98 protein-coding genes, 1 pseudogene and 1 riboswitch (1 of these 100 running past the window's edge) are annotated in these 115104 nt (G+C 72.9%); of the genes and pseudogenes, 52 read left to right on the top strand and 47 right to left on the bottom strand.

Going from position 1 to position 115104, the window contains the following annotated elements; genetic code table 11:
* Both AB0G84_RS15635 and AB0G84_RS15630 read left to right on the top strand, forming a co-directional pair.
* Window positions 1-946, top strand: partial view of an SWIM zinc finger family protein gene (locus AB0G84_RS15635; RefSeq protein WP_361320313.1) — the 3' portion only. The gene continues 494 nt to the left of window position 1, outside the view; 946 of the gene's 1440 nt are visible here — the last part of the coding sequence; its start codon lies off the left edge, out of view; the stop codon is at window positions 944-946.
* Window positions 943-2880 (top strand): helicase-associated domain-containing protein, encoded by a 1938-nt coding sequence (locus AB0G84_RS15630; RefSeq protein WP_361320311.1) that lies wholly within the window; start codon window positions 943-945, stop codon window positions 2878-2880. The genes AB0G84_RS15635 and AB0G84_RS15630 overlap by 4 nt, the downstream gene beginning before the upstream one ends.
* 33 nt (window positions 2881-2913) lie before the next feature.
* Here the strand turns inward: AB0G84_RS15630 and AB0G84_RS15625 are convergent, their stop codons facing one another.
* Window positions 2914-3990, bottom strand: a complete 1077-nt coding sequence (locus AB0G84_RS15625; RefSeq protein ID WP_361320309.1) for an RNA ligase (ATP) — start codon at window positions 3988-3990, stop codon at window positions 2914-2916.
* A gap of 221 nt (window positions 3991-4211) precedes the next feature.
* Complete coding sequence (locus AB0G84_RS15620) at window positions 4212-5747, bottom strand: FAD-dependent monooxygenase (RefSeq protein WP_361320307.1); 1536 nt, start codon at window positions 5745-5747, stop codon at window positions 4212-4214.
* Window positions 5748-6493: 746 nt separating this feature from the next.
* Between AB0G84_RS15620 and AB0G84_RS15615 the strand changes: the two genes are divergently transcribed.
* From AB0G84_RS15615 to AB0G84_RS15600, 4 genes are all read left to right on the top strand, one after another.
* On the top strand, window positions 6494-7438 hold the full coding sequence (locus tag AB0G84_RS15615; protein WP_361320305.1) for a zinc-binding dehydrogenase: 945 nt from the start codon (window positions 6494-6496) through the stop codon (window positions 7436-7438).
* Window positions 7439-7534: 96 nt separating this feature from the next.
* Window positions 7535-8476, top strand: a complete 942-nt coding sequence (locus AB0G84_RS15610) for an IclR family transcriptional regulator C-terminal domain-containing protein (RefSeq protein WP_361320303.1) — start codon at window positions 7535-7537, stop codon at window positions 8474-8476.
* A 43-nt stretch (window positions 8477-8519) separates the two neighbouring features.
* Complete coding sequence (locus AB0G84_RS15605; RefSeq protein WP_361320301.1) at window positions 8520-8978, top strand: hypothetical protein; 459 nt, start codon at window positions 8520-8522, stop codon at window positions 8976-8978.
* A 41-nt stretch (window positions 8979-9019) separates the two neighbouring features.
* Window positions 9020-9658 carry a uridine kinase gene (locus tag AB0G84_RS15600; protein WP_361320299.1) on the top strand — a complete coding sequence of 213 codons (639 nt, stop codon included), beginning with the start codon at window positions 9020-9022 and terminating at the stop codon, window positions 9656-9658.
* Between the two features lie 19 nt (window positions 9659-9677).
* Here the strand turns inward: AB0G84_RS15600 and AB0G84_RS15595 are convergent, their stop codons facing one another.
* Entirely contained in the window at window positions 9678-11108 is a 1431-nt protein-coding gene (locus AB0G84_RS15595) for a WGR domain-containing protein (protein ID WP_361320297.1), read from the bottom strand.
* 138 nt (window positions 11109-11246) lie between these two features.
* Between AB0G84_RS15595 and AB0G84_RS15590 the strand changes: the two genes are divergently transcribed.
* Complete coding sequence (locus tag AB0G84_RS15590) at window positions 11247-11708, top strand: type II toxin-antitoxin system PemK/MazF family toxin (protein WP_361320295.1); 462 nt, start codon at window positions 11247-11249, stop codon at window positions 11706-11708.
* A gap of 18 nt (window positions 11709-11726) precedes the next feature.
* Here the strand turns inward: AB0G84_RS15590 and AB0G84_RS15585 are convergent, their stop codons facing one another.
* The 3 genes from AB0G84_RS15585 to AB0G84_RS15575 form a co-directional block, all read right to left on the bottom strand.
* Complete coding sequence (locus AB0G84_RS15585) at window positions 11727-12269, bottom strand: DUF1697 domain-containing protein (protein ID WP_361320293.1); 543 nt, start codon at window positions 12267-12269, stop codon at window positions 11727-11729.
* Between the two features lie 114 nt (window positions 12270-12383).
* On the bottom strand, window positions 12384-12887 hold the full coding sequence (locus tag AB0G84_RS15580; protein ID WP_361320553.1) for a methylated-DNA--[protein]-cysteine S-methyltransferase: 504 nt from the start codon (window positions 12885-12887) through the stop codon (window positions 12384-12386).
* Window positions 12888-13072: 185 nt separating this feature from the next.
* The gene (locus tag AB0G84_RS15575; protein WP_361320291.1) at window positions 13073-13966 is read right to left on the bottom strand and encodes a glycerophosphodiester phosphodiesterase family protein; all 894 of its coding nucleotides are present in this window, start codon (window positions 13964-13966) and stop codon (window positions 13073-13075) included.
* Between the two features lie 703 nt (window positions 13967-14669).
* On the opposite strand from AB0G84_RS15575, the gene uvrB reads away from it, so the two are divergent.
* From uvrB to AB0G84_RS15555, 4 genes are all read left to right on the top strand, one after another.
* On the top strand, window positions 14670-16811 hold the full coding sequence (gene uvrB, locus AB0G84_RS15570; protein ID WP_361320289.1) for an excinuclease ABC subunit UvrB: 2142 nt from the start codon (window positions 14670-14672) through the stop codon (window positions 16809-16811).
* 149 nt (window positions 16812-16960) lie between these two features.
* A complete protein-coding gene (locus AB0G84_RS15565) occupies window positions 16961-17539 on the top strand; it encodes a TerD family protein (RefSeq protein ID WP_361320287.1) in 579 nt (192 codons plus the stop codon).
* 99 nt (window positions 17540-17638) lie between these two features.
* On the top strand, window positions 17639-19720 hold the full coding sequence (locus AB0G84_RS15560) for a TerD family protein (RefSeq protein WP_361320285.1): 2082 nt from the start codon (window positions 17639-17641) through the stop codon (window positions 19718-19720).
* Between the two features lie 253 nt (window positions 19721-19973).
* On the top strand, window positions 19974-20969 hold the full coding sequence (locus tag AB0G84_RS15555; RefSeq protein ID WP_361320283.1) for a TerC family protein: 996 nt from the start codon (window positions 19974-19976) through the stop codon (window positions 20967-20969).
* A 104-nt stretch (window positions 20970-21073) separates the two neighbouring features.
* On the opposite strand, the gene AB0G84_RS15550 is transcribed toward AB0G84_RS15555, so the two are convergent.
* The 4 genes from AB0G84_RS15550 to AB0G84_RS15535 all read right to left on the bottom strand — a co-directional run bounded on the left by AB0G84_RS15550 (window position 21074) and on the right by AB0G84_RS15535 (window position 25303).
* Window positions 21074-22126 (bottom strand): S66 peptidase family protein, encoded by a 1053-nt coding sequence (locus AB0G84_RS15550; protein ID WP_361320281.1) that lies wholly within the window; start codon window positions 22124-22126, stop codon window positions 21074-21076.
* Between the two features lie 46 nt (window positions 22127-22172).
* Window positions 22173-22829, bottom strand: coding sequence for an MBL fold metallo-hydrolase (locus tag AB0G84_RS15545; protein WP_361320279.1), 657 nt, complete (start codon window positions 22827-22829; stop codon window positions 22173-22175).
* Window positions 22830-22838: 9 nt separating this feature from the next.
* Entirely contained in the window at window positions 22839-23582 is a 744-nt protein-coding gene (locus tag AB0G84_RS15540) for a maleylpyruvate isomerase family mycothiol-dependent enzyme (protein ID WP_361320277.1), read from the bottom strand.
* A 161-nt stretch (window positions 23583-23743) separates the two neighbouring features.
* Window positions 23744-25303, bottom strand: a complete 1560-nt coding sequence (locus tag AB0G84_RS15535; protein WP_361320276.1) for an FAD-dependent monooxygenase — start codon at window positions 25301-25303, stop codon at window positions 23744-23746.
* Window positions 25304-25375: 72 nt separating this feature from the next.
* Here AB0G84_RS15535 and AB0G84_RS15530 point away from each other — a divergent pair, with 72 nt between their 5' ends.
* Together AB0G84_RS15530 and uvrA are read left to right on the top strand one after the other, a co-directional pair.
* On the top strand, window positions 25376-26095 hold the full coding sequence (locus AB0G84_RS15530; protein WP_361320274.1) for a TetR family transcriptional regulator: 720 nt from the start codon (window positions 25376-25378) through the stop codon (window positions 26093-26095).
* A 283-nt stretch (window positions 26096-26378) separates the two neighbouring features.
* Window positions 26379-29399, top strand: a complete 3021-nt coding sequence (uvrA, locus tag AB0G84_RS15525) for an excinuclease ABC subunit UvrA (RefSeq protein WP_361320272.1) — start codon at window positions 26379-26381, stop codon at window positions 29397-29399.
* Between the two features lie 292 nt (window positions 29400-29691).
* Here the strand turns inward: uvrA and AB0G84_RS15520 are convergent, their stop codons facing one another.
* Window positions 29692-30693: a carbohydrate kinase gene (locus tag AB0G84_RS15520; RefSeq protein WP_361320270.1), complete on the bottom strand. Its 1002-nt coding sequence runs from the start codon at window positions 30691-30693 to the stop codon at window positions 29692-29694.
* Window positions 30690-31736, bottom strand: a complete 1047-nt coding sequence (locus tag AB0G84_RS15515; RefSeq protein WP_361320268.1) for a LacI family DNA-binding transcriptional regulator — start codon at window positions 31734-31736, stop codon at window positions 30690-30692. Before AB0G84_RS15515 ends, AB0G84_RS15520 begins: the two co-directional genes overlap by 4 nt.
* Window positions 31737-32064: 328 nt before the next feature.
* On the opposite strand from AB0G84_RS15515, the gene AB0G84_RS15510 reads away from it, so the two are divergent.
* Window positions 32065-32478: a Rieske (2Fe-2S) protein gene (locus tag AB0G84_RS15510; protein ID WP_361320266.1), complete on the top strand. Its 414-nt coding sequence runs from the start codon at window positions 32065-32067 to the stop codon at window positions 32476-32478.
* A gap of 81 nt (window positions 32479-32559) precedes the next feature.
* Here the strand turns inward: AB0G84_RS15510 and AB0G84_RS15505 are convergent, their stop codons facing one another.
* Window positions 32560-33498, bottom strand: a complete 939-nt coding sequence (locus AB0G84_RS15505) for a hypothetical protein (RefSeq protein ID WP_361320264.1) — start codon at window positions 33496-33498, stop codon at window positions 32560-32562.
* Window positions 33499-33902: 404 nt separating this feature from the next.
* Here AB0G84_RS15505 and uvrC point away from each other — a divergent pair, with 404 nt between their 5' ends.
* The 10 genes from uvrC to pgi all read left to right on the top strand — a co-directional run bounded on the left by uvrC (window position 33903) and on the right by pgi (window position 45312).
* A complete protein-coding gene (gene uvrC / locus AB0G84_RS15500) occupies window positions 33903-35975 on the top strand; it encodes an excinuclease ABC subunit UvrC (protein WP_361320262.1) in 2073 nt (690 codons plus the stop codon).
* A complete protein-coding gene (gene rapZ / locus AB0G84_RS15495) occupies window positions 35972-36925 on the top strand; it encodes an RNase adapter RapZ (RefSeq protein WP_361320261.1) in 954 nt (317 codons plus the stop codon). Before uvrC ends, rapZ begins: the two co-directional genes overlap by 4 nt.
* Window positions 36922-37983, top strand: a complete 1062-nt coding sequence (gene yvcK, locus AB0G84_RS15490; protein WP_361320259.1) for a uridine diphosphate-N-acetylglucosamine-binding protein YvcK — start codon at window positions 36922-36924, stop codon at window positions 37981-37983. Before rapZ ends, yvcK begins: the two co-directional genes overlap by 4 nt.
* Window positions 37974-38963 (top strand): DNA-binding protein WhiA, encoded by a 990-nt coding sequence (whiA, locus tag AB0G84_RS15485; protein WP_018091880.1) that lies wholly within the window; start codon window positions 37974-37976, stop codon window positions 38961-38963. The genes yvcK and whiA overlap by 10 nt, the downstream gene beginning before the upstream one ends.
* A gap of 429 nt (window positions 38964-39392) precedes the next feature.
* Window positions 39393-40397 carry a type I glyceraldehyde-3-phosphate dehydrogenase gene (gap, locus tag AB0G84_RS15480; protein WP_361320257.1) on the top strand — a complete coding sequence of 335 codons (1005 nt, stop codon included), beginning with the start codon at window positions 39393-39395 and terminating at the stop codon, window positions 40395-40397.
* Between the two features lie 113 nt (window positions 40398-40510).
* Window positions 40511-41713: a phosphoglycerate kinase gene (locus tag AB0G84_RS15475; RefSeq protein ID WP_361320255.1), complete on the top strand. Its 1203-nt coding sequence runs from the start codon at window positions 40511-40513 to the stop codon at window positions 41711-41713.
* 6 nt (window positions 41714-41719) lie between these two features.
* A complete protein-coding gene (gene tpiA / locus AB0G84_RS15470; protein WP_361320253.1) occupies window positions 41720-42496 on the top strand; it encodes a triose-phosphate isomerase in 777 nt (258 codons plus the stop codon).
* Between the two features lie 155 nt (window positions 42497-42651).
* Entirely contained in the window at window positions 42652-42888 is a 237-nt protein-coding gene (gene secG / locus AB0G84_RS15465; RefSeq protein ID WP_361320251.1) for a preprotein translocase subunit SecG, read from the top strand.
* Between the two features lie 154 nt (window positions 42889-43042).
* Window positions 43043-43378 carry an RNA polymerase-binding protein RbpA gene (locus tag AB0G84_RS15460; protein WP_128508571.1) on the top strand — a complete coding sequence of 112 codons (336 nt, stop codon included), beginning with the start codon at window positions 43043-43045 and terminating at the stop codon, window positions 43376-43378.
* Window positions 43379-43659: 281 nt separating this feature from the next.
* On the top strand, window positions 43660-45312 hold the full coding sequence (gene pgi, locus AB0G84_RS15455) for a glucose-6-phosphate isomerase (protein WP_361320551.1): 1653 nt from the start codon (window positions 43660-43662) through the stop codon (window positions 45310-45312).
* A gap of 151 nt (window positions 45313-45463) precedes the next feature.
* Here the strand turns inward: pgi and pgl are convergent, their stop codons facing one another.
* From pgl to tkt, 5 genes are read right to left on the bottom strand one after another with little or no spacing between them, the layout of a single operon-like run.
* Window positions 45464-46246, bottom strand: coding sequence for a 6-phosphogluconolactonase (pgl, locus tag AB0G84_RS15450; protein ID WP_361320249.1), 783 nt, complete (start codon window positions 46244-46246; stop codon window positions 45464-45466).
* Window positions 46243-47307 (bottom strand): glucose-6-phosphate dehydrogenase assembly protein OpcA, encoded by a 1065-nt coding sequence (opcA, locus tag AB0G84_RS15445; RefSeq protein ID WP_361320247.1) that lies wholly within the window; start codon window positions 47305-47307, stop codon window positions 46243-46245. The genes pgl and opcA overlap by 4 nt, the downstream gene beginning before the upstream one ends.
* Window positions 47304-48836, bottom strand: coding sequence for a glucose-6-phosphate dehydrogenase (gene zwf, locus AB0G84_RS15440; protein WP_361320245.1), 1533 nt, complete (start codon window positions 48834-48836; stop codon window positions 47304-47306). The genes opcA and zwf overlap by 4 nt, the downstream gene beginning before the upstream one ends.
* 4 nt (window positions 48837-48840) lie before the next feature.
* Entirely contained in the window at window positions 48841-49959 is a 1119-nt protein-coding gene (tal, locus tag AB0G84_RS15435) for a transaldolase (protein WP_361320243.1), read from the bottom strand.
* Between the two features lie 34 nt (window positions 49960-49993).
* Window positions 49994-52096, bottom strand: coding sequence for a transketolase (gene tkt, locus AB0G84_RS15430; RefSeq protein ID WP_361320241.1), 2103 nt, complete (start codon window positions 52094-52096; stop codon window positions 49994-49996).
* A 451-nt stretch (window positions 52097-52547) separates the two neighbouring features.
* On the opposite strand from tkt, the gene AB0G84_RS15425 reads away from it, so the two are divergent.
* The 3 genes from AB0G84_RS15425 to AB0G84_RS15415 all read left to right on the top strand — a co-directional run bounded on the left by AB0G84_RS15425 (window position 52548) and on the right by AB0G84_RS15415 (window position 55075).
* Complete coding sequence (locus tag AB0G84_RS15425) at window positions 52548-53504, top strand: heme o synthase (RefSeq protein WP_361320549.1); 957 nt, start codon at window positions 52548-52550, stop codon at window positions 53502-53504.
* A 15-nt stretch (window positions 53505-53519) separates the two neighbouring features.
* A complete protein-coding gene (locus AB0G84_RS15420; RefSeq protein ID WP_361320239.1) occupies window positions 53520-53900 on the top strand; it encodes a hypothetical protein in 381 nt (126 codons plus the stop codon).
* 128 nt (window positions 53901-54028) lie between these two features.
* Window positions 54029-55075 carry an amidohydrolase gene (locus tag AB0G84_RS15415; protein WP_361320237.1) on the top strand — a complete coding sequence of 349 codons (1047 nt, stop codon included), beginning with the start codon at window positions 54029-54031 and terminating at the stop codon, window positions 55073-55075.
* Here the strand turns inward: AB0G84_RS15415 and AB0G84_RS15410 are convergent.
* The 3 genes from AB0G84_RS15410 to AB0G84_RS15400 form a co-directional block, all read right to left on the bottom strand.
* Window positions 55048-56052, bottom strand: a complete 1005-nt coding sequence (locus AB0G84_RS15410; RefSeq protein WP_361320235.1) for a COX15/CtaA family protein — start codon at window positions 56050-56052, stop codon at window positions 55048-55050. The genes AB0G84_RS15415 and AB0G84_RS15410 overlap by 28 nt on opposite strands.
* Window positions 56053-56156: 104 nt before the next feature.
* Complete coding sequence (locus tag AB0G84_RS15405) at window positions 56157-56945, bottom strand: ABC transporter permease (RefSeq protein WP_361320233.1); 789 nt, start codon at window positions 56943-56945, stop codon at window positions 56157-56159.
* The gene (locus AB0G84_RS15400) at window positions 56942-57904 is read right to left on the bottom strand and encodes an ABC transporter ATP-binding protein (protein ID WP_361320231.1); all 963 of its coding nucleotides are present in this window, start codon (window positions 57902-57904) and stop codon (window positions 56942-56944) included. The genes AB0G84_RS15405 and AB0G84_RS15400 overlap by 4 nt, the downstream gene beginning before the upstream one ends.
* Window positions 57905-58186: 282 nt before the next feature.
* Here AB0G84_RS15400 and AB0G84_RS15395 point away from each other — a divergent pair, with 282 nt between their 5' ends.
* The 10 genes from AB0G84_RS15395 (at window position 58187) to AB0G84_RS15350 (ending at window position 67315) form a co-directional block, all read left to right on the top strand.
* Window positions 58187-59041 (top strand): ArsR family transcriptional regulator, encoded by an 855-nt coding sequence (locus AB0G84_RS15395; RefSeq protein ID WP_361320229.1) that lies wholly within the window; start codon window positions 58187-58189, stop codon window positions 59039-59041.
* Complete coding sequence (sufB, locus tag AB0G84_RS15390; protein WP_361320227.1) at window positions 59038-60459, top strand: Fe-S cluster assembly protein SufB; 1422 nt, start codon at window positions 59038-59040, stop codon at window positions 60457-60459. Before AB0G84_RS15395 ends, sufB begins: the two co-directional genes overlap by 4 nt.
* A gap of 58 nt (window positions 60460-60517) precedes the next feature.
* Entirely contained in the window at window positions 60518-61741 is a 1224-nt protein-coding gene (sufD, locus tag AB0G84_RS15385; protein WP_361320225.1) for a Fe-S cluster assembly protein SufD, read from the top strand.
* Window positions 61738-62055 carry a non-heme iron oxygenase ferredoxin subunit gene (locus tag AB0G84_RS15380; protein WP_361320223.1) on the top strand — a complete coding sequence of 106 codons (318 nt, stop codon included), beginning with the start codon at window positions 61738-61740 and terminating at the stop codon, window positions 62053-62055. The genes sufD and AB0G84_RS15380 overlap by 4 nt, the downstream gene beginning before the upstream one ends.
* A gap of 7 nt (window positions 62056-62062) precedes the next feature.
* Complete coding sequence (sufC, locus tag AB0G84_RS15375; RefSeq protein ID WP_361320221.1) at window positions 62063-62827, top strand: Fe-S cluster assembly ATPase SufC; 765 nt, start codon at window positions 62063-62065, stop codon at window positions 62825-62827.
* Entirely contained in the window at window positions 62824-64080 is a 1257-nt protein-coding gene (locus AB0G84_RS15370; RefSeq protein WP_361320219.1) for a cysteine desulfurase, read from the top strand. Before sufC ends, AB0G84_RS15370 begins: the two co-directional genes overlap by 4 nt.
* Before the next feature lie 37 nt (window positions 64081-64117).
* On the top strand, window positions 64118-64576 hold the full coding sequence (sufU, locus tag AB0G84_RS15365) for a Fe-S cluster assembly sulfur transfer protein SufU (RefSeq protein ID WP_361320217.1): 459 nt from the start codon (window positions 64118-64120) through the stop codon (window positions 64574-64576).
* Complete coding sequence (locus tag AB0G84_RS15360; protein ID WP_086718002.1) at window positions 64573-64908, top strand: metal-sulfur cluster assembly factor; 336 nt, start codon at window positions 64573-64575, stop codon at window positions 64906-64908. The genes sufU and AB0G84_RS15360 overlap by 4 nt, the downstream gene beginning before the upstream one ends.
* Window positions 64909-65257: 349 nt before the next feature.
* Window positions 65258-66265 carry a 2,3,4,5-tetrahydropyridine-2,6-dicarboxylate N-succinyltransferase gene (dapD, locus tag AB0G84_RS15355; RefSeq protein WP_361320215.1) on the top strand — a complete coding sequence of 336 codons (1008 nt, stop codon included), beginning with the start codon at window positions 65258-65260 and terminating at the stop codon, window positions 66263-66265.
* A 108-nt stretch (window positions 66266-66373) separates the two neighbouring features.
* Window positions 66374-67315 (top strand): EI24 domain-containing protein, encoded by a 942-nt coding sequence (locus tag AB0G84_RS15350; RefSeq protein WP_361320213.1) that lies wholly within the window; start codon window positions 66374-66376, stop codon window positions 67313-67315.
* Here AB0G84_RS15350 and dapA read toward each other — a convergent pair.
* The 3 genes from dapA to AB0G84_RS15335 all read right to left on the bottom strand — a co-directional run bounded on the left by dapA (window position 67209) and on the right by AB0G84_RS15335 (window position 70471).
* Window positions 67209-68192, bottom strand: a complete 984-nt coding sequence (gene dapA, locus AB0G84_RS15345; RefSeq protein WP_361320211.1) for a 4-hydroxy-tetrahydrodipicolinate synthase — start codon at window positions 68190-68192, stop codon at window positions 67209-67211. The genes AB0G84_RS15350 and dapA overlap by 107 nt on opposite strands.
* A 153-nt stretch (window positions 68193-68345) precedes the next feature.
* Entirely contained in the window at window positions 68346-68495 is a 150-nt protein-coding gene (locus tag AB0G84_RS15340; protein WP_164993262.1) for a hypothetical protein, read from the bottom strand.
* A gap of 137 nt (window positions 68496-68632) precedes the next feature.
* Window positions 68633-70471 carry an endonuclease/exonuclease/phosphatase family protein gene (locus tag AB0G84_RS15335; protein WP_361320209.1) on the bottom strand — a complete coding sequence of 613 codons (1839 nt, stop codon included), beginning with the start codon at window positions 70469-70471 and terminating at the stop codon, window positions 68633-68635.
* A 257-nt stretch (window positions 70472-70728) separates the two neighbouring features.
* Here AB0G84_RS15335 and AB0G84_RS15330 point away from each other — a divergent pair, with 257 nt between their 5' ends.
* Together AB0G84_RS15330 and AB0G84_RS15325 are read left to right on the top strand one after the other, a co-directional pair.
* Complete coding sequence (locus tag AB0G84_RS15330) at window positions 70729-72240, top strand: hypothetical protein (protein ID WP_361320207.1); 1512 nt, start codon at window positions 70729-70731, stop codon at window positions 72238-72240.
* A 157-nt stretch (window positions 72241-72397) separates the two neighbouring features.
* The gene (locus tag AB0G84_RS15325) at window positions 72398-73849 is read left to right on the top strand and encodes an alkaline phosphatase PhoX (RefSeq protein ID WP_361320205.1); all 1452 of its coding nucleotides are present in this window, start codon (window positions 72398-72400) and stop codon (window positions 73847-73849) included.
* Window positions 73850-73942: 93 nt separating this feature from the next.
* Here the strand turns inward: AB0G84_RS15325 and AB0G84_RS15320 are convergent, their stop codons facing one another.
* From AB0G84_RS15320 to AB0G84_RS15290, 7 genes are all read right to left on the bottom strand, one after another.
* Window positions 73943-74833: a methyltransferase domain-containing protein gene (locus AB0G84_RS15320; RefSeq protein ID WP_361320203.1), complete on the bottom strand. Its 891-nt coding sequence runs from the start codon at window positions 74831-74833 to the stop codon at window positions 73943-73945.
* 227 nt (window positions 74834-75060) lie between these two features.
* Complete coding sequence (locus AB0G84_RS15315; RefSeq protein WP_361320547.1) at window positions 75061-76308, bottom strand: TerD family protein; 1248 nt, start codon at window positions 76306-76308, stop codon at window positions 75061-75063.
* Between the two features lie 79 nt (window positions 76309-76387).
* A complete protein-coding gene (locus tag AB0G84_RS15310; RefSeq protein ID WP_361320201.1) occupies window positions 76388-76657 on the bottom strand; it encodes a GlsB/YeaQ/YmgE family stress response membrane protein in 270 nt (89 codons plus the stop codon).
* A 117-nt stretch (window positions 76658-76774) separates the two neighbouring features.
* Window positions 76775-77584, bottom strand: a complete 810-nt coding sequence (locus AB0G84_RS15305; protein ID WP_361320199.1) for an NAD(P)-dependent oxidoreductase — start codon at window positions 77582-77584, stop codon at window positions 76775-76777.
* 655 nt (window positions 77585-78239) lie between these two features.
* A complete protein-coding gene (locus AB0G84_RS15300) occupies window positions 78240-78923 on the bottom strand; it encodes a response regulator transcription factor (RefSeq protein ID WP_361320545.1) in 684 nt (227 codons plus the stop codon).
* Between the two features lie 28 nt (window positions 78924-78951).
* A complete protein-coding gene (locus AB0G84_RS15295; protein ID WP_361320197.1) occupies window positions 78952-80532 on the bottom strand; it encodes a histidine kinase in 1581 nt (526 codons plus the stop codon).
* A 262-nt stretch (window positions 80533-80794) separates the two neighbouring features.
* Window positions 80795-81565 (bottom strand): IclR family transcriptional regulator, encoded by a 771-nt coding sequence (locus AB0G84_RS15290; RefSeq protein WP_361320195.1) that lies wholly within the window; start codon window positions 81563-81565, stop codon window positions 80795-80797.
* A 235-nt stretch (window positions 81566-81800) separates the two neighbouring features.
* Here AB0G84_RS15290 and AB0G84_RS15285 point away from each other — a divergent pair, with 235 nt between their 5' ends.
* The gene (locus tag AB0G84_RS15285) at window positions 81801-83351 is read left to right on the top strand and encodes an aldehyde dehydrogenase (NADP(+)) (RefSeq protein ID WP_361320193.1); all 1551 of its coding nucleotides are present in this window, start codon (window positions 81801-81803) and stop codon (window positions 83349-83351) included.
* Window positions 83352-83356: 5 nt separating this feature from the next.
* Window positions 83357-83953, top strand: a complete 597-nt coding sequence (locus tag AB0G84_RS15280; protein WP_361320191.1) for a GNAT family N-acetyltransferase — start codon at window positions 83357-83359, stop codon at window positions 83951-83953.
* Here AB0G84_RS15280 and AB0G84_RS15275 read toward each other — a convergent pair.
* On the bottom strand, window positions 83886-84584 hold the full coding sequence (locus tag AB0G84_RS15275; RefSeq protein WP_361320189.1) for a class I SAM-dependent methyltransferase: 699 nt from the start codon (window positions 84582-84584) through the stop codon (window positions 83886-83888). The genes AB0G84_RS15280 and AB0G84_RS15275 overlap by 68 nt on opposite strands.
* A gap of 80 nt (window positions 84585-84664) precedes the next feature.
* Between AB0G84_RS15275 and AB0G84_RS15270 the strand changes: the two genes are divergently transcribed.
* The 3 genes from AB0G84_RS15270 to AB0G84_RS15260 all read left to right on the top strand — a co-directional run bounded on the left by AB0G84_RS15270 (window position 84665) and on the right by AB0G84_RS15260 (window position 87695).
* Window positions 84665-85369 carry a DsbA family oxidoreductase gene (locus AB0G84_RS15270; protein WP_361320187.1) on the top strand — a complete coding sequence of 235 codons (705 nt, stop codon included), beginning with the start codon at window positions 84665-84667 and terminating at the stop codon, window positions 85367-85369.
* Window positions 85370-85413: 44 nt separating this feature from the next.
* Window positions 85414-86502 carry an aminotransferase class V-fold PLP-dependent enzyme gene (locus AB0G84_RS15265; RefSeq protein ID WP_361320185.1) on the top strand — a complete coding sequence of 363 codons (1089 nt, stop codon included), beginning with the start codon at window positions 85414-85416 and terminating at the stop codon, window positions 86500-86502.
* Window positions 86503-86627: 125 nt separating this feature from the next.
* Window positions 86628-87695 (top strand): alkene reductase, encoded by a 1068-nt coding sequence (locus AB0G84_RS15260; RefSeq protein WP_361320183.1) that lies wholly within the window; start codon window positions 86628-86630, stop codon window positions 87693-87695.
* A 144-nt stretch (window positions 87696-87839) separates the two neighbouring features.
* Here the strand turns inward: AB0G84_RS15260 and thpD are convergent, their stop codons facing one another.
* The 4 genes from thpD to ectA all read right to left on the bottom strand — a co-directional run bounded on the left by thpD (window position 87840) and on the right by ectA (window position 91273).
* Window positions 87840-88739 carry an ectoine hydroxylase gene (thpD, locus tag AB0G84_RS15255; RefSeq protein ID WP_361320181.1) on the bottom strand — a complete coding sequence of 300 codons (900 nt, stop codon included), beginning with the start codon at window positions 88737-88739 and terminating at the stop codon, window positions 87840-87842.
* Window positions 88740-88855: 116 nt separating this feature from the next.
* Entirely contained in the window at window positions 88856-89272 is a 417-nt protein-coding gene (locus AB0G84_RS15250; protein WP_361320179.1) for an ectoine synthase, read from the bottom strand.
* A 46-nt stretch (window positions 89273-89318) separates the two neighbouring features.
* On the bottom strand, window positions 89319-90587 hold the full coding sequence (gene ectB / locus AB0G84_RS15245; RefSeq protein WP_361320177.1) for a diaminobutyrate--2-oxoglutarate transaminase: 1269 nt from the start codon (window positions 90585-90587) through the stop codon (window positions 89319-89321).
* Between the two features lie 125 nt (window positions 90588-90712).
* Window positions 90713-91273 carry a diaminobutyrate acetyltransferase gene (gene ectA, locus AB0G84_RS15240; protein ID WP_361320175.1) on the bottom strand — a complete coding sequence of 187 codons (561 nt, stop codon included), beginning with the start codon at window positions 91271-91273 and terminating at the stop codon, window positions 90713-90715.
* Between the two features lie 485 nt (window positions 91274-91758).
* Here ectA and AB0G84_RS15235 point away from each other — a divergent pair, with 485 nt between their 5' ends.
* Window positions 91759-92862, top strand: a complete 1104-nt coding sequence (locus tag AB0G84_RS15235) for an amidohydrolase family protein (RefSeq protein WP_361320173.1) — start codon at window positions 91759-91761, stop codon at window positions 92860-92862.
* A gap of 328 nt (window positions 92863-93190) precedes the next feature.
* Window positions 93191-94174 (top strand): SCO1860 family LAETG-anchored protein, encoded by a 984-nt coding sequence (locus AB0G84_RS15230; protein WP_361320543.1) that lies wholly within the window; start codon window positions 93191-93193, stop codon window positions 94172-94174.
* A 198-nt stretch (window positions 94175-94372) separates the two neighbouring features.
* Here the strand turns inward: AB0G84_RS15230 and cobC are convergent, their stop codons facing one another.
* The 8 genes and pseudogenes from cobC to AB0G84_RS15190 form a co-directional block, all read right to left on the bottom strand.
* A complete protein-coding gene (gene cobC / locus AB0G84_RS15225) occupies window positions 94373-95473 on the bottom strand; it encodes an Rv2231c family pyridoxal phosphate-dependent protein CobC (protein ID WP_361320171.1) in 1101 nt (366 codons plus the stop codon).
* 2 nt (window positions 95474-95475) lie between these two features.
* Window positions 95476-96360, bottom strand: coding sequence for a sirohydrochlorin chelatase (locus tag AB0G84_RS15220; protein WP_361320169.1), 885 nt, complete (start codon window positions 96358-96360; stop codon window positions 95476-95478).
* A gap of 188 nt (window positions 96361-96548) precedes the next feature.
* Window positions 96549-96956: pseudogene (locus tag AB0G84_RS15215) on the bottom strand (cobalamin biosynthesis protein); the annotation flags it as partial.
* A 58-nt stretch (window positions 96957-97014) separates the two neighbouring features.
* Window positions 97015-98406, bottom strand: a complete 1392-nt coding sequence (locus tag AB0G84_RS15210) for a cobyrinate a,c-diamide synthase (RefSeq protein ID WP_361320168.1) — start codon at window positions 98404-98406, stop codon at window positions 97015-97017.
* A gap of 16 nt (window positions 98407-98422) precedes the next feature.
* On the bottom strand, window positions 98423-99022 hold the full coding sequence (cobO, locus tag AB0G84_RS15205; RefSeq protein WP_361320166.1) for a cob(I)yrinic acid a,c-diamide adenosyltransferase: 600 nt from the start codon (window positions 99020-99022) through the stop codon (window positions 98423-98425).
* The gene (locus AB0G84_RS15200; RefSeq protein WP_361320164.1) at window positions 99022-101169 is read right to left on the bottom strand and encodes a putative cobaltochelatase; all 2148 of its coding nucleotides are present in this window, start codon (window positions 101167-101169) and stop codon (window positions 99022-99024) included. The genes cobO and AB0G84_RS15200 overlap by 1 nt, the downstream gene beginning before the upstream one ends.
* Before the next feature lie 55 nt (window positions 101170-101224).
* Complete coding sequence (locus AB0G84_RS15195) at window positions 101225-102763, bottom strand: cobyric acid synthase (RefSeq protein WP_361320162.1); 1539 nt, start codon at window positions 102761-102763, stop codon at window positions 101225-101227.
* Entirely contained in the window at window positions 102760-103785 is a 1026-nt protein-coding gene (locus AB0G84_RS15190) for a cobalamin biosynthesis protein (protein ID WP_361320160.1), read from the bottom strand. Before AB0G84_RS15190 ends, AB0G84_RS15195 begins: the two co-directional genes overlap by 4 nt.
* A gap of 126 nt (window positions 103786-103911) precedes the next feature.
* A riboswitch (cobalamin riboswitch) is annotated at window positions 103912-104044 on the bottom strand.
* A gap of 203 nt (window positions 104045-104247) precedes the next feature.
* On the opposite strand from AB0G84_RS15190, the gene AB0G84_RS15185 reads away from it, so the two are divergent.
* From AB0G84_RS15185 to AB0G84_RS15175, 3 genes are read left to right on the top strand one after another with little or no spacing between them, the layout of a single operon-like run.
* Window positions 104248-104685, top strand: a complete 438-nt coding sequence (locus AB0G84_RS15185) for a hypothetical protein (RefSeq protein WP_361320158.1) — start codon at window positions 104248-104250, stop codon at window positions 104683-104685.
* A gap of 5 nt (window positions 104686-104690) precedes the next feature.
* Complete coding sequence (locus AB0G84_RS15180) at window positions 104691-107342, top strand: caspase family protein (RefSeq protein WP_361320156.1); 2652 nt, start codon at window positions 104691-104693, stop codon at window positions 107340-107342.
* On the top strand, window positions 107339-108754 hold the full coding sequence (locus tag AB0G84_RS15175; RefSeq protein WP_361320154.1) for an extracellular solute-binding protein: 1416 nt from the start codon (window positions 107339-107341) through the stop codon (window positions 108752-108754). The genes AB0G84_RS15180 and AB0G84_RS15175 overlap by 4 nt, the downstream gene beginning before the upstream one ends.
* A gap of 73 nt (window positions 108755-108827) precedes the next feature.
* Here the strand turns inward: AB0G84_RS15175 and AB0G84_RS15170 are convergent, their stop codons facing one another.
* Window positions 108828-109064, bottom strand: a complete 237-nt coding sequence (locus AB0G84_RS15170; RefSeq protein WP_361320152.1) for a hypothetical protein — start codon at window positions 109062-109064, stop codon at window positions 108828-108830.
* A gap of 25 nt (window positions 109065-109089) precedes the next feature.
* The gene (locus tag AB0G84_RS15165; RefSeq protein WP_361320149.1) at window positions 109090-110364 is read right to left on the bottom strand and encodes an inorganic phosphate transporter; all 1275 of its coding nucleotides are present in this window, start codon (window positions 110362-110364) and stop codon (window positions 109090-109092) included.
* A 477-nt stretch (window positions 110365-110841) separates the two neighbouring features.
* Here AB0G84_RS15165 and AB0G84_RS15160 point away from each other — a divergent pair, with 477 nt between their 5' ends.
* The 3 genes from AB0G84_RS15160 to AB0G84_RS15150 all read left to right on the top strand — a co-directional run bounded on the left by AB0G84_RS15160 (window position 110842) and on the right by AB0G84_RS15150 (window position 114356).
* Window positions 110842-111498: a class II aldolase/adducin family protein gene (locus tag AB0G84_RS15160; protein WP_361320146.1), complete on the top strand. Its 657-nt coding sequence runs from the start codon at window positions 110842-110844 to the stop codon at window positions 111496-111498.
* Between the two features lie 103 nt (window positions 111499-111601).
* A complete protein-coding gene (locus AB0G84_RS15155) occupies window positions 111602-112729 on the top strand; it encodes a hypothetical protein (protein WP_361320143.1) in 1128 nt (375 codons plus the stop codon).
* Between the two features lie 157 nt (window positions 112730-112886).
* Window positions 112887-114356, top strand: a complete 1470-nt coding sequence (locus AB0G84_RS15150; RefSeq protein WP_361320140.1) for a hypothetical protein — start codon at window positions 112887-112889, stop codon at window positions 114354-114356.
* A gap of 45 nt (window positions 114357-114401) precedes the next feature.
* Here the strand turns inward: AB0G84_RS15150 and AB0G84_RS15145 are convergent, their stop codons facing one another.
* Window positions 114402-114818 carry a VOC family protein gene (locus AB0G84_RS15145; RefSeq protein ID WP_361320137.1) on the bottom strand — a complete coding sequence of 139 codons (417 nt, stop codon included), beginning with the start codon at window positions 114816-114818 and terminating at the stop codon, window positions 114402-114404.
* Window positions 114819-115104 lie beyond the last annotated feature (286 nt).

Genomic DNA, 115104 nt, shown 5'->3' with positions numbered 1-115104 from the left:
CGCCGCGCTCTGCTTCCAGACCGGCCGGCTGCTGGACGCCGATCCGTTCGTGCTGCTGCTGATGCGCGGCCGCGGCGAACGCGAGCTCCTCGACGAACTCACCCGCCGCAACACCGCCCTGACCACCCGCGAGGCCCGCACCCACGCCCCCGGCACTGCACGCCAGGCCCCCGCCGCCCAGGACGGCGACGCGCCCGTACGACCCGCCGGCCCACCCGCCACCGTGGCGGCACCCGGCGCGGCGCCCCAAGAGCCCACCGGGGCGGCACCCTCCGGAGTGCTCGCCCGCGCGGCCCTCGTCGACCGCCGCCGGCCGCCCCTCCCCCCGCCCCTGCCGCCACCGGCGCAGCCCGGCCGCCCGCCCGCACTGCCCGACGGCGAAGGGCTCCCGTTCGACCCCGCGGCCCTGGAGCTGCTGGCCGCCGACGCCGCGGCCCGCGCCCACGCCTGCGTGGTGTCCGCCGCAGCTGCCCCGCATGGTAGCGCCGCGCCGGCCCCGCCCGGCCCGTTCCCCGCCCTGCCCCCATGGGAGGACGCCGTCCGGCTGGCCGCCACCGCCCACCCGACCGCCGGCCTGACCGCCACCACCCGCGCCCTCTACCGCGACCTCGCGGCGGCGGCCGGCCGGACATCCACCGACGTGGCCCGCTCGGTGGCCGCCTGGCGGCAGGGCGGACCCGAGGGGCTCGCCCTCCTCGCCGCCACCTGGAACCCGCCGGCCGGCGACTTCGACCGGGCGCGCAGCGCCCTGCGGACCGCCGACCTCCCCGCCCTGCGCCCCCGCCACAACCACCTCACCGACCCCGACCACGGCGTCCAGCTCCGCTTCGGCCGCGACAACCGCTGGTACCCCTACGAGGCCGAGCCCGGCACCGACGACTGGTGGCCCGCCGGACCCGCCGACCCCGACCCGGTGGCTGCGCTCACCACGGTGCTCGCGAGATGACTAACCTCAAGTCCGTGGAAGGCCTCGACACACTCACCCGCTCCCTCGCCCGGCGCACCCCCGAGCAGCTCGCCGCGCTGCTCACCCGGCACGCCGAGCCGCTCGCCCGCCGCCCCGCCGCCACCGAACTCCGCGGCCTGGCCCACGCCTTGTGGTCCTACGAGACGCTCCACCACCTGGTGCTGCACCTCGACCACCCGCGGCTGCAGGTGCTCGCCACCACCGCCCGCATCAGCCAGGAGCGGGCCGCGCAGGACACCCCCGGGCCGGCCGCCCCCGCCCCGGGCGCCGACTACCAGTCCCTGATGGCGCACCGCCTGTCCTTCGCCCAACTGGCCAGCATCCCCGTCCCGCCCGAGGACGTCTTCACCGCCCTCGGCGCCGCCGGACCCGCGCGCACCGCCGCCGAGGCCGCCCTGCGCGCCCTCTACGACGACGGGCTCGCCGCCCCCACCGAGGACGGCACCGTCGTCGTCCCGCCCCGCACCCCCCAGCTCCTGGCCGCCCACGACCTCGGCCCCTTCCTCCCCGACGCCCCCGGCCCCCTCCCGGACGACACCGCGGACCCCGGGATGCCCGCCGCCGCGGTCCCCGTGACCTCACCGCACGACGAGTCCCGGGCCGCCGCGGCCTCCCTCGACGCCACCGTGGACCGCCTGCTGGCCGCACTGGCGGCGCAGCCCGCTGCGCTGCGCAAGTCGGGCGGGCTGGCGGTACGGGAGATCAAACGGCTGGCCAAGGCGGCCGGCGCCACCGAGCCGCACACCCGGCTCCTTCTCGACCTCGCCCTGGCCGCCGACCTGATCGCACTGACCCGCACCCCGGCCGGCATCACCGCCCTGCCCACCGGCGCCTACGACGACTGGCTGGGCCACCCGCCCGGCGGGCGCCTCGCCCCCCTCCTGGCGGCCTGGTCCACCCTGTGGGCCGTCCCCACCCACACCCCGTTCGGGGAGACCCCGACCGCGCTGGTCCGCTGCCACGACCGGCACGCCCCCGCCCTCCGGCACGCCCTCCTCGCCGCACTGGCCCACGTCCCCGTCGGCGCCGGCGTACCCCTGCCGCCCCCGCCGAGCGCGGACACCCCCGAGCCCGCAGAGGGCACCCGGGTACTGCACGACCTGCTGCGCACCGCGGACTGGTACCGCCCGCTCGCCGTCACCCAGCAGCCGATGGCCGAGGAGCGCGCCACCCACACCCTGAACGAAGCCGTCTACCTGGGCCTGGTCGCCCACGGCACCCTCACCCCCCTCGGCCAGGCGCTGCTCACCGGACCGGACTCCCTCGCTGGGGCGCTCGCCGACCTCCTCCCGCCCCCGCTCGAACAGGCCCACTTCCAGGCCGACCTGACCGCCGTCGTGCCCGGCCGGCCCGCCACGGCGCTCGCCGCACTGCTCGCCTCCGCCGCCGACCTGGAGTCCGAAGGACACGCCGTGACCTGGCGGTTCACCCCCGCCTCGGTGCGCCGCGCGCTGGACGCCGGGCACACCGCCGACGGCCTCCTCGACGACCTCACCCACGCCTCGACGACCCGCACCCTGCCGCAGCCTCTGCGCTACCTCGTCCAGGACGCCGCCCGCTCCCACGGCCGGATGCGGGTGCTGCCCGCCGCCTGCTGCATCCGTTCCGACGACGAAGCCCTCATCGAGGAACTGGCCGCCCACCGCGGCCTGCAGGACCTCACCCTGCGCGTGATCGCCCCGACCGTCCTGGTCAGCGGCCGGCCACCGGCCGCCACCCTGGACGCCCTGCGCGCCGCGGGCTACTCCCCCGCCCTGGAGTCCGACACCGGCACCACCACCGTCGAACGCCTCCCCGCGCACCGCACCAAGGCCCCCGCCCCCACCCGCGATCCGCAGGCCCCGCTCGCCCGCGCCCGCCGCCTCCTGGGACTCTCCTCGGAACCCCAGGAGGACGGCACCGGCAGCGGCTGACCGGCCGCGCGGCGGGCGCCCCGCGGCGCGGGGTCACTCGTACTCCGTGCCGCCCTTCCGCGTCAGATACCCGCCGCTGACCACCTTGGCGACGGCCCGCCCGCCCAGGACCGGGCTGTAGCGGTCCGTGAGCGGGCGGACCACCACGCCCTCCCTCAGGTGCACCCCGCGCCCCGACAGCGTCTCGCGGCCCTCGGCCAGCTCCATGACCCGCCGGGCGTCGAACGGGCCGCGGTACAGCGTCGGCACCAGCGGGAGCCGGCCGTCCAGCACCGCCGTCAGCTCCTCCGGATCCAGCCACCGCGGCTGGCCGTCGACCTCCACCGCGATGTCGAACACCGCATACGCGGGTCGTCCGCGGCGGCTGTCCGCGCCGTACCCGAGGTCCTGGACCCCCTCGCCGTACACCTCGCCGAACACACCGACCCGCGACGCCCCCAGCTCCGCGGCGATCTCCGCCGCGACCCGGGCGACGCCGTGGCCGTGCACCGCCCGCCAGTACAGGTTCGCCGGGTCCTCGACCAGCGCGAGACCCTGCGCACCGAGCCCCTTGGACGTCACCCGGACCCGCCCCTCAGACGCGTGGAACGTCAGACAGCAGGCGGTGCCGTGCACCTTCTCCGTCACCGCCACCGGCTCGCCGTCCGCGAATGCCCCCGGATACCGCTTCAGATTCTCGATGTCGATCCACGGCAGCAGCTCGGGCGCCGGAGCGACCTCGCCGCTCATCGAAATCGGCACCGGAGGAACCCACTTCACGATGCCCAGCTCCGTCGCGAAGTCGGTGCCGGCCGCCCGTGCCCCCGCCAGGTCCACCCCGGACAGCGCCCCCGGACGGCAGACGATGCCCTGTGACAGCTCGCCCCGCAGCCGGATCGCCTTCACACGGTTGGCCGCGGAGCCGGCCAGCTTCCCGGTCAGTCCCAGCTCGGCCACCAACTCCGCGGGCAGCACGGCCTGTTCTGGTATGTACACCGCGAGGTCGCCGGTCCGGTAGGTGCCCTTGGCGACCACCGCGCGGTACAGACCCACCTGGGCCAGCTCCAGCGCATCGGCGTTCGGATGCTCATGCACCGTCAGTTCCTCGACCGTGACGCGCAGCGTCGACATACCGTTCCCCGTTCCCGTTCCGCGGCGCCCCGCTCGGGCGCTCGCCGCTCTCCGTGCCGTGCCCGGGCGCGCATCCGCGGCGTCGCCCCGCCACCACTCTGATCGACCCGCCCCGAACCAGCGAACGAATTTCGTGCGCGCGGCGGCGTCAGCGGTGTGGGGCGCCGCGGGACGCCGGACGCGGCGGTGTCAGGGGCGCGGGACGTACTGCGGTGAGGGCCTCAGTCGTCGTCCGGCTTCCGCCGGTTCGCCCCGCCGATGCGCCGCAGGGACGTCGGCCCGAAGCCGCGCGGGCGGGGCGGCCGCCGGGAGCTGTCGGGCGGCGCCGAGAGGGCGGGCGACGCACCGGCCGCCGCTGGGGACCGGGGCGCGGGGGCCGGCGGCACCGGCAGCGACGACACCTCCCGGTCCGGACCGTCGGGCTCCGGACGGATGCGGTCCATCCGCCCGCGCAGCAGCCCGAGCGCGGCCGGGCGGTGCAGGAAGGGTGCCGTCCCGGGGGAGGAGGCGACGACATCGGCGTAGGCGCCGCAGACCGTCGTACGGCCGGCGGGGGAGCCCGTGGACCCGCCGGTCGCCAGCGCCCAGGGTTCCTGGACGAGGCTGCCCAGGGCGCGCTGCACCCGGCGGGCGAGCGCCGGGTCGTCCATGCCGTGCCGACGCACCGCCTCGCGCAGCGCCGCGGCGCCGTGTGCCGCGATGGACAGCCCCTGGCCGAAGTCGGGGCTGAGCGAGACCACGGCGCCGCCGAGCGCCAGGAACCCCGTGGGCCAGCACGGGAGTTGGGCGAACCGTCGCCGCAGGTTGACCGCGTCCCGGGACAGCCGCACCTCACTGAGCGGCTCGGCGCCGGCGATCAGGTCGGCGATCGTGGCGTCGCCCGTGCGGCGGGCGAACGCGACGAAACGGCCCGCGTGTTCGGTCGGCCGGTCGTCACCGGCACCGGTGAGCGTGACCAGCCAGCGGCCGCCCTCGATCGGGACCAGCGTCGCCGTCCGGCCCGGGACCGGGCGAACGGCGGCGCCGCCCGACCCGGGAAGCGGGGCGGTGTCGGCCGAACGGGAGGTTAGCACCGGTGTGTTGCGGGCCTCGCCGGGGGTGCGGAAGATGCGGGTCGCCGAGACGATGCCGGAGTCCGCGAGGTCCTCGCACGCTGAGGGCAGGCCCAGTGCCCGCAGCCGGGACTGGGTGGTGGTGTGCCGCCCGGTGGCATCGACGACCAGGTCGGCATCCAGCCGGTAGGCGTGGCCGGACGTGGTGTCCCGCACCCGCACCCCGGTGATGTGCTCCGCCGTCCCGGTCAGTTCTTCCGCTTCGGTCCCGTCCAGGACGCTCACCCCGGGCAGGGCCGCCACCTGGCGACGCGTCACCCGGTCGAGCAGATCGCGCGAGCAGGCGACCAGATACGGCGAACGGCGCCGCCCGGCCCGGCCCAGCGGGGAGCGCACCGAGAGCCCGTCCGGCACCGGGACCCGACGGGCCCCCTCCGCCAGCCAGCCCTCGATGCTGCCGGGCACCAGCGCCTCGATCCGTCGGGCGCCCTCGGCCGCCAGCAGATGGGCGTGCCGGGCCTGCGGAAGGTCGGAGGGCAGGGCGGGCGTGCGGGGCAGCCGCTCCCGTTCGACGACGATGACATCGGCGTACCCGGAGAGCGCGGCCGCGGCGAGCATCCCGGTGAAGCCGCCGCCGAGCACCACGGCGAGATACGGGTGGGTGAACTGCAGCCCGCTGCTGCTGGTACTGCTCGACCGGGTCATGGGCAGCCCCTCTCTTGGTGGCGGAGCACGGTCTCCCGGCGGGAGCGGGACACATCCAGAAAGGGTGGTGCCGCATACGGCCGGGAATGCCGGCGCGCGGCGGCGATGACGGCCTCGGTGGCGGCCGTGAACGATGCCGTGAACGACGCGGTGAGCGAGGCCGCCTGGGACGGCAGGGACGCGGATGCGGTCCGCAGGATGCGCAGAGGTACCGGTAGAAGCGGTAGTGCTCGTTGTGGGTCCCGGCAGGCCGGCGCGTACGCCGGCCTGCCGCCCCCCGATCTCCCCATCATGATTCCCCCTCAGGCCGTGTCCGCGTCGCCCCGTGCGGGGCCGCCTCCACCTCCGTCACCCGCCCGTATCACCGGGTGCGGTGGGCGGGCAGCACTGCCTCGCGGAGCGTGCTTCGCCCCTGGGGACGCGGCCGTCACATGGGGTCAACGGCGGACACTTTTCGGATCGTAGGCCGCAGCGATCACATCCGGTAGCCATGTTTGAGCGAGGGATGCGTAGGAGCCACCTGGCGAATACCGCAGGGTAGATCCGCAGCAAAACGCCGTAATGGGTGGAAAACGCTGCGCCGTTTTCTCGCGTTGCGAGAAAACAGGCTGGAAATTCTCGTCACGTGAAGGGTGGTCCGGCCGGAATCCCCGGAGGGTTGGCGCGAAATGATCGGACCTGAACGGTCCGGGCCGCGCCGTGCCTACCCTGTGCGGGCACCGCACCGGAGAACTTGAAGGAGAGTCGTGCGCGCGATTGTGATGCGAGAATTCGGCGACCCGGACGTGCTGCGGCTCGAAGACGTGCCCGACCCGGCGCCCCGCAGCGGCCACGCGCTGGTCGACGTGACCCTGGCCGGCATCAACTACGCGGATGTGCACGTACGCGGGGACTCCTACCTGGCGCCCGTCGAACTGCCCTATGTACCCGGCAACGAGGTCGTGGGCACGGTGGACGGCGGCCGCCGGGTCGTCGGGCTGTGCCGCGGCGGCGGCTACGCGGAGCGGACGCTGCTGCACCGCCGCGTGACCTGGGACGTGCCCGACGCCATCAGCGACACCCAGGCCGTCGCCCTGGCCCTGCAGGGCAACAGCGCCTGGCATCTGCTGTTCACCTCGCTGCGGATCACCGAGGGCGAGACCGTCGTCGTGCCGGCCGCGGCGGGCGGGGTGGGCTCGTTGGCCGTGCAACTCGCCGCGCGCGCCGGGGCGAAGGTCATCGGCCTCGCGGGCACTCCCGAGAAGCGCCGGCTGGTCCAGGAGTTGGGCGCGCACGCCGTGGTCGACTCGACCGCCGAGGACCTGACGGAGCGCATCCTGGACGCGGCCGGCGGGCCCGTCCGGGCGGCCCTGGAGATGACCGGTGGGGCGACCTTCGCGCGGACCCTCGCCGCCCTCGCCCCGCACGGCCGCCTCGCCGTCTACGGATTCGCCGGCGGCGACCTGGCGAGCGTGCCCACCCGGGACCTGATGGAGCGGTCCCTGACCGTCTCCGGTTTCTGGCTGCCGCAGCTCTACGCCGACCGCAGCGCGCTGCCCACGTCCATGGCGGCGCTGTTCGACGCGGTCGCCGACGGCTCCCTCCAGCCGCTCACCGGAACCGTGTACGCACTGGGCGAGGCGGCCTCGGCGCACCGCGACCTGGCCGCCCGCACACCGACCGGGAAACTCGCCCTCGACGTCGCCCGATAATTCCGGTGGCGCCGGGTGCCGGAGGGGTACCACCACCGGTACGCACAACGCCGTGCGCCTCAGGGCGCGGAACACTGTCTGGGGAGAGAGCACACGATGGGCAACAGCACCACGGCACCGGGAGCGGGCGCCTCTGCCGCCCCGCCCGCCTCCGCTTCGGTCACCGCCGCCACCGCACCGGATGCTCAGGGCCGCCCCCGGAGCACGCACCGGCGGGCCAGGAAGGACGCCGCCGAGGCCGGTCCCCGCGCGTCGGGATCCAGCCATGCCGAGCGGGTCTTCCTGGTCCAGACCGCCTTCGCCGAACTCGGTGGATCCGCCCACGGCCCCGGTGAGATCGCCGAGTTCACCGGCCTGGACGACTCCGTCGTCTACCGCATCCTGCAGTCCGGCATCTACCAGCGGATCTTCGAGCGGGTGGACCGCGGCCTCTACCGGCTGCGGACCTCCGCCGCCCAACTGGCCTTCACCGCGCTCGACCACCGCCTCGACGGCGCCCAGAGCGTGCTCCGTGAGCTGCGGGCGGCCACCGACGGTGGGCTGGCGTTCCTCTACATGGTGGCGCCGTTCTCCGGCGCACAGCGGCAGTGCGTCGACATGGCCGTCGGCGACTCCGACCTCGCCGAGCTCGGCATGACCCCACGCGATGTGCTGTCCGTGACGCGGTCCCTGCGCACCGGGGCCTCCGGACGGACGATCCTGGCCTACCTGCCGGAGGTGCTCCAGCAGCGGGTGCTGGCCGAGCCCGTGCCGGACCAGGCGGGGCCGGGCGTCTACCGGGACAACGACGCACTGCTGGCGTCCCTCGCGGAGGTGCGCGACCTCGGCCACGCACTGGGGTACGAGGAGTGCATGGCCGGCTGGAACTCCTGCGCGGCGCCGATCATGTGGGACGGTTCCATCATGGGCGCGGTGCTGCTGCTCAAGCTCAAGTCCGTGATGCCGGTGGCCCCCGGCAGCGTCATCGAGGCGACGAAGGAGGCGGCGGCGGTCCTCAGCCGCCACGGGGCCGCCCGTCCGGACGCGGGCCAGGCCTGAACCGCGGTACCGGGCAAGCACGCACGACACACCAGGGGGTTTGATGGACACGGAACTGGCGGCGCTCGCCGCGGCGGGCGCGACCACGCTGGTCCAGCAGATGGCGACGGACGGCTGGGGTTCGGTCCGCCGCCGCATGGCGGGCTTCCTCGCCCGGCGGCGGGGCAGCACGGACGAGGCGGCGGTCGAGGGCGAACTGGAGGACTCCCGCGCCGACCTCGTGGCGGCCCAGGAGGCGGGTAACCGGGCCGATGCGGAGGTGGTGGAGGCGTCCTGGCGGATGCGGCTGCAGCGGCTGCTGCGCGAGGACCCCGCAGCGGCGGCCGAACTGCGCCGACTGCTGGATGAGGTGGCGCCCGCCGAGCGGCCCACCACGATCCGCGAGGTGCACAACACCCTCAATGGCGGGGCGCACAACAGCGCCGTCATCCAGGCCGGGGCCATCAACGGCGGTGTCCACCACTGGCGCACCCCGCCCCCGGACCGGCCGCAGGCCGGCTGACCGGCCCCACCCGGTGACCTGCGGCCGGGCACAATGGCGGGGTGCAGCTGGAAGCGATCACCTGGGAACGGCTCACCGACGCCCTCGCCGAACACCTCACCGCGCTGACCGCGCGGGACGGGAGCCCCTGGCTGAGAGTGGCGATCGACGGGGCTCCCGCCGCCGCGCCCGGTGACCTGGCCGGCCAGCTCACCGAGGCGCTGCGGCTCCGGGGGCGGGCGGTGCACCGGGCCGGCGCCTTCGGCTTCCTGCGGCCCGCCTCCCTGCGGCTCGAACACGGCCACGAGGACCCCGACGCCTACCACGACGCGTGGTTCGACCGGCAGGCGCTGTGGCGGGAGGTGTTCCGGCCGCTGGATCCGGGCGGCACCGGGCGGGTGCTCCCGGACCTGTGGGATCCAGTGGCGGACCGCGCGACCCGCAGCGCCTATGTGACGCTGCCGCCCGGCGGCGTCCTGCTGCTGCACGGCCCGCTGCTGCTCGGCCATTGGTTCCCCTTCGATCTCTCCGTCCATCTGATGCTGTCGCCGGCCGCGCTGGCCCGGCGCACCCCACAGGGCGCGCGCTGGACCCTCCCGGCCTTCGCGCGCTACGAGGCCGAGACCCGGCCGGAGGAGGCGGCGGACGTCGTCGTACGGGCCGACGATCCTCGACGGCCGGCCTGGAGCGGGATCCGCTGAACGCCCCGCGGCCCCGGCCTCAGACCAACTGCCGGATCTCACCCCGGACGCGGTAGAAGCCGCCCGAGGCCGCCGACAGCTCATCGACGACGTACCGCGCACCGGCCTGGCGTATGTGCCGCGGGAACTGGACGTTCCAGGACGGCTCATAGCCGTCGGAGACCACATGGACCCGCAGTCGGCCGCCGTCCTGCACACACTCCACCACGATCCCCGAGGCCGCCGTGGACGCCACCGTCCGCACCGTGGCCGACGGGGTGTAGGTGGGCAGCGCGGCGGCCGACTTCACGTCCCGGGCCACCGGCACCGTGCCCTGTTGGGCGGCCGCGATCGCCGCGTCACTGGCGTCGACGCACACCAGGGACCCGTCGGTGGTGACCATGTACAGCTTCTCGTCCAGGTACTGCATCGACAGCGCCGCGCCGCCGCCGGTGTCCAGCTTCCACAGGCGGGTGCCGTCGGCGGCGAAGCAGTACACGGAGGAGGCCCGGTCACCGGCGAAGACATAGCGGCCGCCGGGCGAGGTGGCGCAGGAGTAGACGACCGTTTCGCACGCGTAGGTGGCCTCCAGCGCCCCGTCGGCCTTCGCCAGCCGCTGGACCACCTTCCGGTCGGTGCCGGCGTACACCGACGCGTCCTCCTGCCAGCCGAACAGCACCGCGCCCTGGGTCGGGGTGTGCCACAACTCCCGGCTGCCGTCCGCCGCGTAGGCGGTCACACCGCGCTGGTGACCGTGGTAGACGGCGTGCTCGTCCCGCCGCACCATCCAGGCGCCCTGGCCCTGGCTGCGCCGCGACCACTGGTACTCGTCCTCGTGGTCGATGACGGTCAGTCCGCCGCTGCGGTCGGCGACGTTGAGGATGCCCTCCCGGATGTCCAGCCAGAAGATGTCGACGTCGGGCGCGATGTCATAGGCGGCGAACGGAAGCTTGGAGGAGAGGTCGTAGACCTTGCCATCGTCGCAGCCGGCGTAGATCCAGAAGTCGTCCGCCACCAGGCACTTGACGCCGTGGGGCAGCTGATAGCGCGCCAGCACCTCGCCGTCGTGGCCGAGGGTGTAGACATCGCCGTCCTGATTGCCCACCCAGCAGCGGTCCTGGTCGACGTGGATGCCGAACGCCGCGGCCTCGGTGCGGAACCGCCACAACACCGGCGCGACCGCCTGGGCCGTCGAGGGGGCGGACGAGACCTGACGGCGGGTCACCGACCGGGCGGCGCGCTGCCCCTGGACGGCGGGGGCATAGCCCTTGCGGACCTTCTCACCGATCTTCCTGGCGGCCGCGGCCTGCGCCTTCTCGTGCGTAGGGAACGTGGAGGTCTGCTGCTGGCCGGCCGCGCCGATGCGTCCGTAGCGCACCGAGACGACCGTGTCCTGCACCGTCACCTCATAGAACTTGTGGGCCCCGCCGCCCTCCTGCGACAGCTCCAGATACGTGGTGTTCCCCGACATGGCTCTCCCCTCCCGGAGCGGCCCCGACGACCGTCCCCCGCTGTGAAAAACCGTACGGCCGACCACTGACAACGGCCCGCGCAGCGTTAGCGGAGGGCCGCTGAAAGCCCTGCTCACGGCGGTGGTTAGCGTGTGGGCGTGACGACTTCATTCAACGCATCCGACGAGGCGGCCGAGCTGCCCGGCAGGCATGGACCCAGCGCGACCGTGGAGGCCCACCCGCGCTCCGTCGGCACCGTCCAGACGTCCTACGCTCCCGATCCCGACGGCGACCCGGACCCCGGCGAGATCGTCTGGACCTGGGTGCCCTACGAGGAGAACGACGGGCGCGGCAAGGACCGGCCGGTGCTGGTCGTCGCCCGGGAGACGGGCGGAACGCTGCTGGCCGTGCAGCTCTCCAGCAAGCGCCACCAGAACGACCGGGAGTGGGTGCCCCTCGGTACCGGGCCGTGGGACCGCGCGGGGCGTGACTCCTGGGTGGCCGTGGACCGGGTGCTGCGGGTGCACCCGGCCGGGATGCGGCGGGAGGCCTGCGCCCTGGACCGGGGACGCTTCAACCTCGTCGTCAACCGGCTGCGCGAGCGCTACGGCTGGCGCTGACGGCCCCGGACACCGGGCTCAGGCCTCCGCCAGGGCCAGGAGCTTGGTGACGGTGTTCCAGTTGCGGGCCGTGGCCGTCACCCCGAGCCGGGCGCGGCCCACGGCCTCGGCGAGCTTGGACCGGCCGATCCCGCCCGGGCACCACAGGTACAGTTCGCGCCCGACCAGCCGGCACCGGTCGGGCGCGAACGCGGCCGCGTCCAGCGCGTCCAGCGGCGAAGTGTCGGCCGGCGCCGCCGACAGGAACGTCACATGCAGGGTCTTGGGCTCCGGCACGGCCTGCGGGAACGGGTTCGCGGCGACCGCGGCGGCCAGCTCGGCACCGGTCCGGACGATGACCGGCACGGTCAGCCCGAGCTCGGCGGCGATCCGCTCATGGAGCACCCGGGCCGTCTCCTCCGGGGGCGTGCCGGGGTCAGCGAAGACGATGTTGCCGGTCTGCAGCAGGACCGAGACGTCCCGGAAGCCCAGGGACTCGGCCAGCTCCAGCTGCCGGGCCTTGGGGAAGCGGTTGTGGCCCCCGACGTTGATGCCGCGGAGCAGAGCGATCTGACGGGACATGGCACTGCCTTCGGGTGAGGGACGGCCTCGGTGAGGAACGGTCTCCGTGAGGGACGGTCTCGATGAGGGACGGTCGCGGTGCGGACGGACGAAGGGGGGACCGGGGCGCCCGGTTCAGAACAGCGGAGCGGGCAGCACCCCTTCGAGGGCCAACAGCAGGCGCTTGGTCTCCAGACCGCCGCCGAAGCCGCCGATCCCACCGTCGCTGGCCACCACCCGGTGGCAGGGGACGACGACCGGCAGCGGATTGGAACCCATCGCCGCCCCCACCGCGCGGGCCGCGCCTCCCTCCCCGACCCGGTCGGCGAGGTACTGGTACCCGACGACGCTGCCGTAGGGCACGTCCTCCGCCAGGGCGTGCAGGACCCGGGCGGGGAAGCCGGACGACAGCGACCAGTCCAGGGGGACCGTGAAGGACCGCAGCTCCCCGGAGAAGTAGGCGGTCAGCTCGGTCGCGGCCGTCTCCAGAGGCGCTGTCCCGGTGCCCGGCGGCCCGCCGAAGAACTGCTCCAGACGGGCCAGCGCCCGCCGGGTCGTCCGCGCGTCGGCGTGGAAGAGGACCTGGACCAGACCCTCCGCGGTCGCGGCGAGGAGCAGCGGACCGATCGGCGTGTCCAGATGCCTCCAGGCCCAGTCGCGCCGGCCCGCTGGCCCGCCCGCCGCCTCGGGAACCCGCCCGGGATCCCGCTCGTGAACCTGCTCGGAATGCGTCACCTGATCAGGGTAGGACGCACCACTGACAGTGCGGTGGGGAGCGCCGCCCGGCCGGTGTCGGACGACGCTCCCGAACGGCTCCGGGCGGCTCAGTCTCCGTTGTTCCGCCTGCCCTCCAGGGCATCGCGGATCACGTCCGGCTTGTTGGTGATGATGCCGTCGACGCCCAGGCCGGCGACCTTGACCGCGGTGGCCGGGTCGTCGACGGTCCAGGCGTACAGGTCCAGCCGCCGGTGGTGCGGCCCCTTCAGCCCGTGGACGGCGGCGACGTACTCCCGGGTGACTGCCGTGTGGACGGGGTTGATCTGGTCGCAGTACTTCGCGAACTTCGGGAGGTCGGCGACGGACGGGTTGCCGAGGAAGCCCGTCTTGAGGTCCGGCCGGAGCGTGTGCACCGTCTTGATGGTGTCGGCGTTGAAGCTCTGGATGATCAGGCGGTGCTTGAGGTGGTCCCGGTCCAGCCAGCCCGCCTCCCGCAGCTCCCGGAGGGCCTGCCGCTCGATGCCCGGGTAGAGCTCCGGTGACTTCAGCTCCATCAGCAGGCTCTGGTCGTTGTGCTCGACCTCGTCCATGTAGTCCTCGAGGGTCGGCACCCGCTCACCTGCGAACTTCGGTCCGAACCAGCTGCCCGCGTCCAGCTTCTCGATCTCCCTGAGGGTGAAGTCCGCGACGTTCCAGGGGGAGCGGCCCGGGAAGACCTGCTCGACGTTGGTGGTCCGGGCGAGCGAGCTGTCGTGCAGGATGACCAGCTCACCGTCCTTGGTGCGCTGGACGTCGTTCTCCACCCAGTCGAAGCCGAGCCGGGCGGCCGCGTCGATGGCGGCGAGGGTGTTCTCGGGCGCGTACGACGAGGCCCCGCGGTGGGCGACCGTCTCCGGAGTGCGTCCGGACGGGGCGGCCTGTGCGGGGGGTGCGGAGAGGACGAGCGCGGACAGTCCCATGAGCGCACCGGCGACAGCGGCGGCGACGGGGCGAATACGCATACGGACTCCTCGTGACGTCGTGGGCGTGAGCGGAGGTGAGGTGCGGTGGAGGGAGCTGCGGTGAAGTGCGGCGAAGCGAACGAGGTGAAGCGACGTGGGGTGCGGTGAGTGACGTGAACCGGGTCGGACGGGCAGAGGTTCGCAGCCGGGCCGGAGCGGGAGGCGGTCGTGCGGTGGCCGGGCGCTGAACGAGAGATGGCCGGTCTTCCAGTGCGGAGCGTCGCGCAATTGCAGGATGCCCGGATCAGCCGTGCAACAGACGTACGCCCTGACGCCGTCCAACTTGCCGGAGCCACGGCATCCGCGCATCTTGACCGATGATGCGTCACCCGTCGTGCTTCTGAACGGTTTTGATTACCGGACAGGTGTGGTGCGCCGTGCGGGCCGCTCGGTACGCAGGGATGCCGCGCCGTCGGCGCCCGGCGGTGTCCCCCGTTCCGGTCCGGTGCCCGGCCCGCCGGCGGGAGGTGTGGAGGGCCTTGCCGCGCGGCCCGCCCGCAGGGGCCGAGGCCCCGCCGGACCAGGCGGTCCTGCCACCGACAGCCACCGGTGCCCGGCCGCACCGCCCACCCCGCCCGCCGGCCCGGCCGCCGCCCGTCGCGCGCCCCCTCCGCGTGGACCCGCGTACCCGCCAGCGGGGCAAAACCGCAGGCCGGAGCGCTCTCCCCGTCGGTTGTCAGTGGGTGGTCGTACGGTGGACCCCATGCGGCCCGTATCAAAGATCGAACGCACGGTGGCGCCCTTCGAGGTCGTCAGCCCCTACCAGCCCAACGGCGACCAGCCGGCGGCCATCACCGAGCTGGAGCGGCGCATCCGCGGGGGTGAAAAGGACGTCGTCCTGCTGGGTGCGACCGGTACCGGCAAGTCGGCGACCACCGCGTGGATGATCGAGAAGCTGCAGCGCCCCACGCTCGTGATGGCGCCCAACAAGACCCTCGCGGCCCAGCTCGCCAACGAGTTCCGCGAGCTGCTGCCGAACAACGCCGTCGAGTACTTCGTCTCCTACTACGACTACTACCAGCCCGAGGCGTACGTCCCGCAGTCCGATACGTACATCGAGAAGGACTCCTCCATCAACGAGGAGGTCGAGAGGCTGCGGCACTCCGCGACGAACTCCCTGCTCACCCGGCGTGACGTCGTGGTGGTCGCCTCGGTGTCCTGCATCTACGGCCTGGGTACCCCACAGGAGTACGTCGACCGGATGGTCCCGCTGAAGGTCGGCGACGAGATCGACCGCGACCAGTTGCTGCGCCGCTTCGTCGACATCCAGTACACCCGCAACGACGTGGCCTTCACCCGGGGCACCTTCCGGGTCCGCGGCGACACCATCGAGATCTTCCCGGTCTACGAGGAGCTGGCCGTGCGGATCGAGATGTTCGGCGACGAGATCGAGGCGCTGTCCACCCTCCACCCGCTGACCGGCGAGGTGATCAGCGAGGACCAGCAGCTCTACATCTTCCCGGCCAGCCACTACATCGCCGGCCCGGAGCGGATGGAGCGGGCCATCGCCGGCATCGAGGCCGAGCTAGCGGACCGGCTGGCCACGCTGGAGAAGCAGAACAAGCAGCTGGAGGCCCAGCGGCTGCGGATGCGCACCACCTACGACATCGAGATGATGCGCCAGATCGGCTCCTGCTCGGGCATCGAGAACTACTCGATGCACATGGACGGCCGTGAGCCCGGGTCCGCGCCGCACACCCTGATCGACTACTTCCCGGATGACTTCCTCCTGGTCATCGACGAGTCGCATGTCACCGTCCCGCAGATCGGTGCCATGTACGAGGGCGACGCCTCCCGGAAGCGCACCCTGGTCGACCACGGCTTCCGGCTGCCGTCCGCCCTGGACAATCGGCCGCTGAAGTGGGAAGAGTTCCTGGAACGGATCGGCCAGACCGTCTACCTGTCGGCGACCCCCGGCCCGTACGAGCTCGCCCGGGGCGACGGCTTCGTGGAGCAGATCATCCGGCCGACCGGCCTGGTCGACCCCGAGGTGGTGGTCAAGCCCACCGACGGGCAGATCGACGACCTGGTGCACGAGATCCGGACCCGCACCGAGAAGGACGAGCGCGTCCTGGTCACGACCCTCACCAAGAAGATGGCCGAGGACCTCACGGACTACTTCCTGGAGCTGGGCATCCAGGTCCGCTATCTGCACAGCGACGTCGACACCCTGCGGCGGGTGGAGCTGCTGCGCGAGCTGCGCTCGGGTGAGTACGACGTCCTGGTGGGCATCAACCTGCTCCGTGAGGGTCTCGACCTCCCCGAGGTCTCCCTGGTGGCCATCCTGGACGCCGACAAGGAGGGCTTCCTGCGCTCCGGTTCGGCGCTCATCCAGACCATCGGCCGGGCGGCGCGCAACGTCTCCGGACAGGTCCATATGTACGCCGACAAGATCACCCCGGCGATGGAGAAGGCCATCGAGGAGACCAACCGCCGTCGGGAGAAGCAGCTGGCGTACAACAAGGAGAACGGCATCGACCCGCAGCCGCTCCGCAAGAAGATCGGCGACATCGTCGCCACCATCGCCCGGGAGGAGATCGACACCCAGGAGCTGCTGGGCACCGGCTACCGCAAGGGCGGCGAGGGCAAGGAGGCCAAGGGCAAGGCTCCGGTCCCGTCGCTCGGCGCCCCGGGCGGCAAGGCCACGAAGGGCAAGGCCGGCAAGGCGGGCGAGGTGCTCACCGACCGGCCCGCCGCCGAACTGGCCGAACTCATCGAGGAGATGACGGAGCGGATGCGGGCCGCCGCCGCCGAGCTGCAGTTCGAGGTCGCCGCCAGGCTGCGCGACGAGGTGGGCGAACTGAAGAAGGAGCTGCGGCAGATGAGGGAGGCCGGCGTGAAGTGAGGGGGCCGGGGCGGACACTCCGCACTCCGCTCCCGGTGTTGCAGAACCGCCACAAACCCGGGCCGTGCGCGCCCTCGGCCCTCGGGCGTGCGTAGGGTCGAGGAGGCCGCCGGAACGCTGGGCGGGACAGCACAGAGAGGGGACGTCGCGTGTCAGTCAATTTGTCCAAGGGGCAGGGCATCAGCCTGCAGAAGTCCGACGGAGGGACGCTGACCGCGGTGCGGATGGGGCTCGGGTGGCGCTCGGCGCCGCGCCGAGGCCTGTTCGGCAGGCGGACCAACGAGATCGACCTCGACGCCTCGGCGGTGCTCTTCGCCGAGAAGAAGCCGATGGACGTGGTCTTCTTCCAGCACCTGGTCAGCGACGACGGCGCGGTCCGGCACACCGGCGACAACCTCGTCGGCGGCGCGGGCCAGGGCGGCGACGACGAGGCGATCCTGGTCGACCTGGCGCGGGTGCCGGTGCACATCGACCAGATCGTGTTCACCGTCAACTCCTTCACCGGCCAGACCTTCGCCGAGGTGCAGGACGCCTTCTGTCGGCTGGTCGACGAGACCACCGGCCAGGAGCTGGCCCGCTACACCCTCACGGGCGGCGGCGACTACACCGCCCAGGTCATGTCCAAGGTGCACCGGACGGGTAACGGCTGGACGATGACCGCCATCGGTGAGCCCACCGTCGGCCGTACGTTCCAGGACCTGGTGCCGGCGATCCTGCCGCACCTGTAACCACCGCACCTCCGAGGCGGCGCGCACCCGGGCCGCGCCGCCCTACCCCCGGGCGCATGCCCGGCCGGCCCGGGAGGCACCCAACCAGGGGGAAGCACCATGACGGCCGAGCTGGTCCGGGGCCAGAACCATCCGCTGGACCGGACACGGGTGGAGATCCGGATCGTGGCGGGCGGACCCGTCGTGGCCGGAGTGACGCTCGCCGACGCCCAGGGGCGGCTTCCGGGCGCCGAGGCGGTGGCGCACCCGGGGGCGCCCCGGCGGACCGGCGTGGAGGTCCCCCGCCAGGCCGCCGCCGAGCAGCGCATCGCGGTGGACCTCGATGCGCTGCCCGAGCCCGTCCACCGGGTGAGCGTGCTGCTGGCGCTGCCCACCGGCATCGGGACGCTGACCGCCTTCGGCGCGGCCGCCGCCCCGTCCGTCACGGTCACCGATCTCGACGGCACGGGTCTGGTCGGCTACACCCTCACCGGGCTGGGCGCGGAGACCGCCGTGGTCGCCGTAGAGCTGTACCGCAGGCAGGGCGCCTGGAAGGTACGCGCGGTGGGCCAGGGGTACGCCGACGGCCTCGCCGCGATGCTGCGCGACCAGGGGCTGCCCCGGGCGGCGGAGCTGGCCGCGGAGATCGAGGAGGCCGTCGGGGCGGGGCACGCCCGGGCGGTCCCCGCGCCCGCCCCGGTCACGCCCGCCCCGGCCGCCGCTGGCCGACCCGACGGGCCCGCCCGTGCCGAGGACCCCGCCGGCGGCCCGGCCGCCGACCGCTCCGCGCCTGCACACCCGGATGCCGCCCACGGCCCGGTGGCGTCCGGCCCAGGCCCAGGCCCCGGCACCGCGCCCGGAGTGGGGGCCCCGGCGGGCCCGTTGGCCAAGGGAGCCGCCCCGCCCGTTCCGACGGCCGGTGCCCCCATCGACTACCGGCACCCCGAGCGCCGGCCCACCCCGGGGCCGGCCGACCCGGCGCAGCCGCCGTCCGCGCCGCCTGCGGGCGCCCCCGATGGCCCACCGCTCCCGGTGGCCGGGGACGCCGCCGGATGGAGCATGGAGGAGCGGCTCTACAACCAGGTGTGGGGCATGTTCGAGGACCTGGCCCGCTCGGTCGCGGCGTACCGCAGCGCCTGCGACTTCGCCGAGGCCCGCCTGGAGCAGGAGCTCGACGAGGCCCTCGCCGACCCCCGCCACCGCATCGGCACGCCCGCCGACGTCGCCCGGGCCGGCGCCCGCGACAAGCACACCGCCCTGATCGCCCAGGCCCGTGCCGCGCTCGACCGGGACCTCGCCCAGCTCACGGCCGAGTCGGAGGTGGTCGAGCCCGCGCTGCCGACCGCCTTCGCCCGCTGGGACAACCCCGTGTGGCACGGCCGGGGCACCCCGCAGGAGCGCCCGATGGCGCTGCGGCTGGGCGATCTGCACCTCCCGGAGGTACGGGACTTGCGGATCCCGATGCTCGTCCGGCTCCCCCTGGAGCGCGGGCTGTGGATCGACAGCGGCCCCGGGGCAGTGGGCCGGGGCGCCCCCGATCCCGACCGCGCCGTCGGCCGCCGGGAGCTCGGCAGCGCGCTGACGGAGGGCCCGCCGGACGAGGCCGAGCTGCGCCGGCTCGCCCTGGAGACCGCCGTTGCGGTCGCCGCCCGGATGCTCGCCAGCCACCCCGCCGGTGACCTCGCGGTCCAGGTCATCGACCCGGCCGGGACGGCGGTGCCCGCGCTGGCGCCACTCCTGGAGTCCGGGGTGCTGCCCGCCGTCCCGGTGCCCGGCGCCAAGGGAGCGGCCACGGCCCTGGAGGCCCTGATCCGGCGGGTGGACCTGCTCCAGATGGCCGCCCGCAGCCGCGCGGTGGACGCGCTGCCGCCGGATCTGGACCCCGCCGACCAGTTGGTGATCGTCCATGACTTCCCGCACGGCTTCGACGACCGCGCCGTGGCCCGGGTGCGCTACCTCGCCGACGAGGGCCCCGCGGTCGGGGTGCATCTGCTGATGGTCGCCGACCGCGCCCGGTCCCGGGAGTACGGCCCGGTCCTGGACCCGCTGTGGCGGTCCCTGCTGCGGATCACCCCGGTACCGGACGCGCATCTGGCCGACCCTTGGGTCGGCCATGCCTGGACGTACGAGCCGTCGCTCGCCCCGCAGGGCAGCCAGGTGGTGCGCCAGGTCCTGGACCGGGTCGCCCGGGCCCGCGGCTGAGCGGCCCCTCCCTGCCGCCCTCTCGCAAACCCCCCTGACCAGCCACTTTGCCGATCTCTTTACTCTTCCTTGGTCTTCCTTTACCCTTCTTGGTGCGGAGGGGAGTATTCCTGCTACGACGTACCCGTCATCACGGATTGCGAGTGTGACGAGATCCCGGGGCGTCGGCCCCGGCCCCTTTGGGCGAACGGGGCGGAAGAGACCTCCGGCAGCGACGACGCTGTACGTGCCGTACGACTCTGCCGGAGGAGCAGTGGACGTTTCCCTGACCATGTGGGCGCTGACCATCCTGGGTCTGTGTGCCCTGATCGCCGCCGACTTCTTCATCGGCGGCCGCAAGCCGCATGAGGTCTCCCTCAAGGAGGCCGGAATCTGGACCACCGTCTGGATCGTGCTCGCCGCGCTCTTCGGCCTCGGCCTGCTGCTGTTCGGCGGCGCCGCACCGGCCGGTGAGTTCTTCGCGGGCTTCATCACCGAGAAGTCCCTGAGCGTCGACAACCTCTTCGTCTTCGTCCTGATCATGGCGAAGTTCGCGGTGCCGGCCGTCTACCAGCAGCGGGTGCTGATGGTGGGGGTGCTGATCGCGCTGGTGCTGCGGGCCGGGTTCATTGGCGCCGGTGCCGCGATCATCGCCAACTTCTCCTGGGTCTTCTACCTCTTCGGCGCGTTCCTGATCTGGACTGCCTGGAAGCTGATCAAGGAGGCGCGGGCCGAGGAGGAGGACGAGGAGTTCGAGGAGAACCGCTTCCTGAAGGCGGTCGAGAAGCGCTTCCCGTCGACCGACACCTACCACGGCACCAAGCTGTTCATCGTCGAGAACGGCCGGCGCCTGATGACGCCGATGCTGATCGTCATGCTGGCGATCGGCACCACCGACGTCCTCTTCGCCCTGGACTCCATCCCGGCGATCTTCGGCCTGACCCAGGACCCGTACATCGTCTTCACCGCCAACGCCTTTGCGCTGATGGGTCTGCGGCAGCTGTACTTCCTGATCGGCGGCCTGCTCAAGAAGCTGGTCCACCTCTCCTACGGCCTGTCGGTCATCCTGGGCTTCATCGGCGTCAAGCTGGTCCTGCACGCCCTGCACGAGTCGGGCGTGCCCGTACCGGAGATCAGCATCCCGGTCTCCCTGGGCGTCATCTGCTCCGTTCTCCTCGTCACCACCGTCACCAGCCTGCGCGCCGCCAAGAAGCAGCAGGCCGCGGCGGCCGGGGACGGCGCGGAGTCCAAGGAGCGCATCGAGGCCTGAGGTCCGGGCTTCTCGCACCGCGCTGCGGGCGCCCGACCCCGCTCCCGGCACACGGGACGGGGCCGGGCGCCCGCCCGTGCCAGTGGCGGACCCGGCTCACCGCGTCAGTAGGTCACCGTGATCCGGCGCTCGACACCGTCCACCCGGACCGCTCCGCCGTAGGGGATCACCACCTGCGGGTCGGTGTGGCCCAGGTCGACGTCGAGGACCACCACCGCGTCCGGGGCGTACGTGGCCAGCGCGCGCAGCACCGCCTCGCGCTGCTCGCGCACATAGCGGGCCTTGTCCTCCGGGGTCCGGGGCCGCGTCAGCGACCAGGCCTTGGCACGAGCCATCAGCACCGCGGGAAACCTGCTCAGCAGGCCGCGCTCACCCATGCTCCGCAGCACGAAGTACACGTCATCGGCCCGCGGTTGGTCCTCGGAGGTCTCCAGGAACAGCACACAGCCGTCGTACGCCGCCGGATCGGCCTGGATCTCGCGGTCCGCCATCAGCATCCACGACAGCACCTCGATGTTGCCGCCCCAGCTCGGGCCCTCCACGACCCGCCGGGGACCGTGCCACCGCCAGCCGTCACCGGGCCACTGCACCGGCTCGGCCGCGAAGGTCTGCGGGTCGTGCCAGTCGCCGTTCTCGTCGCCGTAGCGCTCCGCGGGCCGCAGTTCGTAGGGCCCGGGGGTGAACAGCGCGGCGCGCAGCGACTCCGCGGTGTGCGGGTCCATCGCCCCGGGGCGGCCCAGTTCGCACATCACCGTGGCGCCGTGGAAGCCCACGATGCCGGTGTTCCACAGGTACGCCAGCAGCGGAGTGTTGTCGCTGTACCCGAAGAACGGCTTGGGGTGGGCACGGAACAGCTCGCGGTCCAGGTGGGGCAGCACGGTGAGCTGGTCGTCCCCGCCGATGCTCGCGAAGACGGCGGCGATGTCAGGATCGGCGAACGCCGCGTGCAGATCGGCGGCGCGGGCCTGTGGGGAGGCGCCCATCGTCCGGGTGGTGGGGTACTCGACCGGCACCAGCCCAAAGTCCTTCTCCAGCCGCTCGAGGCCGAGTTCGAAGGGGGCCGGAAACAGCCCCGGTAAGCCTGCGGAGGGCGAGAGCACCGCCACGCGGTCACCGGGGCGAACGGCGGGCGGACGGCGGAGTGCGGAGGTCGGCATGTTGCGAGCCTAGAGCGCCGGCCCGGGGGCCGGCAGCTCCTTTCCCCTACCAGCCGCGCCGGCGCCACTCCGCGAGGTGCGGGCGCTCCGCGCCCAGCGTGGTGTCGTTGCCGTGGCCCGGGTAGACCCAGGTCTCGTCCGGGAGTTCGCCGAAGAGCTTGGTCTCCACATCGCCCAGGAGACGGGTGAACTGCTCGGCGTCGCCCCAGGTGTTGCCCACGCCACCGGGGAACAGACAGTCCCCGGTGAACACATGTGGGGCGCCGTGCGGATCGTCGTAGACCAGGGCGATGCTGCCCGGGGTGTGGCCCACCAGATGGCGCGCGGTCAGTCGGACCCGGCCGACGGTCACCGTGTCCCCGTCGTCGAGCAGCACGTCCGTGGGGACCGGGATGCCCTCGGCGTCGTGCCGCCCCGCGTACGTCCGCGCGCCGGTCGCCTCCACCACTTCGCGCAGGGCGCCCCAGTGGTCGCCGTGCCGGTGTGTGGTGACGACGGACGCGATGCTGCTGTCGCCGATCAGTGCCAGGAGCGTGCGCGGCTCGGCGGCCGCGTCGATCAGCAGCTGCTCATCGGTCGCCCGGCACCGCAGCAGATAGGCGTTGTTGTCCATCCGGCCGACCGCGACCTTCGAGATCATCAGGTCGGTCAGCTCGTGCACGTCGGCGGCTCCGCCGACCTTCACTGCTCCGCTGTAGCCCATGGATCCACTCTAAAGCGGGGGTACGACAGGCAGCACGGAGCCGTGGCTGTCGAGCCCGGCGCCGTCACCGCGTCCGGTGAGCCAGCCCACCAGGTCCCGCGCGGAGCCGGTCACCACCACGGGTGCGTCCCCGGTGCCCGCGCCGGTCGTCGCGGCCCCGGTGCGCCAGCTGCGGCCGTCCTCGGTGCGGAGCTCCAGGGCGGGCAGTCCGGCGTGCCCGGCGAACTTCACCGTGGCGAGGAACGCCAGCTCGCTGTCGACGAATCCGGGAGACAGCTGATCGAGGGTGTGTCCGACGCCGAGGTCCACGTGGTGCAGCTCCACCTCGGCCAGCCGGCGCAGCGGCAGCCGGTCGGCCCGCTCGACGACGCCGTTGCGCATCTCGACCTCGAACGCCCGGCGCGCCCGCGGCAGCGCGTCCGCCGCCGCCGCGAACCGGGCGGCGCTCTCCCGGAGGTCCTCCAGGTGGGCGGCCAGCGGGCGGTCGGCGTCCCGCTCGATGTCGGCGTTGCGCGCCTCGGCGCTGGCGTACATCGAGGTGGGGACGTCCGTACGCGCCCAGGTGAGGAGGTTGACCAGCGCGTCCGCGTTGCGCGCCAGATGGGCCAGGACATGGCCGCGGGTCCAGCCGGGCAGCAGCGACGGTTCCCCCACCGCCGCGTCGTCGAGCTTGCTCACCGAGACCAGGAGCTGTTCGGTCGCCTCGTGGACGGCTGCCACATCGTGCGGGAAGTCAGGCGTGGTGACGGTCATGGTCCGACGCTAGCGCCAGGAAGGCGAGTTCGGGAGACGGCCTGGACGGGGCGGGGGGTACGCGGGCGGAGCGCCCGGCGCACACCGCCGCGCGGAGGGAGCGGGCGGCGCGCACGGCGGCACGGTGGCAGGCGCGGCGCCGCCCCGAAGGTTCCCGGAGGTCAGACCGCCGCTCCGGCCGGCACTCCGAACCACTGGCGCAGCGCGGCGGCCAGCTCGCCCCGCGCGCCCGGGTGGCCGGTGGTGCCGACGGCCCAGGCGGTGCAGCCGTCCGGCCGTACCAGGAGGCCGGCCAGGTCCGGCCGGGCCGGGCAGCCGGCGGTCAGCACCGTCAACCGATCGCCGTACCCGGTGGCGCGCCCGCGCACCTCGGCGTCGTCGGCGAGGTCGAGCAACAGCCCCTGGCCGCCCCGGAGATGGTCGGCGAGCCGGCTGCCGTCGGAGAGCTCCAGGTCGGGCGCGCTGCGGCCGGTCAGCGGATGGTCGCCGGGCAGGTCGTAGCGCTGCTGCACCCCGGAGATCTTCTTGACGAAGAAGGTGGTGGCGGCGGTGGTGCCGGCCAGCTCGGCGATGACGTCGCGCAGCGCCTGGGCGTGCGCCTCCGGCCGCATTAGCGCCACTTGGGCCCGGGTCCAGTCCAGGACCCAGGCTCCGATCGGGTGCCGTTCGGCGGTGTAGGTGTCCAGCAGGCCCTCCGGTGCCCAGCCGCGGACGGTGGCGGCCAGCTTCCAGCCCAGGTTCATCGCGTCCCCGATACCGAGGTTCAGTCCCTGGCCGCCGAACGGCGCGTGCACATGCGCCGCGTCACCGGCCAGCAGCACCCGGCCCGCCCGGTAGTCGGGCACCTGCCGGGCGTTGTCGGTGAACCGGGTCGCCGTGTGGACCTCGTGGACCCGTACGGCGTCGACGCCGGAGACCTTGCGCAGGGCCCGCTCCAACTCCTCGGCGGTCACCGGCGCTTCGCGGTCCGCGGGCGGGCCGTCGAACTCCACGGTGAGGATCCGGCCGGGCATCGGGCCGTGCGCGTAGGTCCCGGTGGCGGTCCAGTTCCAGCCCGCCCCCAGCTGCTCGGCGCCGGTCATCTCCACCATGGCCTGGTGGCCGGTGATCTCCGGTGCGGTACCGGGGAAGGGGAACCCGGCCAGCCGGCGGACCGTGCTGCGGCCGCCGTCGCACCCCACGAGCCAGCCGGTGCGCAGCGCCCCCTCGGAGGTGTGCACGACCACCCCGTCCGCACCGGCGTCGAAGCCGGTCAGGGGCACCCCACGGCGCAGGTCGACGCCCAGCTCGGCGCCGCGCGCGGCGAGCAGCCGCTCCAGGGCCTCTTGGGGCACCAGGCCGACCTCGCCGGCGGGGCCGGGACCGTCGAACTCCGGGTCGGCCTCGTCCAGCAGGTCGCCGCGCAGCATGATGCCGGCGAAGTGCCCGGCGAACTTCGGTGCCCTCGGCAACCCGGAGGCGCCCGCGGCCTGCCGCTGGCGCACGAAGGAGCCGAACTTCTCGAAGGCCTCGCGCTGCACCTCGGCCAGGCCGGGCAGCAGCCCGCGCCGGTAGAGGGCCTCCGCGGTGGGGGTGTTGATCGCCCCCGCCTTGATCTTGGTGTCCACCTCGGTCAACCGCTCCAGGACGATCACCGAGACCTCTGCCAGTGCCAGTTCGCAGGCGAGCATCAGCCCCACCGGGCCGCCCCCTGCCACCACTACGTCCGCGTCATGGGTCATAACGGTGGAGTGTAGTCACTAAAAGTTTATGGTGGCTAAAAATTGTCGGCCCGGGGGCCTAGGATGCGGGGCATGGTGGACGAGCGGCCGCACGGCGGCGGGCGGGCGGCCGGTGCCGCGGGGGGCGCCGGACGGCAGGAGGAGGCGGGCCCCGGTGTGGAGGACGCGGGGCTGACGCTGCGGGAACGCAAGAAGCTGGTCACCCGCCGGCGGATCTCCGGAGAGGCCACCGTGCTGTTCATCCGGCACGGCTTCGACAACGTCACCGTCGCCGAAGTGGCCCGCGCCGCCGAGGTCTCCACGATGACCGTCTTCAACTACTTCCCGCGCAAGGAGGACCTCTTCCTCGACCGGATCCCCGAGGCGCGGGAGCTGCTCACCCGCGCCATCCGGGAGCGCGGCGCGGACGAGCAGCCGCTGGCCGCGCTGCGCCGGCTCACCCTCGACCTGGTGGCCGAGCGGCACCCGCTGGGGGCGGTGGGGGAAGGGTTCGAGCACTTCTGGCGCACGGTGCTGGACTCGTCGGCGCTGCGGGCCCGGGGCCGTGAGGCGGTCGAGGAACTGGAGGGTGTGCTCGCCGGGCTGCTCGCCGAGGCGGCGGGCGGGGACGGCGGGCGACCGGACCACGGCTCCCGGCTGGCCGCGGCGCTGATCGTCGCGGGGATCCGCGCCGCCTACGCCGAGGCCCTGCGGCGGCAGCTGCGGGGCGACCCGGTGGAGGTGGTGGCCGCGGAGCAGGTCGAGGTATTGCGGCGGACCTTCGACGCGCTGGAGCGGGCGCTGCCGGCTTGACGGTGGGGGCGGTCCGTGCCGAGGGGTGTTTGCGCAGCGTACGGGCGTGCGGGGGAGCGGGGAAGGAAGCGGCGCCGCCACACGTTTGGGTGAAGAGGGCTAGCGAGCCCCGTAAATCGAATGCGCGTGCTATAGGCTCGTGAGTGGCATCCCCAAGACAGTGCCGCGACGGGCCCCATACCCTGGGGCGGGGCTCCGCTTCGCTTCGCCGCCTCTGCTCATCACCGTGCGGCGGACGCCGAGCCGCGGCTCCCTCCCCCCTTCACGAAAGGTGCCGACCGGCGTGGCCGACCGTCTCATCGTCCGTGGCGCTCGCGAGCACAACCTCAAGAACGTCTCGCTCGACCTCCCCCGCGACTCCCTCATCGTCTTCACGGGGCTCTCCGGGTCGGGCAAGTCCTCGCTCGCGTTCGACACGATCTTCGCCGAGGGGCAGCGGCGCTATGTCGAGTCGCTCTCCTCCTACGCCCGGCAGTTCCTCGGGCAGATGGACAAGCCCGATGTGGACTTCATCGAGGGCCTGTCCCCCGCGGTGTCGATCGACCAGAAGTCGACCTCGCGCAACCCCCGCTCGACGGTCGGCACGATCACCGAGGTCTACGACTACCTCCGCCTGCTCTTCGCGCGGATTGGCAAGCCGCACTGCCCCGAGTGCGGACGCCCGATCGCCCGGCAGTCGCCGCAGGCCATCGTCGACAAGGTCCTGGAGCTCCCCGAGGGCAGCCGCTTCCAGGTGCTCTCGCCCCTGGTCCGGGAGCGCAAGGGGGAGTTCGTCGACCTCTTCGCCGACCTCCAGACCAAGGGCTACAGCCGGGCGCGGGTCGACGGGGAGACCATCCACCTCTCCGAGCCGCCCCAGCTCAAGAAGCAGGAGAAGCACACCATCGAGGTGGTCGTCGACCGCCTCACGGTCAAGGACAGCGCCAAGCGCCGGCTGACCGACTCCGTCGAGACCGCCCTCGGGCTCTCCGGCGGCATGGTCATCCTCGACTTCGTCGACCTGGAGCCGGACGACCCGCAGCGCGAGCGGATGTACTCCGAGCACCTGTACTGCGCCTATGACGACCTGTCCTTCGAGGAGCTGGAGCCCCGCTCCTTCTCCTTCAACTCGCCCTTCGGCGCCTGCCCGGACTGCACCGGCATCGGCACGCGGATGGAGGTCGACCCCGAGCTGATCGTCCCGGACGAGGACCGCTCGCTCGACGAGGGCGCCCTCCACCCCTGGTCCGGCGGCCACACCAAGGAGTACTTCGGCCGCCTGGTCGGCGCGCTGGCCGATGCCCTCGGATTCCGTACGGACATCCCCTGGGCCGGGCTGCCCGCCCGCGCCAAGAAGGCCCTGCTGCACGGCCACAAGACCCAGATCGAGGTGCGCTACCGCAACCGGTACGGCCGTCAGCGCGCCTACACCACCCCCTTCGAGGGCGCGGTCCCGTTCGTCAAGCGCCGGCACTCCGAGGCGGAGAGCGACAGCAGCCGCGAGCGCTTCGAGGGCTATATGCGCGAGGTGCCCTGCCCGACCTGTGAGGGGACGCGGCTGAAGCCGATCGTGCTCGCCGTCACGGTCCAGGAGAGGTCGATCGCCGAGGTCGCGGCCATGTCGATCAGCGACTGCGCCGATTTCCTGCGCGGGATGAAGCTCAACCCCCGTGAGAAGAAGATCGCCGAGCGGGTCCTCAAGGAGGTCAACGAGCGGCTGAAGTTCCTGGTGGACGTCGGCCTGGACTACCTCTCGCTGAACCGCGCGGCCGGCACTCTCTCCGGTGGCGAGGCCCAGCGCATCCGCCTGGCCACCCAGATCGGCTCGGGCCTGGTGGGCGTGCTCTACGTCCTCGACGAGCCGTCGATCGGACTGCACCAGCGCGACAACCACCGGCTGATCGAAACCCTGGTACGGCTCCGCGACATGGGCAACACCCTGATCGTGGTGGAGCACGATGAGGACACCATCAAGGTGGCGGACTGGGTCGTCGACATCGGCCCGGGCGCGGGTGAGCACGGCGGCAAGGTCGTGCACAGCGGCCCGATGAAGCAGCTGCTGGCCAACAAGGAGTCCATCACCGGTCACTACCTCTCCGGGAAGAAGTCCATCCCGACGCCGGACGTGCGCCGGCCCGCCGATCCGTCCCGCCGCCTGACGGTGCACGGCGCGAAGGAGAACAACCTCCGCGACATCGACGTGCCCTTCCCGCTGGGGGTGTTCACGGCCGTCACCGGTGTCTCCGGCTCCGGCAAGTCGACGCTGGTCAACGACATCCTCTACACCCACCTCGCCCGTGAGTTGAACGGCGCCAAGTCGGTGCCCGGGCGGCACACCCGGGTCGCCGGCGACGACCTGGTGGACAAGGTCGTGCACGTCGACCAGTCGCCGATCGGCCGTACCCCGCGCTCCAACCCGGCCACCTACACCGGCGTCTTCGACCACGTCCGCAAGCTCTTCGCGGAGACGATGGAGGCCAAGGTCCGCGGCTATCTGCCGGGGCGCTTCTCCTTCAACGTCAAGGGCGGTCGCTGCGAGAACTGCTCCGGCGACGGCACGATCAAGATCGAGATGAACTTCCTCCCGGACGTGTACGTGCCGTGCGAGGTCTGCCACGGCGCGCGCTACAACCGCGAGACGCTGGAGGTCCACTACAAGGGCAAGTCCATCGCCGAGGTGCTGGACATGCCCATCGAGGAGGCACTGCGCTTCTTCGAGGCGGTGCCCACCATCGCCCGGCACCTCAAGACGCTGCACGAGGTCGGCCTCGGCTATGTCCGCCTGGGGCAGTCCGCGCCGACGCTCTCCGGTGGTGAGGCGCAGCGCGTCAAGCTCGCCAGCGAGCTGCAGAAGCGTTCGACGGGCAGCACGGTCTACGTCCTCGACGAGCCGACCACCGGTCTGCACTTCGACGACATCAGCAAGCTGATCAATGTGCTCTCGGGGCTGGTCGACAAGGGCAACACGGTGATCGTCATCGAGCACAACCTCGATGTGATCAAGACCGCGGACTGGGTCATCGACATGGGCCCCGAGGGCGGCAACGGCGGCGGACTGGTCGTCGCCGAGGGCACCCCGGAGCAGATCGCCTCGATCCCGGCCAGCCACACCGGCAAGTTCCTGCGGGAGATCCTCGGCGACCGCGTCAGCGATGCCGCGACGGTCGCGGGGGCCGACAACCCCGGACCGACGAGCCGGCCGGCCGCCAAGAAGGCCCCGGCGAAGAAGGCCGCGGCCACCAAGACCGCGGCCACCAAGACGGCGGCGGCGAAGAAGACCGCGGCCAAGAAGACGACGGCACGGGCCCGCAAGGCCGCTTCCTGAGCGACAGCGACGCGCTCACAGCGATGCGCCGATAGCGACAGCAACGCGCCTACAGCAACGCGCCGACAGCGACGCGCCGACGCTCCGGGCACGGCGAGACGGCCGCTCGACGGGCCGCCACCACCCCATCCGGGGACGGTGGCGGCCCGTCATCATGGCGCGGGCAGGGACCGCCGGGCGCCCCTCAGCCCCGCCGCCGTCCGCCAGGCACGGTCGTCACACGCCCGCCCCGGGACCACACACCCGGTGGGCCGGCCACAGTTCCCGGGGCGCCCCGTGGGACGTGTGCTGGTCAATGGGCCGCCAACTCCGTCGCGAAGGGCGGTTCCGCGCCCGCGCGTGAGCAGGTGAGCGCGGCAGCCCGGGCGGCGAAGCGGAGGATGTCCTCCCACTCCTTCTCCCCGAGGGCCGCGACGGCCGCGTACGACAGGGCGTCGTGGGCCTCCAGCCGGTGCAGCAGTGCCGCGTTGACGGTGTCGCCGGCGCCGATGGTGTCGACGACGGTGACCCGTTCCCCGGGTACCGTCAACTCCCGGCCGCCCGCCGTCAGCACGGTCAGCCCCGCGCCCCCACGGGTGATCACGATCGCCGCCGGCCCCGCGTCCAGCCACCCGCGAGCCGCGGCCAGCACCGCGTCCCCGTCCCCGTCCCTGTCGCCGTCCCCGTTCCCGTCTCCCTCCCCGCCGCCCGCTGCCGTCCCGGCCAGCCACCCCGCGTCCTCCTCCGACACCTTCAGCAGCGCGACATCGGGGAGCCAGGACCTGAAGCGCGCCCGGTAGGCCTCATGGTCGGGGATCAACCCCGGCCGGATGTTGGGGTCGAGCGCGGTGAAGACACCGCGCCGGGCCTCGCGGCGAAGCAGTGCCTCATAGGCGCTCGCCCCCGGCTCCAGGACGAGCGAGCAGGTGCCCAGGGAGAGCGCGCGCACCCCTTCGGGCAGCGCCGTCGGCAGCGCGAAGAGCCGGTCGGCGGTGCCGTCGGCGTAGAAGCCGTAGCCCGCCGAGCCGTCCGGGCCGATGGTCGCCACCGCCAACGTGGTGGGCTCACCGCCGCGCTGCACCAGCGAGGTGTCCACCCCGCCGTGGCGCAGCCCGTTCAACAGCGCCTCCCCGAAGCCGTCGGTCGAGACCCGGGAGCAGAACGCGGTGGGCGAGCCCAGCCGCCCCAGGGCGACCGCGGTGTTGTACGGCCCGCCGCCGCGGCGTGGCAGCAGGGCCGGCAACGCGCCGTCCAGGGTGGGCTCTTGTGGGCTGGGCACGAGGTCCATCAGGGCCTCGCCGGCAACGACGATCACGGTGTGCGCTTCCTTTCCTGGGTGGCCCGGGGAGCGGCCGGGGCGGTGTCGGCGCAGCCGCACGAGGTGCGGTGCACAAAGGTGCAGGGCAGACGGACGGTGCGCGGGGGCCGGTCCGGCTCCTGAAGCCGTTCCAGCAGCAGCCGGACCGCCGCGGCCCCGATCTCCCTGCTGGGCTGGGCGATCGCGGTCAGCCGGGGGGCGAACAGATCGGCCCAGGAGAAGTCGTCGAAGCAGGCCAGGGCGATGTCACCGGGCACTTCCCGGCCCAGCTCGCGCAGCGCCCGGAGGGTTCCGATGGTCATCGCGTTGTTGGCGGTGAGGAGCGCGGTGGGCGGCTCGGGGGCGGCCAGCAGCTGGTGGGTGGCGTCCTGGGCGCCCGCCGCTTCGGAGTTGCCGGTGGCGAGGAGCTCCGGGGCGAACGGCAGCCCGCGGGCGCGCAGCCCCTCGCGGTACCCCTGGACCCGCTCGGTCGTGGTGCTCAGCCCGGGCAGCCCGGCCACCAGGCCGATCCGGGTGTGCCCCGCCTCGGCCAGGTGCTCCACCAGCTGGCGCACTGGTCCGGTGTTCTCGGCGCACACCTGGTCGTACTCGTCACCGACCAGCCGGTCGAGGAAGACGGTGGGGACTCGGCGCCGGGCCAGGTAGCCGGTCATCTCGGCGGGCTCCGCCGAGGGCGCGACGATCATGCCGTCCACCCGACGCTCGTGCAGCAGTTGGACGATCGTGCGCTCATGCCGCGGATCGTCGTGCGGATCGGCGATCAGCAGGCCGTAGCCGGCCTCCAGCGCACCGGCCTCGACGCCCTGCAGGATCTCGGTGAAGTACGGGTTGCTGATGGCGGAGACCGCCAGGCCGATGGAGCGGGTGCGGGAGGTGACCAGGGAGCGGGCCAGCGTGTTGGGCACATAGCCGAGCTCCTCGATGGCGCCCAGTACCGCGGCGCGGGTACCCGGTCGCACCGGCCGGGTGTCGTTCAGCACGTGCGAGACCGTGGCGACGGACACCCCCGCCCGCCGTGCCACATCCGCCATCGTCGTCATCCGGCTCGTCCTCCCCGCGTGCGGGACCCCGCGGCGGCGCCCTCGGCCGCCCTGATCGCGGTACCCGGTACGCGTCGCACCTGTCGCACTCGTCGCATCTGTCGCACCTGTGGCTCCGGTCGTTTCGGTCGTCCCGCGAATCCACACCTTACGAGCATCGCCCCCTGCACGTAAACGCTTGCGCAATCGCTTACGTGCAGCAGGTGCGCCGGATGGGGACGGGCGAGCAGGGCCTGCCGCGCGGACCCCGGCCCGGCCGGAAGCGGAGCGGTCTGCCCCGGTATCGTCGAGGGCCGCAACCGTCTCCCTCTGCCCCCTGGAGCACACCATGAGCCAGTCCCCTGCCCGCCGGACCGTGCTGCGGGGGGCGGCGCTGGCCGGCGCCGCCGGCTTCGGACTGGCGGCCTGCTCGCCCGGCGACTCCGGAGCCAATGCCTCGGCGGCGCCCGACAAGCCGGTCGAGCTGGGGCCCGCCGCCGACGTCCCGGTGGGCGGCGCCAAGCTCTACCGCGAGGACCGGCTGGTCGTCTCGCAGCCCGCCAGGGGTGACTACAAGTGCTTCAGCGCCAAGTGCACGCACGCCGGCTGCATCCTGTCGGAGGTCGAGAAGAAGGAGGGCAGCTGCCCCTGCCACGGCAGCCGCTTCGACGTCACCACCGGCAAGGTCGTCCAGGGGCCGGCGTCCGAGCCGCTCCCGGAGGTCCCGGTCAAGGCCAAGGACGGCAAGCTGATCGCCGGCTGACCCGGCTGACCCGGCTGACCCGGCTGACCCGGCTGACCCGGCTGACCCGGTCGGCGCCCGGGGCGTCCCGGGCGCCCGGTGTCACGCCCAGTCCCAGCCGATCCCCAGAATCCCGGGCCGTACGCCCTGCTCCACGACGTGCACGGTGTGGTGCGGACCGGTGAGCGTCAGCTCCCGCTGCGCGGTGCGCGGGGCGCTCGCCGAGGTCTGGGCGACGCGGCGGCAGCGCAGCGGCAGCGCCGCTTCGTCGAACCGCACCTGCAGGACGTACTGGCCGCCGGCGAAGCCGAAGCCGCGCAGGTACTCGGCGCTGGGTCCGCCGCTGCCGTCCTCGAAGACATAGCCGAAGACATGGGTGTCGCCGGCCCGCAGCCGGGTGTCGAAGAGCAGCTCGGCGACCACCAGCCGGGCCCCGGCGTCCCTCCGTACCCGTCCCAGCCGGCAGTTCTCCCCGGTCCGCACCCGCACCCGGGACGGATCGCAGCCCGCCTCGCCCCGGTGGATGGCGACATAGCGGTCCACGCCGTCCCGGTGCGCGCGGACCACCTGGAGCGACTCCCGCTCGACTAGCTGGCGCCGGGGCCCGATGCGGACCCGCTCGTGGTGGCCGACGGTGTGCAGCCCGCCGTCCGTCGGGGCCGCCAGCTCGGCGAACAGCTGCTGGAGCGCGCCGGTGGGCGCCACCAGTGAGCGGTACGAGCGGGCGGCGGGCCGCCCGGCCTCCGGACCGTTACCGCCCTCGGGGACCAGCAGCCGGTGCAGCGAGCGCGCGGGCAGCTCCAGCACCTCCTCCAGCGCGCGCACCGCCCGCAGCGACTCCGGGCGCTGGGGCCGCCTGGCACCCTGCTGCCAGTAGCTGAGGCTGGTCACGCCGATGGTGATGCCGCGCTGGGCGAGCTTGTGCTGGACGCGGGTGAGGGCGAGTCCCCGGGCGGTGAGCGCAGAACGGAGCGCGAGATGGAACGGGCCGGTGCGCAGCAGCTGCGCGAGTTCGGCCGACTGGGGAGCGTTCTGTGCCATTGCCTCAATCCTCCGGCGCGCGGGTGAACGTTCACCACCGGATCGCACGCCGCGTGCTCTGCCTGCCTGTTCACTGCAGTACGCCGGGCACCGGCCGTTCACACCCGGGGCCCGCGCGTCCACACCCCCATGTCATCCCGCATTGAAGCGTGTTGACCTGCCTGCGACAACACCTGGTGCTCCTTCGCCAGGATCCGGATGTGCTCCGCTCACCGTTGCGGCCGGTACGGAGGTCGGGCCGGTGCGGCGGCCGGGGGCGTGCCCCGCGCGGGCGCCGATCATGGCCGCGCCCCCCGCGCTCCTCCCCGCTGGGCACGACCCCTGCCGGCCCGCCGTCCCGCCTGCCCGGGGCGGGTGTGGTCCGGAAGCCGTGATTGTCGGTGGCGGTCAGTAGGGTGGTGGGCATGGCAGACCCCAGCAGCTACCGACCCAAGCCGGGACAGATCCCCGACTCGCCGGGGGTCTACAAGTTCCGCGACGAGCACGGCCGGGTCATCTACGTCGGCAAGGCCAAGAGCCTGCGCCAACGCCTGGCCAACTACTTCCAGGACCTGGCCGGACTCCATCCGCGCACCCGCACGATGGTCACCACCGCCGCGTCCGTGGAGTGGACCGTCGTCACCACCGAGGTCGAGGCGCTCCAGCTCGAATACAGCTGGATCAAGGAGTTCGACCCCCGCTTCAACGTCAAGTACCGCGACGACAAGAGCTATCCGTACCTCGCGGTGACCCTCAACGAGGAGTTCCCGCGCGTCCAGGTCATGCGCGGCGCCAAGAAGAAGGGCGTGCGGTACTTCGGCCCGTACGCCCACGCCTGGGCCATCCGCGAGACCGTCGACCTGATGCTCCGGGTCTTCCCCGTACGGACCTGCTCCGCCGGGGTGTTCAAGCGCTCCGCCCAGATCGGCCGCCCCTGTCTGCTGGGCTACATCGGCAAGTGCGCGGCCCCCTGTGTCGGCCGGATCTCCGCCGAGGACCACCGCGAACTCGCCGAGGAATTCAGCGACTTCATGGCCGGCCGCACCGGTGCCTACCTCCGCCGCCTGGAGCGGCAGATGCAGGAGGCCGCCGAGGAGATGGAGTACGAGCGCGCCGCCCGGCTGCGCGACGACATAGGCGCGCTCAAGCGGGCCATGGAGAAGAACGCGGTGGTGCTCGCGGACGCCACCGACGCCGACCTGATCGCGGTGGCCGAGGACGAGCTGGAGGCCGCGGTGCAGATCTTCCACGTCCGCGGCGGCCGGGTCCGCGGCCAGCGCGGCTGGGTCACCGACAAGGTCGAGGCGGTCACCACCGGTGACCTGGTCGAGCACGCCCTGCAGCAGCTCTACGGCGAGGAGCAGGGCGACGCCGTACCCAAGGAGGTCCTGGTCCCGGCGCTCCCCGAGCCCGTCGAACCGGTCGCCCAGTGGCTGACCGAGCGCCGCGGCTCCCAGGTCTCGCTGCGCATCCCGCAGCGCGGCGACAAGAAGGACCTGATGGCCACGGTCGCCCGTAACGCCCAGCAGGCACTGGGACTGCACAAGACCAAGCGCGCCTCCGACCTGACCACCCGCTCCCGTGCCCTGGAGGAGATCGCCGAGGCGCTCGGCCTGGATTCGGTGCCGCTGCGCATCGAGTGCTTCGACATCTCCCACCTCCAGGGCGAGGACGTGGTCGCCTCGATGGTGGTCTTCGAGGACGGTCTCGCCCGGAAGAGCGAATACCGCCGCTTCCAGATCAAGGGCTTCGCGGGGCAGGACGATGTCCGGTCCATGCACGAGGTCATCGGCCGCCGCTTCAAGCGCTACCTGCAGGAGAAGCAGAAGTCGGGGGAGTGGACGCAGCAGCCGGAGGACGACGCCCCCGCGGACACCGTCGACGCCGTGGCCACGGAGGCCGAGGGGGCGGATCCGTCCGCCGGCCGGCCGGTCGACGACGACGGCCGCCCCAAGCGGTTCGCCTACCCGCCGCAGCTGGTGGTGGTGGACGGCGGCGCCCCGCAGGTCGCGGCCGCCCGCCGGGCGCTGGACGAGCTGGGCATCGACGACGTCGCCGTCTGCGGCCTGGCCAAACGCCTCGAAGAGGTCTGGCTCCCGGAGGACGACGACCCGGTGGTGCTGCCGCGCAGCAGCGAGGGCCTGTACCTCCTCCAGCGGGTCCGCGACGAGGCCCACCGCTTCGCGATCACCTACCAGCGCAGCAAGCGCACCAAGCGGCTGAAGTCCTCGCCGCTGGACTCCGTGGCGGGCCTGGGCGAGAGCCGCCGCCAGGCACTTCTCAAGCACTTCGGCTCGTTGAAGAAGCTGCGGGCGGCGACCGTCGAGGAGATCTGCGAGGTGCCCGGCGTGGGCCGCAAGACCGCGGAGACGGTCGCCGCGGCCCTGGCCGGAGCGGCACCGTCCGCTCCCGCGGTGAACACCGCCACAGGAGAGATCATTGAGGATGACGGGGTCCCACCGGCCGCGTTGTCGGCAGAACGGGGGCAGGAACGATGAACACAGAGCACGAACCGCAGGAAACCGAGAGAGACGGTGCACAGGTGAGTACGGGCACGATGCGCGAGTCCGACCAGGGCGAGAGCGCCGCGATCCCCGAGCTGGTGATCATCTCCGGGATGTCCGGCGCCGGCCGCAGCACGGCCGCCAAGTGCCTGGAGGACCTCGGCTGGTTCGTCGTGGACAACATCCCGCCCGAGCTGATCCCGCCGATGGTCGAGCTGGGCGCCCGCTCCCAGGGCAATGTCGCCCGGATCGCGGTCGTCGTCGACGTCCGTGGCCGCCGCTTCTTCGCCAACCTCAAGGAGTCGCTGGCCACCCTGGACGCGCAGAACGTCAAGCGCCGCATCGTCTTCCTGGAGTCCTCCGACGAGGCCCTGGTGCGCCGCTTCGAATCGGTGCGCCGTCCGCACCCCCTCCAGGGCGACGGCCGGATCGTCGACGGCATCGCCGCCGAGCGTGATCTGCTGCGCGAGCTGCGCGGTGACGCCGACCTGGTCATCGACACCTCCAGCCTCAACGTCCATGAACTGCGCGCCAAGATGGACGCCCAGTTCGCCGGCGAGGAGGTCCCCGAACTCCGCGCCACGGTGATGTCGTTCGGCTTCAAGTACGGCCTGCCGGTCGACGCCGACATGGTCATCGACTGCCGCTTCATCCCCAACCCGCACTGGGTCCCCGAGCTGCGCCCCTTCACCGGCCTGAACGACGAGGTATCCACCTATGTCTTCAGCCAGCCCGGCTCCAAGGAGTTCCTGGACGGCTACGCCGAGCTGCTGCGGATCGTCGCCGAGGGCTACCGTCGCGAGGGCAAGCGCTATGTGACCATCGCCGTGGGCTGCACCGGTGGCAAGCACCGCAGCGTCGCGATGTCCGAGAAGCTCGCCCGGCGTCTGGTCTCCGAAGGGGTGGAAACCGTCGTCGTCCACCGGGACATGGGGCGCGAGTGACCGGCCGCACACCACGGCTCCGCCGGGTCCGCAGGTTCGTACCCAGCGTCCGTACGACGAAGGGCGCCACGCCCAAGGTGGTGGCGCTCGGCGGCGGCATGGGCCTGTCCGCCTCACTGGCCGCGCTGCGCCGGATCACCGGCGACCTCACCGCCGTGGTGACGGTCGCCGACGACGGCGGCTCCAGCGGCCGGCTCCGCGACGAGCTGGGCGTGCTGCCGCCGGGCGACCTGCGCAAGGCGCTGGCCGCGCTGTGCGGCGACGACGACTGGGGCCAGACCTGGGCCCGGGTGATCCAGCACCGCTTCCAGAGCGAGGGCGAGCTGCACGACCACGCGGTCGGCAACCTGCTGATCGTCGCCCTGTGGGAGCAGCTGGGCGATCACGTCCAGGCGCTGGACCTGGTCGGCAAGCTGCTCGGTGCGCACGGCCGGGTGCTGCCCATGTCGGCGGTGCCGCTGGAGCTCCAGGCCCAGGTCAGGGGCCATGACCCGGAGCATCCGACCGAGGTCTCCACGGTCCGCGGTCAGGCCACCGTCGCGCTCACCCGCGGCGAGGTGCAGTCCGTCCACGTCGTCCCCGAGGACCCGCCGGCGGTGCCCGAGGCGGTCGCCGCGGTGCGCGACGCCGACTGGGTGGTGCTCGGCCCCGGCTCGTGGTTCTCCTCGGTGATCCCCCATCTGCTGGTGCCCGAGCTGCGGGAGGCGCTGGAGGAGACCAAGGCCCGAAAGGTCCTCTCCCTCAACCTCGCGCCCCAGCCGGGCGAAACCGATGGCTTCTCCCCGCAGCGTCATTTGGAGGTTTTGGCCCGACACGCCCCTAAACTCGCCTTCGACGTGGTGCTGGCCGACCAGGCCGCCGTGCCCGACACCGAAGGTCTGACGGTTGCCGCCAAGCAACTCGTCGGCAGCGAGGTCGAGCTGGCGGCGGTCGCGGCACAAGGAGACGACGCCCGGCAGAGTGCCGGGGGAGCCCCCGACCGGCACGATCCGGAGCTGCTGGCAGCCGCGTACGACCGTATTTTTCGGATGCATGGAAGGATCGGCCCATGGCGATGACGGCTGCGGTGAAGGATGAGATCTCCCGGCTCCCCGTCACCCGGACCTGCTGCCGGAAGTCGGAGGTCTCGTCGATCCTTCGGTTCGCGGGCGGTCTGCACCTGGTCAGCGGGCGCATTGTGATCGAGGCGGAGCTGGACACCGGCATCGCCGCCCGCCGGCTGCGCAAGGACATCCTGGAGATCTTCGGCCACAGCTCCGACCTGGTGGTGATGGCTCCCGGAGGGCTGCGGCGCGGCAGCCGCTACGTCGTCCGCGTGGTGGCCGGGGGCGACCAGCTCGCCCGGCAGACCGGCTTGGTCGACGGCCGCGGCCGGCCCATCCGGGGGCTGCCCCCGCAGGTGGTCTCCGGCGCGACCTGTGACGCCGAGGCGGCCTGGCGCGGCGCGTTCCTCGCCCACGGCTCGCTCACCGAGCCCGGCCGCTCCTCGTCCCTGGAGGTCACCTGCCCCGGCCCCGAGGCGGCGCTCGCCCTGGTCGGCGCGGCCCGCCGGCTGGGCATCGGCGCCAAGGCCCGCGAGGTACGCGGCGTGGACCGGGTTGTCGTCCGTGACGGTGATGCGATCGGCGCGCTGTTGACGCGGCTCGGTGCCCACGAGTCGGTGCTCGCCTGGGAGGAGCGGCGGATGCGCCGCGAGGTCCGGGCCACCGCCAACCGCCTGGCGAACTTCGACGACGCCAACCTCCGCCGCTCGGCCCGCGCCGCGGTCGCCGCCGGCGCCCGGGTCCAGCGGGCCCTGGAGATCCTCGGCGAGGAGGTCCCCGAGCACCTCGCGGCGGCCGGCCGGCTGCGCATGGAGCACAAGCAGGCCTCCCTGGAGGAGCTGGGTGCCCTCGCCGACCCGCCGCTGACCAAGGACGCGGTCGCCGGCCGGATCCGCCGGCTGTTGGCGATGGCCGACAAGCGCGCCCAGGACCTCGGCATCCCCGGGACCGAGTCCAACCTCACCGAGGAGCTCGCCGAGGGCATGGTCGGCTGACGACCGGCGCCTCGCACCCCTACCGGGACGTCTCCTCGCACCCTGCCGGGCTGCCTCCTCGCAACCCGCCGGGCTGTCTCCTCGCAACCCCTGCCGGGCTCCCCTTGCACCCCGCCGGGCTGTCTCCTCGCACCCCGCCGGGTGACCCCTCGCGCCCCCGGCGTCACTCCCGAAACGGTGCCATCGGGAGAGGCGCGGGCGGGCGTGCACGAGGGCAGTTCAAACCGCTCGTTTGAGGGGCTGGGAGCCCTTCTGGGCTCGCTCGTTTGAGGGGTCAGGAGCCCTTCTGCGACTGCTCGTTTGAGGGGTCGGAAGCGCTTTTGTCAATGTCACGTACGTCTCTTATTGGGGGTAGGGTCGGAGGCGGTCGGGGACAGTCCATACAGCTCGCCGGTGACTTATCGGCGTACCTAACGAGGAGATCGGTTCGTGACGATCCGCGTAGGCATCAACGGATTCGGCCGTATTGGTCGCAACTACTTCCGCGCGCTCCTGGAGCAGGGTGCGGACATCGAGATCGTCGGTGTCAACGACCTGACCGACAACGCCACCCTGGTCCACCTGCTGAAGTACGACACCATCCTGGGTCGCCTCAAGCAGGACGTCAGCCACACCGACGACACCATCACGGTCGGCAACCAGACCTTCAAGACCATGGCCGAGCGCGACCCGGCCAACCTCCCCTGGGCCGAGCTGGGCGCCGACATCGTCGTCGAGTCGACCGGCATCTTCACCAAGCGCGAGGACGCCGCCAAGCACCTCGCCGCCGGCGCCAAGAAGGTCCTGATCTCCGCGCCCGCCAAGGACGAGGACATCACGATCGTGATGGGCGTCAACAACGACAAGTACGACGCCGCCCAGCACCACGTCATCTCCAACGCCTCCTGCACCACCAACTGTGTGGCCCCGATGGCGAAGGTCCTCGACGAGAACTTCGGCATCGTCAAGGGTCTGATGACCACGGTGCACGCCTACACCAACGACCAGCGCATCCTGGACTTCCCGCACAAGGACCTGCGCCGCGCCCGGGCCGCCGCGGAGAACATCATCCCGACCTCGACCGGTGCCGCCAAGGCCACCGCGCTGGTCCTCCCGCAGCTGAAGGGCAAGCTGGACGGCATCGCCATGCGCGTCCCGGTCCCCACCGGCTCGGTCACCGACCTGGTCCTGGAGCTGGACCGCGAGGTCAGCAAGGACGAGATCAACTCCGCGTTCCAGAAGGCCGCCGAGGGCCAGCTCAAGGGCATCCTGGAGTACACCGAGGACCCGATCGTCTCCTCGGACATCGTGAACTTCCCGGCCTCCTGCACCTTCGACTCCTCCCTGACGATGTCGCAGGGCAAGCAGGTCAAGGTCGTCGGCTGGTACGACAACGAGTGGGGCTACTCGAACCGTCTGGTGGACCTGACCACCTTCGTCGGCGGCCAGCTCTGATCACCGACTGACCAGAGGCACCGAGATGTGAGGACGGGGCTCGTACGGCGCGACGGAGCGTCGGACGGGCCCCGTTCCGCGACCGAACGACGCATGTGATGGAGTCACTCCTCATGAAGACGATCGACGACCTCCAGGTGGCCGGTAAGCGGGTCTTTGTCCGCGCCGACCTGAACGTGCCGCTGGACGGCACCAGCATCACCGACGACGGCCGGATCCGCGCCGTCGCCCCGACGATCGCCAAGCTCGTCGAGCGCGGCGCCCAGGTGATCGTCGCCTCCCACCTGGGCCGTCCCAAGGGCGCCCCGGACCCCGCCTTCTCGCTGGCTCCCGCGGCGAAGCGGCTGGGCGAGATCCTCGGGCAGGACGTGGCGTTCGCGACCGACACGGTCGGCGAGTCCGCCCGGTCCGTGGTGGCGGGCCTGGCCGACGGCCGGGTGGCCGTGCTGGAGAACCTCCGCTTCAACGCGGGCGAGACCAGCAAGGACGACGCCGAGCGCGGCGCCTTCGCCGACCAGCTCGCCGCCCTCGCCGACCTGTACGTCGGCGACGGCTTCGGCGCCGTGCACCGCAAGCACGCCTCCGTCTACGACCTGCCGCAGCGCCTTCCGCACGCCGCCGGCGATCTGATCGCCACCGAGGTCGGCGTCCTGAAGCGGCTCACCGAGGACGTCAAGCGCCCGTACGTGGTCGTGCTCGGCGGCGCCAAGGTCTCCGACAAGCTCGCCGTGATCGACCAGCTGATCGAGAAGGCCGACCGCATCCTGGTCGGCGGCGGTATGGCGTACACCTTCCTCAAAGCCAAGGGCCACGAGGTGGGCATCTCGCTGCTCCAGGAGGACCAGGTCCCGGCCTGCCTGGAGTACCTGGCGCGGGCCGAGCAGCGCGGTGTGGAGTTCGTCCTCCCCGTTGACGTGCTGGTTTCGGCCGAATTCCCGGACCTGAAGACCAAGGCCCCGGCCCACCCCGCGACCGTCGCCGCGGACGCCATCCCGGCCGACCAGGAGGGCCTGGACATCGGCCCGAAGACCCGCGAGCTCTACGCCGCGAAGGTCGCCGACGCCGCGACGGTCTTCTGGAACGGCCCGATGGGTGTCTTCGAGCACCCCGACTACGCCGGTGGCACCCAGGCCGTCGCGCAGGGGCTGCTGGGCTCGGACGCCTTCACCGTCGTCGGCGGCGGTGACAGCGCCGCCGCGGTCCGGCTGCTGGGCTTCGACGAGAATGCTTTCGGCCACATCTCGACCGGCGGTGGCGCCAGCCTCGAATACCTCGAAGGCAAGACGCTCCCCGGCCTCGCCGCTCTGGAGGACTGAACAACCGTGAGTGACCGCACCCCGCTGATGGCGGGCAACTGGAAGATGAACCTCAACCACCTCGAGGCCATCGCCCACGTCCAGAAGCTCGCCTTCGCCCTCACCGACAAGGACTTCGACGCCGTCGAGGTCGCGGTGCTGCCGCCCTTCACCGACCTGCGCTCGGTGCAGACGCTGGTCGACGGCGACAAGCTCAAGATCAAGTACGGCGCCCAGGACGTCTCGGCGCACGACTCCGGTGCCTACACCGGTGAGATCTCCGGCGCCATGCTCGCCAAGCTCAAGTGCGCATATGTGGCCGTCGGCCACAGCGAGCGCCGCCAGTACCACGGCGAGAACGAGGAGATCTGCAACGCCAAGGTCAAGGCGGCCTTCCGGCACGGCCTCACCCCGATCCTCTGCGTCGGTGAGGGCCTGGACGTCCGCAAGGCCGGCAACCAGGTCGCGCACACCCTCGCCCAGGTCGACGGCGGGCTCAAGGACGTCCCGGCCGAGCAGGCCGAGACCATCGTGATCGCCTACGAGCCGGTGTGGGCCATCGGCACCGGCGAGGTCGCCACGCCGGAGGACGCCCAGGAGGTCTGCGGTGCCATCCGCGGCCGCCTCGCCGAGCTCTACGGCCAGGAGCTGGCCGACAAGGTCCGCATCCAGTACGGCGGCTCGGTGAAGTCCGGCAATGTCGCCGCGATCATGGCGCAGCCCGACGTCGATGGCGCGCTGATCGGCGGCGCGGCGCTGGACGCGGACGAGTTTGTGAAGATCGTCCGCTTCCGCGACCAGTAGCAGCTATGACGAGGGGGAGCCCTCGTCGTACCCTGTCGGGGCCGGGACCGGTGCAGTGGCACCGTCCCCGGCCCCGCACCATATGTTCCATGGATCGTGAGCGAAGCATCATGATCCGTTAGTCCGTCCGTCAGTCCTAGAGAGTTGGTCCAGCCGTGGTCATCGGGTTCTCGATCGCCCTCATCGTCTTCAGCCTGCTGCTGATGATGCTGGTGCTCATGCACAAGGGGAAGGGCGGCGGCCTCTCCGACATGTTCGGCGGCGGCATGCAGTCCTCGGTCGGTGGCTCCTCGGTCGCCGAGCGCAATCTGGACCGCATCACCATCGTGATCGCCCTGTTGTGGTTCGCCTGCATCGTCGTCCTCGGCATCCTGATGAAGCTCAGCAACTGACGCACCGTCGAAGACGCGGCCTATCATGAGGGCGGCGTCCTTGGACGGGTAACTCCGGTCACTGGACGCGCGTTGGGCCTTACGTACACTGTGGCGTTTCGCAGCGCAGTTGCTCAGAAGGCTTTGCAGCACCATTACGCAGGGAGTTACGACCGTGGCAAGTGGCAACGCGATCCGAGGAAGTCGGGTCGGGGCGGGGCCGATGGGGGAGGCCGAGCGCGGCGAGTCCGCGCCGCGCATCCGCATCTCCTTCTGGTGCTCCAACGGGCACGAGACGCAGCCCAGCTTCGCCGGCGACGCGCAGGTTCCGGAGACCTGGGACTGCCCGCGCTGTGGATTCCCGGCCGGCAAGGACCGGGACAGCCCGCCGGACCCGCCGCGCACCGAGCCGTACAAGACCCACCTCGCCTACGTACGGGAGCGCCGTAGCGACGCCGACGGCGAGGCGATCCTCGCGGAGGCGCTCGCCAAGCTCCGCGGCGAGATCTGACGGACTGGATGCACCGGACGGCCCGGGCGGAGGGGCGGCACCCTCCCGCCCGGGCCGTTCGCGTCCGATGCCCCGCAGCGGCGCCGCCCAAGGCCCGCCGGCCGGGGCGGAACGTGTCGACACCTGCTCTTCAGGCCCCCGACAGCGCGCCGTCCGGCAGCGGACAGATACCTTCCCCCACTCTCGGCTTCGCTCGAGTGGGAGATGCCACCGCCGCGCGCTGATCAATTAGGTTGGGAGTTGGCGGGGCCGGTACGAGATGAAGAAGGCTGATGTCCGAGATGAACGCAGAAGGCCGCAGCAGGCTCGACCAGATGCCTGAGTGGACCGCGCTGAGCAAGCACCGCGAGCAGCTGGGAGAGGTGCACCTGCGGGAGCTGTTCGAGCGGGACCCGGCGCGCGCCGAGCGCTACACCGTCCAGGTCGGCGATCTGCACCTGGACTACTCCAAGCACCTCATCACCGATGAGACGCTGCGGCTGCTGGGCGAGCTGGCCTCGGCGACGGGCGTGGCCGAGCTGCGGGACGCGATGTTCCGCGGCGACAAGATCAACATCACCGAGCGGCGCTCCGTGCTGCACACCGCGCTGCGGGCGCCCGGCTCGGCGGTCGTCAAGAGCGACGGGGAGAACGTCGTCCCCGCGGTGCAGGCCGTCCTGACGAAGATGGGCACCTTCTCCGACCGGGTCCGGTCGGGCGACTGGAAGGGCCACACCGGCCGGCGCATCAAGACCGTCGTCAACATCGGCATCGGCGGTTCGGACCTCGGCCCGGCGATGGCGTACGAGGCGCTGCGCGCCTACACGCACCGGGACATGCAGTTCCGGTTCGTCTCCAACGTCGACGGCGCCGATCTGCACGAGGCGGTCCGCGACCTGGACCCGGCCGAGACGCTGTTCATCGTCGCCTCGAAGACCTTCACCACCATCGAGACGATCACCAACGCCACCTCGGCGCGCGACTGGCTGCTGACCGGTCTGAGGGCCGGTCAGGAGGCCGTCGCCAAGCACTTCGTGGCGCTGTCCACCAACGCTGAGAAGGTCACCGAGTTCGGCATCCACCCGGACAACATGTTCGAGTTCTGGGACTGGGTCGGCGGACGGTACTCCTTCGACTCGGCGATCGGCCTGTCGCTGATGATCGCCATCGGCCATGAGCGGTTCCGCGAGATGCTGGCCGGCTTCCACCTCGTTGACGAGCACTTCCAGACCGCTCCGCTGCACGAGAACGCGCCGCTGCTGATGGGGCTGCTCGGCATCTGGTACGGCAACTTCTGGGACGCGCAGTCGCACGCGGTGCTGCCCTACAGCCACTACTTCGCCAAGTTCACCGCCTATCTGCAGCAGCTGGACATGGAGTCCAACGGCAAGTCGGTCGACCGCGAGGGGCAGCGCGTCAACTGGCAGACCGGGCCCGTCGTGTGGGGCACGCCCGGCACCAACGGCCAGCACGCCTACTACCAGCTGCTCCACCAGGGCACGAAGATGATCCCGGCCGACCTCATCGGCTTCGCCGAGCCGGTCGCCGATCTGCAGCCGGGCCTGGTGGCCCAGCACGACCTGCTGATGGCCAATCTCTTCGCGCAGGGCCAGGCGCTGGCCTTCGGCAAGACGCCGGACGAGGTGCGCGCCGAGGGCGTGGCCGAGGAGCTGGTCGGGCACAAGACCTTCCGCGGCAACCGCCCCACCACCACGATCCTGGCCAAGGAGCTCACCCCCTCCGTACTGGGCCAGTTGATCGCGCTCTACGAGCAGAAGGTGTTCGTCCAGGGCGCGGTGTGGAACATCGACTCCTTCGACCAGTGGGGCGTGGAGCTGGGCAAGGTCCTGGCCAAGCGGGTCGAACCGGCGCTGACCGAGGGCACCGAGGTCCCGGGCCTGGACGCCTCGACGGCCGGACTGGTCGCCAAGTACCGTGCGCTGCGCGGGCGTTGATCTCCGACAGCGCGGTGATGCGGCCGAGGGGCCGGGCGGACACCCGCCCGGCCCCTCGGCCGTGCGGGGCGCGGCCGGTGCGCGGGGGCGTCACCGACGGCTGCGGCCCCGCCCTCCACGGGGGAGGACGGGGCCGCAGGGGCGGGACGGGTCAGGCCGAGGCCGGCGGGTAGAGCCCACGCGGCAGTTGGGTCGCCGCCGCCTCGTCCAGGAGCCAGAGGGTCCGGCTGCGGCCCCTGGCCCCGGCCGCCGGGGCCTGGACCTCACCGGCGCCGGAGAGCGCCATGGCCGCCGCGTTCGCCTTGTCCGCACCGGCCGCCAGCAGCCAGACCTCCCGTGCCGCACGGATCGCGGGCAGGGTGAGCGAGATCCGGGTGGGCGGCGACTTGGGCGCGCCGTGCACCCCGACCACCGTCCGCTCCTGCTCGTAGACGGCGGGCAGCTCCGGGAAGAGCGAGGCCACATGGGTGTCCGGGCCGACGCCCAGCAGCAGCACGTCGAAGGACGGGACCGAGGCGTGGTCCTCGGGCCCGGCCGCGGCCGAGAGCTCCAGGGCGTACGCCTCGGCCGCCGCGTCCGCGTCATGGCCGAAGCGGCCCCCGGCCGGCTCCATCGGGTGCACCCGCGCCGGATCCAGCGGCACGCTGTCCAGCAGCGCCTCGCGCGCCTGGGTGTGGTTGCGCTCGGGGTCCCCCTCGGGCAGGAAGCGCTCGTCCCCCCACCACAGGTCGAGTCGGGACCAGTCCACCGCGTCCCGGGCGGGCGCCTCGGCGAGGGCCGCGAGCAGCCCGTTGCCGTTGCGCCCGCCGGTGAGGACCACGGAGGCGGAGCCGCGGGCGGCCTGGGCGTCCACGATCCTGGTGATCAGCCGGGCCGCCGCGGCCTTGGCCATCAGCTCCTTGTCCCGGTGGACGACGACCTGCGGAGCACTCACGTGGTGGCCGCCTTCTTGCCGGACGCCTTCTTCGCCTTGGCCGCCGGCTTGGCCGGGGCCGACGCCTCCGCCTCGGCGGTCCCCGCGGGCTGCTCCGCGGGCTCCTCGGCCGGGGCCGCCGGCCCGGCGTCGCCGGAGGCACCCAGGCGGTCCACGCCGAACTTCAGCGCGGCCGCGTAGATGTCGTCCGGGTCGAGCCGGCGGAGCTCCTCGGCGAGCAGCTCGGCGGTGTCCCGGCGCTTGAGCGCCACCGCGCGGTCGGGCTGGTTGCGCATGGAGAGCGTGGCCAGCGAGCCGTCCGGGCGGTCCAGCACGATCGCGCCGGCACTGGACTCCATCCGCACCGCCGTCAGACCCGGGCCGGCCGACACCTTGCGGGTGACCGGAACGTCCAGCCGGTCGGCCAGCCACATGGCCAGCAGCTCGCAGCTGGGGTTGAACTCCTCGCCCTCGACCTCGGCCGAGCTGACCGTGCACGGGACCTGGTCGAGCGCCGCCGCCAGCATCGAGCGCCAGGGGGTGATCCGGGTCCAGGCCAGGTCGGTGTCGCCCGGAGTGTACGTTTCTGCGCGCGCCGACAGCTCCTCGATGGGCCGCTCGGAGGCGTAGGCGTCGGTGACCCGGCGCTGGGCCAGCGCACCGAGCGGGTCCTGGGCGGGGCTCAGCGGGGCGTCCACCGCCCACCAGACCACGACCGGGGCGTCCGGCAGCAGCAGCGGCAGCACCACGGACTGGGCATGGTCGATGACTTCGCCGTAGAGCCGCAGCACCACCGTCTCGCCGGTGCCGGCGTCCGCGCCGACCCGCACCTCGGCGTCCAGCCGGGCCTTGGCGCGGTCGCGCGGCGACCTGCTGACCCGCTTGATGACGACGAGGGTGCGCGAGGGGTGCTCACGGGACGCCTCGTTGGCCGCCTTGAGCGCGTCGTAGGCGTTCTCCTCGTCGGTGACGATGACGAGGGTGAGCACCATGCCGATGGCGGGGGTGCCGACGGCGCGGCGGCCCTCCACCAGCGCCTTGTTGATCTTGCTGGCCGTGGTTTCCGTCAGATCGATCTTCATGGCCGACGCCAGCTCCGTCCGTCTCGTGCGAGCATTTCGTCCGCCTCGGCCGGGCCCCAGGTGCCTGCCGGGTACTGCGCGGGCTTGCCGTGCGCGTCCCAGTACGCCTCGATCGGGTCGAGGATCTTCCAGGACAGCTCGACCTCCTCCACCCGCGGGAAGAGGTTGGCGTCACCGAGCAGGACGTCCAGGATCAGTCGCTCGTAGGCCTCCGGGCTGGACTCCGTGAAGGACTCGCCATAGGCGAAGTCCATCGAGACGTCCCGGACCTCCATGGAGGTGCCGGGCACCTTCGAGCCGAACCGCACGGTCACGCCCTCGTCCGGCTGCACCCGGATGACCAGGGCGTTCTGCCCCAGCTCCTCGGTGGCGGTGTGGTCGAAGGGGGAGTGCGGGGCGCGCTGGAAGACCACCGCGATCTCGGTGACCCGGCGGCCCAGCCGCTTGCCGGTGCGCAGGTAGAACGGGACGCCCGCCCAGCGGCGGTTGTCGATCGAGAGCTTTATGGCGGCGTAGGTGTCGGTCTTCGAGGAGGGGTTGATGCCCTCTTCCTGGAGGTAGCCGACGGCCTGCTCGCCGCCCTGCCAGCCCGCCGCGTACTGGGCGCGCACGGTCTCCTTGCCGAGGTCCTTGGGCAGCCGCACGGCGCCCAGCACCTTGGTCTTCTCCGCGACCAGCGCATCGGCCTCGAAGGAGGCGGGCTCCTCCATGGCGGTCAGCGCGAGCAGCTGGAGGAGGTGGTTCTGGATGACGTCGCGGGCGGCGCCGATGCCGTCGTAGTAGCCGGCCCGGCCGCCGATGCCGATGTCCTCGGCCATGGTGATCTGGACGTGGTCGACGTAGCTGCGGTTCCACAGCGGCTCGAACATCGTGTTGGCGAAGCGCAGCGCCAGGATGTTCTGGACCGTCTCCTTGCCCAGGTAGTGGTCGATTCGGAAGACCTCGTTGGGCGGGAAGACCTCGTGGACGATCCGGTTGAGCTCCTTGGCGCTCTCCAGGTCGTGCCCGAACGGCTTCTCGATGACCGCCCGGCGCCAGGAGTTCTCCTTCTGGTCGGCCAGCCCGTGCTTCTTCAGCTGCTGGACGACCTTGGGGAAGAACTTCGGCGGCACGGACAGGTAGAAGGCGAAGTTGCCGCCGGTGCCCTGGGCCTTGTCGAGCTCCTCTATGGTCGCCTTGAGGGTCTCGAAGGCCTCGTCGTCGTCGAAGTTGCCCTGGACGAAGCGGCAGCCCTGGACCAGTTGCTGCCAGACCTCCTCGCGGAACGGCGTACGGGAGTGCTGCTTGACGGCCTCGTACACCTCCTGCGCGAAGTCCTCGTGCTCCCACTCACGGCGGGCGAACCCGATGAGCGAGAAACCCGGCGGGAGCAGTCCGCGGTTGGCCAGGTCATAGACGGCGGGCATCAACTTCTTACGGGACAAATCGCCCGTGACGCCGAAGATGACCAGGCCCGACGGCCCCGCGATGCGCGGGAGCCGTCGGTCCGCGGCGTCACGAAGCGGGTTCGCTCCATGAACAGCGGTCAAGGTGTCAGCCCTCCGAGGGAGCGAGGCGCTTGAGTTCCGCCTCCGTCGACTTGAGCAGGTCGTTCCAGGCCGTCTCGAACTTCTCCACGCCCTCGTCCTCCAGGAGCTGCACGACGTCGTCGTACGAGATCCCGAGCTGCGCGAGCGCGTCGAGGTCGGCCTGGGCCTGGGCGTAGGTGCCGCGCACCGTGTCGCCCTTGATCTCGCCGCGGGCGGCGGTGGCCTCCAGCGTGGCCTCCGGCATGGTGTTGACCGTGCCCGGGGCGACCAGCTCGTCCACGTACAGGGTGTCCTTGTAGGCCGGGTCCTTCACACCGGTCGAGGCCCACAGCGGCCGCTGCTTGTTGGCGCCGGCCTTGTCCAGGGCGGCCCAGCGCTCTGAGGAGAAGACCTCCTCGTAGGCCTGGTAGGCCAGCCGGGCGTTGGCCAGCGCGGCCTTGCCCTTGAGGGCCTTGGCCTCGTCCGAGCCCTGCTTGTCGAGCCGCTTGTCGATCTCGGTGTCCACGCGGGACACGAAGAACGAGGCCACCGAACGGATCAGGGACAGGTCCAGGCCGGCGGCCTTGGCCTTCTCCAGGCCCGCGAGGTAGGCGTCCATCACCTCGCGGTAGCGCTCCAGCGAGAAGATCAGCGTGACGTTGACGCTGATGCCCAGGCCGATGACCTCGGTGATGGCCGGCAGGCCGGCCTTGGTGGCGGGGATCTTGATCAGCGTGTTCGGGCGGTCCACCAGCCACGCCAGCTGCTTGGCCTCGGCGATGGTCGCCGTGGTGTGGTGCGCCAGGCGCGGGTCGACCTCGATGGACACCCGGCCGTCCTGGCCGCCGGTGGCATCGAAGACCGGCCGCAGCACATCGGCGGCGTCCCGGACGTCCGCCGTGGTGATCATGCGGATCGCCTCGTCGACGGTGACCTTGCGGGCGGCCAGGTCGGCGACCTGCTGCCGGTAGCCGTCGCCCGCGGAGATCGCCTTCTGGAAGATCGACGGGTTCGTCGTGACGCCGACGACGTGCTGCTGGTCGATCAGTTCGGCGAGGTTGCCGGACGTGATGCGCTTGCGCGACAGGTCGTCCAGCCAGATCGCGACGCCTTCGTCGGAAAGCCGCTTGAGTGCGTCTGTCATGGGTTCTGCATCTCCTACTTGTTGTCTGCGTGCGTCAGCGCGCGGCGGCTTCCAGCGACTCCCGGGCGGCGGCGACGACCGCGTCGGCGGTGAAGCCGAACTCGCGGAAGAGCACCTTCCCGTCGGCCGACGCACCGAAGTGCTCCAGCGACACGATGCGGCCGGCGTCCCCGACGAAGCGGTGCCAGGTCAGCCCGATGCCGGCCTCGACGGCGACCCGGGCCCGGACGGACGGGGGCAGCACGCTGTCGCGGTAGGCCTGGTCCTGCTGGTCGAACCACTCCACCGACGGCATCGACACCACGCGGGTGGGCACGCCCCCGGCCTGCAGCTGCTCGCGCGCGGCCACGGCCAGCTGCACCTCGGAGCCGGTGCCGATCAGCACGACCTGCGGCTCGGCGGCCCCGCCGTCCGCCCCCTCGGCCTCGAACAGCACGTAACCGCCCTTGGCGACAGCCTCGTTGGCCGGGTAGGTCGGCACACCCTGACGGGTCAGCGCCAGACCGTGCGGGGCCCCCACGCCGTACTCCTTGGTGAAGCGACGGAGGATCTCGCGCCAGGCGAACGCGGTCTCGTTGGCGTCGGCCGGGCGGACGATGTTCAGGCCCGGGATGGCGCGCAGCGAGGCGAGGTGCTCGATCGGCTGGTGGGTCGGGCCGTCCTCGCCCAGGCCGATGGAGTCGTGCGTCCACACGTACGTCACCGGCAGGTGCATCAGCGCGGACAGTCGGACGGCGTTGCGCATGTAGTCGGAGAACACCAGGAAGGTGCCGCCGTAGATGCGGGTGTTGCCGTGCAGCGCGATGCCGTTCATCTCCGCGGCCATGGAGTGCTCACGGATACCGAAGTGGATCGTGCGGCCGTACGGGTCGGCCTCCGGCAGCGGGTTGTCCGCCGGCAGGAACGACGAGGTCTTGTCGATCGTGGTGTTGTTGGAGCCCGCCAGGTCGGCCGAGCCGCCCCACAGCTCCGGGATCACCGCACCGAGGGCGTGCAGCACCTTGCCGGACGCGGCGCGGGTGGCGACGGACTTGCCGGTCTCGAACGCCGGGAGGTGGTCCTCCCAGCCCGCCGGCAGCTCGCCCGCGGCGATCCGGTCGAACTCGGCGGCGCGCTCGGTGTTCGCGGTGCGCCAGGCGGCGAAGGACTTCTCCCACTCCTTCTTGGCATCCCGACCGCGGTCGAGTGCGCCGCGGGTGTGCGCGAGCACCTCGTCCGCCACGTCGAAGTGCTTCTCGGGGTCGAAGCCCAGCACGCGCTTGGTGGCCGCGACCTCCTCCTCACCCAGCGCCGAGCCGTGCGCGGCCTCGGTGTTCTGGGCGTTGGGGGCCGGCCAGGCGATGATCGAGCGCATCGCGATGAACGACGGCCGGTCGGTGACCGCCTTCGCGGCCTCGATGGCGTGGAACAGCGCCTCGGGGTCGAGGTCGCCGTTCTCCTTGGGCTCCACCCGCTGCACGTGCCAGCCGTAGGCCTCGTACCGCTTCATGGTGTCTTCGGAGACCGCGGTCTCGGTGTCGCCCTCGATCGAGATGTGGTTGTCGTCCCACAGCAGGATGAGGTTGCCGAGCTTCTGGTGGCCGGCCAGCGAGGAGGCCTCGGCGGAGATGCCCTCCTGGAGGCAGCCGTCACCGGCGATCGCGTAGATGTAGTGGTCGAACGGCGAGGAGCCCTGCGCCGCCTCGGGGTCGAACAGGCCGCGCTCGTAGCGGGCGGCCATCGCCATGCCCACCGCGTTGGCGACGCCCTGGCCCAGCGGACCGGTGGTGGTCTCCACGCCGGTGGTGTGGCCGTACTCCGGGTGGCCGGGGGTCTTCGAGCCCCAGGTCCGGAAGGCCTCCAGGTCGCCCAGCTCCAGGCCGTAGCCGGCGAGGTAGAGCTGGATGTAGAGGGTCAGGCTGGAGTGGCCGGCGGAGAGGACGAACCGGTCCCGGCCGGTCCAGTCGGCGTCCGCGGGGTCGTGCCGCATCAGCTTCTGGAACAGCACATAGGCGGCGGGAGCCAGGCTCATGGCCGTACCCGGATGGCCGTTACCGACCTTCTGCACGGAATCCATGGCCAGAACGCGGACGGTGTCCACCGCCCGCTGGTCCAGTTCGGTCCACTCGAAATCTGTGGTGGTCGGCTTGGTGCTCACCCTGAGTCAGGGCTCCTCTCCACATGTCGAATGCCACGGACGGGTGTCCGCCGGGCGGTGTCGAGCCTACCCCCGTGACTGCGCCCGCCTTTTCGACGCTCAGTCGGTGTTTTCGGCGCTCAATCGGTGCGGCGGCCCCACTCGTACCCCTCGCTCCGGGCAACCCCGATCGGCACGTCAGGCATTCCCGGACCGGGTGCGTCCGCCTTACGACCAGATTGCCGGGCGACGGCCGGGCCCGCCTCTTGAACAATGGGCCGACGGCGGGGGAAAGCCGCCGCCCGGGGCGGTCGCCCGGGCCTCAACACGACCGGACCCCCGCGAAGATCGCCGTATGGCCAACGTCTAAAGTGGCGTGGTACGCGCAAGCTTTTACCCGGTTCCCGAGGGAGTAAGGGCTTGCGAGCCTTATCTCCATCCGCGGCGGGAGCCGCTGATGTTACTTCCAGGGGTGTGCGTGACGGCCGTCGAATCCCGTCCTGCGGGGGCGCTCTCCGAGAGCCCGGTTGGCCCGGGTCACCGCCCGTCCGGGGCGCGCGTCAAGGCGTTCGTGGCGCTGACCAAGCCGCGAATCATCGAGCTTCTGCTCATCACCACGATTCCGGTGATGTTCCTGGCCCAGCAGGGCGTGCCCGACCTGAAGCTCGTGCTCGTCACCTGCCTCGGCGGCTACCTCTCTGCGGGCGGCGCCAACGCCCTGAACATGTGGTACGACCGCGACATCGACGCCCTGATGGACCGGACCTCGCAGCGACCGCTGGTCACCGGCATGGTGAGCCCGAACGAGTGCCTGGTCTTCGGCATCTCCCTCGCGGTGGTCTCCACGCTGCTGTTCGGCTTCGCGGTCAACTGGCTCTCCGCCTGGCTGTCGCTGGGTGCGCTGCTCTTCTACGTCGTCGTCTACACGATGATCCTCAAGCGGCGCACGTCCCAGAACATCGTGTGGGGCGGCATCGCCGGCTGCCTGCCCGTCCTCATCGGCTGGTCGTCGGTCACCAACTCCATGTCGTGGGCGCCGGTCATCCTCTTCCTGGTGATGTTCTTCTGGACGCCGCCGCACTACTGGCCGCTGTCGATGAAGGCCAAGGACGACTACGAGCGCGTCGGGGTGCCGATGCTCCCGGTGGTCGCCGGCAACAAGGCCGTGGCCCGCCAGATCGTGCTCTACAGCTGGGTGATGGTCGGGGTCTCGCTGCTGCTGCAGCCGCTGGGCTACACCGGTTGGTTCTACACCGCGGTCGCGCTCGCCTGCGGCGCCTTCTGGCTCAAGGAGGCGCACGGCCTGCAGTCCCGCGCCAAGGCCGGGATCACCGGGCCGAAGCTCAAGGAGATGCGGCTGTTCCACTGGTCCATCACCTATGTCTCGCTGCTCTTCGTCGCCGTCGCCGTGGATCCCTTCCTTCGCTGATTACTCGTGGGTAGCATGGGGGGTATGGCAGACACCCAGCAGGCGGAGACGACGGCCGACGCGGCGGCCGGCGCCACGGCCGACAAGCGGACCGGCCGGCGCACGGACCGGCTCGCCAAGCAGATCCGCGCCTTCGCCGACGCGCACGGCGGCAGCGCCGAAGGCCAGCTCGCACACATCGGCCGCGGGCGCACCCGGATCGCCCTCGTCGGCGGCGACGGCGCCTGGGGCAACCTCGTCGCGGACAGCTTTGACTCCGCGAAGGACGCCGCCACCCGGGCCGGCATCACCCTCCAGGACGACTTCGACGGCGACCTCGCCGCCCGGGTCCGCACCGGCCGCTACGAGTGGTCGCGGATGGCCGGAATCCAGGTGGGCGGCCCCGCCAACACCTGAGGGACCGCGGACCGCGCCGGGGCGCACGCCACCGGCCGGGCCCGCTACCTCACCACCCCCTCGTCCGTTAAGCCCACCAGGCGCGGCGCTACGGCCGCGCCCGGCGGGCTCACGGCGAGGAGGGTCGGATGGACGGGCTTCCCCCGCTCATCGATCAGTACAGCCACGGCGCCGTGCACGGCGAGCTCGGTCTCGGCTCCTTCGAGGCCCACCTGGCCACGGCGGTCGGCGCCCACGGCCCGGCCCCCGCGGGCACCAGCTACTTCGACAGCTTCACCGGGCTCGCGCTGCGCCGCTGGTGTCCCCCGCTGCTCGGCCTGGAGCCACACTGTCCGCCGGCCCGCTATCTGGCCCGCAGACGCGAGGTGGGCGCCTTCACCGCCGGCCGGCTGCTGCTCCGCGGCTCCGGCATCGGCACCTTCCTGCTGGAGGCCGGTACCCCCGGCGAGCTGACCTCGGCCGCCGAACTCGGCGCCGTCGCCGAGGCTCGCGCCCACGAGGTCGTACGGCTCGAACCGCTCGCCGAGCAGGTCGCCGACACCTCCGGCAGCGTCGACTCCTTCATCGGCTACACCGCCGAGGCCCTCTACGCCGCGGCTCAGCACGCCACCGCCTTCGCCTCCGGTGCCGTCTACTGCGACGGCCACGCCCCCGAGGCCGGTGAGGTGCGCCGCGCCGCGGACCGCTGGCTGCGCACCCGCCGCCCCGGTGGCTCCCTGGTGGAGCCGGCCCTCGTCCGCCATCTGTTGTGGAGCGCGGTGGCCACCGGACTGCCCGTCCAATTGCACGGCCCCGACCCGCAGCGGCTGGCGCCGTTCCTCCGTGCGACCGCCGGTATCGGTGCGGACCTCGTTCTGCTCCCCGCGTCCCCGCACCACCGCCGCGCGGCCCAGCTCGCCGCCGCCCATGCGCATGTCTACGCCGACGCCGGGCCCCGTCCCGACGAGACCCTGCCGTACGCGCCGTTCGGCAAGCTGCTGTTCTCGTCGGGTGCCCGCGGGCTGCCGGAGCTCTATGTGACCGGCGTCCGCTCCTTCCTGCGCGCCGTGGGGCGTCTGGTGCGGGAGTGGAGCGAGGAGGGGCTGTGCGGTCCCGAGGACGGGCGGCGGATCACCGAGATGATCGCGTCCGGTACCGCGCGCCGGGTCTACCGGCTGGACGCGGCGGTCACCTGAGCGTCGAGCGCCTCGTGCTCACCGGAAGGAACGGCACCCTCGGGGCCGTCCTCCAGGAGCGGGCCCCGGTCGCGCAGCGAGAGCGCCACCCGCAGCACACAGATCCACACCAGGGCCGAGCCCAGCATGTGCAGGGCGATCACGACCGCGGGCAGGCCCAGGAAGTACTGGATGTAGCCGATGACGCCCTGCACGGCGAGGCAGCCGCCGAGCTCCAGCACCGCCCGGCGCGGCGCGGCCGGCGCCTTGACGGCGCGCAGGGTGAACCACAGCGCCACGGTCAGGCCGACGACGATGTACACGAAGTCGACGTGCAGCTGGGTGATCTCCTGCCAGTTCAGCGGGATCCGGTGGACCTTGTGCGCGTCGCCCGCGTGCGGGCCCGTACCGGTGACGACCGTGCCGATGACGGTGAGCGCCCCGGTCGCCGCGACCAGGAGCCAGGCCAGCTGTCGCACCGGGCGGGCCACCAGGTCGCTCGGCTCCTCATCGCCCTCGCTCGCCCGCTGCCAGCTGAGTACGGCGACCGTGAGCAGGGCCGTGGACAGCAGGAAGTGCGCGGCGACCAGGTACGGGTTCAGGCCGGTCAGTACGACGATGCCGCCCCAGACCGCGTTGCCCATCACGACCCAGAACTGCGCCCAGCCGAGGCGGGTCAGGGAGCGGCGCCGTGGGTGGCGGGCACGGGCGGCGATGATGAACAACCCGACGACCGCGCACAGGACGTAGGTCAGCATGCGGTTGCCGAACTCGATGAGGCCGTTGATGCCCATCGCCGCGGTCGGCGTCAGGCTCTCCGGCGTGCACTTGGGCCAGGTCGAGCAGCCCAGCCCGGACTGGGTGAGCCGGACCGCGCCACCCGTGACGACGATGAGGACGGCCATGACGACGGTGGCCAGCGCGGCCCGTCGCACGAAGGCGGCGGACGGCTGCCAGCGGCGGGCGATCAGCTCAAGGGGATTCAGCGAATTCGGCACGGGGACATCGTAGGCGGCGGCTTGTGCATGTTTTCACGAGGGGTGCGCGGGAGAACGGCGGCGGGTGTCCGGGCGCCCGCCCGCTGCTCCCGACGGAAGGACATCTACTCCCAGCGGAAGAACTTCGCGGCCGCCCCCAGCCCGAGCACCGCCCAGACGGCCAGGACCGCCAGGTCGGACCAGGGGGTGCCGGCGCCGTGCTGGAGCACCGCCCGCAGCCCGTCCGACAGCGCGGAGATCGGCAGCAGGTGCAGTACCTGCTGGACCGCGCCCGGGAACTTCGTCAGCGGGACGATCACCCCGCCGCCCACCAGCAGGAGCAGGAAGACCAGGTTGGCGGCGGCCAGCGTGGCCTCCGCTTTGAGCGTCCCGGCCATCAGCAGGCCCAGGCCGGAGAACGCGGCGGTCCCCAGCAGCAGGAGCCCGGCGACCGGGAGCGGACCGCCCTGCGGGGACCAGCCCAGCGCAAAGGCGATCACGGTCAGCAGCGCGATCTGCAGCACCTCGGTGACCAACACCGAGCAGGTCTTGGCGGTCATCAGCGCCCAGCGGGGGAGCGGTGAGGCGCCCAGCCGCTTCAGGACGCCGTAGCGCCGCTCGAAGCCGGTCGCGATGGCCTGGCCGGTGAACGCGGTGGACATCACCGCCAGCGCGAGGATGCCCGGCGTGAGGAAGTCCACCGCCTTCCCGGCGCCGGTGTCGACGATGTCCACGGCCGAGAAGAGCACCAGCAGCAGGGTGGGGATGACGACGGTCAGCAGCAGCTGCTCGCCGTTGCGCAGCAGCATCCGCGTCTCCAGGGCGGCCTGCGCACGGATCATCCGGGGCAGCGGGGCGGCACCGGGCCGCGGGGCGAAGGTTCCGGTACCGGTACCGGCCTCGGTGGCGGTCATGCGCGCAGCTCCTTACCGGTGAGCTCCAGGAAGACGTCCTCCAGAGTGTGCCGCTCGACGGCTATCGCGTCGGGCATCACGCCGTTCTGTGCGCACCAGGAGGCGACCGTGGCCAGCAGCTGCGGGTTGATCTTCCCCTGGACGCGGTAGACGCCGGAGGCCGGTTCCGTGGCGGCGCTGTCCGCGGGCAGCGCCTTGAGCAGCGAGGCGAGGTCGAGGCCCGGCCGGCCGGTGAAGCGCAGGCTGTTCTCGGCGCGGCCGCGGCACAGGTCGTCCGGGCTGCCCTGGGCGATCACCCGTCCGCCGTCGATGATCGCGACATCGTCGGCCAACTGCTCGGCCTCGTCCATGAAGTGGGTGGTCAGCACGACCCCGACGCCGTCGGTGCGCAGCTCGCGCACGAGGTTCCAGGTGGCGTGCCGGGCCTGCGGGTCGAGGCCGGCCGTGGGCTCGTCGAGGAAGACCAGCTCGGGGCGGCCGACCACGGCCATGGCCAGCGCCAGGCGCTGCTGCTGACCGCCGGACAGCCGCCGGTAGGGCGTCCGGCCGCAGCTGCCCAGGCCGAGGCGGTCGATGAGGTGGTCCACCTCGAGCGGGTGGGCGTGCAGGGTGGCGGTGTGCCGCAGCATCTCCTCGGCGCGGGCGCCCGCGTAGACCCCGCCGGACTGCAGCATCACCCCGATCCGCGGCCGCAGCGCCGCGGCGTCGGCGACCGGATCCAGGCCCAGGACGCGGACCCGGCCGGCGTCCGGGCGGCGGTAGCCCTCGCAGATCTCGACGGTGGTGGTCTTGCCGGCGCCGTTGGGGCCGAGGACGGCGGTCACCGCGCCACCGGCGACGGTCAGGTCGAGCCCGTCCACCGCGGTCTTGGTCCCGTATCGCTTGACCAGGCCGGTGATCTCGACGGCAGGCTCGCGGCCTGGTGTCCGGGGGGCGCCCTCCGGGGAGCTGCTGCGCATGCCGGGCAGTCTACGAAGCGCCGGGGCAACAGTCCTCAACGGGGGCGTGGGTGCTGACCGGCGGCCGGGGTCGCCGGTCCGGCGGTGTGTGGCGGAAATTTTTTCCGGGCCGTGCGGGCCATGATCGTCGGCTTCCGAGGGCGCTGGCGCCGTCGCAGGTCAGCGCCCGTTCCGGGGCCGGAAAACAGGGCTTGAATGAGGTAAGCCTAAGTGATAGAGGCCACCACTCGGTGGTCTGTGCGAGGCTTGAATCACTTTGACGAATTACGCAACAATGGCGTTGTGAAATACGCGAGCGAGGATCAGCGGGAGCCTGCGGTCGATCCGACCGTCGGGCCGGCCGACTCCGCGCCCGGACGGTCCGAGCAGGCCAAGCAGGCCGCCCCGGCGCCGCACGACGAACAGCAGGGCACCCGCAACAGGGTCGCCCGCTCCATCCTCGACCACGGTCCGTCCACCGCCGCCGAGCTCGCCCTCCGGCTGGAGCTGACCCAGGCTGCCGTCCGCCGTCATCTGGACGCGCTGGTCGCCGAGGGTGTCGTCGAGCCCCGCGAGAAGCGGGTCTACGGCAATCGTGGCCGCGGCCGCCCGGCCAAGGCCTTCGCCCTCACCGACTGCGGTCGGGACGCCTTCGACCAGGCCTACGACCAGCTCGCCTCGGACGCGCTGCGCTGGATCGCGCAGTCCGCGGGTGGTGGCGAGCAGGGCGAGGCGGCCGTCGCCGCCTTCGCCCGGGCACGGCTCGCCGCCCAGGCCGAGGTCTACCGCGAGGCGGTCGACGGCGCCGAGCCCGAGGCCCGTACCGAGGCCCTGGCGAAGGCGTTGACCGCGGACGGGTACGCTGCTACGGCGCGCAGTGCGCCCAATCCCCAGCTCGGTGAACAGCTCTGCCAGCACCACTGCCCGGTCGCCCACGTCGCCGAGCAGTACCCGCAGCTGTGCGAGGCGGAGACCGAGGTCTTCTCCCGTTTGCTCGGGACCCACGTACAGCGCCTTGCCACCATCGCCCACGGCGACGGGGTGTGCACGACCTTCGTCCCGAAGGCCGGTGCCGGCAAGACGGCTCACCGCCCCGGTGAGCACCACCCCAAGACCACCACAGCATCTGCAAGCACGGCCGGGAGGAACCCCGCATGACGCTCCCCACGGAGACTGCTCACCCTGAGCTCGAGGGCCTGGGCAAGTACGAATACGGCTGGGCCGACTCCGACGTGGCCGGCGCTTCGGCGAAGCGCGGTCTCTCCGAGGACGTCGTCCGTGACATCTCGGCGAAGAAGGACGAGCCGGAGTGGATGCTCAAGCTCCGCCTCAAGGGCCTGAAGCTGTTCGACAAGAAGCCGATGCCGCAGTGGGGCTCGGACCTGTCGGGCATCGACTTCGACAACATCAAGTACTTCGTCCGCTCCACCGAGCAGCAGGCCGCCTCCTGGGAGGAGCTGCCCGAGGACATCAAGAACACCTACGACAAGCTGGGCATCCCCGAGGCGGAGAAGCAGCGGCTGGTCGCCGGTGTCGCCGCGCAGTATGAGTCCGAGGTCGTGTACCACCAGATCCGTGAGGACCTGGAGGCGCAGGGCGTCCTGTTCCTGGACACCGACACCGCGCTCAAGGAGCACCCGGAGCTCTTCCAGGAGTACTTCGGCACGGTCATCCCGGTCGGCGACAACAAGTTCGCGTCGCTGAACACCGCGGTGTGGTCCGGCGGCTCGTTCATCTACGTGCCCAAGGGTGTCCACGTCGACATCCCGCTCCAGGCTTACTTCCGGATCAATACCGAGAACATGGGCCAGTTCGAGCGGACGCTGATCATCGTCGACGAGGACGCCTACGTCCACTACGTCGAGGGCTGCACCGCGCCGATCTACAAGTCGGACTCGCTGCACTCCGCGGTCGTCGAGATCATCGTCAAGAAGGGCGGCCGCTGCCGCTACACGACCATCCAGAACTGGTCGAACAACGTCTACAACCTGGTGACCAAGCGCGCCGTCGCCTACGAGGGCGCGACCATGGAGTGGGTCGACGGCAACCTCGGCTCCAAGGTGACCATGAAGTACCCGGCGGTCTACCTCATGGGTGAGCACGCCAAGGGCGAGACCCTGTCGATCGCCTTCGCCGGCGAGGGCCAGCACCAGGACGCCGGCTCCAAGATGGTCCACATGGCGCCGAACACCTCCTCCAACATCGTCTCCAAGTCGGTGGCGCGCGGCGGCGGCCGGACGTCCTACCGCGGTCTGGTGGAGATCGGCGAGGGCGCCGCGGGCTCCAAGTCCAACGTGCTGTGTGACGCCCTGCTGGTGGACACCATCTCCCGCTCGGACACCTACCCCTACGTCGACGTCCGCGAGGACGACGTCTCCATGGGCCACGAGGCGACGGTCTCCAAGGTCAGCGAGGACCAGCTGTTCTACCTGATGGCCCGCGGGCTGTCGGAGGACGAGGCCATGGCGATGATCGTGCGCGGCTTCGTCGAGCCGATCGCCCGTGAGCTGCCGATGGAGTACGCGCTGGAGCTGAACCGGCTGATCGAGCTGCAGATGGAAGGCGCGGTCGGCTGACGCCGCGCCCCCGCAGCGAATGACTCCCTGATTGCAGAAAGCGAGCACGACGACAGCCATGGCTGAGGCTCAGAACTCCCCCAAGTCCTCGAGTGCCCTCGGGCAGGGGGGACCCCCACCGGCGGGTTCCACGACCACCGGCTCCCTCGCGGTGGCCGCGGAGTCCACCGTTGCCACCCGGATGAGCGCCCCGCCGTCCTACGACGTGGCGGACTTCCCGGTGCCGCACGGCCGTGAGGAGGAGTGGCGCTTCACTCCGCTCGCACGGCTGAAGGGCCTGCACGACGGCTCCGCCGTGGCCGGCGGCCCCGACCTGAAGATGGACATCACCGCGCCTGAGGGCGTCACCCACGAGCTGGTCGACCGCGCCGACCCCCGGGTGGGCAAGGCCGGCAAGCCCGTCGACCGGGTCGCGGCCCAGGCCTACAGCTCGTTCGAGAAGGCGTCGGTGGTCACGGTCCCCAAGGAGACCGTGCTGACCGAGCCGATCCGGATCTCGGTGCACGGCGAGGGCGGCACCGTCTTCGGCCACCAGGTCATCGAGCTCGGCGCGTTCGCCGAGGCGGTCGTGGTCATCGACCACACCGGTGACGCGGTGCTCGCCGCCAACGTCGACTACCTCCTCGGCGACGGCGCCAAGCTGACCGTCGTCTCCGTCCAGGACTGGGACGACCACGCGGTCCACGCGGGCCAGCACAACGCCCTGGTCGGCCGGGACGCCAGCTTCAAGTCCGTGGTCGTCACCTTCGGCGGCGACCTGGTCCGCCTGCACCCGCGGGTCACCTACGCGGGCCCCGGCGGCGAGGCCGAGTTCTACGGCCTGTACTTCACCGAGCAGGGCCAGCACCACGAGCACCGGCTCTTCGTCGACCACGAGGCGGCCAACTGCCGCTCCAACGTGGTCTACAAGGGCGCCCTGCAGGGTGCGGACGCGCACGCGGTGTGGATCGGCGATGTGCTGATCCGGGCCGCGGCGACCGGCACGGACACCTACGAGCTCAACCGCAACCTCGTCCTGACCGACGGCGCGCGGGTCGACTCGGTGCCCAACCTGGAGATCGAGACCGGCGAGATCGTCGGCGCCGGCCACGCCTCGGCGACCGGTCGCTTCGACGACGAGCAGCTCTTCTACCTGATGGCTCGCGGCATCCCGGCCGATGAGGCCCGCCGCCTGGTCGTGCGCGGCTTCTTCGCCGAGCTGGTCCAGCAGATCGGACTGCCGGACGTCGAGGAGCGCCTGATGAGCAAGATCGAGGCCGAGCTGGAAGCATCCGCGGTATGAGCTACGTACGCGCAGCGGCGCTCAGCGAGCTGGAGGAGGACACCCCCAAGCGGGTGGAACTCGACGGCGTCCCGGTCTCCCTGGTCCGCACCGAGGGCGAGGTGTTCGCGATCAACGACATCTGCTCGCACGCCAACGTCTCCCTCTCGGAGGGCGAGGTCGAGGACTGCTCGATCGAGTGCTGGCTGCATGGTTCGAGCTTCGACCTGCGCACCGGCAAGCCCAGCGGCCTTCCCGCGACGCGCCCCGTCCCCGTATACCCCGTAAAGATCGAAGGGGACGACGTGCTCGTCTCCGTCACCCAGGAGTCCTGAGTCACCCATGGCAACGCTTGAGATCCACGACCTGCACGTCTCCGTCGAGGCCGAGAACGGCCCGCGCGAGATCCTGAAGGGCGTCGACCTGACCGTGAAGCAGGGCGAGACGCACGCCATCATGGGCCCCAACGGCTCCGGCAAGTCGACCCTCGCCTACTCGCTCGCGGGTCACCCCAAGTACACGATCACCGGCGGCACCGTCACCCTCGACGGCGAGGACGTCCTTGCGATGTCCGTCGACGAGCGCGCCCGGGCCGGCGTCTTCCTCGCCATGCAGTACCCGGTCGAGGTCCCCGGTGTCTCGGTCTCCAACTTCCTGCGCACCTCCGCGACCGCGATCCGCGGTGAGGCCCCCAAGCTGCGGCTGTGGGTCAAGGAGGTCAAGGAGGCCATGGAGCGCCTCCAGATGGACCCCGCGTTCGCCGAGCGCAACGTCAACGAGGGCTTCTCCGGCGGTGAGAAGAAGCGCCACGAGATCCTCCAGCTGGAGCTGCTGAAGCCGGCCATCGCGATCCTCGACGAGACCGACTCGGGTCTGGACGTCGACGCGCTGCGGATCGTCTCCGAGGGCGTCAACCGCATCCGCGAGACGGGCCAGGTGGGCACCCTGCTCATCACCCACTACACGCGCATCCTGCGCTACATCAAGCCCGACCACGTCCACGTCTTCGCCAACGGCCGGATCGCCGAGTCCGGCGGCCCGGAGCTGGCGGACAAGCTGGAGGCCGAGGGCTACGAGGCATACGTGAAGGGTGGTACGACCGCGTGACACAGCTGCCGGGCCTCCTCGACACAGAGGCGATCCGTAAGGACTTCCCCCTTCTGGACCGCCAGGTCCACGACGGGAAGAAGGTCGTGTACCTGGACAACGCGGCGACCTCGCAGAAGCCGCGCCAGGTCCTCGACGCCCTGAACGCCTACTACGAACGTCACAACGCCAACGTCCACCGCGGCGTGCATGTGCTCGCCGAGGAGGCCACGGCGCTGTACGAAGGTGCCCGCGACAAGGTGGCGGCCTTCATCAACGCGCCGAGCCGCGACGAGGTGATCTTCACCAAGAACGCCTCGGAGTCGCTCAACCTCGTCGCGAACATGCTCGGTTGGGCCGATGAGCCCTACCGGGTGGACCGCGACACCGAGATAGTCATCACGGAGATGGAGCACCACTCCAACATCGTGCCGTGGCAGCTGCTCTCGCAGCGCACCGGCGCGAAGCTGAAGTGGTTCGGCATCACCGACGACGGCCGCCTCGACCTGTCCAACATCGACGAGATCATCACCGAGCAGACGAAGATCGTCTCCTTCACGCTGGTCTCCAACATCATGGGCACGGTCAACCCGGTCGAGACGATCATCCGGCGGGCCCAGGAGGTCGGCGCGCTGGTGTGCATCGACGCCTCACAGGCCGCCCCGCACATGGTGCTGGACGTGCAGGCGCTGCAGGCCGACTTCGTGGCCTTCACCGGCCACAAGATGTGCGGCCCGACCGGCATCGGCGTGCTCTGGGGCCGCCAGGAGCTGCTGGAGGACCTCCCGCCGTTCCTCGGCGGCGGCGAGATGATCGAGACCGTCTCGATGCACTCCTCCACCTACGCCCCGGCGCCGCACAAGTTCGAGGCCGGTACGCCCCCGATCGCCCAGGCCGTCGGCCTCGGCGCGGCCGTGGACTACCTCACCTCGATCGGTATGGACAAGATCGCCGCCCATGAGCACGCGATCACCGAGTACGCCGTCAAGCGGCTGTTGGAGGTCCCCGACCTGCGCATCATCGGCCCCAGCACGGCCGAGGACCGCGGGGCGACGATCTCCTTCACGCTCGGCGACATCCACCCGCACGACGTCGGCCAGGTGCTGGACGAGCAGGGCATCGCGGTCCGGGTGGGGCACCACTGCGCGCGTCCGGTCTGCCTGCGCTTCGGAATTCCGGCGACCACGCGAGCGTCGTTCTATCTGTACTCCACCCCGGCCGAGGTCGACGTCTTGGTCGAGGGCCTGGAGCACGTCCGCAACTTTTTCGGTTAGACAAGCACAGCGGATGAGGACGAGGACTGACTGAGTCGTGAAGCTGGATTCCATGTACCAGGACGTCATCCTGGACCACTACAAGCACCCCCATGGGCGCGGTCTTCGGGACGGCGACGCCGAGGTGCACCACACCAACCCCACGTGCGGCGACGAGATCACGCTGCGCGTGCGGCTGGACGGCACGACGATCGGGGATGTGTCCTACGAGGGGCAGGGCTGCTCGATCAGCCAGGCCAGTGCGTCGGTGCTCAACGACCTCCTGGTCGGCAAGGAGCTCGGTGAGGCGCAGAAGATCCAGGAGACGTTCCTGGAGCTGATGCAGTCCAAGGGCCAGCTCGAGCCTGACGACGCCATGGAGGAGGTGCTGGAGGACGCGGTGGCGTTCGCCGGCGTCTCGAAGTACCCGGCGCGTGTGAAGTGCGCGCTGCTCAGCTGGATGGCCTGGAAGGACGCCACGGCCAAGGCCCTCTCCGAGGAGGCAACGACCGCATGACCGACACCCCGACCACCACCAAGCCGGCCTCCGAGGAGGAGGTGCGCGAGGCGCTCTACGATGTCGTCGACCCCGAGCTGGGCATCGACGTCGTCAACCTGGGGCTGATCTACGGCATCCACGTCGACGACGCCAATATCGCCACCATCGACATGACGCTGACCTCCGCGGCCTGCCCGCTGACCGACGTCATCGAGGACCAAGCGAAGTCCGCCACCGACGGCATCGTCAATGAGCTGAAGATCAACTGGGTCTGGATGCCCCCGTGGGGCCCGGACAAGATCACCGATGACGGCCGCGAGCAGCTGCGCGCGCTGGGCTTCAACGTCTGAGACGTCGGCGCCCGAAAGGCCGAGCCGATACGGCCGTGCCCCCGGAATTTCCGGCGGGCGCGGCCGTTTCGCCGTTCCGGGCGCGCCCGGCCCGTCCGGCCCGCGGAAGCATGGCCGGAAAGGCTGTGTACGACCGTACGCAACGTTGTTGACCGGGCAGCCCTTTGACCCCGCGTCCGTACGGACCGGGCTGGCCGGGGTGCTGGGCTGAGCCACGGCGATGGCGGGTGCGCGGGACCCGGGCGGCGGCCCGTGGGGTCTCACGGAACAGGTGGGGCGACCCTGCGGACCGGGCCCGAACGCTGAGACCGGTTCGCCTCCGCGGGGGCGCTCCGGTTAGGTTTCCGACATGACCGATGCAGCTGCTTCCGCTTCCCCCACCACCGGCGCCGTCGCCGCCGGGCTCGCCACCGTCACCCCCGACGGCACCGTTCTCGACACCTGGTTCCCGGCGCCCGAGCTGGTCGCGGCCTCGGCCCAGGCCCCCGGCCCGGCCGGTACCGAGCGCCTGGAGGACGAGCGCGCCGCCGAGCTGCTGGGTGCCGCCGCCCTCAAGGCGATCGGTCCCGACCCGGTTCGCGATGTCGAGGTCGTCGCCGTCCGTACGGTGATCTCCTCCCTGGACGACAAGCCGCTGGACGCGCACGACGCCTACCTGCGCCTCCACCTGCTCAGCCACCGGCTGGTCAAGCCGCACGGGCAGAACCTGGAGGGCGTGTTCGGTCTGCTGGCCAACGTCGCCTGGACCTCGCTGGGCCCGGTGGCCGTCGACCAGCTGGAGAAGGTGCGGCTGAACGCCCGTGCCGAGGGGCTGCACCTCCAGGTCACCAGCGTCGACAAGTTCCCGCGGATGACCGACTACGTCGCCCCCGCCGGGGTGCGGATCGCGGACGCCGACCGGGTGCGCCTCGGCGCCCACCTCGCGGCCGGCACCACCGTGATGCACGAGGGCTTCGTCAACTTCAACGCCGGGACGCTGGGCACCTCCATGGTCGAGGGCCGGATCAGCGCCGGCGTGGTCGTCGGTGACGGCTCCGACATCGGCGGCGGTGCCTCCACCATGGGCACCCTGTCCGGCGGCGGCAAGCAGATCATCTCGATCGGCGAGCGCTGCCTGCTGGGCGCCGAGTCCGGCATCGGGATCGCCCTGGGCGACGAGTGCGTGGTCGAGGCCGGTCTGTACGTCACGGCCGGCACCCGGGTCACCATGCCCGACGGCCAGATCGTCAAGGCGCTGGAGCTCTCCGGCGGCGACAACATCCTCTTCCGCCGCAACTCCACCACCGGCGCGGTCGAGGCCCGGCCGAACAAGGCGGTCTGGGGCGGCCTCAACGAGATCCTGCACAGCCACAACTGAGGCAGCAGCGCGCGGCGGCCCGGCGGAGGACACCTCCGCCGGGCCGCCGTCGTCCGTCGCCCAGCACCCCCGTCCCGCCGCCGCCCGGCCGCCGCTAGGCTTACCGGCATGCGTGATCTTGTGACGGGGATGCGGTATCTGGGCCAGGGGCAGCGATGGGTTGCCCGGCACGGCCGGTGGTGGGGCTTCGGGCTGATCCCGGCGCTGATCACGCTGGTGCTCTACGCCGCGGTGCTCACCGTGCTCGCCCTCTGGGCCGGCGATATCGCCGCCTGGGCGACGCCGTTCGCCGACGATTGGGGCTCGCCCTGGCAGGGGCTGCTGCGCGGGACGTTCGTGGCGCTGCTGTTCGCCGGCGGGCTGACCCTGTCGGTCCTCACCTTCACCGCTGTCACGCTGCTGATCGGCGACCCCTTCTACGAGTCGCTGTCGGAGAAGGTCGAGGAGAGCGAGGGGTACTGCCCGCCGGGACCGGGCCGGCCGCTGTGGCAGGAGATCGGGATCGCGCTGCGCGACAGCGTCCATGTGCTGCTGCGGGCGACGGGCTTCGGGATCCTGCTGTTCGTCCTCGGCTTCGTGCCGTTCCTCGGCCAGACCGTGGTGCCCGCGGTCGGCTTCTGCGTCTCCGGCTTCTTCCTCGCCGTCGAGCTGACCTCGGTGGCGATGCAGCGCCGGGACGTACCGGTGCGCGAGCGGCTGCGGCTGCTGCGCGCCCGCACCGGCCTCGCGGTCGGCTTCGGCACCCCGCTGGTGCTGCTGTTCCTGATCCCGTTCATCGCGGTGGTGCTGATGCCCGGCGCGGTGGCCGGTGCGACGCTGCTGGTCCGGGACCTGCTCCCGGAGGAGGAGCGACCCGAGGGGGAGTACCCAGGCGAGCGGGGGATCGACCACACCGGCCCGGCGGCCACCCCGCCCCACCCGGCAGCGCCCCACCCGGGAGCGGCTAGCCAGGCACAGCAGCCCTGGCCGCCGCAGGCACCGCCGTACCCCGCGCCGCATCCGCCGTCCGGTCCAGGGCCGTCCGCAGCGCGTCCACCAGCCGGCTGGTGAGCCGGTCGTCCGCGTCCAGCAGCGGGCCGCGGACCGGTCCGGCGGGCAGCCCCAGGTGGCGCAGCAGCGCCTTGGCGGCGACGGTGCCGGGGGTCTCCGAGCCGGTCACGGCCTCGATGAGCGAGGTCAGGGCGAGCTGCCGGCGGGCGGCCTCGGCGGTGGCGCCGGCGTCGTAAGCGTCCAGGACGGCGCACACCGCCCGGGGTGCGACATTGCCGGCGGTGCTGATGCAGCCGCTGCCGCCCAGGGCGCGCAGCGTCAGGATCTGTTCATCGCTGCCCGCGTAGTAGGCCAGGCCCGTCGCGGCCAGCACCTTCGCCGTCTTCAGCGGATCGTTGCCGCAGTCCTTGACCCCGGCGATCCGCGGGTGCTCGGCCAGCCGCAGCAGGGTCTCGGCGGTCAGCGCGGTCGCGGTGCGGCCGGGGATGTCGTACAGCAGCACCGGTAGCCCGGTGGCGTCCGCCACTGTGCGCAGATGGTGGGCGACGGCCTCCTGGGTGGGCCGCGAGTAGTACGGGGTGACCACCAACAGGCCGTGCGCGCCCGCCCGTTCGGCACTGCGGGCCAGCGCGGCCGAGTGCCGGGTGTCGCTGGTTCCCACCCCGGCCGTGATCCGCGCACGGTCGCCGACCGCCTCCACGACGGCCCGCAGCAGGGTCTCCTTCTCGGCGTCCGAGGTGGTCGGGGACTCGCCGGTGGTGCCGCTCAGCACCAGTGCGTCACAGCCCCCCTCGTCGACGAGGTGGACGGCGAGCTGCTGTGCGCCGACCGCGTCGAGTGTGCTGTCGGCGGTGAACGGGGTGACCATCGCGGTGGCGGTACGGCCGAACGGGGAAGCGGCGAGCGGCGGGGTCAGGGGTGCGGTCTCGGTGGTCATGCCGGGAGTGTGAGGGCCCATCATGTTTCACGTCCACTTAGTTGTTCTTCGGCAGTTCCTTTAGGGGTGCTACGTCGTTGAGGGTGTGACCGGATCATGCGGAGCGGCCGCCGCACCTTCCGGTGCGACGGCCGCTCGGGCATCACAGGCCCATCACGCGTCAGTCAGGCCGTTCCGCGAACGCTTCAGGTCCTGGGTGCGCTCGGATGCGGACTCCTCCGACGGCTTCCGCTTCTGCTGGTCGGAGCGCCGCTCCGCGGCACGGTCCTTGTTGCCCGACTTACGGTTCTGCGCCTTCGGCATGATGACTCCTCATGTCTCGCCGAATGTTTCTTACAGGCCCAGTACCGCACCCCCGACGCCGGTCGGCCCGTGGACGTGGGCCGGTCGGGTGACGGAGGGGTTACCCGGGGTGATGCCCGGAAGGGGTGTGCTGCGTGCTACGGCCGGATCCGCAGCACCTGCGGGTCGTGGTCGCTGGCCTGGTCGGCGAACTCGGCGTTGAGGTGCACGATGTCGTAGTCCGGCTTGGTCAGGTGCCGGCTGGTGAGGATGTGGTCCAGCACCTGGGAGTTGCCGCTGTAGACGTAGCCGTACCGCTCGGCGACCGGCAGCCCGTTCACCAGGTCGGTGAGCACACCCCCGGCGGTGAGGTCCTTCAGGGCCGGCGAGAACGGGTAGTCATTGAGGTCGCCGGCCACCACCACATCGGCCTTGGGGTCCTTGGCCAGCAGGTCCTTGACGAACCCGTTGACCAGCTTGGCCTGCGCGGTGCGCTGGGTCTCCGAGCTGCGGCCCGGCGGCTGGAAGCGGCTGTCCAGGCCCTGGTCGCCGCCCTTGGAGTTGAAGTGGTTGGCGACCACGAACACCCGCTTGTCGGGGCGGCTCTTGGGCGCGAACTCGCCGACCAGCGGCTTGCGGCTGGTCTTCCAGGCCTCGTCGGTGGGCGCGATCCGGCCCGGGGAGGCGGAGAGCCCGGCCCGGCCGTGGTCGTCGACCACCTTCACCGGTGTGGTGGCGTCCCCGCCCTTGACGTCGGTGAAGGACACCCGCTCCGGGTTGAACAGGAACGCGGTGCGGATGTTGCCGCCGGGCTGGCCGCCGTCCTGGTCGTTGACCGGGTCGATCTGCCGCCAGTCGTACGCCGGGCCGCCGGCCGCCTTGATCGCGTCGGTGAGCTTCTTCAGGGTGGTGCCGGCGGTGACCGTGCCGTCGTCCTTCGGGCCGCTGTCGTCCTGGACCTCCTCCAGGGCGACCACGTCCGGCGCGGAGAGGTTGTGCACCAGCGCCTTGGCGAGCCGGTCGAACTTGGCCTGCGGGGTGGCCGGGGAGAGGTTCTCCACGTTGTACGTGGCCACCGCCAGCTCGTCGGACTTCTGCTTGCGGGTGGTCTCCTGCGCCGGCCCGTGGTCGGCGAGCTTGCCCAACTCGGTGGCCTGCAGGCTGTATCCGCCGAAGTTGTCGTAGTCCAGCGGCCCGGCGGTGGTGCCGGTCAGTCGGTCACCGACGTCGGCCATCGGGAACGGCTGCTGGGAGAACGGGATCAGCGAGGCCACCTTGACCCGGCCGCCGTTGGGGTCCTGGTACGAGCGGTAGAGGGTGCCGCCCCGGGCGGTGCGGTTGTGCTGGGGCTCGGCGGTCACCCACAGCTCGTGGTAGCTGTTGGTCGGGCCGACGACCGGGGCGTCGGAGACCGAGACCCGCATGCCCTCCAGGGACTCGTAGCGGTCCAGCGCGTACGAGGAGGGCCGGAGCTTGAGGGATTCGATGCTCTTGCTGCCCGCGGTGGGGGCGTAACGATTCGGCACCGAGGACGGGGTGAGCCGGAAGGCGGCCGGCAGCGGGTTGTCCGCCGAGACGGTCTTCCAGGTGGCACCGGTGATCTCGGTGACCGACTGGAGCCCGGCGTCCTTGCCGCCCGGGTAGTACTCGCTGACCTTGCCGGAGAAGGTGATCGCATCGCCGACGGCGACCTTCGGGGTCTCCTTGCCGGTGAAGACGAAGACCGCCTCGCTGGTGGCCGGGTCGTCGTCCGGGTGCGGGTCCTGCACCCAGAAGCCGCGCGAGGAGCCGAACGAACGGATCCCGGTGACCGTACCGGGGACGTCGCTGACGTCCGTGCCGGCCAGCGGGGATATGCGGGTGCTGCCCTGGATGTCGTGGATCCGGGCGCCGGCCGCGGAGGCGGACTGGGTGGTGACCAGCAGTCCGCCGGCGAGGGCGGCGGTGACCACCGCGCTGATGGCGGCCGGTCTACGGAGCGGACGACGGGACGGCATGCATGCCTCCGAGGGGAAATGGGGGGTGAATGTCGCGGTTCCACGGCACGATGTGCACGGGCCGGGCCCCGCACGCTACGCGCGTCAATCTCCGGTGTGTGCAAGGGAGTTGTCAAGGTTCTGCCAGGGTCCGCCAGGAGTCGGCGGGGTGAACCGTCCGAGATACGGAGAATTCCGTCTACGCTTGGGCGGCGCACTCCCCAGCTACCGCTGGGAGGTCCCCCAGCCGTAGTCCGTTCCGAGGAGCTGAGCAGCCGATGTCCGCAGACCGCCCGACCCTGCCGCCGGTGCGGCTGCACCCCGAAGCGGAGCTGGCCCGGGACGCCCTGAGCACCCCCCTGCTGGCCCGGGCGGCCAAGCTCGCCCGCTGGGCCGAGCGCGGTGTCCCGGTCGGCGTCGGCGGTGAGATCCTCCACGACGCGCTGGCCGAGGCCACCGAGCACCTCGGGCTGGCCGGCGACGAGGACGGCCCCGCCTACACCGCCGAGGCCTGGCAGCTCGCGGTGGACACCGGACTGGTCGAGATCGACGAGGGCCCGGAGGACGCCGAGGAGGACGGCGAGGAGCTGCCGGACGACGCCGCCGTCGGCACCGCCACCCCCGGCGAGGACCTCGCGCTGCTGACCTCGGGCAGCCCCCAGGACGTCCTCGACATCTGGCTCGTCGGCATGGAGACCGTGCTCGCCGACGCCGCCGCCCCGGACCTCGCCGACCTCGCCGACCAGCTCTCCGAGGGCGGCGAGCTGGACCTGGACGCCCTCGACTGGAACCCGGAGGAGGAGGCCGAGCTGCTCGACGGCATCCTCGGCAACCTCTACCTGCTCTCCGCCCTCGCCGAGCACCCCGACCAGGACGTCCCGCTGCCCGCCCTGGCCGCCTCCATGATCGTCCCGGACGACATGGAGGAGCCCACCGACGACGTCCTCGAAGAGGTCTCCGAGGCGATGATGCGGCTGGACGACCAGTTCCGGGTGCTGGAGCCGATCGGCCTGGTGGTGTACCGGCCGGTGGACGAGGCGCTCATCGAGGAGCTGGACGAGCAGGGCGAGCCGGTCGGTCCCGGCGCCGGCCCCACGGCCGAGCCGCTCACCGACGAGGACGTCTCCCGCTACGGCATGGTCCGGCTCACCCCGCTCGGCGTCTACGCGGTACGCGCCCGGCTGCTGGACGCCGGCGCCGACGCCCCGGCGGTCGGCGACCTCGTCGACAAGGGTGGCGACGTCCTGCTGGAGGCGCTGCCCGACTACCCCGAGCCGCTGGCCCGCGCCGAGTCCGAGCAGTGGCTGGCCGCCCGTACCCCGGTGGACGCCGCCCGTGATCTGCTCGCGGCCGCCCGCGGCGACGACGAGCGCGCCCCGCACCGCCGGCTCGCCGCCCAGCAGACCCTGTCGCTGCTGCCGACCGATGCCGAGACCGCGCTGCGCGAGGTGCTCGACGACCGGCAGCTGGGTGGCCTGGCCCGGGTCTGGCTCGCCGAGCGGGCGCTGCCCGACATCCCCGAGCCCTCCCAGGACATGATCTTCTGGCTGACGGTGGACACCATCGCGGCCCAGCTCGACAACGCCGACGAGGAGGCCGAGACCGAGCTGCGTGAGCTGGTCCAGGGGCTGACCGACCAGCACAGCGGGTTCTTCGACACCGCCTGGCGGGTGGACCACCCGGCCACCGCCGACGTCCTGGAGGCCATGGGCCGGCTGCACCCGGACAAGAAGTCCGCCAAGGAGGCCCGCAAGGCCGCCTTCAAGGCGCGGTCGCAGAAGTCGGGCTGAGGCGGGCCCTGAGCCGGTGCGGGCCGGGCGGGACCCGAGCGGGTCCCGCCCGGCCCAACTGCTTCCTGGATGTCGGACCGCGTTCAACTGGCGTTCGACAGCGCACGAGAGCGTGAGCGGCGCAGGGGAGTAGAAACCGGCCATCTTGGAGATGACAATGCCGCTCACCCGAAGAGACTTCGCCAAGCGCTCCGCCCTGACCGGTGCGGGGGTCGCGCTGGCCGGCAGCGTCGGCGTGCTGGCCACCGCGCCCGGCGCCATCGGCGAGGAGTTGCCTGACGCCGGCGCCGACGGTGCGGCGCCCGAGCACGGCATCGGCTACGGCCCGCTGGTCCCGGACCCCGACGGCATCCTCGCGCTGCCCGCCGGATTCTCGTACAAGATCGTCACCCGCTCCGGGGTCACCAAGCTCGACAGCGGGGAGTCCACGCCGTCCAACCACGACGGCACCGGCACCTTCGCGGGCCACCGTGGCACCACCCTCCTGGTCAACAACCACGAGCTGAAGGGCCCGCGCGCCGACTGGCCGCACCCGGTGCCGCTGACCGAGGGGCTGGTCTACGACCCGGCGGCGTCCGGCGGCTGCACCGTCGTTGAGGTCGCCAAGGACGGCACCCCGGTCGGCGAGCGGGTCGGCATCGCCGGCACGTCCACCAACTGCGCGGGCGGCACCACCCCTTGGGGCACCTGGCTCACTTGCGAGGAGACCGAGGACAAGGCCGGCGAGCACGGCATGACCAAGGACCACGGCTACGCCTTCGAGGTCGACCCGTACGACCTGAAGGCCGGCCGGGACCCCAAGCCGATCAAGGCGCTGGGCCGTTACGCCCACGAGGCCGTCGTCGTCGACCCCAAGCGCGGCCACCTCTACCTGACCGAGGACGCCTCCGGCCCCAACGGCCTCTTCTACCGCTGGACCCCGCCGCACGGCTTCCACCACGGCCGCGGCCGGCTGCGCACGCTCGCCGATGACGCCGGGGTGCTGTCCGCCTTCCGGTGCTTCGACTCCGGCGGCCGGTTCGTCGACGACCTCTCCCGGGCCACCAAGGCCGGCACCGTCTACGGCGTCGACTGGGTCGAGGTGCCCGACCGCGACGCCCGCACCACCTCGGTCCGCAAGCAGTTCAAGGACACCGAGGTCACCCGGGCCCGCAAGCTGGAGGGCCTGTGGTGGGCGGACGGCGGCGCGTACATCGTCTCCTCCTTCGCCCGTGAGGAGAGCCCGGTCCAGCACGACGGCCAGGTCTGGTTCTACGACCCCAAGCGGCGGACGCTGACCCTGAAGGTGCTGCTGGGCGTCAACCCCGACCCGGACAAGGACGGCGCGTTCGACGGCCCGGACAACATCACCGTCTCGCCCTACGGCGGGCTGATCATCGCCGAGGACGGCGAGGGCGTCCAGCACCTCTTCGGGGCCACCGACGACGGGCGGACCTACCCGATCGCCCGCAACGAGCTCAACATCGGTACCGCCGACAAGCCGGAGTTCAGCGAGTTCACCGGCCCGGTGTTCTCCCCGGACGGGCGCACGCTGTTCGCCAACATCCAGGAGCCCGGCATCATGCTGGCCATCACCGGCCCCTGGAAGCGGCAGCGTCCGCAGCGCTGAGCGCACCTCACCACCCCTGCGCCTCGGCCCTGTCGTCACCCTCCCGCCTGTCCCGCGACGGGAGTTGACGACGGGGCCTCGGCGGCCGGCGGCTCAGCCGGCCGCCGAGGCCGTGAGCAGGTAGTAGTCCAGCAGCCCGGTCTCATAGGCCGTCAGGTAGCGGCGCGCCCACCGGTCACGGGGCGCCGCCTGCTGCGCCAGGTAGCGGTCGTAGGGCTCCCACACCTCTTCGCCGATCGCCCGCACCGCCACCTCGCGCAGGCCCGCCGCGGCCAGCTCCGCGGCGACCTCGTCGACCACGTACGGCACGTCCAGGCCGTCGGCGTACGGGGGCAGCAGCGCCGGCAGCTCGCGGGCCGCCGCCGGGGTCCGGGCGAAGAACGTGGTCAGCGCCAGCCGGCCGCCGGCCCGCAGCACCCGCGCCGCCTCCCGGGCGAACGCCGGCAGCGCCCGGAAGTGCTGTGCGGCCTCGACCGAGTACACGCAGTCGACGCAGCCGTCGGGCAGCGGGAGGCGCTCGGCGGCGCCCAGGACGAACTCCAGCCGGCCGGCGTCCCGGGCCGGCCCGTCGAGCAGCTCCGCGTTCACCTCCCGGGCGCGGGCGATCTGGTCGGGGTGCGCGTCCAGGCCGGTCACCGCGCCCAGTCCGTACTCCCGCAGCGCCAGCGCACAGCCCAGCCCGCGCCCGCAGCCGACCTCCAGGGCGGTACGGCCGCGCGGGCCGCCGAAGGTGTCCAGCACCAGGCGGTAGAGGTCCTGCTCGCTGCGCACCCGGTCGGCCTCGGTCAGCCGGCGGCCGGCGGTGTGCGGCACCCGGGCCCAGTAGCCGAAGTTGATGAAGCCGCCGGCGAAGGCCGGGACGGTACTCAGGTCGTAGGCCCCGTAGAGCGTGGCGACCCGCTCGGGAAGGTCCGGTGGCCGGGCTGCGCCGTCCGGGTGGCCGGAGGGCCCGGCGGCGCCGGCCGGCGGCGGCTGCTGCGTCATCGCGCGCTCCTTGTGCGGGCCGGCGGGATACGGGGGAGCCCGGTGGGCGTGCCGACGGTGAGCAGAGGGGGTGAGCTCGACGAGTAGGACCCCACAATTCTCGGCCCTGGACCGGTCCCGCACCAGGGAAGGGCAGCCGCCCGGCGGTGCCGCGCGACGCGGTCGGCCTGGGGTTCGGTACCGCGTACCGCGTACCGCGTACCGCGTGGCCCGCCGGGCGACCGGGCCTACAGGGCCTGGCCGGCCGGCTTGGCCATCCCGCGGACCGTGCGGGCATCGACGAACTCGCCCATGGCCGTCATCTCCCACTCGCCGGAGTACTGGCGGATCAGCTTCGCCATCATCACGCCCGTCCGGGGCTCGGAGTGGGTGAGGTCGAAGCGGACCAGCTCCTCGCCGGTCCCCGCGTCGACCAGGCGGCAGTAGGCCTTGGCGACGTCGGAGAACTTCTGGCCGGAGAAGGAGTTGACGACGAAGACCAGGCCGGTCACCTCGGGCGGCAGCCCGCCGAGGTGGACCGTGATCGACTCGTCGTCGCCGGCGCCCTCGCCGGTGAGGTTGTCGCCGGAGTGCTGGATGGCCCCGCCGAGGATCATCAGCTTGCCGAAGAAGCAGTTGTCGATCTTCTTACGGTCCGGGCCGTAGGCGATCACGGAGGCGTCGAGGTCGATGTCCCGGCCGCGGAAGGCGGGCTCCCAGCCCAGGCCCATCCGGACCGAGCCGAGCAGCGGGGCGCCGCCCTTGACCAGCGAAACCGTCTGGTTCTTCTGCAGGCTGACCCGGCCCTTGTCGAGGTTGACCTTGCCGGCGCCGGTGCCGGTGCCAGGAGCCGGTGCGGCAGGGGGAGCGGCGGCCGGCGGCGGGGCGACGGGCGCCGGGGCGCCAGCCGGAGGCCCCCACTGGTCGGCGGGCGCGGGAGCGGGCGGGGCCGGGGGAGCAGCGGGTGCCGGCGGCGTCTGCGGGGCGGCGGCCGGCGGGGCCGGCTCCTCCACCTGGACGCCGAAGTCAGTGGCGATGCCCGCCAGGCCATTGGCGTAACCCTGGCCGACCGCGCGGACCTTCCAGGCGCCGCCCCGGCGGTAGATCTCGACGACCACCAGCGCGGTCTCCGGGCCGAGCCGCGGCGGGGTGAAGGAGGCGAGCACTGTGCCGTGGTCGGCGTCGGTGACCGTGCCGGTGGGCTCGGTGCCGGCGAAGGTCGCGCCGGGGGCGTCCAGGCTCGCGGTGACCACGATCTTCTCGACGTCCGCGGGCACCGCCGCGGTGTCCACCGTGATGGTGTCGCCGCCGCCGCCGGCCGCCGCGGAGTGCGTCACGCCCGGTCCGCCGGGCTGGTTGTAGAACACGAAGTCGGCGTCGGAGCGCACCTTGCCGTCGGCGGCGAGCAGCAGGCCCGATACGTCCAGCCGCACGGGAGCGGTGACGTCCACCGCCACCCGCGCGGCGCTGAGCGGGAGGTTCGAGCCAGGAGTCATAGCGGTCATGCCGGGACCAACGATCGGCTCGCCTTTGCGGTTCCATTACCTGCGGACGGGTGACCGCGGTGGCCGCCGGTCATCGTTCGCGGGAGTTGCCGAAGAGCAGCCGGTAGACGATCAGCAGGACCAGGGCGCCGGCGATCGAGGCGATCCACATCGACGGCTCGCCGAAGTCCTTGGGTATCGGGCGGTGCAGGAATTTGGTGGACAGCCAGCCGCCGATGAAGGACCCGACGATGCCGATCAGGGTTGTGCCGACCAGTCCGCCCGGGTCCCGTCCGGGCAGCAGGACCTTGGCGATGACGCCCGCGATCAGCCCCAGTACGAGCCAGCTGACGATGCCCATGATGCGTTCCTCGTTCCTGCGCGGAGGTTCCGTACACCCACCAGGACGCCACCTGGGCGGCGCGGGTTCCCACCGGTCGCACCGGCCCCGCCCGCGCCTCCCACCGGGGAGCGCAGGTCAGTGTGGCCACTGCGGGGGGTCGGTGCAGAAATCGCCGCCGAGGTGGGCGTGCTCGGGGTTGCCGGGCTCCAGTGCGCCCTCGGCGGCGAGCAGCCGTGCGGCGTACGGCTCGGAGTCGTCCCGCGGTGCGTACCCCAGGGACCGGGCGCTCGACAGGTCCCACCACAGGCGGGTGTTGGCGGAGGAGCCGTAGACCACGGTGTGCCCGACGCCCGGGGCGCTGAGCGAGGCGTGCAGCAGGCGGGCGCAGTCGCCCGGGCTCAGCCAGAGCGAGAGCATGCGTACGGTGGTGGGCTCCGGGTAGCACGAGCCGATGCGGATCGAGACCGTCTCGATGCCGTGCAGGTCCCAGTAGAGGGAGGCGAGGTCCTCGCCGAAGCCTTTGGAGAGCCCGTAGTAGGTGTCGGGGCGGCGCGGGGTGCCGACGGGGATGGCGGCGGAGCCGTCCGCGGGGCGCGGGGTGAAGCCGACGGCGTGGTTGGACGAGGCGAAGACGACCCGGCGGACACCGGCCTCGCGCGCCGCCTCGTAGAGGTGGTAGGTGCCCTCGACATTGGCGCGGAGGATCTTCTCGAACGGGGCTTCCAGGGATATTCCGGCGAGGTGGACGACCGCGTCCACCCCGCGCATGGCCGCGCGCAGCGCCTCGGTGTCGGCCAACTCGGCGGTGACGGCGTCCGGTTCGCCCTCGATGGGGCGTTGGTCGAACAGGCGCAGCCGGTAGCCGTGGGGCGGCAGCAGCTCACGCATCAGGGTGCCGAGGCCGCCGGCGGCGCCGGTGAGCAGGACGGTGCGGGGCGTGGTCATGGACGGGTGCTCCTCCGGCTGGGGTGGGGACGGTCCCGGTTGTCGCGTGCGGCGGGCGTCGCGGGCGCACGGCGTTCAGACGGATGGACAAGTTAGGGAGCGGCTGACCACGGGGGCAAGGCAGTTGACGGATCGTGTGAATCGGCTTGGCGCACGGCTGCGCTGCCCGGATGCCGGCGAGGTCCGCGCGTCGCTCACCGACCGGCCCCGCCCTCGTCACGGAGCCGACCGCGCGGATCAACCACGGCCTGGAGCTGTCCCCGGACCCACCCCCGACCGGCGCCTGGTGCGTGCGGACCGCGTCATCCCCGCCCCGGTACCCCGCCGGCTCCCGGCAGCCCCGCTCCCGGGGCGCGTGGCACGTCCGGGACGAGCGGCGCCCCTGGCACCCGCGGCACCCCGGGGCCCGCTCCTGGCCCTGGTCCCGGTCCGGCTCCCGGTCCTGGCCCGGGCCCTGTTCCTGGCGGCGGCCCCGGCTACCTGGACGCGGAGCGGCTCGGACGCCGGCAGCGGGGCGGCGGGAGCCGGCGGGCGCCGGCCGTACTGCGCCCGTCCGTCGCCCGACTCGCACTCGCCCCGACTCGCACTCGCCCCGACTCGCATTGGCCCGCACTCGCACTCGCACTCGCCCGTGCCCGTCCGCTGGTCCGCGCCCTCACCCCGGCCGGACGAACCCGCACTCGTACGCGGCGATCACCGCCTGGGTCCGGTCCCGTACGCCCAGCTTGGCCAGCACCCCCGCCACATGGGTCTTCACCGTGGCCGGGCCGACGCCCAGCCGCTCGGCGATCTCGGCGTTGGTCAGCCCGGCCGTCATCAGGCGCAGCACCGCCCGCTCCCGCTCCGACAGCCGGGCCCGCAGCTCCCGCACGGTGTCCTGGGCGACCCGCTCCCCGGCGTGCTGCGCGGCCAGTCGGCGCACCGCCGCCGGGAACAGCAGCGAGTCGCTGCGCGCCACCAGTCGTACGGCCTGGACCAGGTCCTCCGCGCCGGACCGCTTGAGCAGGAAGCCGCTGGCTCCGACCCGCAGGGCGTCATACACAGAGGCGTCGTTCTCGAACGTCGTCACCACGATGATGCGGGGCGGGGCGTCCATCCCGTTGAGCACCTGTTCGGTGGCGCGGATACCGTCGATCTCCGGCATCCGGACGTCCATCAGCACGATGTCCGGCCGCAGTTGACGGATCAGCGGCACGGCCTCGGCTCCGGTCGCCGCCTCGCCGACCACGTCCATATCGCTCTCGGCGCCCAGGATGGCGCGCAGCGCGGTACGGACCATCCGCTCATCGTCGGCGAGGACGATCCGCAGCGGGCGCTGCGCACCGCCCTCCTGTTGCACCCGGACCGGGCCGACCCCTGGCGTCTCGTCATCTTCCTGCGCTGTGGTCACTGTGGTCACTGTGGTCACTTCCGGTTCCCCTAGCCATCCTCGTGCTCCCCCTGGTCCGGGCGCTGCGCACCGCCTGACGTCCTGACACCCTGACGCCCCGCGTGCTGCGTCCCCCTGTCCCCGCTCCCGTTCCCGCTTCCCTTTCCGCTCCGGCTTCCCCTTCCGCTCCCGTCCCCGCCCCCGCTCCCGTCCCCGCCTCCGCTCCCGTCCCCGTCCCCGACCCCGTTTCCGCTCCCGCCAGGGGCAGCCGCGCCGTCAGCTGCCAGATGCCGCCCCGTGCTCCCGCCGTCGCCGCACCGCCCAGCAGTCGGGTCCGTTCGGCGATCCCGCGCAGTCCCCGGCCGCCGCCCACCCGGGGCGCCGGCACGGCGGGCCCGCGCACGCCGGTGGCGATGTCGCCCGTGGCGTCGTGCAGTGCCTCCTGCGCTGCGCCGTCCCTCGCGCCGCCCGTTACACCGTCCATGGTCTCGCCGTCCGCCAGCAGGGACAGCGGGTTGGTCATCCGCAGCACCAACTCCCGCTCGGTGCGGTGCACATGGAGCCGTACCGGGACCGGTCCGGCGTGCCGCAGCGCATTGCTCAGGCCCTCCTGGACGATCCGGTAGGCCTCCCGGGAGACCACCGGCGGCAGCCCCGTGCACCGCCCCTCGACGGTCACTTCGACGGCCACGCCCGCCGCGCGGGTCCGGCCGAGCAGCGCCTCCAGGCCGTCCAGGGTGGGTGCCGGCTCCGCGGGGTCGCCGCCGTCCTCCTCCCGCAACAGGCCCAGGACGGTGTCGAGTTCGGCGACCGCCTCGCGGGTGGTCTCCTCGATGGCGGCCAGCGCCTGGCGGGCGAAGGCGGGGTCGGACTCCAGCACCCGGCGGGCGGCGCTCGCCTGGAGGGTGACGGCGCTCAGCGCGTGCCCGACCGAGTCGTGCAGTTCGCGGGCCAGCCGGTTGCGGGTCGCCAGGTCCGCGGTCCGGCGCTCGGCGGCGGCCAGCCGGTCGGCGGGGGTGGGGCCCAGCAGCGCGGGTGCGCAGCGGGTCTGTACCGCCCCGCAGACCCGGACGGTGACCAGCAGCAACGCCAGCAGGGCCAGCCCGGCCGGCGGGCCGAGCCAGCCGGTGAACGGTTCCGCGAAGGGCATCGGGGAGTGGCGCAGCCGTTCGGAGAATGGCAGCAGCATCAACACCACCGCGGCGGGCGGCGAGGACAGCGTCATCCCGCTGACGATGCCGCCGGTGAACAGGTGCAGGGTGAACCACGCGGCGGTACGCCGGCGGACCGCCCAGGACGCCGCGGTCACGTCGTCCGGACCGCTGTCCGGCAGCCCGCACAGCGCCTTGGCGGTGACCGTCTCCACCATCCGTACGACCGGGAAGAAGACGGTGGCGGCGCTGAGGAAGGCGACCGGGAGGGCCCCGCCGAACGCCAAGTACCAGGCCGGGTCGGTGAGAAGCCCCGGAGAGCCGTCGAACAGCGGGACGAAGACCGAGGCGAGCAGGAAGTACGGCATCAACAGGGCGCCGCCCAGCACCAGGTGGATCCAGTGCCGGGCCAGGACGCGGGCTCTCATCCGCACCGTGTGGCCCCGCGTCCGGAGGTGGAGGTGGCCCCGGCAGCGGCCGGCGGCATCCCGACGATCATTCGCTCAGGGTAGGCCGGGTACCGAGGGGGAGTGGGGCGTTCCGGCCCGCCCGGTCCAGGGCGGAGGGCGGGGCGGGCGCTGACGGCTGCGGTGGTCACGTCGACCAGCATCCCGGCCCGGTGCTCCGGCCGCCTCGGCCCTGCCGACGATCCGGCTCCCCCGTGCGGCGGAGCCGGGCCGTCGGCGCGGGTCACAGCCGCCGGGTGGCCAGGGCCAGTCGGTCCCGGGCGGCGAACAGGGTGTCCTTGATCAGCTGCTCGTGGTCGGGGGTCAGTCGGGCCACCGGCACCGAGCAGCTGATCGCGTCCCGGGCCGGGGTGCGGTAGGGGATCGCGACGCCGAAGCAGCGCAGGCCCAGGGTGTTCTCCTCGCGGTCGACCGCGCAGCCCTGCTCGCGCACCGCGTGCAGCTCCTCGATCAACTGCTCGCGGTCGGTGAGGGTGTGCTCGGTCAGCCGGTCCAGGGTCGGCGGCAGCATCGCCCGGACCTGGTCGTCGGTGTACGTCGCGAGCAGCGCCTTGCCCAGCGCGGTGGAGTGCGCGGGCAGCCGCCGGCCGACCCGGGTGAAGGGCCGCAGGTAGTGCTGCGACGGGCGGGTGGCGAGGTAGACGACGTTGGTGCCGTCGAGGCGGGCGAGGTGGATGGTCTCGGTGGTGTCGTCGGAGAGCCGGTCCAGGGTCGGCCGGGCCGCGGCCACCACCTCGTCGCCGTCGATGTACGACGTGCCGACCAGCAGCGCCCGGACGCCGATGCCGTAACGGGTGCCGGTGGCGTCGGTCTCGACCCAGCCCAGCTCGACGAGGGTGCGCAGCAGCATGTAGAGGCTGGACTTGGGGTAGCCGACGGCTTCCTGGACGGAGGCGAGGGAGTGCATACCGGGCCGGCCCGCGAAGTGCTCGAGCAACTCCACCGTCCGTACCGCGGACTTGACCTGCGATCCTCCGGTATCGGCAGCCGCCATCGCCCTTGACCCCTCTGTTCGGACACCCATAGAGTCCCAGTTGTTCACCATCCGGGATGGTGTTCAGCATATCGAACGAGATCCGGTGTGTGGCACGGTCCCAAGATCCCGGAACGGCCCGGAGCGCCCGGCGCGCCTCGGAGCAACTCGGTACGCACCAGCACGTCCAGTACGCCCCAGCACGTCCAGCACGACCCAGTACCACTCGGTACGGCATCGCCCGGGAGGAATCACGGTGGCAGCGGCAGCAGCAGCACCAGTCTGGAGTGTCGACCCCCGCACCGGGAAGCGACGGGAACAGGTTGCGGTGGAGGCCACAGCCGACGAGGTGGACGCCGCGGTCCGCGCCGCCCACGCGGCCCGTACCGCACTCGCCGACCGCACCGCCCGCGCCGCGCTGCTGCGCCGCACCGCCGGGCTGCTCGACGAGGCCGGCGACGCGGTCGTGGAGGCCGCGGACGCCGAGACCGCGCTGGGCCCCGGCCGGCTCACCGGTGAACTCGCCCGCACCACCTACCAGTTGCGGGCCTTCGCGGACCTGGTCGAGGACGGCGGCTTCCTCGGCGTGCTCATCGACCACGCCGACCCCGCTCTCACCCCGCCCCGGCCCGACCTGCGCCGCTACAAGATCCCGCTGGGCCCCGTCGCGGTCTACGCCGCCAGCAACTTCCCGCTGGCCTTCTCCGTCCCCGGCGGCGACACCGCCAGCGCGCTGGCCGCCGGCTGCCCGGTCGTCGTGAAGGCGCACCCCGACCACCCCGCCACCTCCGAGCTGTGCGCCGCGCTGCTGCGCCGCGCCGCCGTCGAGTCCGGGCTGCCGGAGGGCGTGCTGAACGTGGTGCACGGCTTCCAGGCCGGCCTCGACCTGGTCCGCCATCCGCTGATCACCGCGGCCGGCTTCACCGGCTCGGTCCGCGGCGGACGCGCCCTGTACGACGCCGCCGCGGCCCGCCCGCACCCGATCCCTTTCCACGGCGAGCTGGGCAGCCTCAACCCGGTCGTGGTTACCGAGGCCGCCGCACAGGAGCGCGCCGATCAGCTCGGCGTCGGGCTGGGCGGCTCGATGACGCTCGGCGTCGGCCAGTTCTGCGTCAAGCCCGGCCTGGTCCTGGCGCCCGCCGGCGAGGCCGGTGACCGGCTGCTCGCGGCCCTGACCGCCGCGGTCAGCGACACCGAGGCCGGGGTGCTGCTCGACCAGCGGATGCGCGAGGCGTTCTGTGCCGGCGTGGCCGCCCGCGCCCAGCTCCCCGACGTCGAGGCGCCGGTCACCCCCGGCGCCGGGAGCGAGCACACCGTCAGCGCCGGCTTCCTCACCGTCCCCGCCGCCCGCCTGGCCACCGAGGGGCCGCACGACCTCCTGCTGGACGAGTGCTTCGGCCCGGTCACCGTCGTCGCCCGCTACTCCGACCCCGCCGAGATCGGCGCCGTCCTCGCCCGGCTCCCCGGCAACCTCACCGCCACCCTCCAGCTCGGCGCCGCCGAGAGCGCAGGCAGCGACGAGGCCGGGCGCGGCGCCCGGCTGCTCGCCGAGGTCACCCCGCTCGCCGGCCGGGTCGTGGTCAACGGCTGGCCGACCGGCGTCGCCGTCGCCCCCGCCCAGCACCACGGCGGTCCCTACCCGGCCACCACCTCCACCTCCACCTCGGTGGGCGGCACCGCGGTCGAACGCTGGCTGCGGCCGGTCGCCTACCAGGACACCCCGCCCGCGCTGCTGCCGCCCGAACTGCGTGAGGACAACCCGCTCGGCCTGCCCCGCCAGGTCGACGGCCGCCCCGAACGAGGGTGACCGCGATGCCCGCGGCCGACCGAGCCGCCGTACGGGTCCGCGCGGCCACCCGCGCGGACCTGGCCGCGATCGCCGCCCTGCACACCGGCGCCCGCGCCGCCCACCACCGCGCCCGCCACCCCGGCGCGCCCTTCGACACCCGGGCCGAGCAGGCACGCTGCCACGACGCCTGGGCCCGGTGCCTGGACCGCGGTGACACCCCCGCGCTGTGCGCCGAACGCCACGGCACGGTCCTGGGTGCCGCCTCCTACCTCGCCCACGCCTCAACGGCGCGGGGGGATCCCCCGCGCACCGACCCCGCCCCGGCCTCCCGGCCCACCGTCGCCCTCCACCAGCTGCACGTCGATCCGGACCACTGGGGCACCGGCGTCGGCCGGGCGCTGCACACCGCCTGCCTGCGGGCCTGGCACTCGGCCGGCTTCACCCGGGCCGTCCTCGAGGTGTTGTGGCACAACCACCGGGCCCGCGGCTTCTACACCCGCCTCGGCTGGCTCCCCGACCCCGACCGCCGGCCCACCCCGGACGCCACCCACCTCACCCTGACGCTGGACCTGTTACCCCGGCAGCGTCCGGCGCCGCAGTGGCCTCCCGCCGGGCGATGAGCTGCAGCCGCTCGGCCGTCCGCCCGTCCAGCGTCCCCACCGACCCCGTCCGCTCCGCCACCACCGAGAAGCCCGCCGCCCGCACCAGCCCCCGCAGCCGCTCCGGCGGATGGTGCCGGAACACCCCGCCGTCCGGCGTCTCGAACACCCCGTACGTGCCGTACCGCTCCGCATAACGCGCGTAGCGCTCCTGGTTGAGCGCATCGTGCTGCACCGGCACATCGCTCAGGTACAGCACCCCGCCCGGGCGCACCAGCCGCCCCAGCTCCCCGACGATCGCCGCCTGGTCCGCGTCCACCGGCACGCAGGTCAGCACCGCGAACAGCAGCGCCGCGTCGAACGAGCCGTCCCCGAACGGCAGCGGCAGCTCCGCGCACCGCCGCAGCGCGAGCTCCGGGTGCTCCCGCCGCCCCCGCGCCACCAGCGCCGCCGAGACGTCCACCCCCTGCACCCGCCCGTACCCCAGCGCGGCCAGCTCGGCGGTCAGCCGCCCGTAGCCGCAGCCGTAGTCCAGTACCCGCGCCGACCGCGGGACGTACGCGTCCAGCAGTTCCGTGTCGAGGGGGTGGGTGAAGGTCTTGGCGGACCCGGTCGTCTCCCAGAAGCCGAGGAATCCCTGTGGCGAGGTCATGCCCGGAACGTACCCGCGGAATAGCCCACCACCCCGCGCGGTTGCACCGACGACACCACCCCGACGAGGAAAGTCAGCACATGCGCGTCGAAATCTGGTCCGACATCGCCTGCCCCTGGTGCTACATCGGCAAGGCCCGCTTCGAGGCCGGGCTGGCCGCCTTCGCGCACCGCGCCGAGGTCGAGGTGGTGCACCGCTCCTTCGAACTGGACCCGAAGGCGCCGGCCCCCACCGACATCCCGGTGCTGGACATGCTGGCCGCCAAGTACGGCGTCAGCCGCGCGGAGGCCGAGGGCATGGAGGCCCGGGTCGCCGCGGCCGCCGCGGGGGAGGGCCTGGACTACCGCTCCGACCGGATCCACGGCAACACCTTCGACCTGCACCGCCTGCTGCACGCGGGCAAGGCGCACGGCGTCCAGGACGCCCTGCTGGACGGCTTCTACCGCGCCAACTTCGCCGAGGCCCGCCCGCTCGGCGACCCCGCCGTCCTGAAGGAGACCGCCGTCGCGGCCGGTCTGCCCGCCGACGAGGCCGCCCGGGTCCTCGCCGACCCCGACGCCTACGCCGCCGACGTCCGCGCCGACGAGCGGGAGGCCGCCGAGCTGGGCGCCACGGGCGTGCCGTTCTTCGTCATCGACCGCCGCTACGGCATCTCCGGCGGCCAGCCCGCCGAGGTCTTCCGCCAGGCCCTGGAGCGGGCGCACGCCGACGGCGCGGTGCAGATCCTGCCCACCGGCGACGCGGAGGTGTGCGGCGACGACGGCTGCGCGGTGCCCGGCGCCTGAGCGGCGCCATGGACGAAGGCGGCCGCGCCGAGCACAGTGGGGGCATGCAGCGACAGCAGCCACTCGGCGGGGCCGAATTTGCGCCCGAGACGACGTACCTCAACTCCGCCTCCAGCGGTCTCCTCCCGCGGCGCAGCGCCGCCGCCCTCCGTGCGGCCGTCGAGGAGTCCACCTCCTACGGCACCATGGGCCGCGACTACTTCGCCGCCGCGCACGCCTCGCGGGCCGCCTTCGCCCGGCTGGTGGACGTCCCTGCCGAGCGCGTCGCCCTCGGCAGCTCGGTCGCCGTGCTCTGCGCGCTGATCGCCGCCTCCCTGCCGCCGGGCTCCGAAGTCCTCGCTCCCGAGGGCGACTTCAGCTCCCTGGTCAACCCGCTCGGGACCCACCCGGGCCTGACGCTGCGCACCGTCCCCCTGGAGGCGCTCGCCGATGCGGTGCGCCCCGGCACCGCGCTGGTCGCCTTCAGCGCCGTGCAGTCGCTGGACGGCCGGATCGCCGACCTGGCGGCGGTGCGGGAGGCCGCCCGCACCCACGGTGCGCGGACCCTGCTCGACGCCACCCAGGCCGCCGGGTGGCTGCCACTGCGCGCCGCCGAGTTCGACTACCTCGTCAGCGGTGCCTTCAAATGGCTGCTGTGCCCGCGCGGCACCACCTTCCTGGCGTTCGGCGGCGAGCCCGACGGTGCCACCGACGGTCCGGACTGGCCGCCCGCCCTGCACGCCGGTTGGGTCGCCGGCGAGGACCTCGGCGACTCCAACTACGGTCTGATCAAGCCCGCCACCACCGCCCGGCGGTACGACGAGCCGCACGCCCACTTCTCCTACGTCGCCGCTGAGCACTCCCTCGCCCTCATCGAGGAGCTGGGCGTGCCGGCCATCCACGCCCACAACACCGCGCTCGCCGCGTACTACCGCCGGGGGCTGGCCGAGCGCGGTCTCACCCCGCGCCCCGCTCCCGGCTCGGCGATCGTCTCCACCCCGGGCCTCACGGGCGCCGAAGCGCGGCTGGCCGAGGCCGGCGTACGGATCTCGGTGCGCGGCGGACTGCTGCGCGCGGCCTTCCACCTCTACAACTCCACCGACGACGCCGATCTGCTGCTGTCGCTGCTGGCCCAGGAGGCGCCGTCGCGATGATCTGCGGAAGGGGCTTCGCGGTCCGGCTCCCGGAGACCGGGAATGGGGGGCCGACCTGCGGTGTTGAGGGGGGATGATGTAACGGGTAAGGACCGTTTCCCGCAGCACAGTTGAGAGGCCCTCAGGTGACCACCGCTTTCGACCCCGTCGACCTCGCCGGCACCCCGCTCGCCAACCGCATCGTGATGGCGCCGATGACCCGCAACCGCGCCACCGCCGAGGGCGTCCCCACCCCGTCGATGGTCCGCTACTACACCCAGCGGGCCTCGGCGGGGCTCATCATCACCGAGGCCACCCAGACCGACCCGATAGGCCGCGGCTATCCGCTCACCCCCGGTCTGCACAGCCCCGAGCAGGTCGCGGGGTGGCGGGCGGTCACCGACGCGGTGCACGCCGCCGGCGGGAAGATCTTCGCCCAGCTGTGGCACGGCGGCCGGATCGGCCACCCGGTGCTGCTGCCCGACGGTCTGGTGCCCCTCGCCCCCTCCGCGGTCCGCGCGGCCGGCCAGGGTTTCACCCAGGACGGCCCCACCGACTTCGTCACCCCGCGCGAGCTGACCGACCAGGAGATCCGCGAGACCATCGACGGCTTCGCGGCCGCCGCCCGCAACGCCGTCGACGCCGGGTTCGACGGGGTGGAGATCCACGGTGCCAACGGCTACCTCGTCCACCAGTTCCTGGCCCCCAACACCAACCTGCGCACCGATGCCTGGGGCGGCTCCGACGAGGCCCGTGCCCGCTTCGCCATCGAGGTGACCCGGGCGGTCGCCGACGCCGTCGGCGCACACCGCACCGGCCTGCGGCTCTCGCCCGGCAACCCCTTCAACGACATCTCCGAGCCCGCACCGGAGGCCACCTACACCGCGCTGGTCGACGCCATCGCCCCGCTGGGCCTGGCCTACCTGCACACCTGCGACGTCCACGACACCGAGCTGCTGGCCCGGCTCCGCAAGCGGTTCGGCGGCACCTTCCTGCTCAACCCGGCCATCGACGGCCGGCCCACCGGACCCGAGGAGCTGGCGCTGGTCGAGGAGGGCGCCGCCGACCTGCTGGTGTACGGTGCGCTCTTCCTGGCCAACCCCGACCTGCCCCGGCGGCTCGCGGCCGGCGGCCCGTTCAACACCCCCGACCGGGCCAGCTTCTACGGGGGCGACGACACCGGTTACCTGGACTACCCGGCGCTGGACGACTGAGGCGCCGCCCTCCCCCCCCCAGCTACCGCTGGGAGGTGCCCCCAGCCGGTCGGCGCGGAAGCACGACGCGGCGCGGCCGCCGCACGGACCCTGCCGTGCGGCGGCCGCGCCACCGGTGTGCTGCGTCTGCCCGCCGCCTGCCCGTTACTTCACGGGCGTGAAGTCCCGCGCCCCGATGTACTCCGGGCGCCGGACCGGAGCCGCGAACGGCTCCACCGCCGTGTTCTCCACGCTGTTGAAGACGATGAAGACATTGCTGCGCGGGTACGGCGTGATGTTGTCACCCGAGCCGTGCATGGCGTTGCAGTCGAACCAGGTCGCCGAGCCGGCCTTGCCGGTGAAGAGGCGGATGCCGTGCTCGTCCGCCATCTTCGTCAGCACCTCGTCCGACGGGATGCCCGCGTCCTGCATCTGCAGGGACCGCTTGTAGTTGTCCTTCGGCGTCTCGCCCTCGCACCCGACGAAGTGCCGGTGCGAACCGGGCATGATCATCAGGCCGCCGTTGGTGTCGTAGTTCTCGGTCAGCGCGATCGAGACCGACACGGTGCGCATGTTCGGCAGACCGTCCTCGGCATGCCAGGTCTCGAAGTCCGAGTGCCAGTAGAAGCCGGAGGCACCGAAGCCCGGCTTCACATTGATCCGCGACTGGTGGACATAGACGTCCGAGCCGAGTATCTGCCGGGCACGCCCGACCACCCGCGGATCGTTGACCAGCTTGGCGAAGACCTCGCTGATCTTGTGCACCTCGAACACCGACCGGACGCTCTGCGACTTCGGCTCGACGATGGAGCGCGGGTCGGCGCGCATCGTCGGGTCGAGCACCAGCCGGTCCAGTTCGGTGCGGTACACCGCGACTTCTTCCGCCGTCAGCAGCTCCCCGATGGCGAAAAAGCCGTCGCGTTCGAAGTCGCTCAGCTCGGACGGCGCGAACGGGCCGGCCGTTCCGGGCTGCGACCACACCACCGGGTCCTTCCGCGGGGTGATGACCTCGGCGGTCCCACGGGTCGGGTACAGGTCGGCGGTGCGCTCGGGTGCGGTGGTCATGGTGTTGCCTTCCTCTCCTCTCGTACGGAATCTGGCTTACGGGCGGGGCGTGCCTTCCTCGGCGCTGCCGGGCGGCTGGGGGCACCTCCCAGCGGTGGCTGGTGGAGAGGGACGCTTCAGACCGTCTCCGGCTCGGGGTCCGGCTCGGTCAGCAGCGGGTAGACGCCGTTCTCGTCGTGGTCCTCCCGCCCGGTGACCGGCGGGTTGAAGACGCACAGGCAGCGGAAGTCCTTCTTGATCCGCATGGTGTGCTTCTCGTGCCCGTTGAGCAGGTACATCACGCCGGGCGTGATGATGTGCTTCTCCCCGGTCTCGTCGTTGGTGAGCTCGGCCTCGCCCTCGGTGCAGACGACGGCCTCGATGTGGTTGGCGTACCACATCGACGTCTCCGTGCCCGCGTAGAGCACGGTCTCGTGCAGCGAGAAGCCCACGCGCTCCTTGGCGAGCACGATGCGCTTGCTCTCCCACGTCCCGGACTTCGCCTTGACGTGGCGGTCGGTGCCTTCGATGTCCTGGAAGGATCGGACGATCACGGTGAGTCGGTGCCTTTCTGTGGAACGGTGTGGAACTCGGTGCCGGTCAGGCGCAGTCGCGGACCGCGCGGCCGAGGATGCGCAGACCCTCGTCGAGTTCCTCGGGGGTGGTGGTCAGTGCGGGCAGCAGTTTGACGACCTCGCTCTGCGGGCCGGAGGTCTCGATCAGCAGACCCAGCTCGAAGGCGCGCGCCGCGATCTTGCCGGCCAGCTCCTTGTCGTTGCACTCCAGGCCCCACACCAGACCGCGGCCGCGGTACTCGGCGAAGGTGCCGGGGTGCTCCTGGACGATGGCCTTCAGGTGCGCTTCGACGATCTCACCGCGGGCGAGAGTCTGCTTCTCCATCTGGCCGTCGGCCCAGTAGGTGTCCAGCGCGGCGGCGGCGGTGACGAACGCGGGGTTGTTGCCGCGGAAGGTGCCGTTGTGCTCGCCCGGCTCCCAGATGTCCAGCTCGGGCTTGAACAGGGTGAGCGCCAGCGGCAGACCGTAGCCGCTGATGGACTTCGAGACCGTCACGATGTCCGGCACGATGCCCGCCTCCTCGAAGGAGAAGAAGGCACCCGTACGGCCGCAGCCCATCTGGATGTCGTCGACGATCAGCAGCATGTCCTGGCGGCGGCACAGGTCGGCGAGCGCGCGGAGCCACTCGGCGCGGGCCACATTGATACCGCCCTCGCCCTGCACGGTCTCCACGATCACCGCGGCCGGCTTGTTCAGACCGGAGCCCTGGTCCTCCAGGAGCCGCTCGAACCACAGGAAGTCCGGCGTCTGCCCGTCCAGGTAGTTGTCGAACGGCATCGGGGTGCCGTGCACCAGCGGGATACCGGCACCGGCCCGCTTCATGGAGTTACCGGTGACCGCCAGCGCACCCAGGGACATGCCGTGGAACGCGTTGGTGAAGGACACGATCGACTCGCGGCCCTTGACCTTACGGGCCAGTTTCAGCGCCGCCTCGACCGAGTTGGCACCCGTCGGGCCCGGGAACATGACCTTGTAGGGCAGGTCCCGCGGCCGCAGGATGATGTTCTGGAACGACTCCAGGAACGCCCGCTTGGCCGTGGTGGACATGTCCAGACCGTGGGTGACGCCGTCCCGCTCGATGTAGTCGATCAGGGCGCGTTTGAGGACCGGGTTGTTGTGGCCGTAGTTCAGCGATCCGGCGCCGGCGAAGAAGTCGAGGTAGGTGTGGCCGTCCTCGTCGGTCATGCGGCTGCCCTGGGCACGGTCGAAGACGGTGGGCCAGCTACGGCAGTAGCTGCGCACCTCCGACTCGACGGTTTCGAAGACGCTCAGATCGGGCTGGGTGATGGTCACAGCATGCTCCTGGGAGATGAGTGCGAAGGATGAGGAAGTCGGAGGGGCGGTCCGGGCCGTATCGGGGGGCGCCGGATCCGCCGGCCGCGGCGGTACGGGGGGTCGCGCGGCCCTTGGGGGCGCTTCTACCCGGGGGCCGATGGGGTGAACGGGCCGATGAGGTGCAGCACCTCCGGCTCGTGGCCCTGCTCGGGGAACAGCCCCGCGTCGAAGAGCACGTCCCGCTTGATCGGCACTGAGTGCCGCTCGGCGAAGGACGCGAACAGCCGGTTGGACGCGGCGTTGTCCGGGGTGATGGTGGTTTCGACGTAGCGCATGCCCAGCTCCTGCTGGGCCCGGGCGGCCAGCCCGTCCAGGAGTGCGGCTGCCAGCCCCTTGCCGCGGTGCGCACCGTCGACGGCGATCTGCCAGACGACCAGGGTCTCCGGGTGCTCGGGGCGGACGTAGCCGGTCAGGAAGGCGGCCGGCTCGCCCTCCGCGTCACGGGCGACGACGGAGGTGGCGGCGAAGTCACGACACCACAAGAGGTAGCTGTAGGAGGAGTTGAGGTCCAGCACCTTGGAGTCGCGGGCGATGCGCCAGATCGCGGCTCCGTCCTCTACGCGTGGTGTGTCGAGCTTGTAGCCCTCCGGGAATTCTCTGATATCGCTACGGGCACCTGCATGGTCTGCTTGTGCGGCAGTCATGGAAATTAAATTTACCCAGGGGAAAGGGAAATTGCATCGCGGGCAGGGGTTACGGAAGTGCTTGTGATGTGTTATCGCGCGGGCGCGCCCGGGCGTGCGATGCGGCAGCAACTTGTACCGATTTGACCAGGATGTTCGGGGCGAAACGGACACGGTGTGTAGTCGGTCACAGGTCCGTAACGTGCCTGAGATGCGTCCGAATTACGGGACTCTGCCCTTGCGGAATCTTGGCGTTTGAGCTGCGGAAAAGCGGGCAGAAGAATACGGGAAGCTATGCTTCCAGTGAATTGGGAATTCGCCACTGAAGACTCTGGCGTGAGGCCCATGTAAACGTGCCCGGCAAAGTCATGGCAAGACTCACAACGCCATGCGGCAACTTTTGGGGAAACGGGCGGGGAATGCCCCGCCCGTTTCGTGCCGCCGGCCCTCCGGCCGCGACCGGACCGGCACTCTCCGCAGCCCCCGCCGGCCCTTAGAGTGCCGGTATGACGTCCATGAGTGAGGAAGGTGCGGTGCTGCACCTCAAGGGGAGGGTCCTCGTCGGGCCGGACGACGTGCGCGACGAGCTGTGGGTCGTCGGCGGCCGGGTCACCTTCGACCGACCGGTCATGGCACGCGATGCCACCACCGTCGAGGGCTGGGCGCTGCCCGGCCTGGTGGACGCCCACTGCCATGTGGGCCTGGACGCGCACGGCCCGGTGGACGCCCCCACCAGCGAGAAGCAGGCGCTCACCGAACGTGACGCCGGCACCCTGCTGATCCGCGACGCCGGCTCGCCCTCCGACACCCGCTGGGTCGACGACCGGGAGGACCTGCCCCGGATCATCCGCGCCGGCCGGCACATCGCCCGCACCAAGCGCTACATCCGCAACTACGCGCACGAGATCGAGCCGGAGGACCTGGTCGCCTACGTCGCCCAGGAGGCCCGCCGCGGCGACGGCTGGGTCAAGCTCGTCGGCGACTGGATCGACCGCTCCACCGGCGACCTGTCCGCCTGCTGGCCCCGCGGCGCCGTCGAGGCCGCCATCGCCGAGGCGCACCGGCTCGGCGCCCGGGTCACCGCGCACTGCTTCGCCGAGGAGTCCCTCGCCCCGCTCGTCGAGGCCGGGATCGACTGCATCGAGCACGCCACCGGACTCACCGAGGAGACCATCCCGCTGTTCGCCGAGCGCGGGGTGGCGATCGTCCCCACGCTGATCAACATCGCCACGTTCCCGCAGCTCGCCGCCGGTGGTGAGGCGAAGTTCCCGCGCTGGGCGGAACATATGCGCCGGCTGCACGACCGCCGCTACGACACCGTGCGGGCCGCCTACGACGCCGGAGTGCCGATCTTCGCCGGCACCGACGCCGGCGGGTCCCTGGCCCATGGCCTGATCGCCGACGAGGTCCTGGAGCTGACCCGGGCCGGGCTGCCCGCCGAGGCCGCGCTCTCCGCCACCACCTGGGGCGCCCGGGACTGGCTCGGCCGCCCCGGCCTCACCGAGGGCGCCTCCGCGGACCTGGTGGTCTACGAGAGCGACCCGCGCCGGGACGTCCGGGTCCTGGCGGCGCCCCGCAGGGTGGTGCTGCGCGGCCGGGTCGTCGGCTAGCGGCCGTCCGGCGTGCGGCCGGGCTGGCGGTGCGGTACGGGCCCTGTGGGCCGCCGTGCCGCATCCGCCGGTCAACACGGGTCACCCCCTGGGTGGGGCCGCTGTGACGAGGGTGGCCCCCCGTGCTGGGGGAATCGAATGTGCACGCGGAAACCACCCATTGGGATGAACTGACGCCACGTGGCTCCCCGTTCACCCTCCGTACGGACACCATGTGCGGGTCGAGGTCGTCGGCCCGCGTGATGTCCCCCATTGGCGCGGCCGGCGGCTCCATTTCTCTCGTGGGGGTTCCACACACGTGTCCATCCGTCCCGCCCGCTCCACCGGCATGCCCCGGCGTCTCGCCGCGACCCTCGTCGCCACGGCGCTCACGGCCGGCCCGGCCGTCCTGCTCGGCGCCGCGCCCGCCCATGCCACCGGAGGTCACGGCCCGGCCCGCGGCACCGCCGATGCCGTCGTCCTGCGCACCGGCCTGAACGTCGGCCTGCTCAACAAGACGCTCGACGTCCCGCTGAACGTCGCCCTCAACGAGGTGCACGCCCCGGCCTCCGCCGACAAGACCGCGCTCACCGTCGACCTCGACGGCATCGACCACGGCCGGCCGTTCAGCGTTCTGCGCGCCGATGTCGCCACCGCACGCGCCACTGCCGACGGCCGCCGGACCGAGGGCTACGCCAACCTCGTGCACGCCAAGGTGCACCTGCCCGGCCTGCCGCTGCTGTCCCTGATCGAGGTGCAGCAGGTCACCGCGAAAGCGGTCTGCGCACCGGGCGCCGCGCCCCGTGCCGAGGCGAACGTGCTGGGCAGCGTCCGCGTCCTGGGCAAGAAGGTCACGCTCCGGGCGGGCGGCACGACGGAGGTCAAGGTGCCGGGCGTCGGCGAGGTGCGGCTCGACCTGTCGAAGAAGAGCACCACGTCCAAGAGCGCCGCGGCCACCGCGCTCGACCTGAACGTCTCGGTCAACCCGCTGAAGCTCAATGTCGCCGACGTCCGGGGGCGCGTCACCCTGGCCCGGGCCGGCTGCACCGCGCCGGGCGCCCCGAAGCCCGATCCGGGCGGCTCCGGCGGGACCGGCGGCAGCCCGAGCAGCCACCCGCGGCCGGCCGGTGACAGCAAGCCCGCCGACGGCAAGGACACCCCGGTGAGCCAGGCCGGCTCCCGGCCGAACACCGAGAACCTCGCGGAGACCGGCGGCAGTTCGGCCACCCCCTACCTCGCCGGGGGCGCCGCGCTGCTGGTCGCCGCGGGCGCCGGAACGATGGTCCTCACCCGCCGCCGCCGCGCCACCGCGGCCCAGGGCGGCCGCGACTGAGCGGCCCATGGACCCGTACCCCGTACCGGTGCTGTGGGGGCTCCGGCCACGGGGTACGGCCGGGGCGGCGGCCGTACGGCCCGAAGAGGGGCCGTGACGGCCGCCGCCCCACCCTCGCCGGGGGCGGGGCGGCCTGTGGAGCGCTCACGGCCCCCGGCGGGGGCCTGCGGGCGGACGACGGGGGCGGCACGGGACGCCTTACCGGGAGCCCCCGAGCACCTCGGCCAGGGCCGCCGCGAAGCGGTCCGTCGTCGCCCGGTCGCGGACGGCCAGGCGCAGCCAGTCGGGGCCCAGGCCCGGGAAGGTGTCCCCGCGCCGGACCGCGAAGCCGTGGGTCCGCAGCGCTCGGCGCACCGCCGCCGCCTCGGAGAGCTGGATCAGTACGAACGGCGCGGCGGCCGGGCCGGCCGCCCGGACCTGGCCGAACTCGCCCAGCCGGGCCAGCAGATGGGCCCGGTCCACGGCGATCTGCTCGGCCGCGGCGGCCGCCTCCGCCAGCGCGCCGGGCGCGCTGCACGCCTCGGCGGCGGCCAGGGCGGGCCCGGAGACCGGCCACAGCGGCTGCGCCTGCTGGAGCGCCCCGACGGTCTCCGGGGCGGCCAGCGCATAGCCGACCCGGAGCCCAGCCAGCCCCCAGGTCTTGGTGAGGCTGCGCAGCACCACCAGCCCCGGTAGGTCGGTGCGTTCGGCCAATGACTCCCGCTCACCGGGCACCGCGTCCATGAACGCCTCGTCCACCACCAGCGTCCGGCCGGGCCGGGCCAGCCGGGCCAGCGCGCCGGCCGGGTGCAGCACGGAGGTCGGGTTGGTGGGGTTGCCGATGACCACCAGGTCGGCGTCCTCGGGCACCGCGTCCGGGTCCAGCCGGAAGCCGTCCCGCTCCGCCAGCAGGACCCGCCCGACCCGGTGCCCGGCGTCCCGCAGCGCCGCCTCCGGCTCGGTGAACTGCGGGTGCACCACGACCGGCCGGCGCGCCCGCACCGCCCGGGCGAGCAGCACGAAGGCCTCCGCGGCCCCCGACGTCAGCAGCACCCGCTCCGGCGGCAGGTCGTGCCGCGCCGCCACCGCCCGGCGCGCCGCCCGCCCGTCCGGGTACGCGGCGAGCGAGTCCAGCGACGCGGCGATCCGCTCCTTGAGCCAGGCCGGGGGAGTGCCGGTGCGGACGTTGACCGCCAGGTCCGTCAGTGCCCCGTCCGCGTCCCGGACCTCGGCATCGCCGTGGTGCCGCAGGTCGGGCTCGGGCACCGGGGCGTCCAGCCCGGGCCGGACGCCCCGTACGGCGTCGGTGGGCGCCGGCATGCTCACCGGTCCCCGGCCCCGGCCGCCACCCGGGCGTCGTGGGGACCGCCGCGGTGCGCGTCCCGGGCGTCCCCCGCCGCCGCCCGGGACGGTCCCGCCAGGGCCTGCTGGTAGCGCGCCATGACGACCTCGGCGACCTCGGGCTCGGAGCCGATCGCCGGCGCCCCGTACACCTCGATGCCGGGGTGCGCCGCGGCCCAGCCCTCGGCCTGCATGCACAGCCGCTCGAACAGCCCGTCGGGGAAGAGGAAGTACGGCGCCACCACGATCCGGCCCGGCCGACCGTCACCCGGGGCCGCGGCGGCCAGCGCCCGGCAGCGGTCCAGGCCGGCCGGCACATCGGGCGCCGCCTGCGCCACGAACGCGATCTCCACGTTGGCGAAGCCGCGCCCCTCCCACAGCAGCCGCGCGGCCCGCGCCACCTCGGCGTTGGCGTGCGGATCGGTCGACCCGCGCCCCACCAGCAGCACCGACGTACGGGACCGGTACTCGGGGGTGCGGGCGCCGTCGCCCAGCGCCTGGTCCAGCCGCCGCTCCAGCGCGTCCAGCAGCCGGGGGTGCGGGCCCAGCGCGGCGCCGCAGGTGTGGCCGAGCCCCGGGTGGCGCTGCACCGCCCGCTCCAGCGCCACCGGCAGCGGCTCGGCCACCGGCCCGGCCGGCGCCAGTAGCAGCGGTATCGCCACAAGGTGGCCGGCGCCGCGCGCGGCCAGCTCGTCGACGGCGTCCGCCAGCGGCAGCGAGGTGCCCGGCGTCCCGAAGAAACCGCCGGCCACCGGCACGTCAGGGTGGCGCGCGGCGAGCATGCGCACCAGCGCGCGCAGGGCCTCGGCCGCGCCGTCGTCGCGAGCGCCGTGACCGGCGATGAGCAGTGAGGGAGGGGTGGTCACGAGGTCTCCTTGGTGCCGGTGGGTTCGCTGTCGGCCGCCGCGCCACCGACAACCGCCGTGCTCCCCCGGTCTCGGCCAGCGGGCGGGCCGGGAGAGGTCACGACGATAGCGGCAGCGGGCGCCGGGGCGGCGGGTGCTCCCTTCCTACCAGCGGTAAGGGCACCGCCGTCCGTTACTGCCGCACCGGCCAACGCACAGGTCGCACCGGCCGGTCGGCCCGGTGGCGCCGACTTCCGCTTGCCGGCGATCAGTTCGGCCCCCGGCCCCGCGGCCAGCAGCGCGGCCGCCTCGGCGACGCTCGGCGTCCCGACGGCGGCGGCCGCGGCCGACGAGGGATCCGGCACCCGTACGGCCGCCAGCGCCGACGCCGGGAACGCCCGCAGCGGCACCCCCAACTGCCGCGCCGCCGCGACCAGCCCCGGCTCGGCCGCCTTGGCGGTCACCGTCGCCAGCGCCACGACCGGCCGGTCCGCACACCCGGACGCCGCCAGCGCGGCCCCGATCAGCTCCACGACCTCGGACGCCGGCACGCCCCGGCGGGCCCCCACGCCGACGACCAGCGGCGGGCCCGGCGCGCCGGCGGCCCGGCCGGTCATGGCGCGCCGGTTCCCCACCCGAAGGCCGGCGGGCCGTGCGGGTCTTGGCAGGCGGCGGTCATCGGGTGCCCGCCGGCGCGCCCCGGGCCGCGCTCGCCACCAGCCGCCCGGCCAGCGATGGTTCGGCGGCCCAGTGCACATGCAGGTACGACGCGTGCACCCCGCCGGTCACAAAGCCCTCCACCCGCCGCTCCGGGTGCGTCAGGCCCCAGGCCGGGTCCGGGCCGGCGCCCGGGTCCAGGGCCGTGCGGTGGAACTCGTGGCCCCGCACCCGGGTTCCGGCGGCGGCCAGCGCGTTGTCCCCCAGCGCCACCGCCTCCCGGTAGCCGAGGGTGAGCCGCTCGGTCATCCGGGCCTCGGCGGGCAACACCCCGCACATCGGCTTCCCGTCCAGCGAGCGGGAGAGGTACAGCAGCCCGGCGCACTCGGCGGACACCGGTGCCCCGGACGCGGCCAGGGCGGCCACCGCGGCGCGCAGCGGCTCGTTCGCCGACAGGTCCGGCGCGTACATCTCGGGGAAGCCGCCGCCGATCACCAACCCACGGGTGCCGGGCGGCAGTTGTTCGTCGTGCAGCGGGTCGAAAGGGACCACCTCGGCGCCCGCCGCGGCCAGCAGCTCGGTGTGTTCGGCGTACGAGAAGGTGAAGGCGGCGCCGCCGGCGACCGCGATCAGCGGCCGCCCGGTCCCCGGCGCTGCGGCCTCCGGGCGCACCTCGGCCGTCGGGTCCCAGGGCGCGTCCGGCAGCTCCGGCACGGTGCGCGCCAGCGCCAGCAGCGCGTCGAGGTCACAGCCCTCGCGCACCCGGGCGGCCAGCTCCCGCACCGACGCAACCGCCTCGGCCCGTCGTTCGGCGACCGGCACCAGGCCCAGGTGGCGGGACGGCGTCCCGGCCCGGCCGTCCCGCCGCAGCGCCCCCAGCACCGGCACGCCGGAGGACTCCATCGCCTCCCGCAGCAGCTGCTCGTGGCGGTCCGAGCCGACCTTGTTGAGGATCACCCCGGCCAGCCGCACCTCCGGGTCCCAGGACGCGAAGCCGTGCACCAGCGCGGCCACCGACCGGGACTGCGAGGAGGCGTCCACCACCAGCACCACCGGCGCCCGCAGCAGCTTGGCCACCTGCGCCGTGGACGACAGCTCGCCCATGCCCGAGGCGCCGTCGAACAGTCCCATCACGCCCTCGACGACGGCGAGATCGGCGCCCGCGGCGCCGTGCAGGAACAGCGGCCCGATCCGGCCGGGACCGCACAGGTACGCGTCCAGGTTGCGGCCGGGCCGCCCGGTGGCCAGCGAGTGGTACCCCGGGTCGATGTAGTCCGGCCCCACCTTGTGCGGCGAGACGGTGAGCCCCGCCTCGGCGAACGCCGCCATCAGGCCGGTGGCCACCGTGGTCTTGCCCGCGCCGGACGACGGCGCGGCGATCACCAGCCGCGGTATCGAGCCGCCGCTCATGCCCTGCTCACCCGGTTCACCATTCGATGCCCCGCTGGCCCTTCTGGCCGGTGTCCATCGGGTGCTTGACCTTCGTCATGTCCGTCACCAGATCGGCGAAGTCCAGCAGCGGCTGGGGGGCGCCCCGCCCGGTGATGACCACGTGCTGCGTACCGGGGCGGTCCCGCAGCACCGAGACGACCTCCTCGGCGTCGACCCAGCCCCACTTCAGCGGGTAGGCGAACTCGTCCAGCACGTACAGCCGGTAGGTCTCGGCGGCCAGGTCCCGCTTGACCTGCTCCCAGCCCTCCCGGGCCGCCTCCTCGTTGCTGAACTGGGAGTCGCGCTGCACCCAGGACCAGCCCTCGCCCATCTTGTGCCAGGCGACCGTGCCGCCCTCGCCGGAGTCGCCGAGCACCTTCAGCGCCCGCTCCTCGCCGACCTTCCACTTGGCCGACTTCACGAACTGGAACACCCCGACCGGCCAGCCCTGGTTCCAGGCGCGCAGCGCCAGCCCGAAGGCCGCGGTCGACTTGCCCTTGCCCTGACCGGTGTGGACGAAGACCAGCGGGCGGTTGCGGCGCTGGCGGGTGGTGAGCCCGTCGTTCGGTACGACGGACGGCTGTCCCTGCGGCATTACGCGGCCTTCCTGTTGGCGTGAGCGGTCCTGGTGCCCTGAACGGTCCGTACGAGCGCGGAGACGCTGTCCGCGCGCAGCTCGTCGAGGGTGACGGCGGTGCCCTGCAGCGCTCGTGCCAGCTCGCCGGCCAGCCCGAGCCGTACCGGCCCGGCCTCGCAGTCCACTACCACCGAGGCGGTGCCCTCGGCGGCCAGCAGTCGGGCCGCCCGGGAGGCCCGGGCCAGCGGTTCGGGGCCACCGGTGGCCCGCCCGTCGGTGACCACGACCACCAGGGCGCGGCGGGCCGGATCGCGCATCCGCTCCACCCGCAGCACCTCGTGGGCGCGCAGCAGCCCCTCGGAGAGCGGGGTGCGGCCGCCGGTCGGCAGCTGTTCCAGCCGGGCGGCGCCGGCCTCGACCGAGGAGGTCGGGGGCAGCGCCAGCTCCGCGCCGGACCCCCGGAAGGTGATCATGCCGATCTTGTCGCGCCGCTGGTAGGCGTCGAGCAGCAGCGAGAGGACCGCGCCCTTGACCGCGCCCATCCGCTTGCGCGCCGCCATCGAGCCGGAGGCGTCCACCACGAACAGCACGAGGTTGCCCTCCCGGCCCTCGCGCACCGCCTCGCGCAGATCGTCCCGGCGTACCACCAGGCCGGCGCCGCGCCGCCCCCGCGCCCGCTGGTGCGGGGCGGCGGCCTGCACGGTGGCCGCGAGGTGCAGCTTGCCCAACGCGCCGTGCGGGCGGCGGGCCCCGGTCGTCCGGCCGTGCGCGGTACGGGCCCGGGAGCGGCGGCCGTCGGCGCCCTCGCCCAGGCCCGGCACGTCGAGGCGGCGGGTGCGGAACGGCTCGGCCGCGCCGACCGCCGGCTTCTCCCCGGCCACACCCTGCCCGGCCGGGGCGTCCGGACCGTCCTCGGACGCCGGCGGAGCCGGTGACTCCGGGGCCGCCGGCGGTTCCTGGGAAGGGCCGCGGGGGTCCTCCCGCTCCTGCTGGTGCGGCAGTTCGGTGCCCGGCGGCAGCGGCGCCTCCTCGGGCCCGCCGTCCTGCGGCGGGTGCCCGCCGCCCGGACCACCCCCGTCGGGGCCGCCGTCCGGGCCGTCCGGCTCCGGATCGTCCTCGCCGTCCGTGTCCTCGTCCGCGCCGAACTCCTCCAGCGTGCGGTCGAGTTTGTCCTCGTCGAGGCCGGGCGCGTCGAAGGGGTTGCGGCGCCGGCGGTGCGGCAGCGCCAGCAGCGCGGCCTGCCGGACGTCCTCCTCCCGGACGTCGCTCCGGCCCGCCCAGGCGGCCAGGGCGGTCGCGGTGCGCGCCATCACGATGTCCGCGCGCATCCCGTCCACCTCGAACGCGGCGCAGGTCGCGGCGATCTGCCGGAGCGCCGCATCGCCCAGCCGGACCTCCGGCAACAGCGCGCGCGCCGCGGCGATCCGCCCGCGCAGCGCCTGCTCCTCGTCCGCCCAGCGGGCCGCGAAGCCGGCCGGGTCGGCGTCGTAGGCCAGCCGCCGGCGGACCACCTCGACCCGCTGGTCGGGCTCCCGGGAGGCGGCGACCTCGACGGTCAGCCCGAACCGGTCCAGCAGCTGCGGCCGCAGCTCGCCCTCCTCCGGGTTCATGGTGCCGACCAGGAGGAAGCGGGAGGCGTGCCGCACCGAGACGCCCTCCCGCTCCACGTACGAGGCGCCCATGGCGGCGGCGTCCAGCAGCAGGTCCACCAGGTGGTCGTGGAGGAGGTTGACCTCGTCGACGTAGAGGATGCCGCGGTGGGCGTCCGCCAGCAGGCCCGGCTCGAAGGCCTTCACGCCCTCCGACAGCGCCCGTTCGATGTCCAGCGCGCCGACCAGCCGGTCCTCCGAGGCACCCACCGGCAGCTCGACCATCCGTGTCGGGCGCTGCTCGGCCGGACCGGACCCGTGCGGGCCGTCGGGGCAGCCGGGGTCGGGCGCGTCGGGCGCGCAGGCGAAGCGGCAGCCGCCGAGGACGTCGACGGCCGGCATCAGCGCCGACAGCGCCCGTACCGCGGTGGACTTGGCGGTGCCCTTCTCACCGCGCACCAGCACTCCGCCGACCGCGGGGCTCACCGCGTTCAGCAGCAGCGCCAGCCGCAGGTCGTCCATCCCGACGACCGCGGTGAAGGGGTACTGCGGGGTCGTGCTCTGCACCGTTGTCATGCTGTGTCGTCCTCCACGTCGCGGTCGGCTCCCCGGTCCGTTGCGTGCGTACCCGTCATGGCGCCCCCGGAGGCACGAACGGCAGCCCCTCCGGCACCCCTTCCTCGATCAGCCGCAGCAGGGCGCCGGTGTCCGCGTGCTCCTCGATCAGGTCGCCGAGCCGGTCCAGCTGCTCCTCGCGCAGCGCCCCGAAGCGGGTGTCCGGGGCCGGTACGAACGCCCGGCCCGCGTCGGCGGCCACCCGCCGCAGGAACGCCCGGCGGAAGCCGTCGCTCTCCAGCGAGCCGTGCCAGTGCGTGCCCCAGACCGCGCCGCGCCGGCAGCCGTCCAGGAACTCCTCGTCGCCGCCGGCCACTTCGGCCACGCCGTGGTGGATCTCGTAGCCCTCCACCGGCTCGCCCAGCGCCTCGCCCACCGGCCGGGCCAGGGTCTTCTCGACGGCGAACCGCACCCGCACCGGCAGCAACCCGAGCGCCTCGACCGCCCCCGCCTTCGACTCGACCTCGTCGTCGATGTGCTCGCCGAGCATCTGGAAGCCGCCGCAGATACCCAGCACCGGGCGGCCCTCGGCGGCCCGGCGGGCGAGCGCGTCCGCCAGCCCGCGTTCGCGCAGCCACGCAAGGGCGCGCACGGTGCCGCGGGTGCCGGGCAGCACCACTAGATCGGCGTCGGCCAACTCCTCGGGGCGGTCCACGAACCGCACCACCACGCCCGGCTCGGCGGCCAGCGCGTCCACATCGGTGAAGTTCGACATCAGCGGCACCGCGCAGACCGCCACCCGCAGCACGTCCGCGCCGTGCGGCGGGGCCACCACGCTCTCGCGGACCGTGCCGCGCAGTGACACGCGGAGTCCGTCCTCCTCGTCGATGCCGAGCCCGTGCGCGTACGGCAACACGCCCAGCGTCGCCCGGCCGGTGAGCGAGCGCAGCATGTCCAACCCCGGCTCCAGCAGCGTCACATCGCCCCGGAACTTGTTGACGAGGTACCCGGCGACCAGCGCCTGGTCCTCCTTCGACAGCAGCGCGGTGGTGCCGAAGAAGGAGGCGAACACCCCACCCCGGTCGATGTCGCCGACCACCACGGCCGGGATCCGGGCGGCGCGGGCCAGGCCCATGTTCACGATGTCGGTACGGCGCAGATTGATCTCGGCGGGGCTGCCGGCGCCCTCACAGATCACCGCGTCATGCGTCCGCCGCAGCTCGGTCAGGCAGTCGGTGACGGTGCCCAGCAGCCGCTCCTGCCGCCCCGCGTGGTAGCCGCGGGCGCTCAGTTCGCCCACCGGCTTCCCCAGCAGCACCACCTGGCTGCTGCGGTCGCCGCCGGGCTTGAGCAGTACGGGGTTCATCAGCGCGGTCGGCTCCACCCGGGCCGCCGCGGCCTGCATCGCCTGCGCCCGGCCGATCTCCGCACCCTCGCGGGTGACAAAGGAGTTCAGCGACATGTTCTGCGCCTTGAACGGCGCCACCCGGACGCCCTGCCGGGCCAGCCAGCGGCAGATGCCCGCCGTCACCACGCTCTTACCGGCGTCGGACGTCGTACCGGCCACCAGCAGGCCGCCGCCGAGCCCGCCGGCTCTCCTCAACCGTCCGCTCACCGGGCCGTCTTCCTCAAGCTCAGGGTCATGCTCAGGGTCCTCCCCGTCCTGCGGCCGCGGTGCCCGCCGGGTGCGGTCGCGCCGCGCAGCGCGCCCGCCGCCAGCCGTCCGGCCACCGTCACCGCCAGGGCCAGCGCGCCGACCCGGCGGGAGAGCCGGACCGCCCGTTCGATGTCGTCCGCCGTGGCCGGGCGCCCCCCGCCGTTGAGCACCGGCCGGTGCTCGATGCGTCCGCCGTACGCCAGGGTGCCACCCAGCCGTACGCCGAGCGCGCCCGCGAACGACGCTTCCACCGGGCCCGCGTTGGGGCTCGGGTGGGATCCGCCGTCCGCCTTCCAGGCCCGCAGCGCACCGCGCCGGTCGGGCCCGGCCAGGACGGCCAGGGCGGCGGTCAGTCGCGAGCCGGGCCAGCCGGCGAGGTCGTCGAGGCGGGCCGAGGCCCAGCCGAAGCGGCGGTAGCGCGGCGAGGTGTGACCCACCATCGCGTCCAGGGTGTTCACCGCCCGGAACGCCACCAGGCCCGGGACGCCGCCGAGGGCGCCCCACACCAGGGCGCCGACCACCGCGTCCGAGGTGTTCTCGGCCACCGACTCCACCACCGCACGCGCCATCTGCGGCCCGTCCAGCGCCTGCGGATCACGCCCGCACAGGTGCGGCAGCCGCTCCCGGGCCACCTCCAGGTCGCCCGCGGTGAGCGCACCCCCGACGGCCCGGGCCTCCCGGCCGAGCGAGGTACCGCCCAGCACCGCCCACACCGTGGCCGCGGTCAGCGCGAGGTGAGCGCCGCGGCGGCGGTGCACCGCACGCTCCAGCAGCGCGGCCGCGGCGGCCGCACCGCCCGCGCAGAGCGCGGTGTGCACCGTCCCGTAGCCCCGGTGGTCGCGCCACAGCAGCCGTTCGACGCGGGCCGCGGCCCGGCCGAAGGCAGCCACCGGATGGCCGCGCCGGGGGTCTGCCGCGATCAGGTCGCCGAGGTAGCCGAGGGCCGCGCCGCACGCATATCCCGCGTGTTCGCCGCGCATCGGTCAGGCCGCCGTCAGGCCTCGGAGGGGCCCCGCAACGGGGGGCCGGGGGGCTCTGGAACGGCGGCCGGGCATGGTGGTGTCCTCACTCAGGGTCCGCGCCCTGGCTCGACGTGACGGCGACCAGAGTCTCCTGGCTCCCGGATCGGCGTGGCCCCCGGCCTTCCAGCCCGTACGGGTACGGGCCGTGGCCCTCGTCGGAGGGACGCTCCCCGGTGACAGTGGCGGGACCGCGCCGGATTCGCACCGGACTTCCTCTGCTGTCGCCGATTGGCCCGGGCAGTCCACCACGCCCCGCGAATGCCCGTCAACTCACCCTTGACCTGCGATGCTGCCCCGCGTCCGGCGCTGTGGCGCACGCCACAGGGTGGCTGCGGCGTCACGGACGGTTGCCTGCGCCCCTGATCCCGCGTCACTATCTGGTGCACGGTGGCGAAGGGGCCGCCGGAAGGGGGCTGGGGGATGCCGGAGCGCGCCGGGCACCAGGAGATCCGTATCCGGGTCACGGGCACGAACAATCCGCAGCAGGACATCGACGACCTCCGGGCCTGGCTGGAGCGCGAACCGTGGCTGACCCGCCAGGAGCACTCCTGGCACCAGCGGCCCCGGCCCGCGGACGCGGCCGACGGTGCCGACGGAGCGCGGCGCACCCGACCGGCCGACATGGCCGTCGGGGTGGACGATCTGGTCCTGGTGCTCGTCGGGGCCGTCGCCACCGAGGTCACCAAGGGGCTGAGCATCGCACTGCGGGAGTGGCTGCGGCGCCGCAGGGAGGAGCGCGCCGAGGGCGAGGAGCCCGCCGTCGTGGCCGGCACCGGCGGCGCGGTGCACGAGGTCGGCTCCGGGCACCCCGATCCCGGCAGCCCGGCGCAGGGGAGCGGCAGCACCGGCGAGGTCTGAGCCGGATGTCCGAATACGACGCGCGGGGGAAGATCAACCGGGCGCTGCTGATCGGTGTCCACGACTACGCGACGCTGGACGCCCTGCCCGCGGTGGAGGACAACCCCGCCGAGCTGAAGCGGGCCCTGACCGGCACCGACCTGTTCACCGCGGATGAGGTCGGCATCTGCCGGCCCACCGAGCCGTGGGAGCTCAGCCGGGCCCTGAAGACCGCCGCCGACGAGGCGCGCGGCCTGCTGTTCGTGCACTTCTCCGGTCACGGCCGGGTCGGCAGCGACGGCGGCAACCTCCAACTGATGGTCGGCGCCTCGGTGTCCGGCCGGAGCCACACCACCGTCTCCTGGCAGGACGCCGTGCTGTCCTGCCTCGACAGCGCCCGCGCCGAACGCATCGTGATCGTCCTGGAGTGCTGCTACGCGGGCAACGCCGGCGGCGCCTTCCACTCCCACAGCCGCCCCATGTCCCTGCTGATGGCCGCCCAGCCCAACCGCCGGATCTTCAGCGGGGAGGAGCCGGCCGGCGGCACCCTCTTCACCCGCGCCCTGGTGCAGATCCTCGAATGCGGCATCCCCGGGCGGCGCTTCGTCACCTTCGAGGACCTCGTACGGGAGCTGCGGGGCCGCCTCGCCGACGAGCGGACGCCGATGGGTGACGTGTGGGAGCCGCGCTCGGCGAAGCAGAACACCGTCGATGACGTCATCCTGTCCTTCGCCACCCCCGAGGTACGGCTGCCCACCCCGCCGCGGGTCCGGTTACGCCGCTGGTTCAACCAGCACCTCCGGCCGTGGCGGAGGCCCCTGCTCGCCGTGCTCACCGTCCTGGTGCTCGCCGCCTCCGGGCTGACCGCGCTGAAGCTGCTGCGGCCGCTGCCGGCCTGCCCGCCCGCCCTCGAACTACGGCTGCTGACCGCCCCGGAGTCCGAACCCACCCTGCGCCGGGCGGCGTTCGCGTACGAGATGTCCGATGCCAACACCCGGCCGCTGGAGGGCGAGGGCGATCTGCCGGACGGCTGCCGGCGCGCCCAGATCACCGTCTACTCCGCCGCCAAGGACCAGGTCGACCAGGGCTTCGCGGCGGCCGCCCGCTGGCAGGGCGAGGCCCGGGGCTCCGGCCAGGGCGGGCCGGGGGCCAAGGGCACCGACCCGCTCAACCGGCCGGGGCCCCAGCCCGACCTCTGGATCCCGGAGTCCACCGCCGACTACGATGAGGCCCGCCGCGGGATGCCGCCCACCCCCGCACCGGCGGCGCTGCACAACACCGGCCCGGTCGCCTACAGCCCACTGGTCGTCGGCATCCCGGCCCACCAGCAGCTGGACGACGCCGATCCGGTCGACGCCTCCTGGCAGGACCTGCTCACCGGCACCGACAGCGGGCACCGCGACCTCAAGCTGCTGCGCCCCAGCCCGGTGCTGTCCGGCACCGGACTGCTGCACACCATCGGCCTCTACCTCGCCGGCGACGGCTCGCCCATCGGCCCCTCGGGCGCCCCCGACCGGACCCTCGCCGAGGGTGCCGAGCGGCGGCTGTCCGCCCCGGGCAGCCAGTACGCCGACAGCACCGAGCTGCTGTGCTCGCTGCGCCCGCCCCCGGACGGGGGCCGTCCCGGCACCGGCCGGGGAGCCCGCTCCGCGCCGCTGGTCTCCGAGAAGTCGCTGGCCGACTTCAACCTCGGCCACACCGTCGGCAGTTGCCCCGCCCTGGACACCCCGCTCGCCCCCGCCGACCGCTACGCCGCGTACTACCCCAGGAACGTCCCGGCGCTCGACCACCCGCTGATCCGGGTGGACTGGCGCGGCGCCAGGGACGCCACCGAGCGGCGGGCCGCGGCCGACCGGTTCGCCGGCTGGCTGCGCGACCCGGCCGGCGGCCAGCGCATCCTCACCGCGCAGGGCTACCGCGGGGTGCCCGGGAAGGACGGCACGGTGCCCGCACCGGCGCCGGACTCGCCGCTGCGCAACAGCCGCGCCGGCGCCCACCTCGACGCCCCGGTCACCCCGTTCACCGCCGGCGCCGACCAGGTCGCCCGGGTGCTGGACGGCTACGACAAGGCGCAGCGCTCCAGCCGGCTGCTGATCCTGATGGACACCTCCACCTCGATGGCCGACGGCGGGAGGCTCCCGGTCGCGCTGGGCGCCGCCGGCCGCGCCCTGGAGATGGTCGGCGCCCACCACACCTACGGCCTGTGGACCTTCCCCGACCGTGGGCACCCCGACGATCCGTCCGCGGTGTTCCGGGCGGTCCCGCTGGGCACCGCCGACCCGGCGCGCGGCAAGGCCGTACTGGACCGGATCGCCAAGCGGGGCACGGCCGAACTCGTCGACCACGGCGCGGCGATGGAGGAGGCGCTCACCGCCGCGGTACGGGAGATGAAGACGTCGGCCGGCGGCAACCAGGCCATCGTGCTGATCCTCGACGAGGACGACGGCGGCCCACGGCGCGCGGCCGGCGTCGAGCAGGCCCTGCGGGCACTGTTGAAGGAGAAGCCCGTGGTGCCGGTGCTGTCGCTGGTGCTGGGCAGGGCGGGCTGCGACACCTTCATCCTCCAGGGGCTGGCCGACGCCTCCGGCGGACAGTGCGTGCCCGGCGGACCGCAGGCACTCGACCTGCTGGCCGGGCTGATCGCCTCGATCGGCACGGCGGGCAAGGAGGACCGGTGAGAAGCAGCCCCCGCACCGCCACACCGGCCGCGGCGCTGTCCCTGCTGCTGGCGGTGGCGGCCGGCGGCTGTACGTCCGGACCGGCACCCGGCCCCGAGAAGGGCCCGATCGTGCTGGCCACCGGCAGCGACCTCAGCAGCACCGGCGTCCGCCAGGACCTGATCCGGGCCTTCGAGCGGCGCACCGGCCGCCAGGTGCGGATCGTCAAGCTGCCGGACACCGCCGACGGGCAGCGCAGCCAGCTGCTGGCCGCGGGCCAGTCCGGCAACAGCGACTACGACGTGCTCAACCTCGATGTGGCCTGGACCGCGGAGTTCGCCGAGGCGGGCGTCATCCGGCCCTGGGGCACTGCCCTGGACGGGGACTTCCTCGACAGCGTCGGCAAGACCGTCGACTACGCAGGGAAGATCTGGGCGGTCCCCTTCAACACCGACGCCGGGCTGCTCTACTACCGCAAGGACCTCCTCGCCCGGTACGGCCACCACCGACCGCCGTCCAACTGGGGCGAGGTGAAGAACATCGCCCGCGAGGTGGCCGGCGCCTACAACCGGGCGCTGGCCGCGCGGGCCAAGGACGGCAAGGTGCCCGAGGACCGCCGGATGTACGGCATGGTCGCCCAACTGCGGCCCTACGAGGGGCTGACCGTCAACACCCTGGAGTCCGCCTGGGCCAACGGCGGTGACCCGGACGCCACCAGCTTCACCAAGGGCGAGCAGGTCGGCGCGCTCCAGCAGGGCGTCGCCGACCTCAAGGACCGGCTGGAGATCATGCCGCACGAGGCGCTGACGATGGACGAGACCGAGAGCCGGCGCTGGTTCGCCGACGGCCGGGCGCTGTTCATGCGGAACTGGCCGGTGGAGTACGCCTCGGTCGCCGAGAAGCTCACCCCCGGTGAGAAGTTCGACGTCGCCGAGCTGCCGGCCCGGCCCACAGACGGCCGGCGGATGTCGGTGCTGGGCGGGCAGAACCTGGCGATCTCGGCCGGCAGCAAGCGGCCCGAGGGGGCGCGCGCCCTGATCGAGGCGCTGACCGGCCCGGGCAGCGAACGGTGCCTGCTCCAGCGGGGGTTCGCGGCGACCCGTGACTCGGCCTACCGGACGGCCGCGAAGGCGCCGGTGTGCCCGCTGCCGCCCGAACGCGCCGAGCGGGGCAGCAGCGGACCGCCGACGCCCTGGCCGGGCCAGGAGCCGCCGTACACCCGGACGCTGTACGCGGCGCTGCGGGCGGCCGAACCGCGCCCGCGCAGCGCGCACTACCAGACCTTCAGCAAGGTCGTGCAGATCCGGGTCTCCGAGTACCTGGCGGGCAGCGGCGCTACGGCCATCGCCGACGAACTGGCCCGCGAGGCCGACGAGGCGCTCAGCGGGCGGGGCGAACAACCAACGAGGCGCCCGGTGGAGCCCGACGGCTGATGCCGTGGGGGTGCTCCACCGGGCGCCTCGCGCCGTCCGGGCCCGCTGTGCCCGCCGCCGTGCGCGGCGGGCGTCAGCCGGCGACGATCAGATAGATGCCGTAGGCCACGGCCGCCGCGCACAGCGCGAAGGCGGCCACCGCACCGGCCCGCGCGCCCGCGCCGGGAGCGCTCGCCGTCGCGGCCTCGCCCTCCCGGACCGGCTTGCGCGAGGTGCCGACGATGCCGACGGTGAACAGGCCCACGATCCCGACCGTCACCACGAGGCTGACGCCGAAGACCTGACCGAATGCTGCCCAGTCGATGCTCATGGAGTGTTCCTTAGAGAGGGAGCCGCTAGCGGATGACCGTCGCGGCCTGGGCGCGCGGGGCGGGGGCGGGGTCGTGCGCGGGAGCGGCGTCGGCCGCCGGGGCCGGCGCCTCGGTGGACTGCGGGGCCGCCTGCCCGACCGGGGGAGGGGAGACGGTGCGCAGCGCGGCGGTGACCACACCGGCGGGCTCCGCGGCCGGACCCTCGTTGACGTTGGTGTGGTCGATGGTGCTGCGGCGGGAGGCGAGCCAGATCGCGCCGCTGATGGCGAGCGCGAGGACCGCCACCGCCGTCACGCCCCAGGTGCCCTGGCCGGCCAGGAACGCCGCGCCCGCGGCCACCGCACCGGCGGCCGGCAGCGTCAGGCCCCAGGCGGCGACCATCCGGCCGGCCGTGGACCAGCGCACCACGCCGCCCTTGCGGCCCAGGCCCGAGCCCATCACGGAGCCGGAGCAGACCTGGGTGGTGGAGAGCGCGAAGCCGAGGTGGGAGGAGGCCAGGATGGTGGCCGCGGCGCCGGTCTGGGCGGCGAAGCCCTGCGGCGGCTGGATGTCGGTGATGCCCTTGCCCATCGTGCGGATGATCCGCCAGCCGCCCAGGTACGTGCCGAGCGCGATGGCCAGGCCGGCCGAGGCGATGACCCACAGCGGCGGGTCGGCGTGCGGGGCGACCACCCCGCCGGTGATCAGCGCGAGGGTGATCACGCCCATCGTCTTCTGGGCGTCGTTGGTGCCGTGGGCGAGCGAGACCAGGGCGGCCGAGGCGATCTGCCCGGCGCGGTAGCCCTTGGCGGTGTCCGCCTCGTCGCGGTTGCGGGCCAGTCGGTAGGTGAGTCGGGTCGCGGCCATCGAGGCCAGACCGGCGACGACCGGGGCGGCCACGGCCGGGATCAGAACCTTCATCACCACGGCTTCACCGTGCACGCCGTGGGTGCCGACGGAGACCAGCGTCGCGCCGATCAGACCGCCGAACAGTGCGTGGGAGGAGCTGGAGGGGAGACCCGCCAGCCAGGTCAGCAGGTTCCAGATGATGGCGCCGACCAGACCGGCGAAGATCACTTCTGGTCTGATGCCGGCGCTCTCGTCGATGATGCCGCCGGAGATGGTCTTGGCCACCTCCACGGACAGGAACGCACCGACGAGGTTGAGCCCTGCGGACATCGCCACCGCGGTCTTGGGTCGCAATGCCCCGGTGGAAATGGTGGTGGCCATCGCGTTGGCCGTGTCGTGGAAGCCGTTCGTAAAGTCGAACACCAAGGCCGTGACGATCACGATCCCGATGAGAAGCGTGATGTGTTCCATTCACCCAGGCAATCAGTTCGAAGGTCAGTGTCGCTGGGACCGTACGGAGAGCGGGTGAACGGAAAGTGAACTCGGGCCAGCGCAGTGGTGACACCCCCGCAGGGTTCACGCGGAGATGCCTCTCTGGTCACTTCCGCCTCACCCGTTGGCAAACTTCCTGTGCTGGGCGGTGCGCCGGGCGCTCCGGCCTTGGAGGGCGCCGGTGGTATGCGCCGGCCCGGGGAGCGGAGCCGGGGAGGGCGCCGGGGAAGGGCGCAGCCACGGCCGCCCCAGCGGATGCCCACTCCGACCGTAGGGGTGATCCACACCACACCGTCGGACTCCGGCCAGCTGCGCCCCTGGTGGGACCCGCTCGTGGTGAGAGGTGCCCCGCCGGGGCGGATACTGGAGGGGCAGGCCCGCGACCCTTTTTCCCCGGCCTGCTCGTACGGTGGCGCGCACTGCATCCGCACTCGCCCGCACCGCGCCGGAGGACCCATGAAGGACCATCCCGACCTGCTCGCCGACGCCTGGAGCGAACTGGTCGCCACCGCTCGTCGCACCGTCACCGACGGCCTGGTCGTCGGCACCTCGGGCAATGTCTCACGCCGCATCAAGGACCTGGTCCTGGTCACCCCCAGCGGCGTCCCCTACGACCGGCTCGGCGCCGGTGACCTCACCGCCGTCGACCTCGACGGCCGCCAGATCATCGGCTCGCTCCGGCCGACCAGCGAACTCCCGCTGCACCTGGCGGTCTACCGCAGCACCACGGCCGCCGCCGTCGTGCACACCCACGCCCCGTACGCCACCGCCGTCTCCACCCTCGTCCCCGAACTCCCGCCCGTCCACTACATGGCCGGGGCGCTCGGCGGGCCCGTACGCGTCGCCCCGTACGCCCTCTACGGCAGCGACGAGCTCGCCGCGCACCTGCTCGACGCCCTCCGCGACCGCACCGGCGCACTGCTGCAGAACCACGGCACCGTCACCTACGGCGACGGCCTCGACCAGGCGCTGGACCGCACCGCCCAGCTGGAGTGGATGTGCCGGGTCTGGCTGCTGGCCCGGTCCGTGCCGGGGCACACCCCCAGCCTGCTCTCCGCCGAGCAGTTGGCCGCGGCCGGCGAGCGGCTGCGCGGCTACGGCCAGCGGCGCTGAGCCGAGCGGCGGCCCGGCAGCGGTGGAGTGAGCGGCGGCCCGCCGCTCACTCCACCGACTGCGCCAAGTGGCCGCATCCGGCGCCGCTGCGCACACTGGTGAGGTGCGTCTGGGTACCGCGGCGGCCGTGGCCGCCGTCACCGTCATCGGTGCCGGGGCGGCCGCCGTGGCGGTCGGCCGGTACGCCGGCGACATGGCCCTGAAACCGTCGCCCGACCACCCCCTGCCGGGCGACTCCCGCCTCACCGTGCACTCGGTCACCGAGCGGCGCATCGCCCTCACCCGCAGCCTGGCGGCGCTACGGCCGGGGACCTACGGCCTCACCGGCGCCGGCTGCCACGCCGTGGTCGGCCCCGTCGTACACGGCGCACCGCACCCGGTCGACGCCGTCGTACGCCGCCTGGAGCGGATCACCCACGGCACCCTCCGCCCCGGCAGCCGGATGCGGCTCACCCCACAGGTGCACATCGGCAACCCCCGCGACGCCCTCGGCCTCGACTGCGCCGACGTCGACATCCCCGGCGAACTCGGGCCGCTCCCGGCGTGGTTCGTACCCGCCGTGCGGGACACCTGGGTCATCACCGCACACGGCCTGGGCACCACCCGCGAGCACCCCATGGTGATCATGCCGTTCCTGCACCGCCACCGGCTGCCGGTGCTGGACCTGGCCTACCGCAACGACCCCGGAGCCCCGCGCACCGTCGACGGCATCACCCACCTCGGCGACACCGAATGGCGCGACCTGGACGCGGCGATCCGCTACGCCGTCCGCTACGGCGCCCGCGACATCGTCCTCTACGGCTGGTCCACGGGCGCGACCATGGCGCTGCGCGCCGCCGCCCGCTCCGCGCTGCGCGACCGGATCAGCGGACTGATCCTGGACTCGCCCGTCCTCGACCGGCACGCCACGGTCCGCGCGCTGGCCGCCTCCCGGGGGGTCCCGCGGGCCCTGCTGCCGCTGGCCGTCCGGGCCGTCGAGGGCACCACGGGGATGCCCGTCCACCGGCCCGCGGACGCCGCCGATCCGGCCGCCCTGGGCATCCCGACCCTGCTCTTCCACGGCCCCGACGACCTCATCGCCCCTTGGACCGCGTCCCGTTCCTTCGCCGCCCGCCGTCCCGAGCTGATCACCCTCCAACCGGTTCCGCACGCGCCGCACGCAGCGATGTGGAACGCCGACCCCGCCCGCTACGAAGAGGCCCTGCGCCGCTTCCTCACCCCGCTGATGTAGCCGCCGCGGGCCCGGTCGGCGCCCTGTGGGTGACGGCCCGGAGTACGGGGGGACAACTCCCCCTATCGGGGACGGGTCGGGGCGGTGACCGGGCTCCACTGGACGGCAAGCCGGGTTCCGATTGGGCTTTCGGGCCGTCAGCGGCAAGACTGCTCCTGTGACGTCCCGTACTCCGCGCGACTCCAGGCTCCGACTCGTCCCCCGTCAACCGGTTGCGGCCGCCCGCCGGGCGGTGACCACCCGGACCAGGCGCCCGGCCCCCCGCCCGCCGGAGGGCACTCCGCCGCCCGCGGAACTGGCGCGGCAGGCCCGCGCCGTGCTGGCCGGCGCGGCCCGGCTCGCGCGCTGGGCCGACAGCCCCGGCGCCGCGGGCGGCCCGGCCGGCGCCCTGCGCGCCGGCCCCGACGGAGCGCTGCCGGCCGCCGCCGGGGAACGCGCCGCCGAAGCCCTGGGCCTGACCCCGCAGCAGGTCCGTACCGACTGGGACCTGGCCCGGCTCGCCGGCCTCGTCGAACTGCACGACGGCCTGGTCCGGCCCGGCTGGCGGCTGCGCGCCTGGGACCGCGACGACACGGCCGTGCTGCGCGGCTGGGTCGCGCTCTTCGACGCCTGGTCGCTGGCCCGTCCCGCCCCGTCCGGCGCCGGCCCCGCGATCGTCGCCGAGGTCGTCGAGGCGCTGCCGCAGCTGCTGTCCCTGCTGCACCTGTCGGCCGGTCCGGTACGGCTGCCGGTGCTGCTGGACATGCTCGACCAGCGGGTCGCCGAACTGCGGACCGAGCGCTGCGAGGTCCCCTACGGGCACGACCCGGCCCCCGGCGGCGAGGACGTCGGCGCCACCGGTGAGCCGGCCGACGACGCCGCGGGGGCGTCGCTGGCCGAGCTGCTGGGCTGGGCGCTGGACGCGCTGTTGACCGTCGGGGCGCTGACGCCGCCGGAGGGCGCGCAGACGGGCACCTTCCGCGGTGCCGGCGAGGCGTCCGAAGCACAGCTGACCCCGCTCGGCAACTGGTCAGTGTGGGTCAAGCTGGAGCAGATCTGCGTCGCCGCACAGAGCCCGGCCGGCCATATCGAGCAGTCCGCCGAGGCGATGCTGCGCGGCTGCGCCCGGCTGACCCCGGGGCCGGCCCGTACCGAGTACCGCGCCTGGCTCGCCGCCCGCTCCGTCGGCGCCGCCGTGGAGGAGCTGCTGGCCGTGGCCCGCGGTGAGGACGCGCTGCTGCGCGGGCTGGCCTTCGAGGCGCTGCGCGCGGTCGGCGCTCCGGCCGAGCCCGCCGTGCGCGCCGCCGCCGACGAGCCGGGCCTGCGCCCCTACGCCCTGCTGTGGCTGGTCGAGCACGAGGGCGGCGACCCGGAGACCGCGACGGACGTGCTCACCCGCGAGGAGTCGACCTGGCTGTGGGTGGACACCGCGGCGGCGGTCGCCGACCACGGCGAGACCCAGCTGCTGGTCCGTCACCTGGACTCGGCGGTCCAGGGCTCGGTCCCGCGCCTGCTGGCGGAGGTACGCGCCGTCGGGCACCCCCGTACCGTGCAGGTGCTGGTGGCGCTGGCCGCGGCGCACCCGGATCCGGCGCTCGCCAAGGCCGTCCGCCGCGCGGCGTTCCAGGTGCACACCGGCGGGGTGTGAGCTCCCCGGATCTACGCCCCGGGCCGGCCCGTCCCGGGCCATGGTTCAGGCCCCGGCGCCGGCCGGGGCGTAGGTCCCGAAGCTCCACACATTGCCCTCGGCGTCCCGCGCCAGGTAGTCGCGCGAGCCGTAGTCCTGGTCGGTGGGCCGCATCAGGATCTCCGCACCCGCCCGCTCGGCCCGGGCGAAGTGCGCGTCGGTGTCCTCGACCAGGACGTAGACGCCGACCGGCCCGGCGTCCTCCATCGCCTCGGCGAAGACCCCGCCGCGGCCCTTCGAACCGAGCATCACCGTGCCGTTGCCGTAGGAGAGTTCGGCATGCAGCACGGTGCCCTCCTCGGTCTCGTACTGCGCGCCGACGGTGAAGCCGAACGCCTCCGTCAGCTGCCGGATGGCGGCCTGCGCATCTGCGTAGAGCACCGTCGGATACATCGTCGGGGTGCCCGCCGTCGCGTCTGCCATGGGGTCACCGGACCTTTCGTTCAGCACGGACCAGGCCATCTGTGTCCTGGATCACAGTGTGGCACCGGGGTCTGACAACGCCCGTCGGCGCCGGGACGCCCCGCCCGGCCGGGCGGGACACGGGGCGCGGACGGACCCTCAGAAGGACGGGCCCTCAGATGCCGTGCGCCGCCCGCGGTCCCCGCCACCGCCGTGCCGTACGCCGCCCGCTTTCCCGCCGTCGCCGTGCCGCCCGCGCACCGCGCTCCGGCCACCGCGGTGCACCGCCGTGTCGGCCGAATGGGGG

Origin of the sequence: Streptomyces sp. NPDC020742 (assembly GCF_040641675.1) — a bacterium.
Taxonomy (GTDB): domain Bacteria; phylum Actinomycetota; class Actinomycetes; order Streptomycetales; family Streptomycetaceae; genus Streptomyces.
The sequence above is the reverse complement of the archived record's forward strand: the minus strand, read 5'-3'. Positions and strand labels throughout refer to the sequence as shown.

Coding starts and splice junctions, on each gene's coding strand:
- tal (WP_361320243.1), bottom strand. CDS start 49,959: ATGACAGACGCACTCAAGCGGCTTTCCGACGAAGGCGTCGCGATCTGG.
- AB0G84_RS15165 (WP_361320149.1), bottom strand. CDS start 110,364: ATGGAACACATCACGCTTCTCATCGGGATCGTGATCGTCACGGCCTTG.
- sufC (WP_361320221.1), top strand. CDS start 62,063: ATGGCAACGCTTGAGATCCACGACCTGCACGTCTCCGTCGAGGCCGAG.
- AB0G84_RS15575 (WP_361320291.1), bottom strand. CDS start 13,966: ATGCGTATTCGCCCCGTCGCCGCCGCTGTCGCCGGTGCGCTCATGGGA.
- AB0G84_RS15510 (WP_361320266.1), top strand. CDS start 32,065: ATGAGCCAGTCCCCTGCCCGCCGGACCGTGCTGCGGGGGGCGGCGCTG.
- thpD (WP_361320181.1), bottom strand. CDS start 88,739: ATGACCACCGCACCCGAGCGCACCGCCGACCTGTACCCGACCCGTGGG.
- AB0G84_RS15310 (WP_361320201.1), bottom strand. CDS start 76,657: ATGGGCATCGTCAGCTGGCTCGTACTGGGGCTGATCGCGGGCGTCATC.
- AB0G84_RS15505 (WP_361320264.1), bottom strand. CDS start 33,498: ATGGCACAGAACGCTCCCCAGTCGGCCGAACTCGCGCAGCTGCTGCGC.
- AB0G84_RS15625 (WP_361320309.1), bottom strand. CDS start 3,990: ATGTCGACGCTGCGCGTCACGGTCGAGGAACTGACGGTGCATGAGCAT.
- AB0G84_RS15415 (WP_361320237.1), top strand. CDS start 54,029: ATGGACGGGCTTCCCCCGCTCATCGATCAGTACAGCCACGGCGCCGTG.
- AB0G84_RS15185 (WP_361320158.1), top strand. CDS start 104,248: ATGCCGGAGCGCGCCGGGCACCAGGAGATCCGTATCCGGGTCACGGGC.
- cobC (WP_361320171.1), bottom strand. CDS start 95,473: ATGCCGGCGCCCACCGACGCCGTACGGGGCGTCCGGCCCGGGCTGGAC.
- AB0G84_RS15550 (WP_361320281.1), bottom strand. CDS start 22,126: ATGCCGACCTCCGCACTCCGCCGTCCGCCCGCCGTTCGCCCCGGTGAC.
- AB0G84_RS15180 (WP_361320156.1), top strand. CDS start 104,691: ATGTCCGAATACGACGCGCGGGGGAAGATCAACCGGGCGCTGCTGATC.
- AB0G84_RS15190 (WP_361320160.1), bottom strand. CDS start 103,785: ATGCGCGGCGAACACGCGGGATATGCGTGCGGCGCGGCCCTCGGCTAC.
- dapD (WP_361320215.1), top strand. CDS start 65,258: ATGACCGATGCAGCTGCTTCCGCTTCCCCCACCACCGGCGCCGTCGCC.
- AB0G84_RS15595 (WP_361320297.1), bottom strand. CDS start 11,108: ATGTCGGGGAACACCACGTATCTGGAGCTGTCGCAGGAGGGCGGCGGG.
- AB0G84_RS15265 (WP_361320185.1), top strand. CDS start 85,414: ATGCAGCGACAGCAGCCACTCGGCGGGGCCGAATTTGCGCCCGAGACG.
- ectA (WP_361320175.1), bottom strand. CDS start 91,273: ATGACTGCCGCACAAGCAGACCATGCAGGTGCCCGTAGCGATATCAGA.
- AB0G84_RS15630 (WP_361320311.1), top strand. CDS start 943: ATGACTAACCTCAAGTCCGTGGAAGGCCTCGACACACTCACCCGCTCC.
- AB0G84_RS15475 (WP_361320255.1), top strand. CDS start 40,511: ATGAAGACGATCGACGACCTCCAGGTGGCCGGTAAGCGGGTCTTTGTC.
- AB0G84_RS15585 (WP_361320293.1), bottom strand. CDS start 12,269: ATGTCCCGTCAGATCGCTCTGCTCCGCGGCATCAACGTCGGGGGCCAC.
- AB0G84_RS15400 (WP_361320231.1), bottom strand. CDS start 57,904: ATGCGCAGCAGCTCCCCGGAGGGCGCCCCCCGGACACCAGGCCGCGAG.
- AB0G84_RS15610 (WP_361320303.1), top strand. CDS start 7,535: ATGGGCAACAGCACCACGGCACCGGGAGCGGGCGCCTCTGCCGCCCCG.
- AB0G84_RS15230 (WP_361320543.1), top strand. CDS start 93,191: ATGCCCCGGCGTCTCGCCGCGACCCTCGTCGCCACGGCGCTCACGGCC.
- AB0G84_RS15320 (WP_361320203.1), bottom strand. CDS start 74,833: ATGACGCAGCAGCCGCCGCCGGCCGGCGCCGCCGGGCCCTCCGGCCAC.
- AB0G84_RS15350 (WP_361320213.1), top strand. CDS start 66,374: ATGCGTGATCTTGTGACGGGGATGCGGTATCTGGGCCAGGGGCAGCGA.
- opcA (WP_361320247.1), bottom strand. CDS start 47,307: ATGAAGATCGATCTGACGGAAACCACGGCCAGCAAGATCAACAAGGCG.
- AB0G84_RS15545 (WP_361320279.1), bottom strand. CDS start 22,829: ATGGGCTACAGCGGAGCAGTGAAGGTCGGCGGAGCCGCCGACGTGCAC.
- whiA (WP_018091880.1), top strand. CDS start 37,974: ATGGCGATGACGGCTGCGGTGAAGGATGAGATCTCCCGGCTCCCCGTC.
- AB0G84_RS15325 (WP_361320205.1), top strand. CDS start 72,398: ATGCCGCTCACCCGAAGAGACTTCGCCAAGCGCTCCGCCCTGACCGGT.
- AB0G84_RS15620 (WP_361320307.1), bottom strand. CDS start 5,747: ATGACCCGGTCGAGCAGTACCAGCAGCAGCGGGCTGCAGTTCACCCAC.
- AB0G84_RS15535 (WP_361320276.1), bottom strand. CDS start 25,303: ATGACCCATGACGCGGACGTAGTGGTGGCAGGGGGCGGCCCGGTGGGG.
- uvrB (WP_361320289.1), top strand. CDS start 14,670: ATGCGGCCCGTATCAAAGATCGAACGCACGGTGGCGCCCTTCGAGGTC.
- rapZ (WP_361320261.1), top strand. CDS start 35,972: ATGAACACAGAGCACGAACCGCAGGAAACCGAGAGAGACGGTGCACAG.
- sufD (WP_361320225.1), top strand. CDS start 60,518: ATGGCTGAGGCTCAGAACTCCCCCAAGTCCTCGAGTGCCCTCGGGCAG.
- AB0G84_RS15380 (WP_361320223.1), top strand. CDS start 61,738: ATGAGCTACGTACGCGCAGCGGCGCTCAGCGAGCTGGAGGAGGACACC.
- cobO (WP_361320166.1), bottom strand. CDS start 99,022: ATGCCGCAGGGACAGCCGTCCGTCGTACCGAACGACGGGCTCACCACC.
- pgi (WP_361320551.1), top strand. CDS start 43,660: ATGAACGCAGAAGGCCGCAGCAGGCTCGACCAGATGCCTGAGTGGACC.
- dapA (WP_361320211.1), bottom strand. CDS start 68,192: ATGACCACCGAGACCGCACCCCTGACCCCGCCGCTCGCCGCTTCCCCG.
- sufB (WP_361320227.1), top strand. CDS start 59,038: ATGACGCTCCCCACGGAGACTGCTCACCCTGAGCTCGAGGGCCTGGGC.
- AB0G84_RS15560 (WP_361320285.1), top strand. CDS start 17,639: ATGACGGCCGAGCTGGTCCGGGGCCAGAACCATCCGCTGGACCGGACA.
- AB0G84_RS15515 (WP_361320268.1), bottom strand. CDS start 31,736: ATGACGACGATGGCGGATGTGGCACGGCGGGCGGGGGTGTCCGTCGCC.
- AB0G84_RS15405 (WP_361320233.1), bottom strand. CDS start 56,945: ATGACCGCCACCGAGGCCGGTACCGGTACCGGAACCTTCGCCCCGCGG.
- AB0G84_RS15290 (WP_361320195.1), bottom strand. CDS start 81,565: ATGGCGGCTGCCGATACCGGAGGATCGCAGGTCAAGTCCGCGGTACGG.
- AB0G84_RS15170 (WP_361320152.1), bottom strand. CDS start 109,064: ATGAGCATCGACTGGGCAGCATTCGGTCAGGTCTTCGGCGTCAGCCTC.
- AB0G84_RS15235 (WP_361320173.1), top strand. CDS start 91,759: ATGACGTCCATGAGTGAGGAAGGTGCGGTGCTGCACCTCAAGGGGAGG.
- AB0G84_RS15280 (WP_361320191.1), top strand. CDS start 83,357: ATGCCCGCGGCCGACCGAGCCGCCGTACGGGTCCGCGCGGCCACCCGC.
- AB0G84_RS15210 (WP_361320168.1), bottom strand. CDS start 98,406: ATGAGCGGCGGCTCGATACCGCGGCTGGTGATCGCCGCGCCGTCGTCC.
- AB0G84_RS15530 (WP_361320274.1), top strand. CDS start 25,376: ATGGTGGACGAGCGGCCGCACGGCGGCGGGCGGGCGGCCGGTGCCGCG.
- AB0G84_RS15200 (WP_361320164.1), bottom strand. CDS start 101,169: ATGACAACGGTGCAGAGCACGACCCCGCAGTACCCCTTCACCGCGGTC.
- AB0G84_RS15330 (WP_361320207.1), top strand. CDS start 70,729: ATGTCCGCAGACCGCCCGACCCTGCCGCCGGTGCGGCTGCACCCCGAA.
- AB0G84_RS15360 (WP_086718002.1), top strand. CDS start 64,573: ATGACCGACACCCCGACCACCACCAAGCCGGCCTCCGAGGAGGAGGTG.
- AB0G84_RS15335 (WP_361320209.1), bottom strand. CDS start 70,471: ATGCCGTCCCGTCGTCCGCTCCGTAGACCGGCCGCCATCAGCGCGGTG.
- AB0G84_RS15270 (WP_361320187.1), top strand. CDS start 84,665: ATGCGCGTCGAAATCTGGTCCGACATCGCCTGCCCCTGGTGCTACATC.
- AB0G84_RS15160 (WP_361320146.1), top strand. CDS start 110,842: ATGAAGGACCATCCCGACCTGCTCGCCGACGCCTGGAGCGAACTGGTC.
- AB0G84_RS15145 (WP_361320137.1), bottom strand. CDS start 114,818: ATGGCAGACGCGACGGCGGGCACCCCGACGATGTATCCGACGGTGCTC.
- AB0G84_RS15315 (WP_361320547.1), bottom strand. CDS start 76,308: ATGACTCCTGGCTCGAACCTCCCGCTCAGCGCCGCGCGGGTGGCGGTG.
- AB0G84_RS15340 (WP_164993262.1), bottom strand. CDS start 68,495: ATGCCGAAGGCGCAGAACCGTAAGTCGGGCAACAAGGACCGTGCCGCG.
- AB0G84_RS15275 (WP_361320189.1), bottom strand. CDS start 84,584: ATGACCTCGCCACAGGGATTCCTCGGCTTCTGGGAGACGACCGGGTCC.
- AB0G84_RS15420 (WP_361320239.1), top strand. CDS start 53,520: ATGGGGGGTATGGCAGACACCCAGCAGGCGGAGACGACGGCCGACGCG.
- uvrC (WP_361320262.1), top strand. CDS start 33,903: ATGGCAGACCCCAGCAGCTACCGACCCAAGCCGGGACAGATCCCCGAC.
- AB0G84_RS15305 (WP_361320199.1), bottom strand. CDS start 77,584: ATGACCACGCCCCGCACCGTCCTGCTCACCGGCGCCGCCGGCGGCCTC.
- AB0G84_RS15295 (WP_361320197.1), bottom strand. CDS start 80,532: ATGAGAGCCCGCGTCCTGGCCCGGCACTGGATCCACCTGGTGCTGGGC.
- AB0G84_RS15605 (WP_361320301.1), top strand. CDS start 8,520: ATGGACACGGAACTGGCGGCGCTCGCCGCGGCGGGCGCGACCACGCTG.
- AB0G84_RS15540 (WP_361320277.1), bottom strand. CDS start 23,582: ATGACCGTCACCACGCCTGACTTCCCGCACGATGTGGCAGCCGTCCAC.